Origin of the sequence: Sphingobium sp. YBL2, from assembly GCF_000943805.1 — a bacterium.
GTDB classification, from domain to species: domain Bacteria; phylum Pseudomonadota; class Alphaproteobacteria; order Sphingomonadales; family Sphingomonadaceae; genus Sphingobium; species Sphingobium fuliginis.
Genome location: NZ_CP010954.1, coordinates 3,155,126 through 3,267,001, shown reverse-complemented (window position 1 = coordinate 3,267,001; position 111,876 = coordinate 3,155,126). Strand labels below are relative to the sequence as shown.

Sequence of the window (111,876 nt, the reverse complement as noted above, 5' to 3'; positions counted from 1 at the left end):
CGATCATCGGGTCGTAGAAGGAACTGACGGTATCGCCTTCCTCCACGCCCGTTTCCACGCGGGCGCGGTTGTCGAACAGCAGCCGGTCGATCTTGCCGGGGCTGGGCAGGAAGCCTTTGGTGGGGTCTTCGGCATAGAGCCGCGCCTCGATGGCGTGGCCGTTGATCGACAGCTCCTCCTGCTTTTTCGGCAGCGGTTCGCCGCTCGCCACGCGAAGTTGCCATTCGACCAGATCGACGCCGGTAATCTCCTCCGTCACCGGATGCTCGACCTGGAGGCGCGTGTTCATCTCCATGAACCAGATGCGGTCGGCGCGCAGGCCTTCGCTGGCGTCCGCGATGAACTCGATCGTGCCCGCACCGACATAATCCACCGCCTGCGCCGCCCGGACCGCAGCGCCGCAAATGGCTTCGCGGGTGGCGGCGTCCATGCCGGGCGCCGGAGCTTCCTCGATCACTTTCTGGTGGCGGCGCTGGAGCGAGCAGTCGCGTTCGAACAGGTGCACCACCTGGCCGTGGCTGTCCCCGAACACCTGCACTTCGATATGGCGGGGCGAGAGGATATATTTTTCGATCAGCACTTGGTCGTTGCCGAAGGAGGACGCCGCCTCTCGCTGGCAGGAAAGCAGCGCGTCGGCAAAATCCGCCACCGCTTCGACGCGCCGCATGCCCTTGCCGCCGCCGCCTGCGACCGCCTTGATGAGCACGGGATAGCCGATGGCGTCAGCTTCGGCTTGCAGGCGCTCTGCGCTCTGGTCCTCGCCCAGATAGCCGGGGGTGACGGGGACGCCCGCGTCGGCCATCAGCGTCTTGGCGGCGTCCTTCAGGCCCATGGCGGTGATGCTGGAGGGATTGGGGCCGACCCAGATCAGGCCCGCGTCGATGACGGCCTGCGCGAAGGCGGCGTTTTCCGAGAGGAAGCCGTAGCCGGGGTGGATCGCTTCGGCCCCAGTCGCCTGGGCGGCGGCAATGATGCGATCACCGATCAGATAGGATTCGCGCGCCGGGGATGGGCCGATATGCACGGCTTCATCGGCTTCGCGGACGTGGAGCGCTTTCGCATCGGCGTCGGAATAGACTGCGACGGTGCGGATGCCGAGACGCCGGGCGGTGCGGATGATGCGGCAGGCGATCTCGCCGCGATTGGCTATGAGCAGGGATTGGATCATGAGAGACTCCCAAATACCTCCCCAATATGGGGAGGGGGACCAGCCGCAGGCTGGTGGAGGGGCTGGCGCGCAACACAGGCGGCTGTGATCGCCTTGACGACATTGTCTAGATTCTGAAGGACATCGCGGGCGGGAATGCGGAGAGTGTGAAAGCCCAGCCGTTCCAATGCAGCATCCCGGTCCTGATCGCGGGCGGGCCGATGGCCGCGCGAATGGACTTCGCCGTCGACTTCGATAGCCAGTCGTGCCGACAGACAGGCAAAGTCGAGACTGTAGCGGTCTATCGGATGCTGGCGCCGGAATTTGAAACCGCCGGGGCGTGTCTTCAGGGCGCGCCACAGGACGACTTCCGGTAGATTGCCGCTGCGGCGTTCCTTGCGTGCCATGCGGATGGTTTCAGTCGTTGCCGAGAACACCCCTCCACCAGCCTCTGGCTGGTCCCCCTCCCCGTTCCGGGGAGGTATTTGGTCCCGCCCCCTCACATGCGGAACACCCCGAAGCGGGGCGCCTCCTCGACCGGGGCGTTGAGCGTGGCGGCGAAGGCCAGGCCCAGCACGTCGCGGGTCTGGGCGGGGTCGATCACGCCATCGTCCCACAGACGCGCCGTCGCGTGATAGGGGTTGCCCTCATCCTCATATTTCTGGCGGATCGGGGCCTTGAAGGCTTCGGCTTCTTCCGGCGTCCATCTGGCGGCGTCGCGGTGGACGGTCGCCAGCACGCTCGCCGCCTGCTCGCCGCCCATCACGGAGATGCGGCTGTTGGGCCAGGTGAAGAGGAAACGCGGCCCATAAGCCCGGCCGCACATGCCGTAATTGCCCGCGCCGAAGCTGCCGCCGATCAGCACGGTGATCTTGGGCACGCTGGCGGTCGCGACCGCGGTCACCAGCTTCGCGCCATGCTTGGCGATCCCCTCCGCCTCATATTTGCCGCCGACCATGAAGCCGGAGATATTCTGGAGGAACAGCAGCGGAATGCGCCGCTGACAGGCCAGTTCGATGAAATGCGCGCCCTTCTGCGCGCTCTCGCTGAACAGCACGCCGTTGTTCGCGAGGATCGCGACCGGCATGCCCCAGATATGGGCGAAACCGCAGACGAGCGTGGTGCCGTAGAGCGATTTGAACTCGTGAAATTCGCTGCCGTCGACGATGCGGGCGATCACTTCGCGCACGTCATAGGGGGCGCGGACGTCCTGGGGGATGATGCCGTACAGTTCCGCCGGGTCATATTTCGGCGCCTTGGGCTCGCGCAGGTTGAGGTCGATCTCCGGCGCCGGTTGCAGCGTCGAAACGATGTCCCGCACGATGGTCAGCGCATGCTCGTCATTTTCCGCGACATGATCGACCACGCCGGAGCGGCGGCCATGCACTTCCGCGCCGCCCAGGTCTTCGGCGGAAATGACCTCGCCCGTCGCGGCCTGCACCAGCGGCGGGCCGGCGAGGAAAATCGTGCCCTGGTTGCGCACGATCACCGTCTCGTCCGACATGGCGGGCACATAGGCGCCGCCCGCGGTGCAGCTTCCCATGACGCAGGCGATCTGCGGGATGCCCCGCCCCGACATCTGCGCCTGATTGTAGAAGATGCGCCCGAAATGCTCGCGGTCGGGAAAGACCTCCGCCTGGTTGGGCAGGTTCGCGCCGCCGCTGTCGACCAGATAGACGCAGGGGAGGCGATTCTCCATTGCGATCTCCTGCGCGCGGAGATGCTTCTTGACGGTCAGCGGATAATAGGTGCCGCCCTTCACCGTGGCGTCGTTGCAGGCGATCATCACCTGCCGTCCCGACACCCGGCCGATCCCTGCGATCATGCCCGCGCCGGGCACTTCGCCATGATACATGTCGTTGGCGGTGAGCTGGCCGATCTCCAGAAACGGACTGCCCGGATCGAGCAGCCGCTCCACCCGGTCGCGGGGCAGCAGCTTGCCGCGCGCCACATGCTTGGCCCGCGCCGCTTCGCTGCCGCCGAGCGCGGCCTGCGCGACTTTCGCGTGCAGTTCGTCGCGCAGAGCCCGGTTATGCGCGGCGTTGGCGCGGAAAGCATCACTCTCCGCCGAGAGCTTCGTGTCGAGAACAGGCGCACTCATGCTCTTGCGTTCCCCTGCCCTGCGGTTGCATATCCGGGGTCATCCATGCCGACCATCCTGCTCCTCACCATATCCAACCTGTTCATGACGACCGCCTGGTATTGGCACCTGAAAGGCGGGATGAATAAGCCCCTTTTCGCGGTCATCCTGATCAGTTGGGGCATTGCCTTCGTCGAATATTGCTTCGCCGTGCCCGCCAACCGCATCGGCTTTGCCCATGGGTGGAGCGCGGGCCAGCTCAAGATCGCGCAGGAGGCCATTGCGCTGCTGATCTTCGGCGGATTCATGGTGACGGTGCTGGGCGAGCCGCTGCACTGGCGCCATCTGGCCGCTTTCCTCTGCATCATGGCGGCGGTGGGCTTCCTGTTCGTGGGGCGGTCATGAGAGAGTTGCCCGCTCTTGCGGAGGCAGGAGCCCAGTTTGGACGGCAGGGGCACATTCACACGCCGATCAGTTCGCGGCCGATCAGCATGCGGCGGATTTCGTTCGTTCCCGCGCCGATGTCCAGCAGCTTGGCGTCGCGCATGTAGCGCTCGACCGGCCAATCCTTCGTATAGCCGGCCCCACCCAGCGCCTGCACGGCTTCGAGCGAGACCTTCATCGCATTCTCGCTGGCCAGCAGGATCGCGCCCGCCGCGTCGAAGCGCGTCGTCCTGCCCCTGTCGCAGGCCTGCGCCACGGCATAGACATAGGCCCGCGCCGAATTGAGCGCGACATACATGTCCGCGACCTTGGCCTGCATGAGCTGGAACGCGCCGATGGGCTGGCCGAACTGCTTGCGCTCCCGCACATAGGGCAGCACCACGTCGAGACAGGCCTGCATGATGCCGAGCTGGATGCCCGACAGCACCGCCCGCTCATAGTCGAGACCCGACATCAGCACGCCGACGCCGCCGTTGAGCGGGCCCATGATGTTTTCCTCCGGCACTTCGCAATCGTCGAAGACCAGTTCGGCGGTGGGCGATCCGCGCATGCCGACCTTGTCGATCTTCTGCCCGATGGAGAAGCCCTTGAAATCCTTCTCGATCAGGAAGGCGGTGATGCCGCGCGACCCTTCGCCGGTCTTGGCATAGACGACAAGCGTGTCGGCATAAGCGGCGTTGGTGATCCAGAATTTGGTGCCGTTGAGGACATAGCGGTCGCCGCGCTTCTCCGCGCGCAGCTTCATCGAGACGACGTCCGACCCCGCCCCCGCCTCCGACATGGCGAGCGATCCGACATGCTCGCCGGAGATCAGCTTGGGCAGATAGCGCGCCTTCTGCTCCGGCGTGGCCCAGCGGCGGATCTGGTTGACGCAGAGATTGGAGTGCGCGCCATAGCTGAGGCCTATGGAGGCGGAAGCCCGCGCCACCTCCTCCTGCGCAACCACATGCTCCAGATAGCCGAGGCCAAGGCCGCCATCGGCTTCCTCCACGGTGACGCCGTGCAGGCCCAGCGCGCCCATTTCCGGCCACAGGTCGCGCGGGAACCAATCCCTGGCGTCGACTTCCGCGGCCAGAGGCGCGATGCGGTCGGCGGCGAAACGGGCGGTCGTCTCGCGGATCATCTCCGCATTTTCACCCAGCGCGAAGTCGAAATCAGTCATGGCAAGCTCTCCTTGCCGCGCATCCTATCGTTCAACAACCGCCAAGAAAAATTGAAACGGCGCAGGATAGTGTATAGTTTCTGTCTATGATCGAACGCTATTTGCTCCGCTATTTCCTGGCTGTCGTGGACCATGGCAATTTCTCCCGCGCGGCCGCGCACTGCCTGGTGTCGCAACCGACTTTGTCCGTGGGCATCTCCAAGCTGGAACAGGCGGTGGGCGCTCCGCTTTTCCTGCGCAGCAACCAGCGGGTCGAACTGACCGAAGCCGGAGCCCGCCTGCTGACCCATGCCCGGCGGATCGAGCGCGAATTCAACCTGGCGGAACTGGCGGGGGCAAAGGCGGAGCAGGCCCCGGTGCTGCGCATCGGCGTGCTGCTGAGCATAGCAGGCGAGCTGGTCGCCCGCGCCGTTGCAGACCGCGCCATGGCCAAGGAAGGCAGGATCGAGATCATCCCCGGCAGCGAGCGGGAATTGCTGGGGCGCCTGGACGCGGAGCGGATCGACGTGGCGCTCACCCTGATCAGGCCGGGCGCGGACCGCTTCCTGACGCAATCGGTTATAGAGGAAGGCTATGGCATCGCCATGGCCGCCGACCATCCGCTGGCCGGGAGAGCCGTGGTGGCTGCCGAAGAACTCGCCTCCGAAACGATGATCGTGCGCCGCCATTGCGAGGCGCTCTCCGCCACCAGCCGCTATTTCGTCGATCGCGGCGTCCGCCCGCATTTCGCCTTGCGCTCGACCAATGACGAGCGCGTGATGCAGATGGTCGCGGCGGGGCTGGGCATAACGGTCATGCCCGAAAGCTACCGCTGGCCGGGCATGGCGCGGGTCGCGCTCAAGGATTTCGGTGAGCGGAGGAATGTCGGACTTCTCTATGGCGCGCGAGCGGCGGGGCTGCGGGAAGCGCCTATGCTCAGGGCGCTGGAAGCGTCCTTGAGGGCGGAAGGCCCCCGTATCTGGAGCAGCCGATGATTCTATCCGCTTGGAAAACGCTTGTCTTATGACATTGCGGTCCGTTTGGGTCATGCTGGATTGCCCGGGCCGGGGTGGCCACCCCGGCCCGGGCGGAAGGGGACGGATCGTGAAAGCGCCGGTCGTTGTGGGACCGGGTTAGAGTAGGATCGCCCCTTTCTTTTCCATCAGACCCGAACGGATACCGGGGTTTTGGACCCGGATGACAAGCATGGGACAGCGGAAAAGATGAGCGACAATCTACCACAGACGATCGGCATCGACATCTCCAAAGCGAGCCTCGACTGCCATGTCCACCCTGCCGGCGCCGAGCGCCAGTTCGCCAACACCGCCAAGGGCCACAAGTCGCTGATCGCCTGGCTGCGACAATGGCCGGTCGAGCGGATCGCCTATGAGGCAACCGCAACCTACCATCGGGCGCTGGAGGCGGCTCTGACCGACTGGCCCTGCGTGAAGCTCAACCCGGAGCGCGCCCGGCGCTTCGCCCAGGCGACTGGCACTCTGGCCAAGACCGATCGCATCGATGCCATGTTGCTGGCCCGTATGGCGGCCACCTTGCAGCCGCCGGTCAGACCCGCTCGAAGCGCACAGCAGGCGCAGATGGCGGAGCTCATCAATGCCCGAGACGGTCTCGTGCGCGATCGCACCGCGCTCAAGAATCGCGAGAAGAACCTCACCATCGCCTTCCTCAAGCGCCAGTGCCGGCAGCGGCTAGAGCAGATCGATCGGCATATCGAGGCGCTCGATACCGAGATCGCCAACCTGATCGCCGCCGATGCCGCGCTCGCCCGCCGGCATGAGATCCTCACCAGCATCGCCGGCGTCGGAACGCTGACCGCCAACCAGCTCATCGCCACCATGCCCGAACTCGGCAGCCTCGAGAACAAGCAGGCCGCATCCCTCGCCGGTCTCGCCCCCGTCGCTCGACAGTCCGGACAATGGAAAGGCAAGAGCTTCATCCGTGGCGGACGCGCCAACGTGCGGCAGGCTCTCTATATGCCGGCCCTCGTCGCCGCCCGGTACAATCCCGATCTCAAGGCAAAATATCAGCAGCTCGTTACTGCCGGGAAGCCCGCCAAGATCGCCATCACCGCCGTCATGCGAAAGCTCGTCGTCACCGCGAATGCCCTGCTCAAAGCCGATCGATGCTGGACGCAATCTCCGGCTTGATCATCACGGATACTCTAACCGGCGCGCGTCACCCGGCCGAACAATATCTGATAGACGTCATCGCCGCCGTCCTCTTCGAAAGCCGCCATGACTCGGCGCAGATCGCGGGGAGGAAGCGGCTTTCTCCCCTCGCTCGGCACCACGGCGCCGATGCCCTTGAGATGGGCGATCAAACCCTTTGCGCCGCCGCATGGCAGGGCATATTCCTCATCGAAGGCGAAGGCGTCCTCATAGGGCGCCAGCATGGACCGCAATGCGGGTAGCGAAGGATAGTCGGGAATGCCCGGCCTCAATCCGGCGGCCTGATGCGCCGAACGCCAGCGGGCGAAGCTGCCCTGCCCCATGGTCGAGAAAAGCAGGCTGCCCCCCGGGCGCAGCAATCCCGCCAACCGTGCGATCGCGCTTTCCAGATCGTCGAACCATTGAAAGGCCAGGCTGGAAAGAATGAGGTCGAACCATTCGCCGTCGAAGATCGGCGCTTCCCCATCCATCGCCAGGAAAGTGCCCGCAACCAGTCCGCCCGTGGCGGCGCGGGCCAGCATGTCCGGCGACAGATCCGTCACCACCAGTTCGGCGCCCGGCCAGCGCGCCTGGATGTCGCGTGTCAGAAAGCCCGTGCCGCAGCCGATCTCCAATATCCGGCCGACCCCGTCAGGCCTCTGCCGCTGCGCAAGATCGGCCACCAGCGCGGCGGCCAGCCGCTGCGGCCCGGCATGATCGTCATAATGCCCCGCAGCCGCGCCGAAAGCGTCGCTTATTCGTTGCTTGCGGTGGCCGTTCATGGCTAGTCGCATTGACAGAGCCGCACTCTCTTTTCCAGTCTTTCAAGGACCGCGCCGACCGATGACCGCCCTTTCCGCCCGGATTCCCGCCATGGACGTTCTGCGCGGCTGCGCGGTCATGGGAATCCTCTGGATGAACATCGCGGCCTTCGCCCTGCCCGAACAGGCCTATTTCAACCCCGCGGCGGCGGGGCCGCTGTCGACAGGAGACATTGCCTTCTGGACCGTCAGCTTCCTGTTGGTGGACGGCAAGATGCGGGCGCTGTTCTCCATGCTGTTCGGCGCGTCGATGCTGCTGCTGATCGACCGGGAGGAAATGGCCGGACGCGACGGACGACGGGCGCAGATGATCCGGGCCGGCTGGCTGTTCGTCTTCGGCCTCGCCCATTACCTGCTGCTGTGGTGGGGCGACATATTGATGATTTATGCGCTGGTCGGGCTGGCGGCGCTGCCATTCGCGCGCAGGGAGCCGCTGGCGCTCGTCAAATGGGCCTTTTTCTTCTTCCTGGCGCATTTCCTGATCTGCGCAGGCTTCATCGGCACGCTCTATGCCTGGGGCCATGCCGCCGCCGCACCCGATGCTCCCGGCCATGTCAGTGAGGGTTTCGCCGATTTCGTCGCTTCGCTTTCCGATCCGAACCACGCGGCCATCAGCAGCGAATATAGGGTCTATCGCGGCGGCTATGGCGGCATCCTCCTCCATCATGTCGCCCTGTTCGGCGGACAGTGGCTCACGACCCTGCCATTCGTCGCATTCGATACGCTGGGTTTCATGCTGCTGGGCATGGCGATGTTGAAGGGCGGTTTCCTCACCGGCCGTTGGGAGGCGGAGCAATATTGGCGGACGGCGCGGCACTGCTTCCTGATCGGGCTGATTCCGATGGCGGCGCTGGCGGCGTGGATCGTTTCCAGCCGGTTCGCTCCGCTCACGGCATTGGGATCGGTATTGGCCTGGTCCTTCCCCTTCCGCATCCCGCTTGCTGTGGGGTGGGCGGCCCTGGTCCTGTGGCTGTTCACGCGCCATCCTGCCGCATCGTTGACCGGGCGCATCGCGGCCGTCGGCCGACTGGCGCTCAGCAACTATCTGGGCAGCAGCCTCATCATGTGCGGGATCTTCTATGGCTGGGGACTGGGACTGTTCGGCCAGGTTCCGCACCATAGGCTGCCGCTGTTCGTGATCGCGGCATGGGCGACGATGCTGATCTGGTCGCCCCTCTGGCAACGCCGATTCGCCCTTGGCCCGGCGGAGTGGCTGTGGCGCAGCCTTGCCCGCGGCCAAACGCAAAAGATTCGCAACAGCGCCTGAATTCCTATTGCGACCTATTATCATCTGCGCTATCTCCCCCTCAGGAGATTTGCATGGTTGTCTGTGTCTGCAATGCCATCCGTGAAAAGGACCTGAAAGAGGTCGCCCGTGAAGGTTGCGCAACCCCTTGCAGCGCCTATGCGCGCCTTGGCCGGCGGCCGAAATGCGGCCAGTGCGTGCCCTTCGCCCGCACGATCATCGCGGCGGAGCGCGCCTCCATTTGAAGCCATTGCGAAGCAAGCGCATCGGATTGACGCGAACCTGACGCAATAGCGTAGCAGAAAATGGCGGATTTCTGCGGCTTTGCGGATTAACAAACGCAAGCCGAACGCTTATGATCCCGGCACTTTCCCCTACAGCCGGAGAAGAACGCCATGAAGGGCGACGCCAAGGTTATCGAATATCTGAACGAGGTGCTCAAGAACGAGCTGACCGCGATCAATCAATATTTCCTCCACTATCGCATGCTGAATCATTGGGGCATCGAGAAGCTGGCCAAGTTCGAATATGAAGAATCCATCGATGAGATGAAGCATGCGGACAAGCTGGCGGAGCGCATTCTGTTCCTTGACGGCCTGCCCAACTTCCAGTTGCTCGGCCGGCTGAAGATCGGGGAAACGGTGGAAGAAATCCTGAAAGCCGACCTCGAGTTGGAATATGAAGCCCTGCCAGTGCTGAAGGACGCCATCGCCTATTGCGAATCGATCCGTGACTATGTGAGCCGGGACCTGTTCCAGCATATCCTCGAAAGCGAGGAAGAGCATGTCGACACGCTGGAAACCCAGTTCGAGATGATCGAGCGCATGGGCATCCAGAACTATATCCAGCTGCAGAGCAAGGCTGCGGAAGAATAAGGGATCACGGGCGGGCGGGCCTATCCGGCATGCCTGCCCCGCCACTGACGCTTCGGATCAGCGGTGGGAATGACATTGTGCTCATGCGAAGACGGGAGCAGGCGTCATTCAGCCCATTTAAATCAGCGAATCGAGCAAACCGATCAGCGGCAGGTCGGCCGGCGGCATCTCCAGCGCATACATTTGCGCCGGCCTGACCCATTGCAGCGCGGTCGCATGACGCGCTTCCGCTATTCCTTGCCACTTGCGGCAGACATAGAGCAGCAGCAGCAGATGGCGGTCGCCCAGCGGCTCGCTCGCGAAGGTCGCGGGCGCCAGGCAGCTCGCATGGGTGCGAATGCCCAATTCCTCCTCCAGTTCCCGGATCAGCGCGGTTTCAGGCGCTTCCCCCGGCTCGACCTTGCCACCGGGAAACTCCCAGAGATGCGCCATCGGCTTGCCTGGCGGCCGCTGCTGCAGCAGCACGCGGCCATCCGCGTCGACCAGGGCGGCGGCGACCACCAGCAGAGGAGAAATTATCGTCATAATGGTTCCGCTTGAGGGGTTTGTTAACTCTGCCCCTTTTACAAGGGCATCCGGGGCTGTGTGTAAATGGGGTGCGGCATGCGGGCATTATTCAAAAATTTCAGCTTCTGGAAGCTGATCTACTGCCAGCGCGGAGCGACGGCGGTGGAATATGGGTTGATCCTCGCCCTCATCTGCCTGGCCATAGTCAGTGCCCTGTCCAACGTCGCCAACAAGACCATCGGCATGTGGAACAATGTCGCGACGGAAGTCCTGGCGCATTAACCATTTATGTCTGACACCTGCTGCGCTCCATTAAATCTTTATCAACCCGCACTCTCTACACCGTCCGAAGCTGACCTTCATTCCAAGCGGGGGGCGGCCGGGTAGTTAAACGTGAAATTTGACGCAAGGAGACTTCCAATGCAGTTCATCCGCAAGATGATGAAGAATGAAAAGGGTGCGACCGCCATTGAATATGGCCTGATCGCCGCGCTCATCGCTGTCGCCGCCATCGGCGCCATGACCAGCCTGGGCGGCAAGCTCACCAACACCTTCAACAAGGTGTCGAACAGCCTGACCAACTAAGCTTAGGCTTTAGTTTTAAAAAGGGCGACGGAAGCAATTCCGTCGCCCTTTTCATTGCGCCCAGCTTCACCAAGTCACGATCTTGACCCGCTGCCCGGAACGCAGCACGCTATTCGCCGTCAGGGCGTTGATCGTCAGGAACCGGTCCAGCGGATAATCCGTATAGGCCATGCGCCTGGCCAGGGACTGGACGGTGTCGCCAGCCTTTACAGTCACGACATCGACCCGGCGAGGCTTGATCGCCGCCGCGTCCTGGGGCGAAAGACGTTGTACCGACTGCACCATGGTGGAAAAGGGACCGATCCCCTGCCCCGCCGCCGTCAGCAGCAGGAAATGATAGGCTTTCCCGCCGCCGAAATCATAAGCGAAGACCGTCGCATCCACCTGGCTGGACTGGGTGCTGGCGCGAACGGTGCGCCAGGCTGCGGGCAGGCCGTTGACGGTGGTGCGCCGCACCTCTCCGGCCGGAACGCCGCCATTGCCGCCGCCCAGCTTCGCGAACACTGAGTCGATATAGGCGGACAGATCGCCCGAATAGGGTGCGGCGCTGAACTGCGCCTGGCCGCCCGACCCCACGACGCTGACGGCGCTCGCGCCATTTTCCATGCCGAAGCCCGATGGCGCGGTGAAGCTGACCCGCAAATCGGGATGGCGGAAGCGGCTGCCCTCGATCACGCCCTGTTTCGGATCGTCGCCATAGAGAACGCCGTTGAGGGCGTTCAGGAACGCGTCCCGGTTGCGGACCGTGCTGGTCGAGCCGCTGCCGGCTGCATTGCGTGACGCGCGGCCAACGCGCGAGGCGGGGTCGGGATGGGTGCTTGCCCATTCCGGCACCGAACGGGAACTGCCGGTGACCCGGGCATCCAGGCTGCTCTGCGCCGCGAGCGAGGCCAGCATGGATGACAGGGCCTTGGGATCGTAACCGCCCGACGCAAGATAGCGGATACCCAGATCGTCCGCCTCATATTCCTGGCTGCGCGAGAATTTGAGCGTCAGCAACTGGCTGCCTTGTCCGATCCCCTTCTGCAACATGCCGGTGAGCGCCGAATCGCCCAGCAGAGCGCCCGTCAGCACCTGCAACAGGGTGCCGCCAATGGCGTTGCGCTGCGCCGCCTGCTGCCGCCTCTGGCCATGCTGCGCCGCGACATGGCCGATTTCATGACCGAGCACACCGGCCAACTCCGCCTCATCGTTCATCAGCGCCATGAGCTGGCGCGTCACATAGACATAGCCGCCGGGAATGGCGAAGGCGTTGTTCACCGGCGAATTGAGCAGGGTGACGGTGAAGTCCCCCTGCGCATTGGACAGGCCGGACTGGACCGCGATGCGTTGGCCCACGCCCTCCACATATTTCGCCTGCGGCCCGGCATAGGCGCCGCCAAATTCGTTGAGGAGCTGGGGATGCTGCTTGGCGCCCGCTTCCTTTTCCTGCGGACTGATCGACGAAACCGTACGGATCGCCCGCTGCTGGCCGTCTGCGGACGGCGCGGCCGTCAGGACGATCAGGCCCAGCCCGGCGACAGCCAGAGATGATGTTCGTTTCACGGCGCCTCCTGCTACCCCTGTTACCTTCGCGTAACGAGCAATAGCAGGTGGATGTTCCCCGAAACAGAGGATCGCGCGGTCAGACGCCGATCGCCAGAAACTTGTCAGCGCGATCGGTACGCAGCGCATCGCCGCCAAGACCCGAGAGCGAATCCAGTTCCTCCCCGATCGCCGCGCCCAGATTGGCGATGGCCTGCACCGGCTCGCGATGGGCGCCGCCGACCGGCTCCGGCACGATCCGGTCGATGACGCCAAGCGCCTTCAGATGCTGCGCCGTCACCTGCATGGCGGTCGCGGCGTCGCTTGCCTTTTCCGCCGTGCGCCAGAGGATGGAGGCGCAACCTTCGGGAGAGATCACCGAATAGACGGCATGTTCGAACATCAGCACGCGATTGGCCGCCGCCAGCGCCACCGCACCGCCGGAGCCGCCCTCACCCACCACGGCGGCCACCATCGGCACGCCCAGCGCCAGGCATTGTTCCGTCGAACGGGCGATCGCCTCCGCCTGACCGCGCTCCTCCGCCTGCACGCCGGGGAAAGCGCCCGACGTATCGACCAGCGTCACCACAGGCAGGCCGAAACGGTCGGCCAGCTGCATCAGGCGGATCGCCTTGCGATAGCCCTCCGGCTTGGCCATGCCGAAATTATGGCGGACGCGGCTTGCGGTATCGTCCCCCTTCTCATGGCCGATCACCATCACGCGCCGCTCGCCCAGCGTAGCGAAGCCGCCGATGATCGCCTGATCGTCGGCAAAGGCGCGGTCGCCGGCCAGGGGCATGAAATTGTCGAACATGCCCGCGACATAATCCTTGAAATGCGGACGGTCGGGATGGCGGGCGACCTGCGTCTTCTGCCAGGGCGACAGCTTCGCATAGGTGTCGACCAGCATTTTGGAGGCGCGCTGCTCCAGCTTGTCGATCTCGCCGCTGATGTCGATGTCGCCCGCATTGGCGGTCGCGCGCAATTCGATGATGCGCGCTTCCAGTTCGGCAATCGGCTTTTCGAATTCGAGAAAACTAACCATGGCGCATGGCGTTAGGGCGCAGACGCTTCGCCGTCAACGCGCCGATGCGTCATGGAAGCCAGCGGATGGCGGCTGTTGACCAGTTCGACCAGCCTGCGGCTGTCGACATGGGTATAGATTTGCGTGGTGCCGATGTCGGCATGGCCCAGCATGGATTGCAGCGCGCGCAGGTCCGCCCCGCCTTCCAGCAAATGCGTGGCGAAGGCATGGCGCAGCACATGGGGGCTGACCCGATCCGGCGCGATGCCGGCAGCGGCGGCCAGCGCCTTCACCATCTGATAGAGGCGAATCCGGCTGACATGGCTCTTGCCCGACGGAAAGAGCCAGGGGCTGTCGGCCGGAACATGCGGCAGCCAGGCCGCCACGGCGGCGCGGGCGCGGTCTGAAATCGGCACCAGCCGCTCGCGCCCGCCCTTCCCCCTCAGGATCAGGAAGGGCCGATCGGATGCCAGGGCGCGGCGCGGCAGCGACACCAGTTCCGTCGCCCGCAGCCCCGATCCGTAAAGCAGCTCGATCAGCGCGGACAGCCGCAGGTCCAGCGGCGCGGGATGCTCGACAGCCAGCTTCGCCGCGATCAGGGCGAACAGGGATTCGACCTCGCCCGTCGAAAGGATCTTGGGCAGGGACCGGCGGGTGACGGGACGCGGCAGGGCAGCGGCAGGATTGTCGGCGCGCAGCCCCTCCTCCTCCAGAAAGGCGTAGAAGGCGCGCAGGGCGGAAGACTTGCGGGCGACGGAAGAGGCCGCCAGTTCCGCCCAGGCCGTCGCCAGTTCCGCCAGGCCATCCTTGGTGGCGACCGCCAGGCCGCCGACAAGGTCCGCCGCCCCCTGCAGGTCCGCGCGATAGGCCAGCAGCGTGTTGCGCGAGGCACCCCGTTCGGCCGCCATCATTTCCAGAAAGCGGTCGATAAGCGCGGCATCCTCTCCCATCAGAGCCGCGTCATCGCCTCCGCGGCGATCATCCGGGCTTCGGGGTCCAGCCCGACCCGATGCAGTGCCGCGACGATGTGGTAGAGGTGGAAGGCCGGGAGCCGGTTCCAGTCGGCGGTCTGCATGCCGACCGCCGCCAGCAGCGCGACGCTGCCCTTCTCGCCCCGGCCGGCCGCCGCATCGATGGCGCGCGACCAGCGGCTGGCGGCAGCCAGATCGAAACCATGATCCTGCGCCAGCGCCGCACCGTCCTGCGCATTGAGCCGCGACAGGCCCGCCAGCGCGGCGATCAGCATCTGCGCCTTGTGGGGATCGGCATCCTTGGCGAAGGAGGAAACCCGTCCCGACCCGATCTCCACCACCGCGCTCGGCGCACCGACCGCCAGCAAGGCCCAAAGGTCGGCCGCGCCGTCACCGTCCGCCTGCGCCGCAAGCCGCGACCACTGCGCCGCGCTGCGGTCATAACCGGCGGTGAACATGGCCGCGACCAGATTGGCGGCATCGCGCGCGCTCAGCTCCGAAACCGGCAGCGCCGCGGCTGCCCGCGCCGTCGCGATCAAGCCGACGAAATCCGGCCGCGCCTCATTCTGCCAAACTGTCCGCATCGCCTGGAGCCGCTCGTCCGTCCCCGATCCGGCATAGGCGGTGCGCAGCGCGTCCACCCGGTCGGCCGCATTGGCGGGCACGTCGCCGTCGGATTGCAACTGGCTGTAGAAGCCAACCAGCGCCTGCGAGGAAAAGACGCCGAGCCGAGCCGCCACCTCTGCGCCCGGCAGGCGACGAACGGCGGACAAGGCAGGGGCACGCGCTTCCCAGGCGCGGACATGGGGCCCGGCCGTGGCATAGAGATCATCGGGTATCTCGACATTGAGCGCCGTCGCGAGGCCGAAACGCCAGGCCGTCAGCCGGTCCACCGCGTCCCATTCGATCTTCACCGACCTGCGGGCGTTGAATCCGGTGCCCACGACCTTTTCCGCCAGCCGATAGTCGATGCCGCGCACCACGCCCCGCCGTTGCGCCTGGTTGAGCGCCCCGCTGGCCGAACCCTGATCCCCTGAAAGCGCCGGGCATATGGCGCGCGTCATGTCCCAGCCCGGCTCCTTGCTGAACCGCAGCGCGCCCACCGACAGCGGACACAGTCCCGCCGGATCGGCCGTCGCCAGATAGGTCTGCATGGCGATGGCATAGAGGCGGGGGGTGAACCGGTCGGAATCGACGCTCTGCACCAGCAGGCGGGCGCTGTCCGCCTCCCCCATGCGCAGCAGCAGCCAGGCGCGTTCGGCGACCCAATCGGCGCCGTCGATGTCGCGGGGCGTATCGGTCGCGGACAAGAGCGCCCGGCGCAGCAGGATCGACGCCCAGCGGGAGGTGATCGGCGCCCGCGTTTCCTTCATCAATGCAGCAAGGAACTGGCCCGACTGCGCGCCGAAGGCATTGGGAGCCAGCCCCCGCTGCTCCGGCGTCAGCGGCCCAACGCGATCGAGTGAGCGATGGGCGTTTTCCGGCAGGTCGTATTTCTGCTTTTCGGCGGCCAGCTCCTCCTCGCTCATCGGTTCCGCCGCATTGTCCCCGGCCTCGTCCGTGATGGCGAAGCTGGGCGGCACGATGGGCGTGGCGGGCGTGGAGCCGACAGGCGGCGCGGGCGTGCCCGGGGCGGGGCGCGGCGGCTGCGTGCCGGGTTGCGGCGTTTCGGGCGCATCGCCGAAGCCGGGCGGCAGGAGCGATTCGGGCGTCTCCTGCGCCACCACCGGCAGCGCCAGAGCGAGCGCAAGCGTGCCCAGCGCCCATTTCGCATTCACCCGCCGTTGCGCCATGCCGTTTACTGGCCCAGCTTTTCGGCGGGAATGACCTTTTCCACGCGGGCCTGCGGCTTTTCGCCGCCGCGCGACCAGAGCAGGGCGATGATCCCCGCCAGCACAAGGACCGCAATGATGGGGATGATCGGCAGGGACGTCTTGCGGCGCCGGGAGCTGCCCTCAAAACTGCTGTAGGAACGGTTGCGCTTCATGAGTCCTGTTCTGGCTGGCTATTCTGGCTGGGCCAAAGCTGAAGGAAAGTTGCGATTTGCCTTGTCGACGCGGGGATGTATAGCCCCGCTCGCCATGCAGCGAAACAGCAAATCCGCCAATGCGCAAGCGAAGCGCGGTCCCATCGTCCTGGTGGGCATGATGGGCGTGGGCAAATCGACCGTCGGGCGTCGGCTGGCGGCGCGGCTTGGCGTGGGCTTCGTCGATGCGGACGAGGAGATCGAAAAGGCCGCGGGCATGACGATCACCGAAATGTTCGAACGCTATGGCGAGGCCTATTTCCGCGATGGCGAACGGCGGGTGATCGCCCGGCTGATGGATGGGGAGCCCAAGGTCATCGCGACCGGCGGGGGCGCCTTCATGCAGGAAGAGACGCGGGCGCTGATCCTGGAGCATGCGCTGGCGATCTGGCTGAACGCCGACATCGACACGCTGGTCGACCGGGTGTCGCGGCGCGAGGGACGGCCGCTGCTGAAGGGCAAGGACCCGCGCGTCGTGCTGACCGAGCTGGCCGCGATCCGCAATCCGGTTTACGCACTCTGCCCCATTCATGTGAAAAGCGCCGCCGCGCCGCATGACGTGGCGGTCGACAGTATCATGGAGCAGCTTTCCCAATGGCCATAGTCCGCGTCGCACTGGATTCGCGCAGCTACGACATTCTGATCGAACAGGGCGTGCTGGACCGGGCGGCAACGCATCTGGCAGGCTATGCGCGCAAGGGACGGCTGGTGGTGGTGACCGATCGGCATGTCGCCGCCGCGCAACTGCCCCGCCTGGAGGCCAGTCTGCGGGCCGCCAATGTGGCGGTCGAAGCGGTGGTCCTGCCACCGGGAGAGCAGACCAAGAGCTGGCGCCACCTTGAAGAGCTGCTCGATGCGCTGCTGGCGCTGGAGATAGAGCGCGGCGACCATGTGGTGGCGCTCGGCGGCGGGGTGATCGGCGATCTGGTGGGCTTTGCCGCCTCGATCCTGAAACGCGGCTGCCATTTCATCCAGGTGCCCACGACATTGCTGGCGCAGGTGGACAGTTCCGTCGGCGGAAAGACCGCGATCAATGCGAAGGCGGGCAAGAATCTGGTCGGCAGCTTTTACCAGCCCTCGCTGGTGCTGATCGATCCCTCGACGCTCGACACGCTGCCGGCGCGGGAGACGCGGGCCGGTTATGCCGAGGTGGTGAAATATGGCCTGATCGACGATCCCGCCTTTTTCGCCTGGTGCGAGGCGGAAGGGCACAGGCTGCTGTCCGGCGACGTCCAGGCGCGCGAATATGCCATCGAACGCAGCGTGGCCGCCAAGGCGGCCATTGTTGCCGATGACGAGCGGGAGACATCCGGACGGCGGGCCTTGCTGAACCTTGGCCATACCTTCGGCCATGCGCTGGAGGCGGATACCGGCTTTTCGGATCTTCTGCTCCATGGCGAGGGCGTCGCGGCGGGGATGGCTCTTGCCTTCCGCTATTCGGCGCGGCGCGGCCTGTGCCCGGCGGAGGATGCGGAGCGGGTGACGGCGCATCTGAAAGCCGTCGGGCTGCCGCACGACCTCGCCAGCGCGCATGTGAAGGCGGACGGCGCGGCGCTGGTCGCGCATATGCTGCACGACAAGAAGATGGCGGCAGGCACCCTGCCCTTCCTGCTGGCGCGGGGAATCGGGCAGACCTTCCTGTCGAAGGATGTCGTGCTGGATGATGTCGCCGCGTTCCTGGACGAGGATCGCATGGCGGCGGGATGATGCCCGGGATGGCTGATAGGGATGGTCAGCCACCGTTAAGCCCCTTCCCTTCAGGTTCAAACGGGGCATGTAACTCGTTTGAAGGGTGGGGATGGGAAGTGCCCATAGGCTGAGACTGCGCGTGAGGCACGCCCCTCTCCCCTGAAGAGGAGGGCAAGCGTCAATGTCCGCTTCTGGCGAAAAGCCGCCTCTACCAACCAAATAAAAAGGGCGCCCCAGGAGGCGCCCTTCCCTATTCTTCGCTTGAAGGCCGATTACTTCTTCAGCGTCAGGCCGCCGAAACGCTTGTTGAAGCGTGCCACCTGGCCGCCCTGCTCAAGCTGGCGGGTGCCGCCGGTCCAGGCCGGGTGCGACTTGGGATCGATGTCGAGCGCCAGCGTGTCGCCTTCCTTGCCCCAGGTCGAGCGGGTGCGGAACGTCGTGCCGTCGGTCATCTGGACGGTGATGAAGTGGTAATCGGGATGCGTATCGGCCTTCATGGGTCTGCTCCGTTCAGGGGCCGGTTTCCGACCGGCCATGGATGCGAAAATCTGCGAAGGCGCGCGGTTACATGGGAATGCGCGCAAAAGCAAGGGGAAGAACGGGCGGTTCCCTGTATCAGTCGACCCGTCATTCCGGCTGGGGAGGAAGTGGCGGGAAAGTCGGGATCACCGCCGCGTTTCAGTTCACCGGCGGGTCGGCAATCATCGCGACGAAACTGGCCTCGGCGCAGAGCTTGCCCTCGACCATCGCCTTGCCCGTGAACTTGCAGACGCGGCCGCGAATCTGGACCAGATCGACATGCAGGTCGAGCAGGCAGCCCGGTTCGACCGGATTGCGGAACTTCGCCCCATCGATGCTCATGAAATAGACGAGCTTGCCCGAACCGCGAAGGTCCATGGTTTCGACCGTCAGCACGCCAGCGGCCTGCGCCATGGCTTCGACGATCAATACGCCGGGCATGATCGGCCGGCCGGGGAAATGCCCCTGGAAGAAATCCTCGTTGATCGACACCGCCTTGACCGCGTGGATCGTGCTGTTCGGCACGAGCGAAATCACGCGGTCGACGAGCAGCATCGGATAACGGTGCGGCAGCGCCGCCATCACCCCACGAATATCGATGGGGCCGATGGCGGCGGCAGCATTGTCAGACTGAACCGTCATCAAGCGATCAGCGCGAGGTCGGCTGCTGCGACGGATTGGCGGGAGCAGCGGCCGGAGCGGCAGCGGCCTGGCCCTGGCGGCCCGGCTGCCAGCCGGCCGGCGGGGTGATGCCGACGCTGGGCACCAGCGCGTTGAGTTCGGTCACCACCGACTGGGTGATGTCGACGGTCGGCTGATAGGACACGGTCGCGTCAGGCGACAGGATCAGGTCGACCTTCGCCTTGGTCATCGCGGACTTCAGCGCATCCGACAGCTTGGCCGAAATCTGCTCCTCGACATAGGCGTTGGCGAGAGCGATCGGCTGACCCAGGCGCTGCAGTTCGGCCTGGCCGTCCTGACCGGCCTTCTGATAGGCCTCATATTGGGTCTGGATTGCCGGGGTCGGCTTGCCACCGGCTGCCTTCATCGCGGCTTCCAGGGCCGTGCCCTTGGCCTTGAGATCGGCGTCGATCGCATTCTTGCGTGCGGTAAAGCCGTCGATCTGCGCCTTGTAGGTGGTCTGGATCTGCGTGCGCGCGGTCGAATAGGCCGAGCTGGTGGCGACGGCGCGTTGCAGGTCGACGACGGCGATGCCGGTCTTCGACTGGGCAGCGGCCGGGACGCTGGTCAGCGCCATGGCGGTCATCGGCGCCAGAACCAGCGCGGCGGCCTTGAAAATGGTCTTCATCAGAATTGAGTCCCTACGTTGAAGCTGATTAGCTGAGTGTCGTCCCCTGGTTCCTTGAGCAGGGCCTTGGCGATGTCGATGCGGAACGGCCCGAAGGGCGAGTTCCAGTTGACGCCGAAGCCCACGGCGACACGCGGTTTCAGCGTATCGCCCAGATATTCCTCATCGAACGGGCCGATGATGAGGGTCTGGTTGGTCCCGCACGTGCCGGGAGTCCCCGCCTCGCTGCGCGAACCGGTCGTGTTGTCGGCGCAGATGCCGTTCGAATTCGTCGTGCGGGGATTGCGCAATCCGGCGACCGCACCGACATCCGCGAAAATCGAGGGACGCAGGCCCATTTCACGCGCACCCGAGCCCAGCGGAATTTCCATTTCCGCCCGCGCCAGATAATAGACCTTGCCGCCCAGGGCGTCGTCGGAAACATTGTTGTTCCCTTCGCCCCGCACATAGGTGGTATTGCCGCTCGAGTCGGTCTGCGACTGCAGGTAATAGCGCTTCACGCGCGGGCCGATGCCGCGAATATCGAAGCCGCGAATCTGCGGATTGCCCAGGAAGAAGCGATCCGTCAGGCGAACCTTGTCGACCAGCTCGTTCGAAGCGTCCCGGCGGTCGCCTTCAAGGCTGTGGATATAGCCGCCCTCCGCAGAGACGGAGAAGATGAACCCGCCGCCGACAGGCCAATATTTGGAGCCGTTCAACCGCGTGCGCACATATTTGACGCTGCCGCCCAGACCCGCGAAATCCTGGCTGAGAACGACATTATGGCCCCGTGTCGGACGAATGCGGTTGTCGCGGGTATCGTAGATCAGAGAATAGCCCAGCGACGACGTCGTCCGCTTGCCGATGGCGTCGCAAAGATAGCGTCCGGCCAGCAGCGGATCGCACTGAAGTCCCAGCGGACCTGCGCCATCGGGATCGGAGTAGTAGGTATCCTTGTCGAGCGTCACGTCGTCCAGATTCAACGTGTAACGCAGGGCCAGCGACATATATTCCGTGATCGGCACGCCGGCGCGAAGCTGGAAGCCGGTCGTCGTCTGTTCATAGGTCGTGTCGCGGTCGTTATTGTTCAGATAACGGAAGCTGTTGAGGTCGCGGCGATAGATGTCGCCGCCCAGTGCGATATTCTTGTCCATGAAATAGGGCTCGGTGAAGCCCACTTCCACCGACTTGGAATAAGCCGAATAATTGACGCTGGTGCGCAGTTCCTGGCCCTTGCCGCGGAAGTTGCGCTGGGTGATCGACGCCGCGACGATGAAACGCTCCAGCGAGGAGAAGCCGGCCGAAAGCGACAATTCGCCGGTCGATTTTTCCTGCACATTGGTTTCCAGGACGATGCGGTCCGGGGCGGAACCCGGCTTCTGCTCGATGTCCAGCTTTTCCTGGAAGAAGCCCAGCGAATTGATGCGGTCCTTCGACCGCTTGACCAGGAAGCTGTTGAACGCATCGCCCTCCGCCAGGCGGAATTCGCGGCGCACGACCTTGTCCTGGGTCAGCGTGTTGCCATTGATGTCGACCCGCTCGACATAGACGCGCGGCGCATTGGCGATGCGGAAGTCGATCCCCATCGTCAGCGTGTCCTTGTCGCGCTGGAAGTCCGGCTGGACGTCCGCGAAGGCATAGCCGAACAGGCCCGCCGTTTCGCTCAGCGTGTCGACCGTGTCCTCGACCTGCTTGGCGTTGTACCAGTCGCCCTTCTTCATCGGCAGCATCTTGGTCAGCGAATCGCCGGACAGGTCGCGAATGTCGCTGTTGACCTTCACATCACCGAATTTGTAGCGCTGCCCTTCCTCGACCACATAGGTGATGATGAAGTCCTGCTTGTCCGGCGTCAGTTCCGCCACGGCGGAGATCACGCGGAAATCGGCATAGCCTTCGGTCAGGTAGAACTGGCGCAGCTTCTGCTGGTCATAGGCCAGACGATCCGGATCGTAGCTGGTGCCCGACGAGAAGATGCGGAACCAGCGCGATTGCTTGGTCACCATCTGGCTGCGCAGTTCGCCGTCCTTGAACTTCTCATTGCCGATGATGTTGATCTGGCGGACCTTGGATTTCGGCCCTTCGGAGATTTCGAAAACGATGTCGACGCGGTTCTGGTCAAGCTGCACCATCTTCGGTTCGACCGTGGCGGCGAAGCGGCCCTGCCGGCGATACAGCTCGATGATGCGGGCCACGTCGGCGCGCACTTTCGAGCGGGTATAGATCTGGCGCGGAGCCAGTTTTATTTCGGGACGTATCTTGTCTTCCTTGAGGCGCTTATTACCTTCAAGGACGATGCGGTTGATGACCGGGTTTTCCTTAACCTCGACGGTCAGCGCGCCATTGTCGTTGCGGATCTGGACGTCGGCGAACAGCTCCGTCTCGTAAAGGTCGCGCAACGCTTGGTCGAGCGATTCCTGGGTGAAGGGCTGGCCGATCCGCAGCTTGGTGTAGGACAGCACCGTATCCGGCTCCAGGCGCTGCTGGCCAGTGACGGAGATGGCGCGGATGGTTCCGGCGGCTGGAGCGACTGCCGGAACGGGCGCAGGCGCGGCAGCCGGCGGGGCATTTTGAGCCATCGCCGGGATCGCAGACATGCCCGCGATCATCGTCGTCGCCAACAGGGCCACGACGACCGGGCGCTGCCTGTTGCTGCTCATCATCGCTGTCACCCGCTCCACCTTCTACAAAAAAGCAACATGTCGTTCACGCCGGACCCATTCCGTTCACATCCGGAAAGACGGCGCCAAATCGCGTCCTCCTGCCCGATACGGCTCAGCCGATCAAGCCGGACAGACGATCCCAGAGGCCGAAAGAGGATAAATCGTTGAATGTTACCAGCACCATCATCGCCAGCAGAACCGCCAGGCCCGAGCGATAGGCCCATTCCTGCACCTGCGGACTGACCGGTCGCCGCTGTATCGCCTCCACCCCGTAGAACAGCAGATGCCCGCCATCCAGCATCGGGATTGGCAAGAGGTTGATGAACCCCAAGTTAATCGAGATGAGGGCCATGAAGAAGACGAAGCTCTCCACCCCCAGCGTCGCCGCCTGACCGGAAACCTCCGCGATCTTGAGCGGGCCGCCCAGTTCCTTGACCGATCGGCCGCCCCCCACGATCTGGCCCAGCGTCTCCACCATGGTGCGGATGATCTGCCCCGTCCGCTCCACGGCGACGACCGGGGCTCGGGCTAGGCTGACGGGCTCGATCACCGGCTCACCCGGCGCGATGCCCAGCCGTCCGATGCGGAACTTGTTGCCGAAGCCGTCATCTTCCTCGACCGCGCCGACCTTGCCCTGCTTCTCGAACAGCTTGCCCCGGCGGTCGATCACGATGGTGACGGGTTCGCCGGGGCGGATCTGCGCGAACAGGCGAATATCGTCGAAGGTCGTCATTTCCCGCCCGTTGAGCGAGACTATGCGGTCGCCCACGACGATGCCAGCCGCCGCTGCCGCGCTGCCGGGCTGCACCTGCCCGGCGACCGCAGGAGTACGGCTCTCGCCATGGACGAAGGCGAAGGTTGCAAGGATCGCCATGGCGAAGAGGAAGTTGATCGCCGGCCCGGCCGCGACGATGGCCGCCCGCTGCCATAGCGGCTTGGCAGGGAAGCTCTCGGCCCGTTCGGCGGCGGGCATTTCCAGCCAGCGGGGATCGGTCTGGCTCGCCGCGTTCATGTCGCCCTTGAAACGCACATAGCCGCCCAGCGGCAGCGCCCCCAGGCGCCAGCGGGTGCCGCGCCTGTCCACCCAGGCCGCGATTTCCGGGCCGAATCCGATGGAAAAGGCCTCCGCCTTCACCCCGCACCAGCGGCCCACCAGATAATGGCCCAGCTCATGCACGAAGACGAGCGGTCCGATGACCGCCACAAATGCGACTACGGTCAACAGGAAACCGGGATTCTGGATCAAGCGGTCAATCTTTCCATCACTTGTGCAGCCATATTACGCGCCTGCGCATCCGCTTCCAGCACATCGTCGATCTGGCGGGGCACAGGCGCGCTATAGCGGTTCAGGACATCCTCCACAATCATGGCGATATCAAGGAAGCCTATGGCGCCTTTGAGGAAGGCGGCGACGGCGACCTCATTGGCGGCGTTCAATATGGCGGGCGCTGCGCCGCCCGCCTCCGCCGCCTGCCGGGTCAGCCGCAGCGCGGGGAAGCGATGCTCATCCGGCGCCTCGAAATCCAGGCGGGCGATCCGGGCGAGGTCCAGCGGCTGGCAAGGGGTAGCGATCCGATCGGGCCAGGCCAGCGCATGGGCGATGGGGATGCGCATGTCGGGCGAGCCAAGCTGCGCCAGGGTTGAGCGGTCGCGATATTCGACCATGGAGTGGATGACCGATTGCGGATGGACGAGGATCTCGATCCGGTCGAGCCCGACCGGGAAGAGATGCGCCGCCTCTATCAGTTCCAGCCCCTTGTTCATCATCGTCGCGCTGTCGACGCTGATCTTCGCGCCCATGGACCAGTTGGGATGGGCGACGGCCTGCGCGGGGGTGATGCCGCGCATCCCCTCCCGGCTGCGGGTGCGGAAGGGGCCGCCGCTCGCGGTCAGGGTGATCCTTGCGACATCTTCCATGCGACTGCCCGCAAGGCACTGGAATATGGCATTATGTTCGCTGTCGACCGGCAGCAGCGTCGCGCCCGACGCACCGACCGCGTCCATCATCAGCGCGCCCGCCGACACCAGCGATTCCTTGTTGGCGAGCGCGACCGTGCCACCCGCCTTCAACGCCGCCATGGTCGGGCGCAGCCCCGCGCAACCGACGATGGCGGCCATGCTCCAGTCCGCGCCTGCACCGGCCACGTCGACCAACGCGCCTTGGCCGGCCGCCGCCTCCGTCCCGGAACCGCGCAGCGCATCCTTCAGCGCGTCATAGCGGGTCTCGTCCCCGATCACCGCGATCGCGGCATTGCTCTGCCGCGCGGCGGCGGCCAGACCCGCCACATCGCCATGCGCGGTCAGCGCAACGACGCTATAGCTGTCCGGATCGCGCTGGATCAGGTCCAGCGTGGACATGCCGACCGATCCGGTCGCGCCGAAGATCGACACTTTCTTCATGGCAATTGCACCAGGATCATATAGCAGATCGCGGCCAGCGGCGCGGCGGCGACCACCCCGTCCAACCGATCCATCACGCCACCATGGCCGGGCAGCAGCGTACCGCTATCCTTCACCCCTGCACGGCGCTTCATCCAGCTTTCCAACAGGTCGCCCAGTTGCGCGGCGACCGCCAGCAGGCCGCTTGCCGCGGCAAGCTGAACCGGCAGGTCCGCGAACCGGTAGAGCAGGAAACCCACGGTCAGCGCCGCCAGCACCCCACCGCCAAGGCCGGCCCAGGTCTTGGACGGGCTGACGCGCGGAGCCAGCTTCGGCCCGCCAATGGAGCGGCCGGCGAAATAAGCGCCGATGTCGGTCGCCCAAACGAGGCCCAGCGCCCAGAGGGTCAGCAGCAACCCCTGAAGATTGGGCGCCTGTTCGCGCAGGAAAAGCAGCGCCATCACCGGCACGACGATATAGGGCACGCCCAGCGCCAGCTTGACCGACCGGCCCACCAGCGCGACGAAGAAGAAGGCGGCCGCCATCAATGTGAAGGCGAGCCAGGACACGCCGGCCGCCGCCGGGCAAAGGATCGCCAGCGGCACCGAGACGGCGAACATCGCCAGCTTGCGGTTCTCCGGCGTGGCTCCGGTCAGGTCGCCCCACTCCCCCTGCATCAGCACGCCCGCCACGGACAGCAGCATCCAGAAAAGGAAGCCGCCCGAAAACAGGGCCGCCAACGCTACGAGGATGAGCACGACGCCGACGATGGCGCGGGTGCGAAGCTCGCTCGACATGCCTGTCACAGCCCGCCGAAACGGCGGTCCCTCAGGCGGAAGGCGTCCAGTGCGGCAGCCAGCGCCCGCCCGTCGAAATCCGGCCACAGCATGTCCGTGAAATAAAGCTCCGCATAGGCGGCCTGCCATAGCATGAAATTGCTGAGCCGCTGCTCGCCCGAGGTACGGATCATCAGGTCGAGCGGCGGCAGGTCTGCGGTGTAGAGCGCCGCATCCACATCGGCGAGGCCGATCTCCTCCGCCGCGATCTCGCCGGCGGCCACGCGGCGCGCCAGCGTCTGGGCCATGCGAACCAGTTCGTCCTGCGCGCCATAGTTGAGCGCTATGGCAATGATCGGCCCGCTATTCCCCGCAGTCCGCGCCACTGCATTGTCGATCAGCGCCACCAGCGCAGGATCGAGCGCCCGATAATTGCCGATGATGCGCAGCCGCACGCCATTGGCATGGAATTCGTCAAGGTCGGACTGGATGAAATGACGCAGCAGGCCCATCAGGTCCGCCACCTCGCCGGCCGGACGCTTCCAGTTTTCCGAGGAAAAGGCGTAGAGCGTCAGGCATTCCAGACCCAGTTCCCGCGCGGCGCGGGCGACGCGGCGCACCGCCTCCACCCCCGCCCGATGGCCGGCGATGCGGGGCAGGAAGCGCTTCTTCGCCCAGCGTCCATTGCCGTCCATGATGATGGCGACGTGACGAGGCATGGCCGTTCCTGGCGGAACATCCTTGGGGCGCGCGCCATGGGCTGGCGCGCCGCTGGTCAGATCGGTTTTGGCTTGGGTGGCCATCAGACAGGAATGCGTGCTTTGGCCGCGAAAGGAAAGCCCCGGATCACTGACCGAGAATTTCCTTTTCCTTCGCCGCAGCCGCCGCGTCGATGTCCGCGATGGTGCTATCGGTCAGCTTCTGGACTTCGGTTTCCTTGCGCTTGCGCTCGTCCTCGCTGATCTCGCCCTTCTTCTCGTCGGTCTTCAGGCTGTCCATGCCGTCGCGGCGGACATTGCGGACGGCGATCCGGGCGCCCTCGGCATATTTGCTGGCGAGCTTGGCGAGTTCCTTGCGGCGCTCCTCGGTCAGGTCGGGGATCGGCAGGCGCAGCGTCTGGCCGTCGACGATGGGGTTAAGGCCCAGCCCCGCCGAACGGATCGCCTTGTCGACCGGGCCGACATTGCTCTTGTCCCACACCTGCACGGAAAGCATGCGCGGTTCGGGCGCGGAAACGGTCGCGACCTGATTAAGCGGCATATGCGCGCCATAGACCTCGACCGTCACCGGATCGAGAAGCTGGATATTGGCGCGGCCCGTGCGCAGGCCCGACAGATCGCCTTTCAGCGATTCCAGGGCACCCGCCATGCGGCGTTCGAGGTCGGCCTTGTCATATTGAGCCATTTTGTTTCAGCGCTCCTGATTTTGCACGATCGTCGCCACACCGTCACCGGCCAGCACCTTGGCCAGATTGCCGGTTTCGCGGATGTTGAACACGACGATGGGGATATTGTTTTCGCGGCAAAGGGCAATGGCGCTCGCGTCCATGACCTTCAGATTGTCGTTCAGCACCTGGTCGAAGCTGATCGCTTCATAGCGGGCCGCATCCGGCACCTTCTTGGGATCGGCATTGTAGATGCCGTCGACGCTGGTCCCCTTGAACAGGGCGTCGCAATCCATTTCGGCCGCCCGCAGCGCCGCCGTGGTGTCCGTGGTGAAGAAGGGGCTGCCGGTGCCCGCCGCGAAGATGACGATCCGTCCCTTCTCCATATGCCGCACCGCCTTGCGCCGGATATAGGGTTCGCAGACCGACGCCATCGGAATGGCGGACTGGACGCGCGTGTCGTAGCCCAGCTTCTCCAGCGCATTCTGCACGGCGAGCGCGTTCATGACGGTGGCCAGCATGCCCATATAGTCGGCGCTCGCCCGGTCGAAACCCTTGGCGGCGCCCGCCAGACCCCGGAAGATATTGCCGCCGCCAACGACGACGCACAGTTCGAACCCCGCATCCTTCGCCGCCGCGATCTCGCCCGCGACGCGGTTCACCGTCTCCGGCTCGATGCCGAACTGCCCCTGCCCCATCAGCACTTCGCCCGAAAGTTTCAGCAGGATGCGCTTGAAGGCTGGGCGAGACATGCGGGGCAATATTCCTTTTATGATCGGGCAAGGAAATGGCGCGCACCTTAAGCAGCGCGCGCCATGTTGTGAAGCAGGGTTTTGGAAACCCCGAACTTCCTTAGCGCCCGCTTCCGGCTTGTCGAGAAGCCTGAGCCTCCCGACACCGCCGAAGCGAACGAACTATCGGATCAGACGCCTGCGGCCGCGGCCACTTCGGCGGCGAAGTCGCTCGTTTCCTTCTCGATGCCTTCACCGAGCTGGAAGCGGACATAGTTCTTCAGCGTGATCGACGCGCCGGCATCCTTCGCCGCCTTCGCGACGACATCGGCAACCGGGGTCTTGTTGTCCATCACGAAGAGCTGGCTGAGCAGGGCCTGCTCCTTGGCGAACTTGGCGACGGCGCCGTCGACCATCTTGGCGACGATCTCGGCAGGCTTGCCCGATTCGGCGGCCTTTTCAGCGGCGATGGCGCGCTCGCGCTCCAGCAGGGCCGGATCGATGTCGGCGGCCGACAGCGCCAGCGGGAAGGCAGCGGCGATGTGCATCGCGATCTGCTTGCCCAGCGGCTCCAGGACGTCGGCGGGCGCATCGCCTTCCAGCGCAACCAGCACGCCGATCTTGCCCAGGCCCGGAGCGGCCGCATTATGGACATAGGGAACGACCACGCCCTGGTTCACCTCGACCTGGCCGACGCGGCGCAGGGTCTGGTTCTCGCCGATGGTGGCGATGTTGGCGACCAGCTTCTCGGCGACCGTGCCGCCCGAGGGATAGGCCGCGTTCGACAGCGCCTCGGCATCGGCCACGCCGTTCTCCAGCGCGATGACCGACACGGTGCGGACGAAATCCTGGAACTGGTCGTTCTTGGCGACGAAGTCGGTTTCGCTGTTCACTTCGACGGCCACACCCTTGGTGCCGGCGACGGCGACGCCGACCAGGCCTTCGGCGGCGGTGCGGCTCGACTTCTTCTGCGCGGCGGCCAGACCCTTGGCGCGCAGCCAGTCGGTCGCCGCTTCGATGTCGCCATTGGCTTCGGTGAGCGCCTTCTTGCAATCCATCATGCCCGCGCCCGAACGGTCGCGCAGTTCCTTGACGGCAGCAGCGGTAATCTCGGCCATGTTTCGGCTCCTAAAGTTCAATGTTTCAGAAAAACGGCAGGGCGCGTTCCAGTGGAGCGCGCCCTAGCCTGTCAATTTTGCAGTTCGAAGACCGCGTCTCAGGCCTGAGCGACGACCTCTTCGGCCTCGGGCTCGTCCAGAGCGCCCAGGTCGACGCCCGAAGCCTGCTGCGCACCGCGGTTGCCCTTGGTGGCGGCGGCGGCGACGGCGTCGCAGTAAAGGCGGATCGCGCGGCTGGCGTCATCGTTCGCCGGAACCGGGAACGCGATGCCGTCGGGCGAGACGTTGGAATCGAGGATCGCAACGACCGGGATGCCCAGCGTGTTGGCTTCCTTGATCGCCAGTTCTTCCTTGTTGGCGTCGATCACGAACATGACATCGGGGATGCCGTTCATGTCGCGGATGCCGCCCAGCGACAGTTCCAGCTTCTCGCGCTCGCGGGTCATCTGGAGGACTTCCTTCTTGGTGAAGCCGTGGGTGTCGCCCGACAGCTTCTCTTCCAGGGTCTTCAGACGCTTGATCGAACCCGAAATGGTCTTCCAGTTGGTGAGCATGCCGCCCAGCCAGCGATGGTTGACGAAATGCTGGCCCGACTTGCGGGCGGCTTCGGCGATCGGGTCCTGCGCCTGGCGCTTGGTGCCGACGAACAGCACCTTGCCACCGGCGGCGACGGTCGCCGACACGAAGTCCAGCGCGCGGCCGAACAGCGGCACGGTCTGCGACAGGTCGAGAATGTGGATGCCGTTGCGCTCACCGAAGATGTACGGCTTCATGCGCGGGTTCCAGCGGTGGGTCTGGTGGCCGAAATGCGCGCCGGCCTCGATCAATTGATGCATGGTGACGACAGGAGCCGCCATAATATTTCTCCTTCCGGTTACACCTCTGGGAATCAGGAACTGGGCGTCACGCACAGCACCGGATATGTCGATTCCCATGTGGAATGGGCGCGCCTTTAACGGCGTCGGAATATCAATGCAAGGGGGTTGACTCTCCATTCCGGATAGAACATAAGGAGAACATCGGGAACAAATGGCGGATTCACGCCGTTTGCCTGCCTATAGTGAACCAAGCCGTGCAAATGGCAAGACAGAAAGTGAGCTGCATATGTTCGCACTGGTCGCAGCACTTGTTTTCATCGGATCCTTCCTGCTGGCCGCAGGCACCATTATCGGCATGTTCCTGGCCTATCATGACAAGATGGTCGCGGCGCTGACGTTCGAACCGATACCGCAGGAAACGCCGGTCTATCGCCTGCGCATCAGCCGGCGACGCGCGTCACCCTCTGCACGGCAGGCCGCGCCGGCTTTTGCGGCGGCGGTCCTGGCCGCCTGAGGATTACGCTTCCTCGCCCGCCCGCTGGCGGCGCACCTTGGCATAGGACATCATGCCGAAGGGGATGAGCGCAAGGTAGAAGGCGCACAACACCAGCAGCGTCAGCCACGGATCGGTGATCAGCAGCGCCGCCAGCAGACCCGCCAGCGCGATCGCCTCCAGCCGGATGCGTTTGCGCAGGCGCAGCGCCGACCAGCTATAGGTCGCGATGTTGGAGATCATCAGGAAAGCCGTGAAGGCGGTCCAGGGCGCCACGACATACCATTCCCGAAAAAGCGGCTCGCCCGTCACCAGCCAGAGATAGAGCGGCACGAAGGCCAGCCCCGCACCTGCCGGAGCCGGCACGCCGGTCAGGAAACCGGCGGATTTGTGCGGCTGAACATCGGCGTCGATATTCGCATTGAACCGCGCCAGCCGCAGCGCGCAGGACAGCGCATGGGCGAGCGCGAAGATCCAGCCGAATTTCGGCATGGCGTTCAGCGACCAGAGATAGAGCACCAGCGCCGGCGCCACGCCAAAGGCGATGGAGTCCGACAAGGAGTCGAGTTCGGCCCCGAAACGGCTCTCCCCCCGCAACAACCGCGCGATGCGCCCGTCCAGCCCATCCAGCACCCCGGCGATGAGGATGGAGAGCACCGCCCTCTCCCACTCGCCCGATATGCCGTAGCGCACGCCGGTCAGGCCGAAGCACAGGGCCATTGCGGTCACGGCGTTGGGCGCCACCATCCGCAGGGTGATCCCCCGGCGCAATCCGCGCGGGATGGCGCGCCGCTGCCGCATTATTGCTGAATCCCCGAAATCACGCGCATGTCACCGATCTGGCCCAGGATCGTCTCACCCGCGACGGTGCGCTGCCCCAGCACCACGCGCGGCGCGGTGCCGGCGGGCAGATAGACGTCGACCCGGCTGCCGAAACGGATGAGGCCGATGCGCTGTCCGGCCGCGACCATGTCGCCCGGCTTCACGAAGGGCACGATCCGCCGCGCCACCAATCCGGCGATCTGGGTGAAGCCGATGCGCACGCCGTCATGCCGCTCCACCAATATATGCTGGCGCTCATTATCCTCGCTCGCCTTGTCGAGATCGGCGTTCAGGAACTTGCCCGAGATATAGACGACCGATTTCACCGTCCCGCCGATCGGCGTGCGGTTGATGTGGACGTCGAACACGCTCATGAAGATCGACACGCGGATCATGGGCTGGTCGCCCAGCCCATCCGCCCCTGCCATCTCGCGGGGGGGCGGCACCCGCTGGATCAGCGTCACCAGCCCATCGGCGGGGGCGACGATGGCCCGCTCATCCTGCGGCACCGCGCGCACCGGATCGCGGAAGAACGCCAGCACCCAGATGGTCACCATCACCATCAGCCAGCCGAGGATTTCCCAGCCGACCAGGAACAGCAGCGCGGTGATGGCCGCCGCGATCAGGCCGAATTTCACGCCCTCCGGATGCACGGAGGGGAAGCGCCATTTCACATTGCCGCCCAGTGCGACCGTCAGTTCGTCATTTTCCATGGGCACCGTCTTTAAGGACAGACACTTGCAGTGACAACGTCCGATACCGTCGCAGGAGCCATGAAATGTTCCAATCCTGCAAAGGGCATTGGACGGTTGAACATTGCCGTCGCTTTGCCTAGGGCGGTCGCAAATTCCACCCGAACGAGAAGGCGAACAGGCGCTATGGCTAAGATCAAGGTGAAAAACCCCGTCGTGGAGATCGATGGCGATGAAATGACGCGGATCATATGGCAGTGGATCCGTGAGCGCCTGATTCTCCCCTATCTCGACATCGATCTTAAATATTACGATCTGGGCGTCGAGAAGCGCGACGAAACCAACGACCAGATCACCATCGATTCCGCCAACGCGATCAAGGAACATGGCGTCGGCGTGAAATGCGCCACCATCACCCCGGATGAAGCCCGCGTGGAGGAATTCGGCCTGAAGGAAATGTGGAAGTCGCCCAACGGCACCATCCGCAACATCCTGGGCGGCGTGGTGTTCCGTGAACCCATCGTCATCCGCAACGTGCCGCGCCTGGTCCCCGGCTGGACCGACCCCATCGTCATCGGCCGCCACGCCTTCGGCGACCAGTATCGCGCCACCGACTTCCTCGTCCCCGGCCCCGGCAAGCTGCGCATGGTGTGGGACGGCGCCAATGGCGAGAAGATCGAGAAGGACGTCTTCAACTTCCCCAGCTCCGGCGTCGCCATGGGCATGTACAATCTGGACGACTCGATCCGCGATTTCGCCCGCGCCAGCATGAACTACGCGCTGGGCCGCGGCTGGCCGCTGTACCTCTCGACCAAGAACACCATTCTCAAGGCCTATGACGGCCGCTTCAAGGACCTGTTCCAGGAAGTGTTCGACAATGAATTCGCCGACGAGTTCAAGAAGGTGGGCGCCGTCTACGAACATCGCCTGATCGACGACATGGTCGCCTCCGCCCTCAAGTGGAGCGGCAAGTTCGTCTGGGCCTGCAAGAATTACGATGGCGACGTCCAGTCGGACACCGTGGCGCAGGGGTTCGGCTCGCTGGGTCTCATGACCTCCGTGCTGCTGTCGCCCGACGGCAAGACCGTCGAGGCCGAAGCCGCGCACGGCACCGTCACCCGCCACTATCGCCAGCATCAACAGGGCAAGGCGACCTCGACCAATCCGATCGCCTCGATCTTCGCCTGGACCCAGGGCCTTTCCTATCGCGGCAAGTTCGACGAAACGCCGGAAGTCACCAAGTTCGCGGAAACGCTGGAAAAGGTCTGCATCGAAACGGTCGAGGGCGGCGCGATGACCAAGGATCTCGCCCTGCTGATCGGTCCGGAACAGGCGTGGATGACCACCGAGCAGTTCTTCGAGGCGATCCGCGTGAACCTGGAAGAAGCCATGGGCAAGTGGCAATAATCGGACGGAACTGATCCGCCCTTCCGCGGTTCAATACGGAAACGGAACGAGGCGGCGCCGTGTATCGGCGCCGCCTTTTCCATGGCAGGAGATCAGCGATGACGACGACAGCCAAGAAACGCCTGGAGGTCCGGGCCGCCGTTCCTTCCGATGTACGCGGCATCCAGCGACTGATCGCCCGGGTCTATCCCGGCATGCCCAATTATTCGCTCGCCACCCTGCGCGGGCAGATCAACAATTTCCCCAATGGCTGCTTCGTCGCGCTCTACGACAATAAGGTCGTCGGCTATTGCGCGACCATGCGGGTCAGCAAGGCGATGGCCTTTTCCCATCATGACTGGGAGGAGATCACGGCAAACGGCTTCGGCACGCGGCACAGCGCGGCGGGCGAGTGGCTGTACGGCTATGAAATGGCCGTCGACCCCAAGCTGCGCGGCCTGCGCATCGGCCAGCGCCTCTATGACGAGCGCAAGGAGCTGGCCGAGGAACTGGACCTGCACGGCATCGTCATCGCCGGGCGCATGCCGGGCTATGCGCGTGCGAAGCGGCGCGTCGATGGCCCGGCGGATTATCTGGACAAGGTCGTGCACGGCAAGCTGCGCGATCAGGTGATCAGCTTCCAGCTCAAGAACCAGTTCGAGCCGCTCGGCGTGCTGGAAAACTACCTGCCCGAAGACAGGCAGTCCGACGGACACGCCGCCCATCTGGTATGGCGCAACCCCTATGTCGACCCCGACGAAGCGCCCGAAATGCGGGTGCCGCGCGGCGTGGAAAGCGTCCGCCTAGCCACCTGTCAGTTGCAGGCCCGCGCGGTGAAGGACTTCGAAGAGTTCATTCGCAATATCGAATATTTCGTCGACGTGGCGGCAGATTATCGCTCCGACTTCATCGTTTTTCCCGAACTGTTCACCCTGCCGCTGCTCTCCTACGAAACCAAGAAGCTCACTCCGATCGAGGCCATCGACAGGCTGACCGGCTACACCCCGCGCCTGACCCGCGAACTGGAGCGGATGGCGCTGGAATATAATATCAACATCATCGGCGGCTCCCATCCGACGCGGGCAGAGGATGGCGACATCCAGAATATCGCCTATGTCGCCCTGCGCGACGGTTCGCTGCACACGCAGGAGAAGATCCACCCGACGCCCAACGAAGCCTTCTGGTGGAACATCAAGGGCGGGGACTCGCTGGACGTGTTCCAGACCGACTGCGGGCCGATCGGCGTGCTCATCTGTTATGACAGCGAATTTCCGGAACTGGCGCGGCGACTGGTGGACCAGGGCGCGCGGATCATCTTCGTCCCCTTCTGCACCGACTCGCGGCTGGGCTATATGCGCGTGCGCTATTGCGCGCAGGCCCGCGCCATCGAGAATCAATGCTATGTCGTCATGTCGGGCAATGTCGGCAACCTGCCCAATGTCGACAATATGGACATCCAATATGCGCAGAGCGCGATCCTGACGCCCTGCGACCTGCCCTTTGCGCGGGACGGGATCGCGGCGGAATCGACGGAGAATGTCGAAACGCTGACCATGGCCGACGTGAACCTGGCGGACCTGAGCTGGGCGCGGGCGGAGGGTACGGTCCGCAACCTGCGCGACAGGCGGTTCGACCTCTATCATATCGACTGGGACAGCAATCCCGACCACAGCCATGCGCCGAGCGGCGGGCCGGTGCCGGCGGGCGGGCACAATGCGCCGGGTGGCGGCTGAGCTTCTCCGCCGGGTCGCCTCTATGCGGACGATTTTTCGAGCATGACGGCCGTCCGCCCCTTGTAGACCGCCTCCCTGAACGGCGCATAGCCCAACCTGGCCGCAAGCCTGAGCGATGGGTCGTTGGCGGGATCGATGAGGCAGACGGTTCGGCCGGCACCCTTGCGCCGCGCATACCAGTCGTGCGCGGCGCAGGCGGCCTCGAACGCGTAGCCGCGGCCATGTACCTCGGATGAGAAAATCCAGGCCGCTTCCCCCGCCTTGTCGAAATCATCGCCGAGGCCCCGATGGAAATCCGCCAGCCCGGTTTCTCCGACATAGCGGCCGCTGGCCTTTTCGATCACCGCGAAAATGCCGTAGCCCAGAAGGGACCAGTGCCCCTCATAACGCAGGATGCGGTTCCAGGCGTCTTCCGGCGAAGGAGCTACGCCGCCGATATGCCGCATCAGGTCCATGTCCGACCACATGGCGCAATAAGGCGCGAAGTCAGCGAGCGTGTAGGGGCGAAGGCGCAGTCTTTCCGTCTCGATCATTCCCCAGAGGATAGAGCGGCCCGGTTCGGCCGGCAACGGCTGGCGCCCTCCGACACGCAACCTCCCCCGTCGCGGATCATTGTCATCCGCATGCCGTCGACCGCCATCGCCCGTTTCGACTATGACGCCACCCAGCGCCGGCTGGACGTGCAGTTCGTCAGCGGGCGGCGCTACAGCTATCATGATGTCCCGGTGGACGTCGCGGAAGGCATGCGCGCCGCCACGTCCAAGGGCGGCTATTTCAACCGCCGCATCCGGGACCGCTACCGCTTCACTCGCCAGTGAATCACTCGCCAGCCATCTATCACTCGACAGTGACGGACTTGGCGAGGTTCCTTGGCTGGTCGACGTCCGTGCCCTTGGCCACGGCGACATGATAGGCCAGCAACTGCACCGGCACGGCATAGACCATCGGCGCGATCAGCGGATGCACCTTGGGCATGGTGATGGTCGCCATGCAGCCCTCGCCCGCCGCCTGCACCCCGTCATAGTCGGAGATCAGCACAACCTTGCCGCCGCGCGCCTGCACTTCCTGCATGTTGCTGACGGTCTTCTCGAACAGCGGCCCGCTGGGCGCCAGCACGATCACCGGCACCTTGTCGTCGATCAAGGCGATGGGACCATGCTTCATCTCGCCCGCGGCGTAGCCCTCGGCATGGATATAGCTGATTTCCTTGAGCTTCAGCGCCCCTTCCAGCGCCAGCGGATAGTCCGGCCCGCGCCCCAGATAGAGCACGTCGCGGGCTCCCGCGATCAGATGCGCCATCGCCTCTATCGATTCATCATAGGCCAGCGCCCCGTTGAGCGCGGCGGGCGCTTCGGACAGGTGGCGGACCAGTTCCTTCTCCGCCTTCGCGTCCAGCCGCCCCTTGGCGCGGGCGAGATTGGCCGCGAACGCCGCCAGCACCGCCAACTGGCAGGTGAAGGCCTTGGTCGACGCCACGCCGATCTCCGGCCCGGCATTGGTGGGCAGCAGCAGGTCCGCCTCCCGCGCCATGGTGCTGGTTGGCACGTTGACGACGGCGGCGATCTTCTGCCCTTCGGCCCGCGCATGGCGGAGCGCGGCGAGCGTATCGGCGGTCTCGCCCGACTGGCTGATGACGATCATCAGGCCGCCCTCCTCCATCACCGGGGCGCGGTAGCGGAACTCGCTCGCCACATCGATGTCGACAGGCACGCGGGCGAATTGCTCGAACCAATATTTGGCGACCATGCCCGCATAATAGCTGGTGCCGCAGGCGACGATGGTGACGCGGCGGATGGTTCCCAGGTCGAAATCGGGGATCGGCAGCGACACCTGATCCTCCATCCGGCGCAGATAGGAACGCAGGGTCTGGGCCACGACCACCGGCTGCTCATAAATTTCCTTGAGCATATAGTGGCGGTGATTGCCCTTGGAGATCAGTTCGCCGGTCACGCCGCTGATGGTGACGGGGCGTTCGACGGGGTTGTTGTCCTTGTCGAAAATCTCCGCGCCGTCGCGGGTGATGACGACCCAGTCGCCTTCCTCCAGATAGGCGATGCGCTGGGTCAGCGGGGCCAGCGCCAGCGCGTCGGAACCGAGATAGGTCTCACCCTCGCCATAGCCCACCACCAGCGGCGAACCCAGGCGCGCGCCGATGAGAATCTCGGGATGGCTGCGGAACAGGATCGCCAGCGCAAAGGCGCCATGCAGGCGCGGCAAAACCTGCGCCACGGCATCGCGGGGCGACGCGCCCTGCTCCACCAGCTCGCTCACCAGATGGGCGACGACTTCCGTGTCGGTCTGGCTGTCGAAAGTCCGGCCCCGCGCCATCAGTTCCTCGCGCAGCGGCTTGAAATTCTCGATGATGCCGTTGTGGACGAGCGCCACTTCCTTCGTGGCGTGGGGATGGGCGTTGCTGGTCGTCGGCGCGCCATGGGTGGCCCAGCGGGTGTGGGCGATGCCGGTGGTGCCCGGCAGGGGCGCGGCGTCCAGTTCCTTCACCAGATTGGCGAGCTTCCCCTCGGCCCGGCGGCGGTCGATCCGCCCGTCATGGACGGTGGCGACGCCCGCGCTGTCATAGCCGCGATATTCCAGGCGCCTGAGGCCCTCCACCAGCCGTCCCGCCACGTCGTCCTTGCCGATGATTCCGATGATACCGCACATGGATAGTCAGTCCCAAAGCCGTGAAAACTCTATGCTTACGCCGCCTATGCCACGATCATGCGGCGGGCGACAGGGGTACCGCATCATCGTGGATGAATTGTAATCAGCCAGACATCGGGGGGCGCCAGCATCCGGATCGGCAGGCCGCTGGTGCCGAGCCCCGCGGACACCACCATGGTCCGCCGCCCTTCCCGATACACCCCGCAGGCATAGCGGGTGCCATAGCGCGAGGGCACATAGACGATGCCCGCAAAGGGCAAGGCTACCTGCCCGCAATGGGTATGCCCGACCAGCGTCAGCATCGCCCGGTCGGGCAGCAGCGGAAAGGCGTCCGGCCCGTGCGACAGCATCAGCGGCGCGGCGCCCAGCGCCTGCATGGCCGCCAGCGTCCCGGGAATATCGGGCCGCCCGGTATAGATGTCGCGCAGTCCGCCAATGGCCAGCGGTCCCCGCCGCACCGCCTGATTGTCGAGCAGGCGGATGCCGATCCGGCCGAACAGATCGCCCCATTGCCGGCGGCTGATCCCCGTATGCTTGCGCGCATCGTGATTGCCCAGCACCGCCACCACCCCCAGCGGGGCGCGCAAGGCGGCGAAGGGAGCGATGCTCTGCGCCGGATCATAGGTCGCACCGCCCTTGTCGTCCCCGATATAGTCGCCGCCCAGCACGATCAGCTCGGGCCTGAGGCGGTTCACCAGAGCGACGATCCGCGCCATCCGCTCCGGACTGTTATCGGGACCGGACAAATGGCTGTCGGTCAGCAGCGCCACCGTCACCGGGCGGCGCGGCGCATCCGCCGGAAAGGGCAGCGCAACGTCCAGCCGCCGCACAACCGGCATGGCCCGCGCATTGGCATAGAGCCAGACCGCCCCGCCCGGCACGGCCAGAAGGATGAGCAGCAGCGCCGCAAGCCAGCGCCGCCTTCGCAGAAGACCCGTCACTTGGCGGCTTTGCGCGCCTGCATCCGCGCCCGGAAGCGGGCCGCCCAGCCGGGCTTCGCCTCCTGCTTCGGCCGGACGAGGCATAGCGCGTCGGCCTCCACCGGCTGGGTCACGACGCTGCCGGCCGCCACGATCGCGCCGTCGCCTATCTTCACCGGCGCGACCAGCGCGCTGTTGGAGCCGATGAAGGCGCCCACGCCGATTTCCGTCCGATATTTGAAGAAGCCGTCATAATTGCAGGTGATGGTGCCCGCGCCGATATTCGCGCCCGCGCCCACGCTGGCGTCCCCGATATAGGACAGGTGATTGGCCTTGGCGCCCTCGCCCAGTTCGGCCTTCTTCACCTCGACGAAATTGCCGACCTTGGCCTTGACGCCGATTTTCGCGCCGGGACGCAGCCGGGCATAGGGGCCGATTTCCGCGCCCTTGCCGACGGCTGCGCCCTCCAGATGGGAAAAGGCGTGGATCGTCGCATCGTCCGCCACGCTGACGCCGGGGCCGAAGACGACATGCGGCTCGATCACCACATCGCGGCCCAGCAGCGTGTCATGCGCGAAGAACACCGTTTCCGGCGCGATCAGCGTCGCGCCCTCCCGCATCGCCTCGGCCCGGCGGCGGTCCTGCCAGACGGCCTCCACCCCCGCCAGTTCGGCGCGGCTGTTGACGCCCGCCACTTCCCAGGCCTCCGCCTCGATCACCGCGCTCTGGGCGCCGGGCAGCATGACGATGTCGGGCAGATAATATTCGCCCGCCGCATTGTCGTTGCCGATCTTGTCGAGCAGCACGAAAAGATCGGTCGACCGCACTGCCATCAGCCCGGAATTGCAGAGCGTCACCGCCCGCTCCTCCGCATTGGCGTCCTTATATTCGACCATCTTCTCGATCACGCCCTGATCGCGGGCGATGATCCGGCCATAAGCGGCGGCATCTTCCGGCCGGAAGCCCAGCACCACGGCGCGCGGCTCGTCGCCCCAGTTCAGGCGATCCAGCATGCTCCGCAGCGTTTCGGCGCGCACCAGCGGCACGTCGCCATAGAGGATCAATATGTCGCCCGCGAAACCGGCCAGCGCGTCATGCGCCTGCGCCACGGCATGGCCGGTGCCCAGCTGCTGTTCCTGCACGGCGATGACGGCGCCGCTGCCCTCCACAGCCCTTTCCACCTGTTCGCGCCCAGCACCGACCACCACGACCTGCCGCTCGGGCTGCAACTCCGCCACGCTGGCGAGCAGATGGAGAAGCATCGGCCGCCCCGCAATCGGGTGCAGAACCTTGTGTCTGGCCGACTTCATGCGCGTGCCCTGTCCGGCGGCAAGGATGATCACGGCCAAGGGGCGAGCGGGGGAGCGGCTGGAGGTCACGGGGGCATCCTTCACGAAAGGGCCAAGAATCTGAGCGCTCTCTGCCATGTTTGACTTGCCTTTGCCACCACCCAGGCGGCATGAGCCGGGCATGGTTTCCATTCCCTTCGACATTGTCGGCTTCGACCTTGACGGCACCCTGCTCGATACCAGCGGCGACCTGGCGGCGGCGGTCAACTACGCCATCGCCACCGACGGGCGGCCGCCCTTTCCGGTCGAGGCGATCCATCCCTTTGTCGGCAAGGGGGCGAAGGTGATGCTTCAGCGCGCGCTCGACGCCTCGGGCGGCTATGACGACGCCATGCTGGAAAGGATGCTGCCGATCCTGCTGGATTATTATGAGCAGAATCTGGCGATCCATTCGCTGCCCTATCCCGGCCTGATCGCGGCGATGGATGCGCTGGAGGAGGCGGGCGTGAAGCTCGCCATCTGCACCAACAAGGCGGAGCGCTTCACCATTCCCCTGCTGCACCAGATCGGCCTGTCGGACCGTTTCGCCAGCGTCGTCGGCGGCGACACGGTCGGCATCGCAAAGCCCGACCCGGCGCCGATCCACGCCATGATCGAGCGCGCGGGCGGCGGGCGGACGATCTTCCTGGGCGACACGATCAACGACATCGCCGGGGCGCGCAATGCGGGCATCCCCAGCATCGCCGTCAGCTTCGGCTTTCTCGACGGGCCGGTCGAGGCGCTGGAGGCCGACGCCGTCATCCACCATTTTGACGAGCTGGTGCCGCTGCTCGAAGGCTGGCCGGCATGACCCTTCGCCTGGAACGCGACGGCGCGGTCGCCACGCTGCTGATCGACCGGCCCCGGCAGCACAACGCCATGAACCAGGAGATGTGGGAGCGATTGCCCCAACTGGTGCAGGAAGCGATGGCGGACGAGGCGATCCGCGTGCTGATCCTGACATCGGCTGCACCGGGCCTGTTCTGCGCGGGTGCGGACATCCACGCATTCGCGCGTCATTCGGGCGAGGAGGATTGGCGCGTCGCCAATCAGGCGGCGATCCGCGCCACCCAATATGCCCTGGCCCATGCCGAAAAACCGGTGATCGCGGCCATAGACGGGGACGCGATCGGCGGCGGATGCGGCATGGCCATCGCCTGCGATCTGCGGATCGCCTCCCCCTCCGCCAGGCTGGGCATCACGCCGGCCAAGCTCGGGATCGTCTATTCGCTGTTCGACACCAGGCTGCTGGTGGATCTGGTGGGGCCGGCGCGGGCCAAGCGCATCCTGTTCACCGCCGCCCTCCATGATGCGGAGGATGCGCTCGCCATCGGCCTGATCGACCAGATCGCCCCCGCCCCGCTGGAGACAGCAGTGGAACTGGCTCGGCGCATGGCCGCCAATGCCCAGCATTCGATCCGTTCTTCCAAGGCGATCGTCCGCCGCATCCTGGATGGACAGGCGGATGACGACGCGGAAACGCTGGCCATGTTCCGGGACGCCTTCACCCTGCCCGACTTTCAGGAGGGCGTGCAGGCCTTCCGCGACAAGCGTCGTCCCCGCTTCTGACCCGCTCATCGCATGTTCATCCAAATTGGATGAACATCTCATCCGATCCGGAAGTATTTGTTAAGGATCGGCTTTTACCGGTCTCCCGACACGGACGACGCGCCGGCTCGCGCATGACTTTCGACCGATAGAAGGAACAGGCACGCAGCGTGGGAGAGAATTTCGCCTTCTTCCTGCCCGTCATGATGGCGAGCTTCGGCGTGGTTTTCGCCTTTGTCTGGACCCTGCGGGTGCGCGCCGCGGGATATTGGAGCGCCGCCTTCTTCTGCGTCGCGGGCGGCTTTGCCGTGCCGGCGGGCTTCGCCCTTGTGCCGACGCCCTTCTGGGGCTTCCTGGCGGACCTGCTGTTCGCCAGCGGCTTCCTGCTGTTCAGCCAGGCTTTGCTGGAACGGTGGCGGCCCAACTGGCTGCTGCGAGTGCGGATCGCGATCTGGGCGCTGTCCGTGATGCTGTGCGCCGTTTCCCTCATGCTGGACAATCTGCCCATCGAACTGGCCGCGTCCGATTTCGGCTGCTTCCTGCTGATCGGCCTGCCGCTGATCGCCGGCAGGGATCGCCTCGACAACTGGTCGGACCGCACATTGTTCGGCGCGGCGACGCTGGTCGCGCTGGACAATCTGATACGCGGCAGCACCGTGCCCCTTACCCTGTCGGGCGGCAGTTTCCTGAGCAGCGACTATGCCTTCCTGATGCAGGCGCTTGCCTGCGTCCTTGGCCTGTTCCTGGCTCTGGCCGCGCTTGCGGCGAACATGCTCGACCTTCTCGCCCGCTATCAGCGCGACGCGCTGCATGACCCCCTCTCCGGCCTGCTCAACCGCCGGGGATTCGACGATGCCATCGGCCAGAGGGCGCGGAAACTGCCGACGCAGGGCAGCCTGATCGTCTGCGACATCGACCATTTCAAGTCGATCAACGATGCCCATGGCCATGCGCTGGGCGATCGCGTGATCGTCACACTGGCGCGGATATTGGTGCAATTCGCGCCTGCCGAGGCCATCACGGCGCGCTTCGGCGGGGAGGAATTCATATTGTTCCTCCCCGATGCCGACGCGGCCCGGGCAGCCACGGTCGCCAATGACATTCGGGAGAGCATCGCGCAGGAGGTCGCTCGCCAGCTTGGCCTTTCGCGCCCCCTTACCGCCAGTTTCGGATTGTCGGCCGTCCAATCCGGCGATGCCGCGATCCACGATGCCATCGCGCGGGCGGATGCGGCGCTCTATGAAGCGAAGACGCATGGCCGCAACCGGGTCTGCGTGCGGCGGGCGCTTGCCGTACCTGACAAGCGCGCCGACGGTCCAAGGTCCCGGGCCCAGAGCGGATAGAATTTGCTCCGCTCCCTGCACGACCTGGGAACGGCATTCCTGCCTTCGCGAGAATGGGCGTGCCTCAACGCAATCGGGGCAAGCTCCACGCAATGCTCCAATCATCAATAGGCCATGAAAAAGGCCGCCCCGAAGGACGGCCTTCTCATTCTTTCCCAAGGGCGGGACGCGATCAGATGTGGATCGGCTTGCCCGTCACGGCCATGGCCGCTTCCTTGATCGCCTCGCTATGCGTCGGATGCGCGTGGCAGGTATAGGCAATGTCCTCGCTCGAAGCGCCGAATTCCATCGCCTGCGCCGCCTGCGCGATCATCGTGCCCGCAACCGTCGCGATGATCCAGACGCCCAGCACCTTGTCGGTTTCTGCATCGGCAATGATCTTCACGAAGCCATCGGGCTCATGGTTGGTCTTGGCGCGGCTGTTCGCCAGCATCGGGAATTTGCCGACCTTGATCGCGCCCTTTTCCTTGGCGGCCTCTTCCGTCAGGCCCACGCCAGCGATCTCCGGCTTGGTATAGACCACCGACGGGATCACGTCATGGTTCACGATCCCGGTCAGGCCCGCGATATTCTCGGCCACGGCAATGCCTTCATCCTCGGCCTTGTGCGCGAGCATCGGGCCGGGGATGACGTCGCCAATGGCCCAGACGCCGGGAACCTTGGTCGCGAAGTCATGATCGGTCTCGATCTGGCCACGGGCATTGAGTTCCAGACCGATCTTGTCGAGACCCAGCCCCTCCGTGTTCGGACGACGGCCGATCGACACCAGCACCACATCGGCCTCGATCTTCTCCGCCTCGCCGCCGGCGGCCGGCTCGACGGTCAGGGTCACGCCCTTCTTGCCGACTTCCGCGCTCGTGACCTTGGTGCCGAGCTTATATTCGAAGCCCTGCTTCTTGAAGATCTTGTTCGCTTCCTTGCGGACTTCGCCGTCCATGCCCGGCAGGATCTGGTCGAGGAACTCGACCACCGTGACCTTCGCACCGACGCGACGCCATACCGAACCCAGTTCCAGCCCGATGACCCCGCCGCCGACGACGACCAGATGGCCGGGAACCTTGTCCAGTTCCAGCGCGCCGGTCGAATCGACGATCCTGCCCCCCGCATTGTCTACCGCAACGCCCGGAAGCGGCGTGACCGACGAGCCGGTGGCGATGACGATGTTCTTCGCCGTCACCGTCTTGCCCGCGACTTCAACGGTGTTGGCGCCGGTGAAGCTCGCCAGACCCCTCAACCAGTCGACCTTGTTCTTCTTGAACAGATATTCGATGCCGCCGGTCAGGCCCTTCACCGCTTCCTTGCGCTGGCCCTGCATGGTGTCGAGGTCCAGGCTCATCTTGTCGATCTTCACGCCCAGCTTGGCGAGGGCGCCATTGGCGGCTTCCTCATACAGTTCCGAAGCGTGCAGCAGCGCCTTGGACGGAATGCAACCGACATTGAGGCAGGTGCCGCCCAGCGTCTCGCGGCTTTCGGCGCAGGCGGTCTTGAGGCCGAGCTGAGCCGCGCGGATCGCCGCGACATAACCACCGGGACCGGCGCCAATCACCAGAACATCATAATCGAAGTCTGCCATTTCTCACTCCATTGCCGTGCTCCCGCGAAAGCAGGAGCCCAGGGCGTCGTCAGAACAGCGTTTCGAACAAATCCCGCCATTGTGGATTATCGCGTTCGATCAGCTCGATCTTCCAGGCGCGTTTCCATTTCTTCATCCGCAGTTCGCAATGTCGCGCTTCCTGCAGATCGTCATATGCCTCAAACCAGACCAAAAGCTTACAATCATGGTCCTTGGTGAAACCGTCAATCAAGCCTTTGCGATGTTGATATGCCCTGGCCGCCAGATCGCTGGTGACACCCAGATATAGGGTGCCGTTGCGCCTGTTGGCCAGAAGATAGACATAGCCGGCTCGCGTAGCGCGTCTCCACCCTGGACTCCTGCTTCCGCAGGAGCACGGGTCGCATCTTTACAGGTCGATCAGCAGGCGGGTCGGGTCCTCGATCGCGTTCTTCACCGCGACGAGGAAGGTCACTGCCTCGCGACCGTCGATCAGGCGATGGTCATAGCTGAGCGCCAGATACATCATCGGGCGGATGACGATCTGGCCGTCGCGGACGACCGGGCGATCCTCGATGCGATGCAGGCCCAGCACCGCCGACTGCGGCGGGTTGATGATCGGGCTCGACAGCAGCGAACCGAACACGCCGCCATTGGAGATGGTGAAGGTGCCGCCCTTCATGTCCTCCATGGTCAGCGTGCCTTCCTTGGCCTTCTTGCCGAAGCTGCCGATCGTCTTCTCGATCTCGGCCACGCTCAGGCTCTCGGCATTGCGGATCACCGGCACGACCAGACCGTTCGGCGCCGACACGGCGACCGAGATGTCGGCGAAGTCGTTATAGACGATCTCGTCGCCTTCGATCTGCGCATTGACGCCCGGAATATCGCGCAGCGCCATGCAGACGGCCTTGGTGAAGAAGCCCATGAAGCCCAGGCGGACGCCATGCTTCTTCTCGAACAGGTCCTTGTACTTGGCGCGCGCCTCGATGACGTTGGTCATGTCGACGTCGTTATAGGTGGTCAGCAGCGCGGCATTGTTCTGCGCTTCCTTGAGCCGCTTGGCGACGGTCTGGCGCAGGCGGGTCATCTTGACGCGTTCCTGCGCGCGGCTGGGGCCAGCGGCAGGCGCAGCAGCGGCGGGCGCGGCGGCAGGCGCAGCAGCGGCGGCCTTGGCGGTACCGGCGGCGGCGGCGGCCACGACGTCGTCCTTGGTCAGGCGACCGTCCTTGCCCGTGCCCTTGATCTTGCTCGGATCAAGGCCATGTTCCAGCACCAGACGGCGCACGGCGGGCGACAGGGTCAGGTTGCCGCCCTCATCCTCATCGGCGGGGACCGAAGCGGCCGGGGCAGGCGTGGCGGCTTCCGCCTTGGCGGCGGGGGCCGGAGCAGCGGCAGGCGCTGCCGCAGCGGCCGCGCCCTCGTTGACATAGGCCAGCAGCGCGCCGACCTCGACCGTATCGCCTTCCTTGGCGACGATGTCGCCCAGCGTGCCGGCGGCCGGCGCGGGCACGTCGACCGCGACCTTGTCGGTTTCAAGGCTGACGATGGGCTCGTCGGCCTTCACGGCGTCGCCGGGCTTCTTGAGCCACTGGCCGACGGTTGCTTCGGTAACGGATTCACCCAAGGTGGGGACTTTGACTTCGGTAGCCATGAGCTTGTTCAGCCTTTCTTCTGGCGACGGATTTCTTCACGGACGCTGTGACCCAGCGCATCGGCGACGAGGGCGCCCTGCTCAGCGACATGGCGCTTGGCGAGGCCCGTGGCGGGCGACGCCGACGCCTTGCGGCCGGCATAGCGGGCGCGCATCGGCGCCTTGCCGGCGGCTGCCAGCGCTTCCTCGACATAGGGCTCCACGAAGAACCATGCGCCGTTGTTGCGCGGTTCTTCCTGACACCAGACGACTTCTTCCAGGTTCGTCATGCGCTCGATGCGCTTGGCGAGGGCTTCGGCCGCGAACGGGTAGATCTGCTCGATGCGCACGATCTGCACGTCCGTGTCGCCCGCGGCGTCGCGGGCTTCCATCAGGTCGTAGAACACCTTGCCGGAACAGAGCACCAGGCGGCGGGTGTCCTTGTCAGCGGCCCCATTGGGGTCCGACAGGATGCGCTTGAAGTGCGTTTCGCCCAGGAAGTCCTCCGCCTTGCTGACCGCCAGCTTGTGGCGCAGCAGCGACTTGGGCGCCATGATGATCAGCGGCTTGCGGAAGGGCCGCAGCATCTGACGACGCAGGACGTGGAAGTAATTGGCCGGGGTCGTGATGTTCGCGACCTGGATATTCCCTTCCGCGCAAAGCTGGAGATAGCGCTCCAGCCGGGCCGAGCTATGCTCGGGACCTTGGCCTTCATAGCCATGCGGCAGCAGGCAGACGAGACCGTTGGACCGCAGCCACTTGGTCTCCGACGAAGCGATATACTGGTCGAAGATGATCTGCGCGCCATTGGCGAAGTCGCCGAACTGCGCTTCCCACAGCACCAGGCTCTTGGGATCGGCCAGCGCGAAGCCATATTCGAAGCCCAGCACGCCATATTCGGAGAGCGGCGAATCCAGCACCTCGAACCGGCCATGCGGCACGGTCGAGAGCGGGATATATTTGTTCTCCCTATCCTGGTCGGTCCAGACCGCGTGCCGCTGGCTGAAGGTGCCGCGCCCGGAGTCCTGGCCCGACAAGCGGACGCCATAGCCTTCCGACAGCAGCGATCCGAAGGCCAGCGCCTCGCCGGTCGCCCAGTCGAAATTCTCGCCGGACTTGAACATCTCGGCCTTGGCGTCGATCACGCGCTTCAGCGTCTTGTGGACGTTGAGGCCCTCCGGAATCGCCGTCAGCGTCTTGCCCAGGCTGTCGAACAGCTTCTGGCTGATGGCGGACTCGACGCTCTGGCGGCTCGTTTCGGCATCGGCCGGCTTGTGCAGGCCGGACCACCGACCGGCGAACCAGTCGGCCTTGTTGGGCTTGTAGCTCTTGCCGGCCTCGAACTCTTCCTCCAGATGGTTGACGAAGTCGCCCGTCACCTGGGCGACGAAATCATCGTCGACCACGCCCTCCGCCTTCAGCCGCGCCGAATAGACGTCGCTGACCGGCGGATGCTGACGGATCTTCGCATACATTTGCGGCTGGGTGAAGGACGGCTCGTCGCCTTCATTGTGGCCGAAGCGGCGATAGCACCACATGTCGATCACGATGTCGCGGTGGAAGGTCTGGCGATATTCCATCGCCAGCTTGCACGCGAAGGTCACGGCCTCCGGATCATCGCCATTGACGTGCAGGATCGGGGCCTGGACGCCCTTCGCCACATCGCTGGGATAAGGCGAACCGCGCGAAAATTGCGGGCTGGTCGTGAAGCCGATCTGGTTGTTGACGATGAAGTGGATGCAGCCGCCGGTATTATAGCCCGACACGCCGGAGAAGCCGAAACATTCCCAGACGATTCCCTGCCCCGCAAAGGCCGCGTCGCCGTGGATCAGCACGGGCAGCACCTGCTCATGCTTGGCGAGGTCGTCACGGAAGGTCTGCTGCGCGCGCACCTTGCCCAGCACCACTGGATCGACGGTTTCGAGGTGCGACGGATTGGGGACCAGCGACATATGGACCTTGACGCCGTCGAACTCACGGTCGGTCGAGGTGCCGAGGTGATATTTGACGTCGCCCGATCCGCCGACATCCTCGGGATTGGCGGTGCCGCCCGAAAATTCGTGGAAGATGACGCGGAAGCCCTTGGCCATCACATTGGCGAGCACGTTCAGCCGGCCGCGATGCGCCATGCCATAGACGATCTCGCGCACGCCCTGCGCGCCGCCATATTTGATGATGGCTTCCAGCGCCGGGATCATCGATTCGCCGCCGTCCAGGCCGAAGCGCTTGGTGCCGACATATTTGCGGCCCAGGAACTTCTCATATTGCTCGGCGTGGATCACCTTGGCCAGGATCGCCTTCTTGCCTTCCGGCGTGAAATGGATTTCCTTGTCCTTGCCCTCCAGACGCTCCTGCAGGAAACGGCGTTCCTCCACGTCCGCGATGTGCATATATTCCAGGCCGACATTGCCGCAATAATTGGCGCGCAGGATCGCCACGATCTCACGCACGGTCGCATATTGCAGGCCCAGCGTGCCGCCCAGATAGACCTTCTTGTCCGGATCGTTCAGGCCGTGATATTCCGGCGTCAGGTCGGCCGGCAGATCGCGTTGGGTCAACCCCAGCGGGTCGAGATTGGCAGCCAGATGACCACGTACGCGATATGTGCGGATCAACATCTGCGCGCGTATTGCATCGTCGGCCGCACTTACGGCATCGGCATCCGAAACCGCCTTGCCGCTGGCCTTGGCGGCGGCCTTCACGGCCACTTGCATCTGCGTGGGGTCAAGCGCCCCGGTCAGGTCGTCGGTGTCGATCGGCGGCCAGTTGGTGCGCGCCCAGCTCGGTCCGCGCTCAATCTCGAAGTCCTGGTTTTCGTAACCCATTTCTCTCGTCCCATGCCAACCGCGTGCAGTCGCGGGTGCGGGGTAACAGATGGCCGGGGTGCAGCCCGGCCATCTCCATGGCTGGATCAGCCCTTCAGCACTTCCAGCAGGGTCGTGCCGAGTTCGGAGGGGCTCGCCGCAACCTTGATGCCGGCTGCTTCCATCGCCGCGATCTTGCTCTCCGCGTCGCCCTTGCCGCCCGACACGATCGCGCCGGCATGGCCCATGCGGCGTCCCGGAGGCGCGGTGCGGCCCGCGATGAAGCCGGCCATCGGCTTCTTGCGGCCCTTCTTGGCTTCGTCGATCAGGAACTGGGCGGCCTGCTCTTCCGCGTCGCCGCCGATTTCACCGATCATGATGATCGATTCGGTGGCGTCGTCGGCCAGGAACAGTTCCAGCACGTCGATGAAGTTGGTGCCGTTCACCGGATCGCCGCCGATGCCGACGGCCGTGGTCTGGCCCAGGCCCGCATTGGTGGTCTGGAACACGGCTTCATAGGTCAGCGTGCCGGAGCGCGAGACGACGCCGACGCTGCCCTTGGAGAAGATGTTGCCCGGCATGATGCCGATCTTGCATTCGCCCGGCGTCAGCAGGCCGGGGCAGTTCGGGCCGATCAGGCGCGACTTCGAACCCGAAAGGGCGCGCTTCACCTTCACCATGTCCAGCACCGGAATGCCTTCGGTGATGCAGACGATCAGCGGGATTTCGGCGTCGATCGCTTCCAGGATCGAGTCGGCCGCGAACGGCGGCGGAACATAGATGACCGACGCGTCGGCGCCGGTCTTCGACTTGGCTTCGGCCACGGTGTCGAACATGGGCAGGCCGATATGGGTCGTGCCGCCCTTGCCCGGCGTGACGCCGCCGACCATCTGCGTGCCATAGGCCAGGGCGGTTTCGGTGTGGAAGGTACCGGTGGCACCGGTCATACCCTGGGTGATGACCTTGGTGTTCTTGTTCACCAGAATGGACATGGGCGTCCCTTCATTTTCTGTGGACGTGGCACTTTGGGTCTAAAGGCGGACCGCCCCAGGCTGCGCACTTACCTGGGACGGTCCGGTGCAAGCTCGTTTGCGGATCAGGCCAGCGAAGGATCGATGCCCTTGCAGGCTTCCAGCAGTTCCTTGACGGCGTCGATCGACACCTGAAGGTTCGCCTTGGCTTCGTCGTCCAGTTCGATCTCGACGACCTGCTCGACACCGCCGGCGCCGATGATCACGGGCACGCCGACATAGAGATTGTCGACGCCGTACTGGCCGGTCAGGTTGGCGGCGCAGGGCAGCAGGCGCTTCTTGTCGCCCAGATAGGCTTCAGCCATGGCGATGGCGCTGGTGGCCGGCGCATAGAAGGCCGAGCCGGTCTTCAGCAGCGCGACGATCTCGCCGCCGCCCGAACGGGTGCGCTGCACGATGGCGTCGATGCGTTCCTTGGTCGAGCGGCCCTGCTTGATCAGGTCGGGAACCGGGATGCCCGCGACGGTCGAATATTCGATCACCGGGACCATCGTGTCGCCATGGCCGCCGAGCACGAAGCTGGTGACGTCCTTGGCCGACACGTTGAATTCTTCCGCGAGGAAATGGTTGAAGCGCGACGAGTCGAGTACGCCCGCCATGCCGACCACCTTGTTGTGCGGCAGGCCGGAAAATTCGCGCAGCGCCCACACCATCGCGTCGAGCGGGTTGGTGATGCAGATGACGAAGGCGTCGGGCGCGTTGGCGGCGATGCCCTCGCCCACGGCCTTCATGACCTTGAGGTTGATGCCCAGCAGGTCGTCGCGGCTCATGCCCGGCTTGCGGGCGACGCCGGCGGTGACGATGATGACGTCCGCACCCGCAATGTCGGCATAATCGTTGGAGCCGGTGATCTTCGCGTCGAAGCCTTCGACCGAAGCGCATTGCGACAGGTCGAGCGCCTTGCCCTGCGGCACGCCTTCGACGACGTCGAAGAGGACGATGTCTCCAAGCCCCTTGAGAGCCGCCAGATGCGCGAGCGTGCCACCGATATTACCAGCGCCGATAAGCGCGATCTTCTTACGGGCCATATGCAATCATCCTCCAAGCCGTAAACTGGAATTGCCAAGAAACCGGAACTGAAAGTGCGCTTAGGCCTATCCGCCCTAGGTTTCAACCGCGCAAAGGCCCGCATGCCAATTTATCTTTGCAATTCATTCGCAATTTCATTAATAGCCGTTTCGCCTCTGTCGCCCACGCGCTCCTACCCTGGCGCATGGCCCTTCCCCACAGCGGCCACCTGCCGCACGCCTCCCTTCAATGGGAGCGTGCGGACCCTTTTTTCCAGAGCGGACAATGGCGAATTCGACGGAGCGAGATTATTTCTCGCCGTGGCCCAGCGCCAGATAGTCGTCGGACTGCATTTCCATCAGGCGGGATACGGTGCGCTCGAACTCGAACGCGCCATCGCCCTCCGGGTATAGACGCGCCGGTTCCGCATCGGCGGAGGCGAGCAGTTTCACCTTATATTCGTAGAGCGCGTCGATCAGCGTCACGAAACGCGCGGCCTCATTGCGTTTCTCCGGCCCCAACACCGGGATGCCGACGATGATGACGGTGTGATATTTGCGGGCGATCGCCAGATAGTCCGGCGCGCCCCGCGCCTCGACGCAGAGGCGCTTGAAGGAAAAGACGGCGACGCCCTTCAGGCTCTTGGGCACATGCAGCGTCCGGCCGCCCTGCACCTTGATGTCCTCGGCCGGAACCTTCGCCCGGTCTTCGACCGGATAGTCGGTCAGGCGGAAAAAGGCTTCCGACAGCGCCCTGGTCGCTTCCGGACCGTTGGGCGCGTGCCACAGGGTCGCATCGCCCAGGCGATCACGGCGATAGTCCGTCGGACCGTTCAGGGTCATGACGTCCAGCTTCGCCTTGATGAGGTCGATGAAGGGCAGGAAAAGCTGGCGGTTGAGACCGTTCTTGTAGAGTTCGTCCGGCTCGCGGTTGGAGGTGGTGACGATCGTCACCCGCTTTTCCAGCAAACCAGTAAAAAGCCGCGACATGATCGCGGCATCGGCCATATTGTTGACGACCATCTCGTCGAAACAGAGCAGCCGCGCCTCCTCCGCCAGCGACTCGACGACCGGGGGGATCGGGTCGCCCGTCTCCGACTTGCGCGCCTCAGCCAGCCGGGCATGGACATCGAGCATGAATTCGTGGAAATGGGCGCGCTTCTTGCGCTGGACATGCACCGTGTCGAAGAACAGGTCCATCAGCATCGACTTGCCGCGCCCGACGCCGCCCCACATGTAAAGGCCGCGCGGCGGTTCCGGCGCCTTTCGCAGCAGCCTCCACAAGGTCGAACCGCGCGGCGGCGACGCCTCCAGTTCCTGCTGGAGCAGGTCCAGGCGCATCGCCGCCGCCCGCTGGTCGGGGTCGGGCCGCAATTCGCCCGCGGTCACGAGCGCGTCGTAACGGGCGATGACGCTGCTCACCCTGGCAGCGGCTTCTTGGGTTCGGGCGCCTTGCGCACGGTCGCGGTCGATGCCGCGATCAGGTCGTCATCCTGGGAAATGGTCAGGCGCAGGAACATCAGCCGCCCCGTCTCCCGCAGCAATTCGACCTCCGCGCGCAGGACGGGACCGATCTTTCCGGAGCCACAATATTGCATGCTGAGGTCAACGGTCACCGCCGCCGCCTGTTCCGGGCGCCCCATCGCCGCCAGGGCCGCGAAATAGGCATGATCGGCAAATCCGGCGAGAAAGCCGCCATGCAGCGCCCCCAGCCGGTTGGCGTGCGACGGCAGGCTTTCCAGCATGACCGTCGCCCTGCCCGCCGCATCGCTGCGCGAATAGCTGGTGCCGATGGCCGAGTCGAGGAACGTGCCCGGCGCCGTGTCGGTCCAGCACGACCAGCCCGCCCAGGGCCCTTCGGCCACCGGGCTCAGATGACCCGCTCCGTCGCTCACCGTGTCAGAGTTGCCGCTCGACCATCATCTTCTTGGTTTCCGCGATCGCCTTGGCCGGGCTCAGGCCCTTGGGGCAGACATTCGCGCAGTTCATGATGGTGTGGCAGCGATAGAGGCGGAAGGGGTCCTCCAGCTCGTCCAGACGCTCGCCGGTATATTCGTCGCGGCTGTCGGCCAGCCAGCGATAGGCCTGGAGCAGGATCGCCGGGCCCAGGAACTTGTCGCTGTTCCACCAGTAGCTGGGGCAGGAGGTCGAGCAGCAGGCGCACAGGATGCACTCATAGAGACCGTCCAGCTTCTCGCGGTCGGCGGGCGACTGGAGCCGTTCCTTGCCGCTGGGCGCCGGGCTGACGGTTTGCAGCCAGGGCTTGATGCTGTTGTACTGGGCGTAGAAATGGGTGAAATCGGGGACCAGATCCTTGATGACGTCCATGTGCGGCAGCGGCGTGACGCGCACTTCCTTGCCCGCGCATTCCTCGATCGAGGTGGTGCAGGCCAGGCCGTTGCGGCCGTTCATGTTCATCGAGCAGGAACCGCAAATGCCCTCGCGGCACGAACGGCGGAAGGTCAGCGTCGGATCATATTCATTCTTGATCTTCAGCAGGGCGTCCAGAACCATCGGCCCGCAATTGTCGAGATCGATCTCGAACGTGTCGTAGCGCGGATTCTGCCCGGAGTCGGGATCGTAGCGATAGACCTTGAAGCTCTTGACGTTCGTCGCGCCGTCGGGCGCCTTGTGGGTTACGCCCTTGGCGCTGATCTTGCTGTTCTTGGGCAGCGAAAATTCGGCCATTGCTCGTCAAGCCTCTTCGGATAATCCTTCAGTCGGCGTTGCGCATAACAAAAAATCTGCAAAGGTCCAGCACTGACGCAATGCAAAAAACGGGTTGCTTGATTTGTGGCGGTCCTGAGCGCTACGGCGCGGCACACCCTGGAGAGCCAGCCCGTTGCCGACCGACATCGCCTTCCTCGCCATTGCCGAAGCCCATCAGGTCTATCACTGGCTGCCGGCCGCGCTTGCCCTGTCGCGCCGGGCGGGGGTGAAGGTGCATGTGCTTTCCCCCTCCCGCCTGATCCTGGATCTGGTCGCCAGCTATGATCCGGAAGGCGCGCTGGACCTCATCCGCCTGCGCAGGCCGCCCGCCCAACCCGACTCGCTGTTCCGCCAGCCGTCGCGTTTCCTGACGCTGATGCTGAACTATGCGACGGTCCGCCGCTTTCCCCTGTTGGTGACGACGGAGATTTCCAGCGGCTGGCTGCGCACCATGCCCGGCTTTTCCGCCCGCATGATCCAGATCAAGCATGGCGCGGGCGACCGGGAGGGCGGGTACAAGGCGCGCCATTCCGCCTTCGACCTGACGCTGGTCGCGGGCGAGAAGGACCGGCGGCGGCTGATCGACCGCGGGCTCTGCACGGCACAGGATTGCGCGGTCGGCGGCTATGCGAAGTTCGAGCTGAAGGCCGCGCGGCAACGCTTTTTCGACAATGACCGGCCGGTGCTGCTCTACAATCCGCATTTCGATGCCCAATTGTCGTCCTGGCCCTGCCATGGGCCGGAGGTGCTGGCGGCGCTGGAAGCGCTGGAGGGGTGGAACGTCATCATCGCCCCCCATACCAAGCTTGCCTGCCGCACCGCGCCGATCCGCACGACGGCGCCCCATATCCGCGTCGACATGGGCAGCCGTCATTCCATCGACATGAGCTATACGATGAGCGCGGACGTCTATCTGGGCGACGTGTCGAGTCAGGTCTATGAATATCTGCTCCATCCCCGCCCCTGCATCTTCCTCAATCTCGACCGGCGCGACTGGCGCGGCGATGAGGCCTTTGCCCATTGGCGGCTGGGTCAGGTGATCGAGGATATGGGCGTCCTGCCACAGGCGCTTGATCGCGCGGCGGACTTGCAAGCCGGGTTCGTTGATGCTCAGGAAGCGGCCATGTCCGATTCCATCGACCGATCGCCCACGCCTGCTTCCGAAAGGCAGGCCGACCTCATCCTCGATTTCGCCCGGAAATCCGAAAGGACTGCCGCCGCATGACGCAGACGATCATGACCGCGCTGGGGCCGGTGCGGCTGCTGGGCGACAATGCGACCCGCATCTGGGGCATGTCCAATGCCGAACGCTGCCGCCGCATGGCCGAAAGCGCCGCGAAGAACGGCAGCGCATTGGCGGTGGGGCAAGAACTGCTGTTCAACCTGAGCTACGCCTTCGATCCGATGCTGCTGCGGCTGGTGCTGGAGGAGCCGGGGACGGTCTTCGCCTGGGGCACGGTACCGATCGTCGGGCAGGTGCCCGAAGGCAGCGATCCGCTGAGCGCGCCGCATGTCGTCGATCTGTCGGATGGGCGGAAGCTCTACAACCGGCAACTCCGCAAGCTGGAGCAGCCCTTCGTCCGGGAACTGACGCCCGCGACCCGGCGCGGCATCGAACGGCAAAGCTATTTCGGCGCCTATAAGGGCGTCACCGACCTGCTGACCAAATATCTCTGGCCCGAATTGGCGCTGTGGCTGACGCGGCTGGCCGCCTCCATCGGCATGACGCCCAATATGGTGACGGCCATCGGCGCGACGCTCTGCATATTGGCGACCTGGTTCTTCGCGCAGGGGCTGTATTGGACCGGCATGCTTGCCGGCTTCGTCTTCATGGTGCTGGACACGGTGGACGGGAAGCTGGCCCGCTGCACCATCACCTCGTCCAAATGGGGCAATGTGGCGGACCATGGCGTCGACCTGATCCATCCGCCCTTCTGGTGGTATTTCTGGGGCGTGGGGCTGTCGGCCTGGGGGCTGGCGCTGTCGACGCAGACCTTCGCGCTGGTGATGGCGGCAGTGATCGCGGGCTATGTGCTCCAGCGGCTGATCGAGGGGATGTTCATCAAGGATTTCGGCATGGACATCCATGTCTGGGGCCGGTTCGATAGCTGGTTCCGGCTGATCACCGCGCGGCGCAACCCGAATATGGTGATCCTGTTCGTCGCGCTGCTGGCCGGGCGGCCGGACATCGGGCTGATCGCGCTCGCCTGGTGGACGATCATCTCGCTGGGCGTCCATGCGGTGCGGCTGATGCAGGCCTATGGCGTGAAGCGCTCCGGGCGGCCCATCGTCAGTTGGATGGAGGCAAGGGCATGAACGCGACCATCGGGAAATTCGGCTATCCCGCGACCCTGATCGCGGAGTTCGCGCATTGGCTGGTGTTGCTGCGCCCCGCCCAGCCGACGCTGGGGTCGCTGGTGCTGGCGGCGAAGTCCGACGCCACGGCCTTTGGCGACCTGCCGGCGGAAGCCCATGCCGAACTGGCCCTCGCGACCAAGGCGATCGAAAGCGCGCTGACTGAGGCAGTCGGCTATGAGAAGATCAATTATCTGATGCTGATGATGGTGGACCCGCATGTCCATTTCCATGTGCTGCCCCGCCATGGGGGCAGCCGCGAGCATGAGGGCCTGCGGATAACGGACGCCGGATGGCCGGGACAGCCCGACCTCGGCAGCGCGGTGAAGCTCGACCCCGATCAGATCGCCGCGCTGACGGGCTGGCTCAGGCCCTATTTCGCGTAACGCCCCTCGGCCAGCCAGCGGGCGGTGAGCGTCTTCGCCGCCTCCACATCCTGCGGGAAGTCGACTTCCTGCCAGTCCAGCCCCTCGATGGAGACGGTGCCGACGCGGTTGCCCTTGGCGATGATGTCGATGGCGCGCAGATACCAGCGCTCGACGCCCTCGGGCGTGCGCATCATCTGGTCGATCTGGTTGCGGAAGATCGCCGGCCCCTCGCCCTTGAAGGCCAGCATGCCGATGGATTCGGCATTGGTGTCATGGGGCAGCAGCCGCTTGCCGATGGCAAGCAGGCGGCCGGTCTCGTCCCGGTTCACCTTCATGTCGTCATCGTCATAGTCGCCGGGCTTGACGTCCACGGTGACGGTGATGGCGTCCTCCGCCCCCGCGATCAGCTTCGCCACGATCTCGTCCGAAACGATGGTGTCGCCGTTCAGGATGATGAAGTCCCGATCCATCTCCTCCCGCACGATCCAGCAGGTGCCGAGATTGTCCGCCACCTGAAAAAAGGGGTTGAAGACAGTGCGGATGCGCGCGCCGGTGTCGCGGTAGAGTTGCAGCGCGTGATCCTCCACCCGTTCCGTGCGGAAGCCGGTGACGACGACGATGTCGGTCACGCCATTGGCCACCAGCGCGGCGACCTGCCAGCTGATGAGAGTGCGGCCGTTGAAGTCGATCATGCATTTGGGCACGTCGCGGGTCAGCGGAAGCAGGCGCGATCCCTGGCCCGCGGAAAGGATGATGGCTTTCGAGATAGTCATGCGTCGGGCCATTAAAGCAAAGACAGGCGGAGGGACAGGGTGTGTTGCATCACACCCGGCCCAATCCTAGATAGGCGCGCGCCCCAGCGAAGGCGTTGCATCGAAAGGCCGGAACCCAAGTGACGAGCAAGCGCGGATCGGGTGGCGCTCAGGAAGGCTTCGCCCGCATCCTGGCGAATACCGGCTGGCTGCTGGGCGGCAAGGGCGTGGGCGCGGTGCTGAGCCTTGCCTATCTGGCCATCGTCACGCGAACGCTGGGCGTCGCGGATTTCGGCCGGTTCGCGCTGGTGCTGAGCGCCGCTAACGTCATCAAGACGCTGGTCAGCTTCGACAGCTGGCAGATCGTCGTGCGCTACGGCCAGCCGCATCTGGCCGCGGGCGACGGCGATGCGCTGAACCGGGTGCTGCGCTTCTGCATCCTGATCGACCTTGGCTCCGCCGTGGCGGGCGGGCTGATCGCGGCCTTCATCATCCTCGCCTTCGGACCGCTGATGGAATTGTCGGCGGGCATGGGGTGGCAGGCCTGGATCTTCTGCATGGTGATGATGATCACCATCCGCTCCAGCCCGACCGGCGTTCTGCGTCTGTTCGACCGGTTCGATTCGGGCGCCTTTGCCGAAACCATGATCCCGGTGGGGCGGATGATCGGCGCCGGGCTGGCCTGGGTGCTGACGCCCGATGTCACCGGCTTCCTGATCGCCTGGGGCGCGGCGGAATTGTTGTGCGCGATCAGCTATTGGTGGCTGGCGCTGCGCGTCGGAGGCGAAAGGCTGGGGCGCTGGCGGTCCGGCCGGGCGCTGGACGCGCGCAGGGAAAATCCCGGCATCGTCGGCTTTCTCACCGCCACCAATTTGCAGACGACCCTGTCCTCCGTGGGCCAGCAGGTGGCCGTGCTGGTGGTCGGCCTGTTCGTGGGACCGGCGGGGGCTGGCCTCTACCGGCTTGCCAACCAGCTCGCCAATTCCCTGACAAAGATTTCCAGCCTGCTCTCCCGCAGCATCTTCGTGGAACTGAGCCGCACCCATTCCAGCCATGGCCATGAGGCGCTGGGTACGCTGTTCCGGCGGACCAACCGGCTGGCGCTGATCGCAGGGGCCGTGATCATCGCCCTCATCCTGGCCATCGGCCATCCGCTGCTGGGGCTGATCGCCGGCAAGGCATTTCTGCCGGCCTATCCGCTGCTGCTGCTGCTGGGGATCGCGGCCTGCATCGACCTGGTCGGGGTGAGCTATCGTCCGCTGCTGATGGCGACCGACCGGGCCAGCCTGTCGCTGCGCATCACGCTGGTTTCGACCGCCTTGCTGCTGGGGATGCAGGCGGCCTTGTTGCCGATCTATGGCACGGTCGGGGCGGCAAGCGCGAATATCGTCGCCGCGATCGCGGGCTTTGCCATGATGGGGCTGGCGAGCCGACGGGTTTTGACACAGCCCGGCATGAAGGAAGCAGGCTGAACTAACGGAACCGCGCCGGAGAATAAGGCGCCGGATCGATCCCCATGATCTGCGGCGGCAAAGCCTCTCCCCTGAGAAGGGCAGCGCCCAGCAAGGCCGCAGCGGGCGAGGTCTGGATGCCGAACCCGCCCTGCCCCGCAAACCAGAAAAAGCCCCGCGCCGCCGGATCGAAGCCATAGACCGGCGCCCGGTCGCGGGAGAAGCTGCGCAGCCCGGCCCATTTGCGTTCCACCGCCTCGACCGGCCAGTCGACCACCGCCTCGAAGCGGGCGATCGCTTCCGCCACCGCCATTTCCTCCGGCGCGGCGTCGCAGGGCGGCGAAGGCTCCTCGTCATGGGGCGTGAGCCAGACCCGGCCCTCCCCCTCCGGCTTGAAATAGAATTGCGAGGCAAGGTCCATGACCAGCGGCAGATCGGCCGCAGGCATGGCAGGCACGCGCAACTGCACCACTGTCCGCCGCAGCGGCGCAATGCCAATCGGCACGACCCCGCAGGCCCGGGCCACATCGTCCGCCCAGGCCCCCGCCGCGTTGACGATCATGGTGCAATCGATCGCGCCCCTGTCCGTTTCGACCCGCCAGCCGCCGTCCCGCGCCTCGGCACGCCGCAACGCCGTCGCCAGCCGCACCTCGCCGCCCAGGCGACGGAACAGCCGCAACCAGGCCTGATGCAACGCCGCCACGTCGATGTCGCGCACACCCGGCTCCAGCACGCCCAGCGTCCATTCCGGCCGCAGTCCAGGGACAAGCCCGGCAGGCTCGACCGGAACCAGGTCCACCTTGCCGCCGAACTGCTCCAGCAGGCGGTCCCGCGCCGCCGCATCGCCTGCCCGCCCGATATGCAACGTCCGGCGCGGCGTCAGGAAAGGGGTGTCGGAAAAGTCCGGATCGGGCGCGGCCAGCATCGGTCCCGACGCCGTGGTCAGGGGCTGAACCGCCAGCCCGCCATAGGTCTCCTCCCAGAAGGAGACCGCCCGCCCCGTCGCGTGATAGCCGGCGCTCGGCTCCATCTCCAGCATCAGCACGCTGGCACGGTCCGCCAGCACCGCGCCAAGGCTCGCCCCGGCGATCCCGCCGCCGACAATCACGATGTCGGGCCGGTTCATTCCAGTCCGGCCCGGCCGGGGGCGACTTCATCCAGAAAGCAATCGATCCGCGCCAAGGCATCCAGCCGCACCGGGTCCAGCTCCCGCAATATCTCGTGCGCGGCCTCCCGCCCATAGACATGCAGCCGCGCGCCGGCGATCCGCGCCGCGATCCGCGCGATGGCAGGCGTGGAGACGAGCCGGTCGGTCCGCGCCGCCAGGATGAGCAAGGGCACGGCAATCCGCTCGATCGCGCGCCCCTGCTCCAGCGCGCGGGTCGAATGCAGCGCCTGCGCCACCCATTTCCAGCTCGGCGGGCCCAGCGCCACCTCCCTGCTATGATCGCGCCACCACAGCTCATCGGCATAGCGTTCGGGATCGTGGGTCAGCCGCTTCTGCCGCATGCGCCGCTGGCGTTCCGACTCCTCCTTCTGCGTCCACGCCTGCTTTTCGGCAAAGCCCAGGGCGCACATCGCTTCGGCAATGGCCACCGCCAGCCAGCGCGGCAGGGGCGCGGTGTGCAGTCCCATCATCGGCGCAACCGTCACGGCGGCATCGGGCGGAGCCATCCCCTCCGCCAGCGCGCGCAGCAACAGATGGCCGCCCATGCTGTGACCGACGATCACGCTCGGCCCCACCCCCTGCCCGCGCCAATCGGTGGCGAAGGCTTCAAGGTCGGCGATCCACTGTCCGAAATCGTCGATATGGCCGCATAGCGGATCGCCGGTCGTGCGGCCCGATCCGCCCTGACCGCGCCAGTCGAAGCCGGTGACCGCCCAGTCCCGGTCAGCCCAGTGGCGGATGACCTCAAGATATTTCTCGATCATGTCGCCGCGTCCACCCAGCACCAGCATCCGGCCGCGACCACCTTCGCCCAGCCGGTAGCGGCGAAGGCGCCAGCCATCGGGCGCGGTCCAGTAATCGAGCCGCCCGTCCATCGGCCAGGCGCGCCGGTCGAAGGCAACGGGAACGAAACGGGGCGAATCCATGCGCCGCATGGTTACGCTTTGGTAAGCCATGCGGTCTATAGTTTCGAACCCATGACGGGGGATATTTTCCAAATGGCGCTGATCGGCGCCCTGACAGTGCTGCTGATCGTGGCGTCCGTCACCGATCTGCGGTCGCGCATCATCTCCAACCGGCTCAACCTGACGGTGGCCGCGCTGGCGCCGCTCTGGTGGCTGGCCTGCGGCCTGCCCTTCTGGCCGGGCATGGCGGTGCAGCTGCTGGTGGCGCTGATCGTGTTCATGGCGTTCGCCGCCCTGTTCGCGCTCGGCTGCATGGGCGGCGGCGACGTGAAGCTGCTGGGCGCGCTGGCGCTCTGGTTTCCCTGGCAGGCGACCCTGTCGATGCTGATGCTGATGGCGGTGCTGGGGGGCATCGTCACCATCGTGACCGTCGTGCACCATCGCATGACCCGGCGGCTGGGCCAGCCGCAAATCCCCTATGGCATCGCCATCTCGTTCGCAGCGCTTTGGCTGCTTGGCGAACGATATATTAACCAATTTGCGTGAATAAACGGGGGCTCGGGCGCAACTCGTCCGATTGAGGGAGGCGAATTTCATCATGGATGCCAAGAAGATCGTGCTGCTGGTGGGGGCGCTGATCATAGCGGTCACTACAGCCCTGCTTGCACGCAACATGCTGAGTTCGTCGAGCGCACCGCAAGCGGGCGCCTCGTCCATGCCGGTCGAGGCTGACCAGCCCCATGTGCTGGTCGCGACCAAGGCCCTGCCGGTGGGCACCATCCTGGATGCGGAGAGCTTCCGCTTCCAGCCCTGGCCCAAGGATCTGGTCGAGCAGGCCTATTATATCAAGGGCCAGGCCGATCCGCAGAAGCTGGTGGGCAGCGTCATCCGCACCGCCATTTCCGCCGGCCAGCCGATGACCCTGGGGTCGGTGATCAAGCCGGGCGATCGCGGTTTCCTGGCCGCGGCCCTCGGGCCGGGCATGCGCGCCGTGACCGTGCCGGTGTCGGCGCAGAATTCAGTGGCAGGCTTCGTCTTTCCGGGCGACCGCGTCGACCTGATGCTGACGCAGAGCGTCAGCGGCGGCGGCGAAGGCGAACCGCTCAAGGTCTCCGAAACCATCCTGCGCAATCTGCGCGTGCTCGCCACCGACCAGCGCATGGACGCGCTGGGCGCCGACGGCAAGCCGGTGGTTCAGACCTATTCCAACGTCACCATCGAAGTGACGCCGAAGATTGCGGAGAAGATCGCGGTGGCCCAGACCATCGGCTCGCTCTCGCTCTCGCTGCGCTCGCTCGCGGACAACAGTTCCGAACTGGACGCGGCCATTGCCGGCAGCGACGTCGACCTGCCGGACGGCAGCAATCCCAATGCGGAAAAGAAGCTGCTGGCCAGCATCGCCGCTCGCCCGGTCGACAAGGGCAGCACCTATTCCACAGGCGCCGACGTCTCGCGCTATCAGCGCAGCAGCGTCCCCGCCAAGCCTTTGCAGGCCATGGCTGCTGGCGGCGCTCCCGTCATCGGCGCGCCGGTCGGCGGAGGCATTGTCGGCCAGGGGCCGGTGATCCGCGTCGCCCGCGGAACCAGCGTGACCGTCGTTCCGGTCGGGGGGAAGTAAGATGAAGGGGTTCACTGTTCACACCCGTGCGGCCAGGCCGCACACCCTCTCGGCTCTTGCGGCCAAGCCGCTGCTCGGCCCCGCCATCGCGCTCGGCCTGGCGGTTGCAGCCGCTGCCGCGCCGACCACCGCGCTCAACGCCGCGCCCGCCTCCATGCAGGACAATGCGATCCTGCTCTCCGTGGGCGGCAGCAAGGTCATCAACCTGCCGGCCAAGATGTCGGACGTGGTGATCGGCGATCCGGATGTGGTCGACGTTCATGTCCGTTCGCAGAACCAGCTTTACCTGATCGCGAAGAAGGCGGGCGAAACCACCGTCTTCGCGACGGCGACGAACGGCAAGGTGCTGTTTTCCGGGACGGTGCGGGTCGGCAACAACCTGACCAGCATCGACGACATGCTGAAGCTGGCGATGCCGAACGCGGACATCGCCGTCAACAAGATGAACGGCATGGTCCTGCTGACCGGCACCATCGCCGCGCCGGAAGACGCGGCGGAGGCCGAAAGGCTGACCCAGGCCTTCGTCGGCAAGGAAGTGACCGTGGTCAGCCGCCTGCGCACCGCGACGCCGCTTCAAGTCAACCTGCAGGTCAAGATTGCCGAAGTCAGCAAGGATGTTGGCCATAAGATCGGCATCAGCCTTGCCTCCCGCGATCCTGGACTGGGCAAGGTCGTCGGCAATATTGGCGGCGGCATCCGTAATCCGCTGACCTTCAATGCCGATGGCGGCGGGACGTTCAACAACCTCTACGATGGCAGCTACACGCTCGGCGGCGTCGCCCGTATCCTGGGCATGGACATCGGTGCCGCTCTGGACCTTGCGGAATCGAGTGGTCTTGCCACCACCTTGGCCCAACCCAACCTGACCTCGCTCTCGGGTGAAACCGCCAGCTTCCTGGCAGGCGGCGAATATCCCTACACAATCAGCAATGGCACGCAGGGTAACAGCATCGAGTTCAAGCAATATGGCGTGCAGTTGGCCTTTACACCAACCGTACTTGCTGATGGCCGCATTTCGCTGCGTGTCCGCCCAACCGTGTCGAGCTTGGACTTCTCCGTTGATTCCAGCGTTCCGGCCCTCAAGAGCCGCACCGCCGAAACGACGGTGGAACTGGGTTCAGGTCAGGCCTTCATGATCGCGGGGCTTTTGAGCAGCGAAACGGCGAACAATATCAACAAGGTTCCCGGCCTGGGCAATCTGCCGATCTTGGGGAGCCTCTTCAAGTCGCGCAGCTTCCAGCGCAACGAGACGGAACTCGTTATTCTCGTCACCCCCTATCTGGTGAAGCCGATGAATGCTTCGGACGTGCGCCTGCCGACGGACGGGTTCCGCAACGCCAATGAAGGTCAGGGACTCTTCCTGCAGCAGATGCACGACGGCGTCAGCGGGGCCCGCTCCCCCATGCCGAGCCGCGCGCCGGGCGCTCCGGCGCCCGCGCCGGGTCCGCAAAGCTCCGCCGCTCTGCCGCCGGTTGCCTCTCGTGACACCGGCAAGCGTTCGAAGGACGCCGCGCCCGGCTTCAGCTTCTGATCCGAAGGACGAAAGACATGACTTTCCAGTCTCGCAAGACCCCCGTCCTCCCCGGCCTTGTCCGCCTTGGCGCGCTCGCGCTGATGGCCCTGCCGCTCGCCGGCTGCCAGACCGACCAGGCCGCCAATCGCGGCGTGCAGTCGGTCCATCAGCCGGTCGTCAGCCACACCGCCTTCACCTATGATGTGCAGGCGGCCCCCGATGGCGGCCTCACCGCATCGGAGGCGCGCCGGCTGGACGACTGGTTCGTTTCCATCGGCCTTGGCTATGGCGATCAGGTCGCCGTGGCGACGGATGCGGGCTATTACAGCCCTGCCCTGCGCGAAGGCATAGCCGATGTGGTGGCGCGGCACGGCATGCTGGTGGGCGAAGACGGCACCGCCGTCGCCGGCACCGCGCCGCAGGGCGCCGTGCGCCTGATCGTGCGCCGCGCCACCGCCCGCGTGCCCGGCTGCCCCGACTGGTCGGACAAGCCGGAAACCGACCAGCAACTGGGCGCATCGACCAATTTCGGCTGCGGCGTGAACGGCAATCTGGCCGCGATGATCGCCAATCCGGAGGATCTGGTGCGCGGCCAGACCACCGACAGCGACCTGCGCACCGCCACGTCCAACCGCGCGATTTCGACCTATCGCGAAAAGGCGCCGACCGGTTCCGGCGACCTCAAGACCCTGTCGGGAGGCAATTGACATGAACGCACCCTGGAAACCCGGCGCATCCGGCCAGCGTGACCCCTTCCATGCCTTCGTCTGCGACGATCACAGTTTTGACCTGCTGCGCGTCGTCGCGGCGGAAATGGGCTGGGCGCCGGAAAAGGTGAACAAGGGCGGCATGCGCAACGCCGTGCAGTCCCTGTCGATCACCGCTTCGCCGCAGATCCTGTTCATCGACATGTCGGAAAGCGGCGATCCGCTGAACGACATCAACAGCCTTGCCGAAGTGTGCGAACCCGGCACGGTCGTCATCGCGGCAGGCCAGGTCAATGACGTGCGCCTATATCGCGACCTGCTGGCCAGCGGCATCCAGGACTATCTGCTGAAGCCCTTCGGCGCGGACCAGTTGCGCGACGCGCTGGCGCAGGCGCAGGCCGTATTCTTCGCGCCACGCGATGCGGGGCCGGAACGGCCGCACATGACCACGGCGGTCATCGGCACGCGCGGCGGCGTGGGCGCGTCCAGCTTGGCAACCTCGCTCGCCTGGCTGCTCAGCGACAAGAGGCAGCGCCCGACCGCCCTTCTCGACCTGGACGTCCATTTCGGCACCAACGCGCTGGCGATGGACCTGGAGCCGGGGCGCGGCCTGACCGACGCCATCGAAAATCCCAGCCGCATCGACGGTCTGTTCATCGAACGCGCGATGGTGCGCGCGAGCGACACGCTGGCGATCCTGTCGGCCGAAGCGCCGATCAGCCAGCCCCTGCTGACCGACGGCGGCGCCTTCTACCAGTTGCTGGAGGAGTTCCGCGCGGCTTTCGAATGCAGCGTCATCGACCTGCCGCGCGCCATGCTGATCCAGCATCCGCATCTGATGAGCGACGTGAACGTCACCGTCGTGGTCACGGAACTGACGCTGGCGGCGGCGCGGGATTCGATCCGCATCCTGTCCTGGCTCAAGACCAACGCCCCGCAGTCGCGCGTGCTGGTGGTCGCCAACCGCGTCCACCCCGGCGCGCCGGAAATCAGCCGCAAGGATTTCGAACAGTCGATCGAGCGCAAGGTGGACGTGCTGATCCCCTTCGACCTCAAGGTCGCCTCGCAGGCCGCCAAGCTGGGCAAGACGCTGGCGGAGACGGCCAAGGGCAGCAAGGTCGGGGCCGCCTGCAACACCCTGCTGGATGCGGTATTGGGCGCGGCGGAGGAGGCGGAAGCCGATGAAGGCCGCGCGACCTCGTCGAAGAAGGGCGATTCCCTGCTGGGGAAGATCAGCGATCTCAAGAGCATGATCCCTTCGCGCCGCAAGGGCAAGGCTTCGGCCTGAACAGGATGGGCCGTGCCGCCTGGGGGCGGCATGGCCGCTTTGATGGAACCGGATAAGAAACGGGCAGGCACATGAACGGCAATATCATCCTGATGGCGGTGCTGCTCGCAACCATGCTGGGCCTGATCGTCATGGCCTTTGGCGGCCCGTCGCCCGAAAAGGCGCAGAAGCGCCGCATGGAACTGATCCGCGGCCGGCACAGCGATTCCACCGACGTCATATTGGAAGCGCGCATGCGCAAGGCGATCTCGAACCGCCCGGCCGGCAATGAATCGTCGATGCTGGTGTCCCTGGTGCCCAATCCGGAAAACCTCGCCAAGCGTATCCGCATGACCGGCAAGAAATGGACCGTCAGCCAGTATATGACCGCCTGCGCCGTGATCTTCCTGCTGCTGTCCGCCGTGCTGATGCTGCGCGGATTCCCGCCGCTGTTCGCCGTGATGCTGGGCCTCGCGGCGGGGCTTGGCCTGCCGCATATGTGGATCAGCCGGCTCATCAAGGGCCGCGTGCTGAAATTCAACGCCAAGTTTCCAGACGCATTGGAACTGCTGACCCGGGGCCTGCGCTCGGGCCTTCCCATTGCCGAGACGCTGAACGTCGTGTCGAGCGAAGTGCCGGGACCGGTGGGCGAGGAATTCAAGCTGATCACCGAACGCATCAAGATCGGCAAGACCATGGATCAGGCGTTGCAGGAGACCGCCGACCGGCTGGGCACGCCCGAGTTCCAATTCTTCGTCATCAGCCTGGCGATCCAGCGCGAAACCGGCGGCAATCTGGCGGAAACCCTGTCCAACCTCGCCAACGTGCTGCGCCAGCGCGCGCAGATGAAGCTCAAGATCCGGGCGATGTCCTCGGAATCCAAGGCGTCGGCCTATATTATCGGCGTGCTGCCTTTCACGGTATTCGGCCTGATCTGCTACATCAACTACGATTACATGTCCCCCTTCTTCACGCCCGACCCAGCCGGGATATTCGGCCTTTCGACCATGCAGGTGGTCGGCATCGGCGGCATGTGCTGGATGGCGATCGGCGCCTTCATCATGGCGCAGATGATCAACTTCGAAATCTGAGGAAGCCGACAAGATGGAAAGCACACCCGTCCCCGCCGGCACCCTCTTCGGCCTGACCGCCACTGATTTCGGCACGCTGCTCGCCGCCCTGGCGACACTGGCGACGCTGTTCGCGCTTTATGCGGTCATGACCGTGCGCGATCCGATGGCAAAGCGCGTCAAGGCGCTCAACGAACGGCGCGAACAGCTGAAGGCCGGCATCACCGCCTCCACCGCGCGCCGCCGCGCCAAGCTGGTGAAGAAGAACCAGACGACCGACCAGATGCGGTCGCTCCTCTCCAGCCTGAAGGTGCTGCAGGACGATCAGCTCAAGGAAGCGCAGATCAAGCTGGCCCAGGCCGGCATCCGGTCGAAGGACTGGGCGGTCGCGGTGATCTTCGGCCGCATGATCCTGCCGATCGTCATCGGCGGCATGGCGGCGCTGCTGCTCTATGCTGTGGGCATCTTCCCCGAATGGGGCGGCGCGAAGCGCTTCATGGCGTTCGCCGGCGCGTTGCTGCTGTCCTACAAGGCGCCCGACATCTTCATCGACAACAAGATCCAGAAGCGTTCCGCCGCGATCCGCAAGGGGCTGCCGGACGCGCTGGACCTGCTGGTGATCTGCGCCGAGGCTGGATTGACCGTCGACGCCGCCTTCAGCCGCGTCGCCCGTGAACTGGGCAAGGCCTATCCGGAACTGGGCGATGAATTCCACCTGACCGCCATCGAACTCAGCTTCCTTACAGAGCGGCGCATGGCCTTCGAGAACCTGGCCACCCGCGTCAAGCTGGACGCGATCAAGGGCGTGGTCACGACCATGATCCAGACGGAAAAATACGGCACGCCGCTGGCTTCGGCCCTGCGCGTGCTGTCCGCCGAATTCCGCCACGAACGCATGATGCGTGCCGAGGAAAAGGCCGCGCGCCTGCCCGCGATCATGACCGTGCCGCTGATTCTCTTCATCCTGCCGACCCTGTTCGTCGTCATCCTGGGTCCGGCCGCCTGCTCGATCAGCCAGGCCTTCTAAAATTTTGAAGGGGCGCAGGCGCGTTGCCGTAGCGTCCCTTCGAACGCCCGCGAAAGCCGCTGATTTTCCGCCTTGGCGAAGCGGCCGATCCTGCCCTATCCCCTTTTGCAAAGACGCAAAACCGGAGAGGTCCATGGTCGCCATCACCCGCATCGCCGCCCGCGCCGCGCTGCCCATCCTGCCCCTGTTCGCCGCCCTGCCCGCGCAGGCCGCCCAGCCCATCACAGGCCGCTGGGCCACGGTCGACGGCAAGGCCATCGTCCAGATCGCCCCCTGCGGCAAGACGCTCTGCGGGCGGATAGAAAAGATCGTGAAACCCACCCCCGGCCGCCCCCAGACCGACATCAAGAACCCCGATCCGGCCCAGCGCGGCAAGCCGCTGACCGGTCTGGCGCTGCTCACCGGCTTTGCCGACGCGGGCGATCTGTGGAAAGGGTCGATCTACGATCCGGAACGCGGCAAGACCTATAACAGCAAGGTCAGCCGAAACGGCGACGGCACGTTGAAGGTGCAGGGTTGCATCATGATGTTTTGCAAGACCCAGACATGGACGCCCATGCGCTGATCGGCTGACCTCTTTTTGGATGAAGCCAGCCATTCCCCCTCCGCGGGCGGGAGGGGGTGAGCCAGCGCGACATCTGCGGAGATTCCCAACGGCCAGGCCGGAAACTCGCTACGCTCGCGCTCACCCTCCGCCTCCCGCCCAAAAACGAAATGCCCCGGCCAAGGCCGGGGCATTTCGTTTTAGAGCAGATTCCGATCCGATTGCATCGGCTCGACTGCTCTCAGTTTTTGTTTTGTCGCGTTTTCCGAGTCAGCAGATGATTCCATCTGCTTGGAAGACGCTCTAGCTCTGCCGCTGGGATCAGGCCGCCTTGCGCGCCTTGGTCAGCTTCTTCATCAGCATGTCCCGCTTCAACCGCGACAGATGGTCGATGAACAGCACGCCCTGCAGATGATCCATCTCATGCTGGAGGCAGGTGGCCAGCAACCCTTCCAGCCGCTCCTCATGGATGCGTCCGTCCCTGTCCATCCAGCTCGCGCGGATGCTCGCCGGCCGCTCCACTTCCGCAAACTGGTCGGGGACGGACAGGCAGCCCTCATTATAGACCGACAGGTCCTCCGATCCTTCCAGGATTTCCGGATTGATGAACACCATCGGCTTCCTGACCGGCGGCGCGCCCTCCTCATCGGATTCGGGTTCCTGCAGGTCGATCACCAGCACCCGCTTGGGTACGCCCACCTGGATCGCGGCCAGGCCGATGCCCGGCGCGTCGTACATGGTTTCGAACATGTCGTCGATCAGACGCTGCAATTCGTCATCGATCGCCTCCACCGGAGACGAGATGGTACGCAGGCGCGGATCGGGCGCCTCCAGGATAGGAAGAATGGCCATGGAACCAAAATAATCGGACGGCCGGAAAATTTCAAGCGACCGCCACATTCACCCGACGGGGCGCCGCGCCCTCAGCGCCTGGGCCAATGTCCCCTCGTCCAGATAGTCCAGTTCCCCGCCCACCGGCACGCCATGCGCCAGTTGCGTCAGGCGCACGGGAAAACGCTCCAGCCGTTCGGCCAGATAATGGGCGGTGGTCTGTCCCTCCAGCGTCGCGTTCATCGCCAACACCACCTCGTCTATGCCGCCGGCCTCCACCCGCGCGACCAGCGCATCGATGGACAGGTCCTCCGGACGCACGCCTTCCAGCGCAGACAGCCGACCGCCCAGCACATGGAATCGCCCCGGGAACAGTCGCGACTTATCGAGCGCCCACAGGTCCGCAACATCCTCCACGACGCAAAGCGCCCGCGCATCCCGGCGCGGATCGGCGCAGATGCCGCAGGGATCGACGGTATCGACATTGCCGCACAGGCTGCATGTCACCAGCCGTTCGTTCACCGCATCCAGGGCGCGCAGCAGCGGCTCCAGCGCGGATTCCCGCTTCTTGAGCAGGTGCAGCACGGCACGCCGCGCCGAACGCGGGCCAAGGCCGGGCAGGCGGGACAGCGCCTGCGTCAGCGCTTCGATCTCGGGAGAAGCCATGGAACCGGAATAAGGGCTTGCAAGTCGTGGGCACAAGGGGTTTGAGAGGCGTCTTCGGAAATACGCCCCCCAGCGCATTTCAGAGGCGGCGCCGGCCGGCGCCGAAACCCAACAAAAGGCCCGCCATGCGCATCGTTTATATGGGAACCCCGGATTTCGCCGTGCCGGCCCTGGCGGCATTGGCAAAGGCCGGGCATGACATCGTCGCCGCCTACAGCCAGCCGCCCCGCCCGGCCGGACGCGGCAAGGCGCTCCGTCCGTCCCCCGTCCATGCGAGGGCGCTGGAAATGGGCATAGAGGCGCGCACGCCGGTTTCGCTGAAGGATGCCGGGGTGCAGGCCGCCTTCGCCGCGCTGAACGCCGATGTGGCGGTGGTCGCCGCCTATGGCCTGATCCTGCCGCGCCCGATCCTGGAGGCGCCGCGCATGGGCTGCATGAACATCCACGCCTCCCTCCTGCCTCGCTGGCGCGGCGCTGCGCCGATTCAGCGCGCCATCCTCGCTGGCGACAATGTCACGGGGGTCACCATCATGGACATGGAGGCAGGGCTGGACACCGGCCCGATGCGCGCCAAGCATGTGACGCCCATAGAGGACAAGACCGCCGGCGCGCTGACGCAGGAACTGGCCGAAGCCGGCGCGGAACTGATGGTGGAGGTGCTGGACGACCTCTCCCTCCACCCGCCTGTCGCCCAGCCGGAGGAAGGCGTCACCTACGCCTCCAAGATCGAAAAGGCGGAATCGCGGATCGATTTCAGCCGCGACGCGCATCAGGTCGAACGGCAGGTGCGCGCCTTCAACCCCATGCCGGGCGCCTTCTTCGAATATCGCGGCGAACGGTTCCGCATCCTCGCCGCCCATGTCGAGGAGAATGACGGCCCGGCGGGCGAGTTGCTCGACAACAGCCTGCTGATCGGCTGCGGCCATGGCAGCATCCGCCCGACGCTGATCCAGCGCGCGGGCAAGGGCGCGATGTCGGCGGGCGAATTGCTGCGCGGCTATGACATGCCCGCCGGCAGCCGGATCGACGCCTGACCCCATGACCCGTTTCGCCTTCACCGTCGAATTCGATGGCCGCCCCTTCATGGGCTGGCAGCGGCAGGCCCATGGGCCGAGCGTGCAGCAGGCGATGGAGGACGCCATCTTCGCCGTCACGGGCGAACAGGTCGCGGTCCATGCGGCGGGGCGGACCGATGCGGGCGTCCACGGCCTTGGCATGCGCGCCCATGCCGACATTGCGAAGGACATCGCGTCCTTCCGCCTGATGGAGGCGCTGAACGCGCTTCTCCGGCCGGCGCCGGTCGCGATCCTTGCCTGCGAGGCCGTGGCGGACGACTGGCATGCGCGCTTCTCCTGCACCGGCCGCTCCTATGTCTATCGCATCGCCAACCGCCGCGCGCCGCTGACCTGGGAAAATGGGCTGGTCTGGCGGGTGATCCAGCCGCTGGATGCGGGCGCGATGCAGCAGGCCGCGCAACTGCTGGTCGGTCGGCACGACTTCACGACCTTCCGCTCGGTCCACTGCCAGGCGGAAAGTCCGGTGAAGACGCTGGACCGGCTGGATGTGGAGCGTGCGGGCGACCGCCTCGCCATCCATGCGGAGGCGCGGTCCTTCCTGCACCATCAGGTGCGGTCGATGGTGGGATGCCTTGCCATGGTGGGCATGGGGCGCTGGTCGATAGGCGATCTGGAGGCGGCGCGGGACGCGAAGGACCGGGCGGCCCTGGGATTGAACGCGCCGCCCGACGGACTCTATTTCGTGCGGGCGCGTTACCCGGGCGAGTAATCATGCTCCTGCGCAGGCGGGAACACCATGTCCTAGAGGCTTGCCCGGAACGGCGTGAAATTCGTGCCCTCGTCGAAGACGTCCAGCCCCTCCGCGCGCTTGAGGCGATTGACCACCACATAGGTCACGGGCGTCAGCACCGCTTCCCACGTCACCTTCATCAGCCAGTTGGTGACCATCACCGTCGCCACCTGCGCGTTGGTCCAGTCTCCATAAAAGGCGAGCGGATAGAAAAGCAGGCTGTCCACCCCCTGCCCGACGACCGTCGATCCGATGGTCCGCATCCACAAATGCCTGCCCTGCGTCAGCAGCTTCATCTTGGCGAGGACGAAGCTGTTGGCGAACTCCCCCGCCCAGAAGGCGGTGACGGAGGCGAAGACGATGCGCCACGTGCTGCCGAACACGGCCTCATAGGCCTTCTGGTCCGGCCATCCCTCCGCCGGAGGCAGCTTCACCACCACCCAGCTCATCAGCGCCATGAACAGCATCGCGCCAAAGCCCGCCCAGACGCATCGCCGCGCCCGCGCATAGCCATAGACTTCCGTCAGCACGTCGCCCAGCACATAGCCCAAAGGAAAGAAGAGGATGCCCGCGCCAAAGGTGAAGCCGCCCAGCGTCGACAGCTTCGCCGCGCCGATCAGGTTGGACAGCAGCAGGATCGCGACGAAACCGGCCATGCAGAAATCGAAATAGCGCAATGGGCGCGCACCCAGCGCATAGGCGTCGATTTTCCTTACCCCCGCATCGCTCATGCGCCCCTGCATATCGGGCCGGCGCGCAAATGCAATGCCGCCCATGATTGCAAGCCGGTCAAAGCCCCGCTATCGAACGCGCCGACGGCCCCGTAGCTCAGCTGGATAGAGCATTCGCCTTCTAAGCGAATGGTCACAGGTTCGAATCCTGTCGGGGTCGCCATTTTTCGCCAGTTCAGCGCTTTTCGGGGCGGCCGGCCCGTTCCCGGATCGGCCGCATCGCTTCATGGACCATGCCGCTCAGCAGCAGGCTGCCCTGCCGCGACAGATGGTCGTCGTCGGAATAAAGCGGCACGCCATGCATCATCGTCGCGCAATGGCCGGTGCCGCAGAGAAGGCGGTGCGGATAGACGACGCCGGCCGCGAAGCGCCGCCGCATCTCGTCGAAGGCGCCGAACACGTCGCGCTGCCGCCGCAGATAATCCGCCAGCGGCAGGTCCAGTTGCGCCGGTTCGCTGTAGAGTTCCGCCCGCGCAAGGCTTTCCGGCACGTTGCGGCGGAATTCCGGAATGGGCGCGACCAATATGACCCGCTTGCCCATGCCGGTCAGTGTCCGCACCGTTTCCTTCAGCCCGGCGCGAAACAGCAAGGCGTCGCGCTTGAGGCTCCGGTCGTCATTCCCGTCCCGGCCGAGATAGCAGGGCGTGCCGCCTTCGGGGCGGCGTCCATTGGCGCACAGACCCCAGCGGGACACCAGGAAGACCGTGTGGATCGTCGGACTGTCGCGCAGCATCGCCAGCACCTGCGCGTTGAAGGCGCTGCAATCATGGCTGGCGGGCTGGTCCAGCCGATCCAGCCCCAGCAGGGTGGGGCAGGCGGGGTAGGATGCGATCCGTCCGGAAAGGCCCAGCGCATCGCCTGCCTGATCGAATGCGGGTTTCAGCGCATGGGCGTGGGAATCGCCCCAGAGCAGGAAACTGGGTGCCGTGCCGTTATGCGCGCCCACCGCGCACAGCGCCCGGTGCCGCACCGCCGCCATGCCCGAACAGCGCTCCGGCAGATAGGCCATGCTCCGGCTCGCCGCATCGAGCGCGGCGACGGAGGGCGCCACTCGCGCAGGCAGGCCGCCGGACAGGTAGAGCATCGCGCCCGCTCCGCACCCTGTCGCCATCATCGCGCCGGCGAGCGCGAAGGCGCGGCCTGCCGTGAAGCGACGGGCCCGGCGGAACGGCTCCTCAATGAAGCGCCAGGAGAAAGCGGCGAGGAGGAGCGAGAGCAGGATGATGAGCAACTGCTCCCGCAACCGCCAGTCGCCGTCCGTGCGATAGGTCCAGAAGACGACAAGCGGCCAGTGCCACAGATAGAGCGAATAGGAGATGCGGCCGACCGCCACGGGCACCGCGCCGCCCAGCAGATGGCTGACCGCCGACCCGCTCTGCCCCGCATGCAGGATCAGTAGCGCCCCCAGCACCGGGTAAAGCGCGTTCAGCCCCGGAAAGGCCGTCGCGCTGGAAAAGCCGAACAGCGCCCAGCCGATCGACGCCACCCCCGCCAGCGCGCAGAGCTGCGCCGCCCAACGGTTCCGCAGCGGCGGCAACATATCCGTTGCCAGCAACGCGCCCGCCAGCAACTCCCAGGCGCGGGGAAAGGGAAGGTAGAAGGCCAGCACCGGCGCACGGTCGACCAGCAGCAGCGCCGTGGCGAAGGACAGAAGCGCCACCACCCCCAGCAGGAGCCGCGTCCGCCCGCCCGCCCGAAAGGCACACAGCATCAGCAGCGGGAAGAGGATGTAGAATTGCTCCTCCACCGCCAGCGACCATGTGTGCAGCAGCGGCGCTTCTTCCGCGGCGCTGCCGAAATAGCCGCTATGCCGCGCGAAATGGAGGTTGCTGGCGAACAGCACCGTCGCCACGGCGCTCAGGCCAAGCGCGCGATAGTCCAGCGGCAGCAGGATCTGGCTGCCGGCGATGATGGTGACGGCGATGGTCGCGAACAGGGCGGGGAATATCCGGCGGATGCGCCGCACATAGAAATCGGTGAGGCTGAACCGGCCTTCCGCTAGCTCCCGCGCAATGATCGAGGCGATCAGATAGCCGGAGATGACGAAGAAGATGTCGACGCCAACGAAACCTCCGGAAAAGGGCCAGAGGCGGACATGATAGAACAGCACCGGCAGCACCGCCAATGCGCGCAGCCCATCGATGTCGCGCCGATAGGCAACGGACGGGCTGGCCTCCAGCGCGGTCGGCGCGGGCAAGGTCGGACAGGATGCGCTGGCGGCGATGCTTTCCCTCCTCTTTTCCGGGATCTGGCAGGCGCTGATGGTGATAGAGCCTGTCTCGACCGGCGCATCGGCGCATCGGGACAGCCGCCGGGGTCAAAGGTGTTAGGGGGCTGGCTGGAAGGCGCAAGGAAGGGACGCGCAAGGGAGGCGCGCCTAGTCCGATCGGTCAGTCGCCGCCGCCACGCCCCTCCGCCGAACGCAACAGCAGGTCGTCAGTCACCGTCATGGTGAAGATGGGATCGGCGTCCGGCGGCACCTCCGCTATGGCGTCGACGAAGGCGGCGCGCGTCTCGGGATCGTCATAGACCATCTTCTGATCGAAAGCCGCGCGCCAGCTCGCCTCGTCCGGCCATTCGGCATAGCCGACGAAGCGCCCGTCGGCATCACGATGCAGGCGTGAACCGTAGCTGCCATATTTTTCGCGGATCAGGTCGGTTCCCCGGCGCCAGGCCTTGCGGAACTGATCCTCCTTGCCGGGGTGAACGCGCCACCAATAGACCGCGACGAACATCGTGCCTCTCCTTTGCGCAGGAGAATGACGCTCCCCGGCGAAGGTTGCGACAAAAAAGGCGCGCAGGACCGGCCTGCGCGCCCTTCCTCAAACCCCCAACTCGGATCAGAGGACCGACTGGCCGGTCTTTTCCCAGTCCGCCAGGAAGCCGGCAATGCCCTTCTCGGTCAGCACATGGTTGAACAGCGCCTTGATGACGGACGGCGGCGCGGTCATCACGTCGGCGCCGATCTTCGCGCTTTCCAGCACATGGATCGGGTGACGCACGCTTGCGACCAGGATTTCCGTGGCGAAGGAATAATTGTCGTAGATCAGGCGGATGTCCTCGATCAGCTTCATGCCGTCGAAGCCATTGTCGTCATGTCGCCCGACGAAGGGCGAGATGAAGGTCGCGCCCGCCTTGGCCGCCAGCAGCGCCTGATTGGCCGAGAAGCAAAGGGTGACGTTCACCATCACGCCATCCCCGGTCAGCGCCTTGCAGGTCTTGAGGCCATCGATGGTCAGCGGCACCTTGATGCAGACATTGCCGGCGATCTTCCGCAAGACCGCGGCTTCCTTCATCATCGTCTCATGGTCGAGCGCGACGACCTCCGCCGACACGGGGCCTTCCACGATGCCGCAGATTTCCTCCACCACTTCCAGGAACTTGCGGCCCGACTTGTGGATCAGCGAGGGGTTGGTGGTGACGCCGTCCAGCAGGCCGGTGGCGGCGAGTTCGCGGATTTCATTGGTGTCGGCGGTGTCGACGAAGAACTTCATGGATCTGCTCCGGCAGAGGAAGGGACGAATCGCGTTTCCTTTAGCGGCTCCATGACGGATTAGCCATTATTGCCGGAGGCTGCCCCTTTACCTTCCGCCCGGCGCAACATTATGACGGCGGCACCTTTCCAAAGGACCGATCCATGCCCCGCCGCCAGCGTCCCCGCCACATATCGGACGCGCTGATCTCCGTCGGCCTCCTGGCCGCCTCGCCCGCCTTCGCCGCCAGCCAGGAAAATCAACTGTGGACGACCGAATCGCTGGTCGTGCAGGCAAGCGATGCGGACCTCGTCTCGCTCGACCTCAGCCAGCGTTTCCGCCAGGCATCCTCCAATGGCGGGCAGCAGACGGTGCGCGTCCTGATCGACCATCGCGTCGCCAGGGCGGTGCAGATCGGCGGCGGCCTCGCCTTTTTCCGCTCCGAACCGGAACAGGAAATGCGGCTGTTCCAGCAGGTGACGCTGACGAAAGGCATCTGGATGAGCCGCACCCGCATCGAACAGCGCTTTTTCGATACCGCCGACAGGGCAAGCTGGCGGCTGCGGCAGCGGGCGCAGGCCTCGGTGCCTCTCGACGCGGCGAAGCGATGGACGCTGATCGCGGCGGCCGAGCTGATGTTCCACCTGAACCGCGCCCGCCCCGGCGACAGGCCGGGCCTTGCCGTGATGCGCAACCAGATCGGGCTGCGCCATCCGATCGCCAGGGCGCTGGACGCGCAATTGCTCTATATGCGGCAGCAGACGTTCCGCGACGGCCGCCCGGATGCGGTGGCGCACATCCCCTGGCTGACATTGAGCTGGAAAATCTGACGCGCTCCAGGGCTTGCCTCAACCGCCCCTGCCATTAGGGAGAGGGCAATGAGTTCGCGCGCCCGTGTCATCCTGCTGAACGCCGCCCTGGGGCCGCTGGACTATCGCGTGCCGCATGGGATGAACGTCAAGCCCGGCAGCATCGTCGTCGCGCCGCTGGGTCCGCGCCAGATCGTCGGCGTGGTGTGGGACGAGGACAGCTTTCCCGAAATCGAGACGGTGGGCGACAACCGTCTGCGCAACGTCGTCGGGCCGGTCGACGCGCCCCCGGTGCCCGAAACGCTGCGCCGCCTGATCGAGTGGACGGCGGACTATTATCTCGCCCCCATCGCCGCCGTGCTGCGCATGACGCTGACGTCCATGGCGGCGCTGGAGGGCGCGCGCACCGTCATCGAATATCGCGCCACGGGCGACCTTCCTGACCGCATGACCGAACAGCGCACCCAGGCGATGGAGCGCATCGGCGAACGGCAGGGGCTGATCCGCGAGCTGGCGATGATCGGCGGAGTCAGCGACGCGGTGATCCGCGGCCTCATCAAGGCGGGCGCCTTCGAAGCGGTGGAGGTCAGCGTCGACACCCCCTTCCCCATGCCGAATCCCGATCATGCCCCGCCGCTGCTGTCCGATGGGCAAGGCGCGGCCGCCGACCAGTTCATCGAAGCGGTCAGGGAACGGGCCTTCGCCCCCTTCCTGCTCGACGGCGTGACCGGATCGGGCAAGACGGAAGTCTATTTCGAAGCTATCGCCGCCGCTATCCGCGAGGGACGGCAGGTGCTGGTGCTGCTCCCCGAGATCGCGCTGACCGAGCCCTTTCTGGAGCGTTTCGAAAAGCGCTTCGGCACGGTCCCCGTCAACTGGCACAGCGGCCTGCGCCAGAGCGAGCGGCGGCGCGCCTGGCGGGCGATCGCGGCGGGCGAGGCGTCGGTGGTGGTCGGCGCCCGCTCCGCCCTGTTCCTGCCCTATCCCAATCTGGGCCTGATCGTGGTGGACGAAGCGCATGAGGCGAGCTTCAAGCAGGAGGATGGCGTCCACTATCATGCCCGCGATGTGGCGGTGATGCGCGGCCTAATCGAGAAATTCCCTGTCATCCTCGCCTCCGCCACCCCCGCCATAGAGACGCGGCATCAGGTCGAGCTTGGCCGCTACAGGGAAATCAAGCTGCCTTCCCGCTTCGGCGGCGCGGCCATGCCGGACATAGAGGGCATCAACCTGCTCACCGACCCGCCGGAGCGTGGCCGCTGGATCGCGCCGCCGCTGGTGCGCGCCATCGACGAGACGATGGAAAAGGGCGAGCAGAGCCTGCTCTTCCTCAACCGGCGGGGCTATGCGCCGCTGACGCTCTGCCGCCATTGCGGCTATCGCTTCCAATGCCCCAATTGCACCGCCTGGATGGTCGAGCACCGGCTGACCCACCGCCTGGCCTGCCATCATTGCGGCCATGTCATCCCCGCGCCGCGCTTCTGCCCGGAATGCAAGGAGGAGGATAGCCTTGTCGCCTGCGGTCCCGGCGTCGAGCGCATCGCGGACGAGGTGAAGGCGCTCTGGCCCAATGCGCGCACCGCCATCGTCACCTCCGACACGCTCTGGTCGCCCGCCAAGGTCGCGGAATTCGTGAAGTCGGTGGAGGCGGGCGCGGTCGACATCATCATCGGCACGCAGCTCGTCACCAAGGGCTATCACTTCCCCAACCTGACGCTGGTGGGCGTGATCGATGCCGATCTGGGCCTCGAAGGCGGCGACCTGCGCGCGTCGGAACGCACCTTCCAGCAGATCGTCCAGGTCGCCGGACGCGCCGGGCGCGGGCAGAAACCGGGCCGCGTCTTCATCCAGACCCGCATGCCGGAGGCAGAGGTCATCAAGGCCCTGATCGCAGGCGATGCAGAGCGCTTCTACGAGGTGGAGACGGAGAATCGCCGCCACGCCAACGCCCCGCCCTTCGGCCGCTTCGCCGCGATCATCGTGTCCAGCGAGGATGCAGACGAAGCCGCCGAGGTCGCGCGGCTGATCGGCAAGTCCGCGCCCTCGATCGAGGGGATGCGCGTCTACGGCCCCGCCCCGGCCCCGCTTTCCGTGCTGCGCGGGCGGCACCGCCACCGCCTGCTGATCCACGCGACGCGGCAGGTCGACGTGCAGGACGCAATCCGGGACTGGCTGGGCAACCTCAGCTGGAAATCAGGCACAAGGGTGGCGGTCGACGTCGACCCGTACAGCTTCATGTGATGGCCCGAGCACCGATGGAAAGCCCCTGCGTCAACATCTGCAAGCTGGACAAGGACGGGCGCATCTGCACCGGTTGCGGGCGCACGACGGACGAAATCCGACGCTGGGCAGGCATGAGCAAGGCCCAGCGCCGCGCGATCATGGAGCGGTTGAAGGGCTTTTCTTCCTAGCGGCCTCGGCATCGAAGCGCTTCTTGAGCGCCAGCGCGGCGTCCCGCGTGCCGGAGGGGTGCGGCGAATAGGCCAGCGGGTCGAGCAGTTGGGATGCCTTGGCATATTCCCCCCGGAATGCGAGGGCCTGCACATAGTTCATCCGATATTCCGGGCTTTGCGGCAGCAGCAGAAAGGCCTTGGCCAGGCCGTCATAGCCGATGTCCGGCATCAGCCCGCCCTTCATCGCATGATAGCGGTAGAACAGCGCCAGCGGCACCGGGTCTTCCGTATCCGCGCGATTCGCCTTGACGATGGCCTTCAGCGCAGCCTTCCAATCCTCCTCCTTGTCATCGTCCTGCGCCCGCTCCAGCAATGCCCGCGCCTGCGCGCTATAGGCCCGCGACAGTCCAGGATCGAGCGCGATCGCCCGGTCGGCGTCGGCCAGCGCCGCCGCCTTCTCCTCCGCCTCCCACTCCGCCTCCGCCAGCAGCGCCAGCGCATAGGCGCTGGACGGGAATTTGGCGGCGGTGGCGCGGATCGCACGGACGATGTCGGGCAAATCTTCGGTGCGGGGATGGTTCATCAGCCGCAATTCATCCTCGATCAGCGCGCCCTGCGCCGGATCGACCGGGCCGAGCGCGATGGCTCCCACCGTCACTGCGCTGGGATCGAGCCGCGATGCCGACAAGGGACGGCGCATATAGGCCTTCAGGTCCTTTTCCAGCCCCTCGACGCCCCCGGCAAAATAGCCATCCAGCTTCATATCCGGCACGCCGGCCGCCAGATCCTTCAGATAATGGCTGATTTCCGCCCGCCGGTCAGCCTTATACTGGAAATAATGGGTGAGCAGCCAGGCCGTGCCATAATAGCGATCCCCGTCCCGCAGCCCCAGCCCGTCCGTATCGCGGGCGAACAGGTCCTTCAGCGGATAGGGCGAATCCTGCACCAGCGTGGGCGCCCGCGCCATCGGGATGCGGCCGAACTGGATCGACCCGTCCTTGGGGAATTTCACGGCGGAGAAAAATTCCGCGAAGCCCTCCACATACCAGGCCGGATAAGCCGCCGGGAAATGATGCAGCATGAAATGATGGGTATATTCGTGGAACAATATGTCCTCGGCACCCACATCATAATCGCTCGTCTTCGCGCCCCGCGCCAGGACGGCATAAGCGAAGCGATCCGACGTCGTGTAGAAACCGCCGATATTGGGATTGCGCGCCAGCGCCTTCACCTTGGCGTCGTTGGACAGAAGATAGACATGGACCGGGCTACCCGCCTCCGGATCGTCGACGCCGGTCACGCGGCGCAACAGGCCGTCGAATTTTTCCAGCTTCTCGGCAAATTCATGCAGCCTGGCTTCGCTGCCGTCGCTCATGATGGTGAAATGCCGGCTGTTAGCCTGCAACCACGCCGCCTGCGCCGTACCCGGCATGAGCGCCAACGCACCCGCCAGGAGCAGCAGCCCCTTCAACACCCGAATCGTCACGCCACCCCCTGCAACGGCGTTGAACCCCGGCTGCACTCATGGCCGACAGCCTGCTGAAAGAAAAGCGAAAAGCGTGGTTTCAGCCCCGGCTTTCGCGCTCCAGCAGGGCCTGCTTGCGCCGCGTGCCATAGGCGTATCCGCCCAGGCTCCCATCGCTCCGCAACACTCGATGGCAAGGGATCAGCACGGCCAGATTGTTGTCGCCGCAAGCCGTCCCGGCGGCCCGCACGGCGCCTGGCCTGCCGATGGCCGCCGCAATTTCGCCATAGGTGCGCGTCTCACCCGGCGGGATCGCGCGCAAGGCCGCCCATATCGCCTGCTGAAACGCCGTCCCGCACACATCCATCGGCAAATCCGGCGGCGCCGACGGATCGTCGATCAACCGCACGACCTGCGCCGCCAGGGCCGAAAGCCCCTCGTCGGCGGGCAGGATCTCCGCCTTGGGGAAGCGCCGGCGCAAATCCGCCTCATCCTCGTCGAAGCTGATCCGGCAAAGCCCCCGCTCGGTCCCCGCGACCAGCGCCGGCCCCAGGCCGGTCTGCACCACCGCATGGCGAATCGCCACGCCCCGCCCGCCATCCTTCCAGGCGCTGGGCGTCATGCCCAGATGCCGTTCCGCATCGGCATAGGCGCGACTGGGCGCATTATAGCCCGCCTCATAGATCGCGCCGGTGACGCTGCTCCCCTCCTCCAGCGCGCTTTTCAGCCGTTCGGTGCGCAGCGATCGGGCGTAGGCGGCCGGCGTCATCCCCGTTTCGCGCTTGAACAGCCGGTGGAAATGATGCGGCGCATAGCCCGCATGCGCCGCCACCTCCTCCAGCGAGGGCGGGGTCTCGGCGGCAGCGATGAAGGCGATGGCCGCCTCCACCGCCAGCCGGTCGCGCCCGACCTCGTCGGGGCGGCAGCGCAGGCAGGCGCGGAAACCCGCCGCCCGCGCTGCCTCCGGGTCGGCAAGGAAGTTCATATTCTCCCGCCGGGGATGCCGCGCCGCGCAGCTCGGCTTGCAATAGATGCCGGTGGTCAGCACAGCGCCCACGAACCGCCCGTCGAAGCTCCGGTCGCGCCCCAGAAAGGCGTCCCAGCAGGCATCTGCGTCCGGCATGGCGTGGATCGGGGCTTCGGGCTGTCTCATCTCGGTCATGAATAAGGGATAGCCGCGCCCGACGCATCAGCCTTCCCGCCGCTTGCGCTCAAAAAGCGGCTCCACGCTTTTTTGCGCATTGCCTCAATCCCACCATCGCATATGAATGCCGCCAACCATGGTCGCACTATTCCGTCGCCTCGCCCCTGTTCTGGCCGCGCTCCTGGCTCTTGCCGGGCCCTCCGGCGCGCATGCCGAACAGCAGGACATCGCAGCCGCCGCCCGCGGCGTTGTCCGCGTCGTGCTGGTCGCGACCAACGGCTCCGACGCCTATTTCGTGGGCCATGGCAGCGGCTTCGCGGTCGCGCCGGACAAGATCATCACCAACGCCCATGTGGTCGAACTGACGCGGGAGGAGAAGGACCTTGTCATCGGCGTCATCCCTTCGGAGGGGACAAAGACCTATGGCGGCCGGATCATCGCCTTCTCGCCCGGCAACGACCTGGCGCTGATCCAGTTGGAGGAAGGCAGCCTGCCGGTCAGCACCTTCTACGCCGGCGCGGTGAGCGACGGGCAGCATGTCACCGCCATCGGCTATCCCGGCACGGTGGACCGCGCGCAGGGCCTTGGCCTCAAGCAGTTGGTGGAACCGCTCGGCACGGTGAAGACCAGCGGCACTGTGTCCTCAGGCAGGGCCAGCCAGAATTTCGATACGGTGCTGCACACCGCGCCGCTGGCCGCAGGCAATAGCGGCGGCCCGCTGGTCGACGATTGCGGCCGGGTGCTGGGGGTCAACAGTTTCGGATCGGTCTCCGACGGCAATGATGCGGAGTTCGGCTTCGCCGTGTCCTGGCGGGAAGTCGCCTCCTTCCTGCGGCAGGCCGGCATATCGTCGCTGCACACCGTCGTTCCCTGCCGCTCGATGGCGGAGGCGGACGCCGCCGAAGCCGCCCTCGCCCAGCGGGAGGAAGCGCGGAGCGAGCAATCCGAACGCGCCCGCGCGGACGCTCGCGAAGCCGCGCTGGACAAGGCCCGCGACACGGCCGAACGCGACGTCATTTCCGCCCGGGAAAATGCGATGGCGGGCGCCGCAGTGCTGCTGGCGCTGGCGGTGCTCGGCCTCGGCGCAGGCGGCCTGTTCTACAGCCAGGGCCGGGAACGGCGCGCCACCTGGTGGCTGGCGGGCGGCGGCGTCCTGCTGTTCGCGGCGATCGGACTGTTCTTCCTGAAGCCCAGCTTCTCCAGTATCGAAGAACGCATCGAACTGCCGCAGGACGCGAACGTCATGGGCAACAACGCCTATGCCTGGGCCGGCGACAATGTCTGCCGGGTGGACGTGAATCGCAGCCGGCTCACCATATCCCAACCCAATGACATCGGATTCCACTGGGCGGAGGGAGGCTGCGTCGACGGCGACACCCAATATGTCTCCTCCGGCACCGGCTGGCAGCGCGCGGCCGTCCCCGACGACCATAATTTCGTGACCGTCAGCCGCTTCGATCCGGCAACGGGCACGCTTCGGGTCCAGCGCTGGCTGCCCGACATCGACACCATGGCAAAGGCCCGCGCCCTTGGCGGCGGCGCGATCAAGGGCTGTGGGAGCGATTCTGCCCTGCTGGGGAAAATCGCCACGCTGCAGAACGATCTCGCCGCCCTGCTTCCGGCCCAACCCAATGAACGGATCGTCTACCATTGCCAAAAGGGTCGGCTCACCCCCGAGGGGAAATAAAAGCGGGGCGGCGCCCAACGATTCGTCCCATATAAAAACTCAGTCAAATCGCGATGATTTCATACTGACGGTCGAATCGTGTTCCATGGCTTGCATAGTCACAATCCCACTGCTAACCGGCCCCCCAACAGGGGACCGGGACGGACAGAACCGCGCCCCCTTTTTGCATGACCGGCAATTCAAAATGCCAGAATCAAGTGGAGGACGGTAAGCGCGTGGAGACGACCGGCGGTATTCAGGCCAGCCTCAGCGGCCGCTATGCGGTGGCGCTGTTCGATCTGGCCCGCGACGGCAAGACGCTCGACACCGTCGCGGCGAGCTTGGCTGCGCTCAAGGCGGCACTGGCCGAATCGGCCGATTTCAAGGGCCTGGTGAACAGCCCGGTCCTCAGCCGCGACGCAGCGGGTAAGACGATCGCCGCCGTCGCATCCTCCATGAGCCTCGACCCGCTGACGACGAATTTCCTGGGCGTGCTGGCCCAGAACCGCCGCCTTTCCCAGCTGCCCGCGATCATCCGCGCCTATGAGACGCTGCTGTCGAATCACAAGGGCGAGGTTCGCGCTGAAGTGACGAGCGCCCATCCGCTCGACGCCGGGCAGGTCAGCGCCCTGCAACAGGGCCTGCGCGCCCGCGTCGGCCGCGACGTCGCGCTCGATGCCAAGGTCGATCCCGCGATCCTGGGCGGGCTGGTCGTCAAGATCGGCAGCCAGATGATCGATTCCTCCATCCGCACCCGTTTGAATAGTCTCGCCCACGCGATGAAAGGCTGAAAGGCTGAACATGGATATCAACGCCGCAGAAATTTCGAAGGTCATCAAGGACCAGATAGCCAATTTCGGCACCGAAGCGCAGGTGAGCGAAGTCGGTTCCGTGCTGACCGTGGGTGACGGCATCGCCCGCGTCCATGGCCTCGACAACGTCCAGGCGGGCGAAATGGTCGAGTTCGCCAATGGCGTGCAGGGCATGGCGCTCAACCTGGAAGCCGACAATGTCGGCGTCGTGATCTTTGGCTCGGATGCCGAGATCAAGGAAGGCGACACCGTCAAGCGCACCGGCACCATCGTGGACGTGCCCGTCGGCAAGGGCCTGCTGGGCCGCGTGGTCGACGGCCTCGGCAACCCGATCGACGGCAAGGGCCCGATCCAGTACACCGAACGCAAGCGCGTGGAAGTCAAGGCGCCGGGCATCATTCCCCGCAAGTCGGTGCACGAACCCGTGCAGACCGGCCTCAAGGCGATCGACGCCCTCGTCCCCGTCGGCCGCGGCCAGCGCGAGCTGATCATCGGCGACCGCCAGACCGGCAAGACCGCCGTCGCGATCGACACCTTCATCAACCAGAAGGGCATCAACGCGGGCGACGACGAGTCGAAGAAGCTCTACTGCATCTACGTCGCCGTCGGCCAGAAGCGCTCGACCGTCGCGCAGATCGTCAAGCAGCTCGAAGAAAATGGCGCGATGGAATATTCGATCGTCGTCGCCGCGACCGCTTCGGAACCCGCTCCGCTCCAGTATCTGGCGCCCTACACCGGCGTCACCATGGGCGAATTCTTCCGCGACAACGGCATGCATGCCGTGATCGTCTATGACGACCTTTCCAAGCAGGCCGTCGCCTATCGCCAGATGTCGCTGCTGCTGCGCCGTCCTCCGGGCCGCGAAGCCTATCCGGGCGACGTCTTCTACCTGCACAGCCGCCTGCTGGAGCGCGCGGCCAAGATGAACGACGCCAACGGCGCCGGCTCGCTGACGGCGCTGCCGATCATCGAAACGCAGGCAGGCGACGTGTCGGCCTATATTCCGACCAACGTGATCTCGATCACCGACGGCCAGATCTTCCTCGAAACCAACCTTTTCTATCAGGGCATCCGTCCGGCCATCAACGTCGGCCTGTCGGTGTCGCGCGTCGGTTCCGCCGCGCAGACCAAGGCGATGAAGAAGGTTTCCGGCTCGATCAAGCTGGAGCTGGCCCAGTATCGCGAAATGGCGGCCTTCGCCCAGTTCGGTTCGGACCTCGACGCTTCGACCCAGAAGCTGCTGAACCGTGGTGCGCGCCTGACCGAACTGCTCAAGCAGGCCCAGTTCTCGCCCCTGCCCTTCGAAGAGCAGACGGCGTCGATCTTCGCGGGCACCAACGGCTATCTGGACAGCATCCCGGTCAAGGACGTGACGCGCTATGAAGAGCTGATGCTCGCCTATCTGCGCCACGACCATCCCGAGGTGCTGGCCGCCATCCGCGACAGCAAGGATCTGGGCGACGAGCCCAAGGCGAAGCTGAAGGCCGCGCTGGACTCGTTCGGCAAGACCTTCGCGTAACCCACCACCCCGTCATTCCCGCGAAAGCGGGAACCCATCTCCCGACCGAGCGCCCAGACGCAACGCAAGGGAGATGGCCCCCCACGGGGATGACGGAAAAAAGGAAGAACGAAGCTGCGATAATGCTCACCGCCCATTCCCTCCTTGCCTGGACCGTGATGTCGATCGGTCTGGTGCTGCTGCCGGGACCGGACACCATGCTGGTGGCTGGTCACGCGGCGCGGCGCGGGCTGAGGGCGGGAATGGCGGCGATCGGCGGCATCCAGCTTGGCGGGCTGTTCTACATGGCGCTCTGCGGCTTCGGCTTCCTCAGCGTGTTGAACGCCGTGCCGGGCCTGTTCATGGCGGTGAAGATCGCGGGCGCGATCTATCTCGCATGGCTCGGCCTTTCGATGCTGCGCGGCGCGGTGAAGCCGTCGCCCGCATCGGAAGCGCCCAGGCTGCGGATCGGCGGATCGCCCTTCGCGCAGGGGTTCATCAGCACCGTGCTGAACCCGAAGGTCGCGATCTTCTTCCTGGCCGCGCTGCCGCAGTTCGTCGGCACCGGTCCGGACGCACCATGGCAGGGCATGCTGCTGATCGCGATCGTCTATGGACTGGGTTTCTTCTGGTGCGCCCTTCTCGCGATCCTCGCCACCAAGGCGGGGCGCAAGGTCGGGCAGAGCAGCGCGATGCGCTGGTTCGAAGGCGCCATGGGCGTCGGTTTCTTTGGTCTCGCGGGCCGTCTGGCCCTTGCTCGGAATGTTTGAACTATGGCTAGCCTCAAGGAACTGAAGCTGCGCATCGGGTCGGTCAAGTCGACCCAGAAGATCACCAAGGCCAAGCAGATGGTCGCCGCCGCGAAGCTGCGCAAGGCGCAGGCCGCCGCCGAAGCCGCCCGCCCCTATTCCAGCCGCCTGGAAGCGGTCGTCGCCAGCCTCGCCTCGAAGATCGCAGGGGGTTCGGGCGAAGGCGCCTCCCCGCTGCTGGCAGGAACCGGCAAGGACGATGTCCATCTGCTGGTCGTCGCCAATTCGGACCGTGGCCTTGCCGGCGCGTTCAACGCCAACATCGTCAAGGCCGCCCGCGCCAAGGCGGACGAACTGATCCAGCAAGGCAAGACCGTCCGCTTCTACCTGATCGGCCGCAAGGGCCGTCCGGTCATCAACCGCACCTTCCCCGGCATGATCGTCGCCCAGTTCGACACCACCGGCGTCAAGGAACCGGGCTATGCGCAGGCTGAGGAGATCGCCCGCGAACTGACCAACATGTATCTGAACGGCAAGTTCGACGTCGCGCATCTTTTTTTCTCGCGCTTCAAGTCGGCGCTCGCCCAGATCCCGACCGAGCAGCAGATCATTCCGGTGAAGATCCCGGCCGACGCCGACCGCAACGCCATCGGCGCGACGGTGGAATATGAGCCGAGCGAGGAAGCGATCCTCGACGACCTGCTGCCGCGCAACGTCACGGTGCAGATCTTCAAGGCGCTGCTGGAAAACAACGCGTCCGAACAGGGCGCGTCGATGACCGCCATGGACAATGCGACCCGCAACGCCGGCGACCTCATCAACAAGCTGACCATTCAGTATAACCGCAGCCGTCAGGCCGCGATCACCACCGAACTCGTCGAAATCATCTCGGGCGCCGAAGCCCTTTAAGTGCAGGCAAGGACAGTAGTCATGGCAACCACCAACAATGTAGGCCGCATCAGCCAGGTCATCGGCGCCGTCGTCGACGTTACCTTCCCCGATGCACTTCCGGCCATTCTCTCGGCGCTGGAAACCAGCAACAACGGCCAGCGCCTCGTGCTGGAAGTCGCCCAGCATCTGGGCGAGAACACCGTCCGCACCATCGCGATGGACTCGACCGACGGCCTGACCCGCGGTCAGGAAGTGACCGACACCGGCGCGCAGATCAGCGTTCCCGTCGGCCCGGCCACGCTCGGCCGCATCCTGAACGTCGTCGGTGAGCCGATCGACGAGCGCGGCCCGGTCGGCACCACCCTCTCCGCCCCGATCCATGCCAAGGCGCCGGAATTCGTCGACCAGTCGACCGACGCCTCGATCCTGGTCACCGGCATCAAGGTCATCGACCTTCTCGCTCCCTATGCGAAGGGCGGCAAGATCGGTCTGTTCGGCGGCGCGGGCGTCGGCAAGACCGTGCTCATCCAGGAACTGATCAACAATATCGCGAAGGGCCATGGCGGCACCTCCGTGTTCGCGGGCGTCGGTGAGCGTACCCGCGAGGGCAACGACCTCTATCACGAATTCCTCGACGCCGGCGTCATCGCCAAGGACGCCGACGGCAACGCGATCAGCGAAGGTTCGAAGGTGGCGCTGGTCTACGGCCAGATGAACGAACCGCCGGGCGCCCGCGCGCGCGTCGCCCTGTCGGGCCTCACCATCGCGGAATATTTCCGCGACCAGGAAGGTCAGGACGTGCTGTTCTTCGTCGACAACATCTTCCGCTTCACCCAGGCGGGCGCGGAAGTGTCGGCTCTGCTCGGCCGCATTCCTTCGGCCGTGGGCTATCAGCCGACCCTCGCCACCGACATGGGCGCCCTTCAGGAGCGCATCACCTCGACCAACAAGGGCTCGATCACCTCGGTGCAGGCCGTGTACGTCCCCGCGGACGACTTGACCGACCCGGCGCCGGCCACCAGCTTCGCGCACCTCGACGCCACCACCGTTCTCAACCGCGCCATTTCGGAACTGGGCATCTATCCGGCGGTGGACCCGCTGGACTCGACCAGCCGCGTTCTGGAACCCCGCGTCGTCGGTCAGGAACATTATGAAACCGCCCGCGCGGTTCAGGCGATCCTCCAGAAGTACAAGTCGCTTCAGGACATCATCGCGATCCTGGGCATGGACGAGCTGTCGGAAGAGGACAAGCTGACCGTCGCCCGCGCCCGCAAGATCCAGAAGTTCCTGTCGCAGCCCTTCCACGTCGCGGAGGTCTTCACCGGCATTTCGGGCAAGTTCGTCCAGATCGAGGATACGGTGAAGTCGTTCAAGGCCGTGGTCGAAGGCGAATATGACCATCTGCCCGAAAACGCCTTCTACATGGTCGGCGGCATCGACGAAGCCATCGAAAAGGCGAAGAAGCTGGCTGCGGAAGCGGCGTAAGGCAAATGACGGGAGGCGTCGTCCTTGCACTAGCCTTGCTGCAATCGGCAACACCGGCCAAGACGACGGCCTCCCAGTTGACCAGCGCGCTGGAAACAGCATTTCGAGCCTGCGCGCAACAGCTTACCGAGCGGGATCATTTGACCGCGAAGAACGAAAAGCTGTTGAAGAACGTCGGTATCACCTTGGCCATTCCTCCGGCCGATGTGGAGACCATGGCGAGCCGCTTATTTGGCAAGGAAGGCATCTACGCTTCCGTCGCCGTGCCCGAAGGCAAGATGTGGCTGGCTACTTCCGCTTCGGTGCCGGCTTGTAAGGTGACGCTGGCCGACACCATGCTCTCGCTGACGGCAAGATATGATTGGACGACCAAATTACGGTCGATCGAAGGCTGGACGATCGACAAAAGCCGATCCGGAATGCAAGGCAATTTCATGCGGGATCTGCTGGTACTCAATGCGGAACGTCCCGGCGGGCATATGATCGTCATTCTTGACGGTCCCAATATCGTTTACAATGAAGGCAAGGGCATTCAGATGATCATGACCGTCGCCCTTGATGCAGCAAAGGCTCAGTAAGACAATGGCACTGCATTTCGAACTCGTGACCCCGGAAAAGCTCGTCCGCTCGGAAGAGGTCTATCAGGTGGTCGTCCCCGGCACCGATGGCGACTTCGGCGTGCTGGAGGGCCATGCGCCCTTCATGTCGACCGTCCGTGACGGCACGATCCAGATCTTCGCCAACGCCGGCGCCGCCCCGGAAATCATCCCGGTTCGCGGCGGCTTTGCCGAGGTGAACGAAAAGGGCCTCACCGTCCTTGCGGAGCATGCCGGCTGACAAGCCAAACTGACCGCTGCTAAAAGCCAAAGGGCCCCGTTCCAAGTCGGAACGGGGCTCTTTGGCTTTCCAGACCGGCCGAACATGGCTCTCATCAGGATCATCAACGACCGAAATGCCCTATCGTTGAAGACTGGATGTCAGCCACCACGCCAACAGTTCGCCTCTTGTGGGCAAGCATCGTCCTCCCGCCAGCCGAACGCAGACGCCTTTCGAATGTCCAAGCAGGCCTCGCCCCGCTGCGGCGCCCGGCCACCGACGCATTAGCCATTTATCAAAGTTTCCACGCTATTCACCTTTAACAACCATGGCTGATGCACATCATTTCGGCGGAGAATTATGAGCGCGTTTGGACGGAAAAATGGACCTGCGGGCATCAAGCCGGGTTTCGGCCTTGCCCGACCGATGCAGGGAGGCGCGCCCAAGGAAGAGATCAAGGGCGGCGAGCAGTTCCCGCCCCTGGACATGACGGCCCTGCCCCCGGAAGCCCCGCTCGATCCGCTCTCCGCGCCCACAAGCCAGATGCAGCGCAATGCCGACGCGATGCAGCGCCTGTCGGATCGCGCCAATGCCGAACATGCCGCCGATACCGGACCGCAAGGGTTCGAAGCCTCGGTCCACAAGATCAAGGAGCAGGTGCTCCCCCGCCTGCTGGAGCGCGTCGATCCCGAAGCCGCCGCCACGCTGACCAAGGATGAGCTGGCCGAGGAATTCCGCCCGATCATCATGGAGGTGCTGGCGGAACTGAAGCTGACCCTCAACCGCCGCGAGCAGTTCGCGCTGGAAAAGGTGCTGGTGGACGAACTGCTCGGCCTGGGCCCGCTGGAGGAATTGCTGGCCGATCCGGACGTCAGCGACATCATGGTCAACGGCCCGGAGCAGACCTATATCGAAAAGAAGGGCAAGCTACAGATCGCGCCCATCAAGTTCCGCGACGAAGAGCATCTGTTCCAGATCGCCCAGCGCATCGTCAACAAAGTCGGCCGCCGCGTCGACCAGACCACGCCGCTGGCCGACGCCCGCCTGCCCGACGGCAGCCGCGTCAACGTGATCGTGCCGCCGCTATCCCTGCGCGGCACCGCCATCTCCATCCGTAAATTCTCCGCCAAGCCGATCACGCTCGACATGCTCGCCCAATGGGGCGCGATGAGCCAGAAGATGTGCACCGCGCTGAAGATCGCGGGCGCCTGCCGCTTCAACATCGTGATTTCGGGGGGTACGGGTTCGGGCAAGACGACCATGCTCAATGCCCTCTCCAAGATGATCGACCCGGGCGAGCGCGTGCTGACCATCGAGGATGCGGCCGAACTTCGCCTGCAACAGCCGCACTGGCTGCCGCTGGAAACCCGCCCGCCGAACCTGGAGGGCCAAGGCGCGATCACCATCGGCGACCTCGTCAAGAACGCCCTGCGCATGCGCCCCGACCGCATCATCCTGGGCGAAATCCGCGGCGCGGAGTGCTTCGACCTGCTCGCCGCGATGAACACGGGCCATGACGGGTCCATGTGCACGCTCCACTCCAACTCCCCACGCGAATGCCTCGGCCGTATGGAGAACATGATCCTGATGGGTGACATCAAGATCCCCAAGGAAGCGATTTCCAAGCAGATTGCCGACTCCGTCGACCTGATCGTGCAGGTGAAGCGACTGCGCGACGGTTCGCGCCGCGTCACCAACGTCACCGAGGTGATCGGCATGGAAGGCGACGTCATCGTCACCCAGGAACTGTTCAAGTTCGAATATCATGACGAGGACGACAGCGGGAAGATCATCGGGGAATATCGTTCCATGGGCCTGCGTCCCTACACGTTGGACAAGGCGCGGCAGTTCGGCTTCGACCAGCCTTTCCTGGAAGCCTGCCTGTAACGACCTGCCCATAAGCGCATATTGCAACAATTGCTGCCGGCGGACATATTTCCCGCCGGCCCGCTTGCGCGGAGCCCGCATCACCGGCACATCGGACATTCCCCAGAAAGAGAGGAATGCCGATGAACCGTCTAGCCCGCGCCGCCCTGCTGCTGACCGGCCTGTCCCTGCCGCTGCTTCCCCTCGCCGCGCAGCATGCGCACCATCATCAGGCGGCCGATCCGATCGCGGCCGCGGTCGCCGCCCCCAGCCGCACCCCGGCCAACGCCGCTCGCGACACCTACCGCCATCCGGCCCAAACCCTTGCCTTCTTCGGGGTGAAGCCGGACCAGACAGTGGTCGAATATGCACCCAGCGGCGGCTGGTACACGGAAATCCTGGCGCCGCTGCTGCGCGAAAAGGGCACCTTCTACGCGCTCCAGCCGACCGGCCGCTCTCTGGACGGCTACAAGGCGTTCCTCGCGGCAAAGCCGGACGTCTATGACAAGGTGAAGGTCGTCCCCTTCCCCGACCAGACCGGCCTCATTCCGGCGGGCAGCGTCGACACGCTGCTGACCTTCCGCAACGTGCACAATATGGTGATGGGCGGGACCGAGACGGCCACGTTCAAGACCTTTTACGACCTGCTGAAGCCGGGCGGGACGCTGGGCATCGTCGACCATCGCCTGCCCGAAGGGCGCGATACGGCGCTGGAGAAGACCAGCGGCTACCTCAAGGTATCGACCATCCGCCGCCTCGCTGAAGCGGCCGGCTTCGAATATGCCGGATCGTCGGAGGTCAACGCCAATCCCAAGGACACGGCCGACTGGGAAAAGGGCGTCTGGACGCTCCCGCCGACCCTGCGCAATGGAGAGGTCGACAAGGCGAAATATCTCGCCATCGGGGAAAGCGACCGGATGACGCTCCGTTTTCGCAAACCGGTGAAGTGAAACGGCGCAGACAAAATAGGGGGCATCCCTGTCCTGAGCCCGTCGAAGGACGGAAACCGGTTCTGCTTGAAAGGATGCGACACGGAAAGCTGAAGCGCGGCCTGCGTCCGATTTAACGCCGCACGCTCCTTAACGCGCCGAGCGGCTGATTGGGGTGGAATCAGGACATTCCCCCTCCCGCAGGCGGGAGGGGGCTAGGGGGTGGGCTGGCGCGACATCAGCGTGAATTTTCAACGGCTAAGCTGGAAGCTCGCTGCGCTCGCACCCACCCCTAACCCCTCCCGTTTACGGGAGGGGAATGTCCTGAATTGGCCAATTTCCCGCATTCCGGACTCGTCCATCCCTCCTTGGGCGGTTGCGTCCTCCCGCAGCGGGGCTAAGGCGTTCGCATGCCGCCCCCACCCCCATCCAATCGCCCGCATCGTCCGTTCACCGCCATCGGCCTGCGCTTGCTCGCGGTGATCTGCCTTTCGATCATGTTCGTGACGGTCAGACTGGCCGACGCGCGCGGCGTCCATGTGGTGGAATCGCTGTTCTACCGCCAGGCCCTGGCGCTGCCGGTGGTATTCGCCTGGATCGCCATGACAAGCGGCATGGGATCGATCCGCACGCGACGCATCGGCGTCCATGCCACCCGCATGATCATCGGCCTGACGGGCATGGTGCTCAACTTCCTGTCCTATATCCTGCTGCTGCCGGCGGAAGCGGTGACCATCGGCTTCACCATGCCGATCTTCGGCACGATCCTGTCCGCCCTCATCCTGCGCGAGACGACCGGCATCCACCGGTGGAGCGCGGTGCTCATCGGCTTTCTCGGCGTGATCGTGATGGTCCGGCCGGATGCCGGGCACTTCCCCGCCATCGGCGTTGCGGTCGCGCTCGCCGCGGCTTTCGTCACCGCCTGCGTCAGCCTGGTCCTGCGCGAACTGGGCCGCACGGAAAGCGCCGGGGTGATCGTCTTCTGGTTCACCCTCCTCTCCCTGCCGCCGCTGGGCGTGGCGATGCTGTTCCACGGGCAGGCCCATGACGCCATGACATGGGGCCTGCTGCTGCTGATCGGCGTGACCGGCGGCATCGCGCAGATCTGCATGACCGCGGCACTGCGCTGGGCCCCCGTTTCCGTGGTGCTGCCGATGGACTACAGTTCCATCGTCTGGACGACGCTGCTCGGCTGGGCGATCTGGGGCAACTGGCCGATCGCGACGACGTGGATCGGTGCGGCGCTGATCGTGGGGAGCGGCCTGTACATCGCCTGGCGCGAACATGTCCACGCCAGGCGCACGCCTTCAGCCTAGCAGTTCCGCGTCCAGGCTGATCTCCGCATTCAAGAGCTTGGACACGGGGCAATTGGCCTTCGCCTTCGCGGCCAGTTCCTGGAACCGCGCATCGTCTGCGCCGGGGATGGTCGCCTTCAGGCTCAGCTTGCTCGCCGTGATGGCAAAGCCGCCTTCCTGCTGTTCCAGCGTCACGACGGCATTGGTCTCCATCTTCTCGGCCGTCAGCCCCGCTTCGCCCAATATCAGCGACAGCGCCATGGTGAAGCAGGAGGCGTGGGCCGCCGCGACCAACTCCTCGGGATTGGTGCCCGGCACCCCTTCGAAGCGCATCGCAAAGCCATAGGGATGCGCATCCAGCGCGCCGCTCTGGGTCGAGATCGCGCCCTTGCCGTCCTTCAGGCCGCCACTCCATACCGCCGATCCGCTGCGATTGATCTTCATGACCGTCCTCCTGTTCGCATATCATCTCGTCTGCCCCGGGGAACCCGCCCGGTCCCCCTTGGTTCAGTCAGCATAACGCGATTTCTTCGCAGGAGAGTGACGATGTCTGACGTGGCGAGGGAAAATCATGGCGACCTGATCGCATCCGACCGGATCGAAGGCACCACCGTCTACAACCGCCAGGGGGAGCGGCTGGGCCACATCTCCAACTTCATGGTCGACAAGCGCAGCGGGCAGGTCCGCTATGCCGTGCTGTCCTTCGGCGGCTTCCTGGGCATCGGCAACGATCATTATCCGCTGCCCTGGTCGATGCTGAGCTACGACACGGACAAGGGCGGCTATGTGGTGGACTTGGCCAGGGACATATTAGACCAGGCGCCCCGCCATCTGCCGGAAGAACGACCCGATTATGACGACGCTTACGGCCGCAGCGTCTTTCACTATTATGGGCTGATCTACCCCTGGTAAGGGGCGTTCCGGCGGTTTCGGGCGGCGCAAAGGTGGTAGTCCCCGACCCTTTCCATTATATGAACCTCAGATGAATCGGGTTGCCCAAATTCCGACACATTTTGCCGCTTGACCATTGTCTACCGGATAAATAGAATTATCTCTCCCTCGACAATAGGACGAGGATTTGACCATGGAGCGATTCGGACATTCGGGAGACGCGCGCCAGCCGGTCGTGCTGACCATACCGGGTCTCAACAATAGCGGGCCGGGTCATTGGCAGACGCTGTGGGAAAAGACGCGCGGTGATTGCGAGCGGGTCGACCTGGGAAGCTGGGCCAGCCCCAGCCGCAATAGCTGGGTCACGCGGCTGGACGCTGCGATCCGGGCGGCGGAGGGGCCGATCATCCTGGCCGCGCACAGCCTGGGTTGCCTTGCGGTCGCCTGGTGGGGCGCCTTGCAGAGCCAGGCCTATGGCTGGCCCGTGACCGGCGCGCTGCTGGTGGCGCCGCCCGACTGCGACCGGATGGAAACGCCCGAGACGATCGGCGGCTTCGGCCCCACGCCCCGCGCGCAACTGCCCTTTCCCTCGATCGTCGTGGCGAGCCGCAACGATCCCTATATCTTCTTCGAACGCGCCCACAGCATCGGCAAGAATTGGGGCAGCAGCTTTGTCGATGCGGGCTTTTGCGGCCATATCAATGCGGATTCGGGCCTGGGCGAATGGCGCTTCGGCCAGGCTTTGCTCGAAAAACTGATCGACAATGCGCATGAGCAGGCTTCTGCAATGCGCCAGTTACGGCCCGCCATCCCGCTGGCGCATCAGGAGCGGCGATTGGCGGCGCTGCGGGTCAACGGCTAGTCTATAGTTTTTGTTATCGCATCGTTTTTACGGAAAAACCGGACCCATTTTCCGAACGATGCTTTTGGGGCGCGACAAGAGAAACTTGAGCGCCCCTTATATTTGCTTTTTTGTCTATCAATACAGTTGAGATAAAGAGCGGCTAAGAGGTGTTTATGAGTGAAAACCGATCGATTGAATTCGCCCGCAACGGCCGCAGTGACGGGCAGCGCCACGACATTGCGGTCAGCATCGAAAAGGTGCGCAGCGTGCTGGAGGCGCTTCGTTTCGGATCTGTCACGCTGACCGTGCATGACGCACGCGTCGTGCAGATCGACGTGACGGAAAAGACGCGCCTCACCGCCTGAAACAAGAGCGGGGGGAGCAAGAAGATTCAGGGTTGCTGAACAAGGCCCGCAAAGGGCCGGATAACAGGTGGCAAGGGGTGGGCCACATTTTCCATTCCCAGACCAACGGCTTTGAGCGGATCACCGCAGGGGCCGCGATCAACATTCACCGGACATCCGGAAGGGGAATATACAATGATTGCGCGTTTTCTGTTGCTCGCCGGCGTGGCGAGCGCATCCTTTATTGCGTCCACCGCATCTGCGCAGGACGCGGCTCAACCCGTTGCGGACAGCGCCGAACAAGCCACTGCCCGCGGGGAAGTGATCATCGTCACCGCCCGCCGCCGTGCGGAAACCGCGCAGGAGGTGCCGCTGGCGATCTCCGTGATCCGCGGCGACAGCATAGAGGCGACCGGCAATTTCAACGTCGTGAAGCTCCAGCAACTGGCGCCGACGCTTCAGGTCTACACCACCAACCCGCGCAACACCTCGGTCAACATCCGCGGCCTCGGCGTGCCGTTCGGCCTGACCAGCGACGGCTTCGAGCAGGGCGTCGGCATCTATGTCGATGACGTCTATAACAGCCGCGTCGCCGCCGCGACCTTCGACTTTCTGGACGTCGCCCAGGTCGAAGTGCTGCGCGGTCCGCAGGGCACGCTCTACGGCAAGAACACCACGGCCGGCGCGATCAACATCACGACCAACCAGCCGACCTTCGATTTCGAGGGCCGCGCCGAACTGACCGTCGGCAATCTCAACTACAAGCAGGCGAAGGCAGCCATCTCCGGCCCGCTGTCCGACACGATCGCAGCCCGCATCGCCGTCGCCGCGACCAGCCGCCGGGGGACGATCTACAACGTCACGTCCCAGCGCTGGATCAACGAGCAGGACAATCTGGGCATTCGCGGACAACTGCTGTTCAAGCCGACCGACAATTTCAGCCTGACCCTGTCGGGCGACTACAGCAAACAGGACCCGGAATGCTGCGGCACCGTGTTCGTGCGGGTGGGCACGACGCAGCGCCCGATCACGCGCCAATATGATGAGCTGGTCAAGGCGATCAACGCCAATCCGAACCCCGCCTATCCGGGCCGCAACTATGCCGTGCCCAGCCGCAATCCCTATGACCGGCTGACCGATCTCGACAGCAACCTGAACGCTGGCAACAAGATCGGCGGCGTCTCCGCCAGGATAAAGTGGGATGTCGGCCCCGGCACGCTGACCTCCGTCACCGCGTGGCGCTTCTGGGACTGGAAGCCGGAGAATGACCGCGACTTCACCGGCCTGTCGGTCGTTTCGAAATCGCAGAACCCCTCGCAGCAGGACCAGTACAGCCAGGAATTCCGCTATAATTACGAAAGCCAGAAGATCGACTTCGTGGTCGGCCTGTTCGGCTTCAAGCAGCGGATCGACACGCAGGGCACGGAGCAGCAGGGCGCGGACGCCAGCCGCTGGAGCCTGACCGGCGCGAATGCAGGGAATCCAAGCATCCTTCAGGGGCTGACCGCCACCAACACGCAGTGGCTCAAGAGCACCAGCGCGGCGCTGTTCGGCCAGCTGAGCTGGAAGGTGACCGACGCCCTGACCATCCAGCCGGGCGCGCGTCTGAACTACGACAAGAAGTCGGGCTTCTACCAGCGCGTGGTCACCACTGGCTCCGGAGCGGTCATCAACAGTTGCGCACCCACCGCCACGCAGGGCAATGCCGTGCTGACGGCGCAGTGCGGCGTCTACCAACCGCAACTCAGCGCGCCGTCCGACAGCGCCTGGAACTTCACCTACGACTTCAACGTCAACTACAAGATCGCGCAGGACATCCTTGCCTATGCGACCTATGCCAAGAGCTTCAAGACGCTGGGCATCAACCAGAATGGCTTGCCGCTCAATTCGGACAATACGGTGAACTATGCCGTGGGCACGGTGAAGCCGGAACGGGTCAACCATTTCGAAGTCGGCCTAAAGACCCAGTTCTGGGACCGTCGGGCGACCTTCAACCTCACCGCCTTCCGCACGGAGATCGAGAATTTCCAGGCGACGGTGAACGGCGGCCAGTTCGGCACGACGCGCGGCTATCTCGCCAACGCCGACAAGGTACGGTCCCAGGGTATCGAGGCAGATTTCAAGGTCGTCGCCAGCGACCGCTTCACCGCCTATGCCAACGGCGCCTACACCGATGCCAAATATGTGAAGTTCTGCAACGCGCCGCCGCCGCCGGAACTGAGCGGCGGGTCGAGCACCGGGATTGCGGTGACCGGCAGGTGCACCTACACCGGCACACCCGGATCGGCAGCAACGGCCAATCAGGTCAGCCCCCCATTTGTCGACATTTCCGGCGAGCGTCTCCCCGGCGTGTCGAAATGGGCCTTCTCCTACGGCGCGGAATATAACATTCCGGTCACGCTGCTGGACAAGGACGGCCAGCTCTATCTGGGCGTCGACGGCAATTACCGGTCGCACTGGAACTCCAACGCCTCGCCGTCCATCTACACGGAGGTGAAGGGCTATGCCCTGACCAACTTCCGCGCCGGCTTCCGGGGTGAAGGGTTCGACATCTTCGGCTGGGTCCGCAACGCCTTCGACGTGAACTATATCGAAAATCTCCAGGTCGCGCCGGGCAATACCGGCCTGATCGCCGGTCAGCCCGGCGACCCGCAGACCTGGGGCGGTACGATCAAATTCTCGTTCTGACGATGCCCAAGGCCTCTCGATAGGGGCTGGCATCCAACGATGTTCACCCCCTGCGGGGAGCGACACGGCCCTGTCGCTCCCCGCATTTTTCAATGCCGCCCTGAACGGATTGGATACGGCCCCGATTTGCGCCCCGCGCCCCGCTGCGGTAGAGCGCATCCCATGTCCACGACCTTCACGCTCGATACGTCGACCAGCCGCGCCAACCCCACCCCCGCGCCGATGAAGCGCCTGACGGTGCCCGCCATCCAGCGCCGCAAGTTCGAGGGGAAGACGGAACAGCCGCTGGTGATGCTGACCGCCTATACCGCGCGGCAGGCGCAACTGCTCGATCCGCATTGCGACATGCTGCTGGTCGGCGATTCGCTGGGCCAGGTGATCTACGGCCTTCCCTCCACCCTGCCGGTCACGCTCGACATGATGATCGCCCATGGCGCCGCCGTGGTGCGCGGCAGCTATCACAGCGTCGTCCTCGTCGACATGCCCTTCGGCAGTTACGAAGCCTCTCCCCAACAGGCCTTCGCCAGCGCCAGCCGCGTCATGGCCGAAACCGGCTGCGCGGGCGTGAAGCTGGAGGGCGGCGTCGCCATGGCCGAAACCATCGGCTTCTTGAGCCAGCGCGGCATTCCGGTGATGGCCCATATCGGCCTGACGCCGCAGGCGGTGAACGCGCTGGGCGGCTATGGCGCGCGCGGCAAGAGCCAGGAGGAGCATGCCAAGATCATCTCCGACGCCCGCGCCGTCGCGCAGGCGGGCGCCTTCGCCATGGTGCTGGAGGGGGTGATGGAGGACATCGCCGTCACCGTCACCGACAGCGTCGACGTGCCGGTGATCGGCATCGGCGCGTCGTCCCATTGCGACGGGCAGGTGCTGGTGGCGGAGGACATGCTGGGCATGTTCGAACGGGTGCCCCGTTTCGTGAAGCGTTATGAAAATATCGCGGAAACCATCGGCAATGCCGCCGCCCGCTATGCGCAAGATGTCCGGAACCGGCACTTTCCGACCGAAGATCAGGTCTATCGGCCCAAAAAGTGATTTGCGTGAGCCAAGAGCCCCGCTAATGATCGCGCCTTCCGCGTGCCGTAACTGACGAATTTCTGGAGACCCAAGTGGCCCTGACGCCGCAAAACAGCGAAGCCTTCATGCGTGAGGTCGACGAAGCCGTCCGGCAGGACCAGTTGCTGACCTTCTGGCAGCGCTTCGGCCGCTGGATCGTGGCGGCGGTGGTCATCGGCCTCGCGGCCTTCGCCGGCTGGCTCTATTGGCAGCATTATACGAAGACGCAGTCGCAGGCCGTGTCGGAGGAAATGGACAAGGTGATCGCCACGGCGGTCGGCGGCGGCACGCCCGATGCGAAGGAACTGGACAAGCTGACCCAGGCGAGCCAGCCCGGCTTCCGCGCCTCCGCCCTGCTGGTGAAGGCCGGCGCCGCCGCGCGCAAGGGCGACAGCAAGGCCGCCATCGCCGCCTATAAGGCGATGGCGGATGACGGTTCGCTCGACCGCCCCTATCGCGACCTGGCGCTGATCCGCCAGACCACGCTGGAATATGAAAGCCTCGCTCCGCAGCAGGTGGTCGACCGGCTGAAACCCCTGGCCGTCGAGGGCGCGCCCTGGTTCGGCAGCGCCGGGGAACTGGTCGCCATCGCCTATATGAAGATGCGCAAGCCCGATCTCGCCGGGCCGCTGTTCGCCGCCATGGCGAAGGACAGGAACGTGCCGCAGTCGATCCGTTCACGCGCGCGACAGATGGCAGGCTTATTGGGTGTGGATGCAGTCGAAACGCCGGTCGCGGCGGGACAGGAATGATTGGGCGCATGGGAATGCACAGCATGACGAAATTTTCGGGCGCCGGCCGCGCCCTGACCGTGGCCATGATGATCGCCCTGCTGGCGGGTTGCGGCATCGTGGGCGGCAAGAAGGGCGGCCCCAAGACCCCGGTGGTCGGCAAGCGCACCTCGATCCTCAGCAATGAACAGGGGGTGGAGGTCGATCCGACGCTGGCCGACGTCCCCGTGACCCTGCCCGAACCCTATGTGAACGACCAATGGTCGCAGCCGGGCGGCAGCCCCGCCAAGACCATGGGCAATCTGGCGCTGGGCGCGTCCCCCTCTCAGGCGTGGACCGCCTCCATTTCGGGCAGCACGCCGCAGGCCCGCCTCGCCTCCGCTCCGGTGGTGGTCGGCGGCAAGCTTTATGTCATCGACGCCGATGCGCGGGTCATCGCCTTCGACGCCAACAGCGGTGCGAAGCTGTGGCAGACGCCCCTGCCCGCCGAAGGCAGCGGCCGGGCCCTGTTCGGCGGCGGCGTCAGCGTGATCGACGGCAAGCTCTATGCCAGCACCGGCGTGGGCGATGTCGCCGCGATGGATGCGAACAGCGGCGCGATCCTGTGGAAGAAGCGCCCCGGCGGCCCGCTGCGCGGCGCGCCGACGCTCGCCAATGGCCATGTCTATGTGATGGGGCAGGACAATCAGATCTTCGCCCTCAACCAGAGCGACGGCGAAGTGCAGTGGACCGACAGCGGCACGCTGCAAGTCACCGGCATTTTCGGCGTGGCCGCCCCCGCCGCCGCGCAGGGCACGGTGATCGCGGGCTACAGCTCGGGCGAACTGACCGCCTATCGCTATGAAAATGGCCGGACGCTGTGGGGCGACGCGCTGTCGCGCACCAGCATCTCGACCGCCGTGGCGTCGCTGACCGACATCGACGCCGATCCGGTCATCGATCGCGGCCGGGTGTTCGCGATCGGCCAGGGCGGTCGCATGGCGAGCTATGAACTGGTGAGCGGCCAGCGTCTGTGGGAAATCAACATCGCCGGCATTTCGACCCCTTCGGTCGTGGGCGAATGGGTGTTCGCCGTCACCAGCGACGCCAAGCTGCTCTGCGTCGCCCGCGCCACGGGCAAGATCCGCTGGATCAGCCAGCTCCGCCGCTGGCAGAAGGAAAAGAAGAAGGACAAGGCGATCCGCTGGACCGGCCCGGTGCTGGCGGGCGGGCGGCTGGTGCTGGTGTCGACCCATGGCGACCTCAACTATGTCGATCCGACGACCGGCAAGATCCAGGCGGAAATCGATCTCGACCGGTCGATGTCGCTGTCGCCGATCGTCGCGAACAACACGCTTTATATCCTGGCCGATGACGGAAAGCTGACGGCATTCCGCTGACGCCACCGGCGATTTCAGGTAAACGTGCTCCTGCGAAGGCAGGAGCCCAGTTCCACCGCTTGGACTGGGCTCCTGCCTTCGCAGGAGCACCCATTTTTTAAAGGATACGGGCCTCTCATGCTGCCCACCGTTGCCATTGTCGGACGCCCCAATGTGGGCAAGTCCACCCTTTTCAACCGGCTCGTCGGCAAGAAGCTGGCGCTGGTCGACGACCAGCCCGGCGTGACCCGCGACCGGCGGGAGGGGCAGGCGAACCTGCTGGGCGTCGATTTCACCATCATCGACACCGCCGGTTATGAGGATGAGGACCCGCAGACCCTGCCCGGCCGCATGCGCATGCAGACGCAGGCGGCGGTGGAAAATGCCGATGTCGCGCTGTTCGTCGTGGACGCTCGCGCGGGCATCACCCCGCTGGACGAGGAAATCGCCCGCTGGCTGCGCGAAGGCGACGCCCCCGTCGTGCTGATGGCCAACAAGGCCGAGGGCAGGGCCGGCGACGATGGCGTGATGGAGGCGTTCAGCCTGGGTCTGGGCGACCCCGTCCCCTTCTCCGCCGAACATGGCCAGGGGCTGGCCGACCTGTTCCAGGCGCTGCTCCCCTATATCGACCGCGAAGAGGAGGAAGAGGAGGCTGAACCCGAAGAGGCCGATCTCGAATCCGCGCCGCTGAAGCTCGCCATCGTCGGCCGCCCCAATGCGGGCAAGTCGACCCTCATCAACCGGCTGCTGGGCGAAAACCGCCTGCTGACCGGCCCCGAAGCGGGCATCACCCGCGACTCCATCGCCGTCGACTGGAGCTGGACCAGCCCCGACGGCGAAGAACGCCCCGTGCGCCTGATCGACACGGCAGGCATGCGCAAGCGCGCGAAGGTGCAGGACAAGCTGGAAAAGCTGGCGGTTTCGGACGGCCTGAACGCTGTGAACTTTGCCGAAGTCGTCGTGCTGCTGCTCGATTCCACCCGCGGGCTGGAGGCGCAGGACCTGCGCATCGCGGACAAGGTGATCGAGGAAGGCCGCGCCCTTGTCGTCGCGCTCAACAAATGGGACACGGTGGAGCATGGCTCGGCGCTCTATCAGGGCATCAAGCAGGCGCTCTCCGACGGTCTCGCGCAGATACGCGGCGTGCCGATCATGACCGTCTCCGCCGCCACCGGCAAGGGTCTGGACGACCTGATCCGCGTCGCCTTCGAAACCCGCACCGCCTGGTCGCAGCGCGTGTCGACCGGCATCCTCAACCGCTGGTTCGAACGCGCGCTGGAGGCCAATCCGCCTCCCGCCCCCGGCGGCAAGCGGATCAAGCTGCGCTACATCACCCAGAACAAGACCCGCCCGCCGACCTTCGTGCTGTTCGGCACGCGGCTGGACGAACTGCCCGAAAGCTATCGCCGCTATCTGGTGAACGGCATCCGCAAGGAATTGGGCTTCGGCGCGGTGCCGGTGCGGTTGACGCTGCGCAGCGCCAAAAACCCCTATGCCAGCAAGTGAAGCGGTTCATATCGACGCCAGGGGGATGAAATGCCCTTGGCCCGCGCTGCGCGTGGCGCGGGCGATGCGGTCCGCCGATGCAGTGACGATCGAGGCGGACGATCCGATTGCGCCAGTGGAACTGGAGGCCTTGGCCCGGCAGCAGGGTTGGACCTTCATTGCCGAGAGGCCGCATCTCTTTGCTCTCGCTCGATCGCTCTAACGATCCTCCTCCCATCGTCATGCTGAACCAAGTTCAGCATGACGATGGGGTGATATGGCGCCTTCTCCCCTCGCGCCGCAACTTAACCCCCTATTTACGCTCCTCTTCTATATTCCCCCGGCAGAACAGGGAGTGTCAGGGTGTCATATCAAGAGGCCGAACTGGTCAACTGGACCGATTTTGCCAAGTCCCGATCGGAGTTGGGGACCGCTTTCCTGCGGATTCTGGGCTATTTCCGCGAGGACGGCGCAAAGGCGATCAGCGCGATCGAGGAAGCCTTCCGCGCCCGCAACGCCGCTGCGCTGGTCACCCCGGCCCACACGCTGAAGGGCGAGTCGGCCCAGTTCGGCGCCTATCGGCTGAGCGGCATGGCCGAGAAGATCGAGATGGTCGCCCGCCGCTGCGTCGAAAGCCGGGAAGGGCCGGACGAACTGATCGAGGACGTGGTCGCGCTGCGCCCCTGCTTCACCGAGACGATGGCCCTGCTCGACCGCGACGCCAATCCGCTGGTCGCCCGCAGGCCGCAGGGCTTCGGCCGCCGCGTCGACAATCCGGTCCAGGGATTCGGCCGCGCCGCCAGTTAAATGCGCGCCAGGGATTTGTGGGCATAAAGCGCGCCGCGCTCCCGCGCAGGCAGGAGCACGCAAATCTCTCCGAAGACGTCCGCTTCCCATCCCTCCGAATTAGTATTGAAATAAAACCGGTCATCCCCCCATATGCGGGTCATGACCCGTTTCTCCGTTCTGGACCTTGTCCCCATCAACGAAGGCAGTAGCGCCAGTGAGGCGCTTGGCCGCGCCGCCGCCTTTGCCGCCCATGCCGAAAGCCTTGGCTTCCACCGCTATTGGGTGGCGGAACATCATGGCATGCCGGGGATCGCCTCGGCGGCGACCGCCGTGGTCCTGGCGCATATCGGGCAGGCCACCAGCCGCATCCGCATCGGCGCGGGCGGCATCATGTTGCCCAATCATGCGCCGCTGCTGATCGCGGAGCAGTTCGGCACGCTCGCGGCGCTCTTTCCCGGCCGCGTCGACCTGGGTCTCGGCCGCGCTCCCGGCTCCGACCAGCGCGTGGCGCAGGCGATGCGGCGGACGCTGACGGGCGGCCCGGACGAATTCCCTCGCGACGTGATGGAGTTGCAGGCCTATTTCGCGGGCGACAGCCGCCTCGGCTTCCAGGCGACCCCCGGCGCGGGCGAGGATGTGCCGCTCTGGATTCTCGGCTCCAGCCTCTATGGCGCGCAACTGGCCGCCGCACTGGGCCTTCCCTATGCCTTCGCCTCCCATTTCGCGCCGGGCGCGCTGGATGAGGCCATCGCCATCTACCGCCGTGATTTCCGTCCGTCGGCGCAGCTCGCATATCCCTATGTGATGGCGGGCTACAATGTCTTCGCCGCCGACACGGTGGAGGAGGCGCGGCTCATCGCCACCTCCATGCAGCAGGCCTTCGTGCGGCTGCGCACCGGGCAGCCGGGCAAGCTGCAACCGCCTGTGCCCGGCTATTATGAAAGCCTGCCGCCGCAGGCGCAGGCGATGCTGGCCGATGTGCTGAGCGCGTCGAGCATCGGCACCCAGGCCGATGTCGAGCGCGACCTGGCCGCCTTCATCCGCCGCACGCAGGTGGACGAGATCATCATCGGCGGCCAGATCCACGATTTCGGGGCGCGCAAGCGCAGTCTGGAAATCGCCATGGCGGCAGGCCAGGCGGTGGCCGGCCGAATGGCGTCAGACAGCCATCAGGCGGCCCCCGCTCAATAGCTTCGCAAGCCCCGGCGCGGCGCGGCTGAGCAGCGATCCCAGCAGCACCACGGCGACCAGCACCAGCAGCGGCTGCACCAGCAGATAGGCGGGATAGAAGGGTGAGCCCAGCTTGCCGAACACGACCCCCAGCACCGGGCCGCCCAGCCAGATCAGGATGAGGTGGGAGCAGAAGAGGAAGAAGGCGAAAGGCTCGATCCGCAACAACATGCCCCGCGCCGCGCTGGCCGCCAACGACCAGGCCAGCCGCCAGAAGAACAACGCCGCCGCGACCCGCACCGCCATGTCCAGCACCGCCGTGCCGACGCCCGGCGGCAAGGCGCCCGGATGCAGGGAAATATAGAGCTGCGCGGTCATCAGCAGCGCAAAGGGCGGCGCCGCGACCATCCAGGGCAGCGCCGCCACGCGATCGGCCAGCCCCTCGCGCCGGGCGACGATGCCCATGATGAAGAAGAACAGGATCGACGCGCGCATCAGCACCGGCGGCCCCCAGCCCATGATTTGGCACAGCGCCGCCATCGCGGCGACCGCCCCCAGCGCCCAGCCCGGCAGGCGGACGAACAGGGGCGCGGCGAGCATGCACAGGAACAGGTCGCGCAGGAACGGCATCTGCACGTTGATGTCCGGATTGCGGCTGACGATGAATAGCTCCTCGAACATCCAGCCGGTGGACGAGGGCACGGGCGCGGACAGGCCCAGCATCCAGGCCGCACCCGAAACGAACAGGATCGCCAGCGCATTCCACAGGATCATCGGCAACAGGATCGTCCGCGCCTTCCGCCCGACATGGCGCAACCAGTCGTGGGTCCGCGACGACCCCTCGACCAGCCAGCCGGAAATCAGGCCCAGCAACGGCACGGCGCTGCGCCCGAAAACCTCCATCAGGCCCCAGCGCAAACTGTCCTGCGACGTGCCCCTCAGGCTTTCCAGATCATGGCCGTTCAGGCCCGTCCACGCATGGACATAGACCACGCCCAGAATGCAGATCACCCGCGCGATGGAGATCGCGTCGGAGCGCCGCGCCGCATCCGTCGTCAGCACCCGCGACACAGGGTTTTCCCGATTTTCGGCCAATGTTTCAACAGCCAAGCCTGACACGCATTTCCTCTGACCATCGCGGCGCCGGGCGTGGCCGCACCATTAACATGGGTGAGCGATAAGCAGATTCTTTACCAGTCGCCGGTTAAATCGATCCGACGTGCCGGAATCCCGTCCGGTCGAGGGAAAACAGGTTCATGACCCAGATGCACGGTGCAGACCATTTCGCCGGCGCGCAGCCGCATGTCTTTCAGGCTCCGGTCGATGCCATGGGAATGGTTTTCCAGATTTCCGGGTCCAGTTCGCAATTGATCATCGACGCCTCGCGCATTGCCGCGCTGTCGCACGATTCCGATCCTTCGCTCGCCATGGCGGGGCAGGTCGGCAGCCAGGTGAAGATGCGCGTCGGCCAGGTCTGGCTGATCGCCAGCGTCCGCGCCATGACCATGGACCGGCAGGACAGCAACAGCATCATCGTCGACATCGACTTTCTGGGCGAAGGCGATGAGGAAAAGCTGACGGGCCGCATCTACCGCTTCCGCCGGGGCGTGACCCGTTACCCGACACCGGGGACGGAGGTCTATCCGGTATCGAGCGCGGACATGCAGCAGATCTATTCGGCCGACGACCGCCCCCATGTGCAGATCGGCACCGTCTATCCCACGTCCGACACCCGCGCCGCGCTCTATGTCGATTCGATGCTGGGCAAGCATTTCGCGCTGCTGGGTTCGACCGGCACCGGCAAGTCGACCAGCGCCGCTCTCATCCTGCACCGCATCTGCGACCTGTCGCCGCAGGGGCATATCGTGATGATCGATCCCCATGGCGAATATGGCGCCGCCTTCCAGCAGAATGGCGCCGTCTATGACGTCAACAACCTCGCCCTCCCCTATTGGCTGATGAATTTCGAGGAGCATTGCGAGGTGTTCGTCACCTCCGAAGGGTCGGAGCGGACGGTGGACTGCGACATCCTCGCCAAATGCCTGCTGGCCGCGCGGTCCAAGAACCGGCTGGCGGAGAGCATCGGCCGGCTGACCGTCGATTCGCCCGTTCCCTATCTGCTGTCCGACCTCACCAACATCCTTCAGAACGAGATGGGGAAGCTGGACAAGGGCACCGGATCGCTGCCCTATATGCGGCTCAAGACCAAGATCGACGAGATCAAGAGCGATCCGCGCTACAGCTTCATGTTCTCCGGCATGCTGGTCGCGGATTCGATGCAGGAATTCCTCGCCAAGATCTTCCGCCTGCCCTCCGGCGGCAAGCCGATCTCGATCATCGACGTGTCGTCCATGCCGTCCGACATCACGTCCGTCGTGGTGTCGGTGCTGTCGCGGCTGGTGTTCGACTATGCCCTCTGGGCGCGGGACGAGCCGCAGCGCCCGATCCTGCTCGTCTGCGAGGAAGCGCATCGCTACATCCCCAGCAGCACGACCGGCGGCGGTCAGGCCGTTCGCCGCATCCTGGAACGGATCGCCAAGGAAGGCCGCAAATATGGCGTGTCGCTGGGCCTCATCACCCAACGCCCGTCCGATCTGGCCGAAGGCGTGCTGTCGCAATGCGGCACGATCATCTCGATGCGCCTCAACAACGACCGCGACCAGGCCTTCGTGAAGGCCGCCATGCCCGAAGGCGCGCGCGGGTTCCTCGATTCCATCCCCGCCCTGCGCAACCGGGAGGCGATCATCTGCGGCGAAGGCGTCGCCGTGCCGATCCGCGTCGCGCTCGACAATCTGGAGGAGGAGCGGCGTCCCGCCTCGGGCGATCCGAGCTTCACGGAACTCTGGCGCCAGTCCGGCGGCGAAGCGGACATCCTCGACCGCACCATCACGCGCTGGCGCAGCCAGGGCCGGTAAGCGATTATCCCGCCGGGACGATCCGTCCGGCGGGCTCGCTCTCCGCATTGATGCTTTCGCGGCACTCCTCCTCGTCCACGGGGACGAGCAGCTTCGCCTTGCGCCAGCCGCCCTGCAGGTAAACCAGCCCCGCCAGCAGGAAGGACGACGCCGAACCGACGGGAAAGCTCAGCCACAGCGCGTCCGCCCCCAGATGCGGATAGCCCAGATGGTAGAAGCCCAGCCGCACCGCGAAGAGGGTGAAGATCAGGATCAGCAGCGGCCGCACCACCACGCCATTGGCCCGCATCACGCCGAACAGGATCATCGTGCCGCCGAACAGCACGAAGCTCCAGCTCGCCAGAAGCTGCATGTGCCAGGCGGCGGCGATGGCGGCCTCGTTCCGCCCCAGGAACAAGGCCAGCAGCGGCGCGTGGAACAGCAGGATCACCGCCACCATCGTGCCGGTGATCAGCAGCAGATAACCCATGCCATAGCCGGTGATCCGGCTGATCCGGTCCCATCGCCCGGCGCCGATATTCTGCGCCGCCATGGCGCTGACCGCCGCGCCCATCGCCATGGCCGGCATCTGGAGATAGGTCCAGATCTGCTGCGCCGCGCCATAGGCCGCGGTGACCAGAAAACCCTCCCGGTTGACGAGGCCGATCATCACCAGCCCTGACGCGGACATGACGATCATCTGCAATCCCATCGGCAACCCCTTGCCGAACAGGACGCGCATCTGGTCCGGCGCGGGGCGGAGATAAGCCAGTTCACGCCCGCGCAGGCGCAACGGCAGATCCTTCGCATAGGTGTAGAGGACAAGGCCGATCAGGCTGACCACGCCCGCCGCCGCCGTTGCCGCGGCCGACCCGCCTATGCCCATGGCCGGGATCGGCCCCAGTCCCAGGATCAGCACCGGGTTGAGCACCAGGTCGACGCCCACGCTCACGAACATGAAGATCAGCGGCGTTCGCGCATCCCCCGTGCCGCGCAGGCCCATCATCATCATGACGCTCAGCAGGGAGGCGGGCATGGCAACGAAGATCACCCGCAAATAGACGAGCGCCAGGTCGAACGCCTCCGCCGGGGTCGCCAGCAGCCGCAGCAAAGCGGGCGCGCCGATCCATCCGGCGGTCGCGACGACCAGGCCCAGCAGGGTGCAGAAGCCGACGGCAGAACCGAAGGCGCGGCGCGCCGCGTCCAGATCACCCCGTCCCACCGCCTGCGCGATCATCACCGTCGACGCCATGCCGAAGCCGAAGACGATGGAGAACATCAGGAACATGGTGATGTTGGCGTTGGCGGTCGCCGCCAGCGCCTGCGCGCCCAGGAAACGGCCGACCCAGATGGCGTTGATCGATCCATTCAGCGACTGGAGGATGTTGGACGCCAATGTCGGAACGGCGAACAGCAGCAGGGCCGATGCGATCGGTCCCTGCGTCAGGTCCCTGGCCCGATGTTCCCCTGCAACCATGATCCCTCCTGCCCCCTTGCGGATGGGGACCGTTGGGACGCCGCATCCTTCCGGCGCGCCCCTTCCGGTCCTTTTGCCGGCGCACCCTGCCCGATGCGCCGGCCGGTCAGGCGAGCCGTTCCAGCGCCGCCTTCAATCTTTCCGCCTCGGCCGCCTTTTCGCCATGGTCCTCCCGCGCCTTGGCGACGGCCTCGGGCTTGGCCTTCTCGACGAAGCTGGGATTGGAAAGACGCGCGGACAGCGAATCCCGTTCCTTCTCCGCCGCCGCCAGCGCCTTGGCGAGCCGCGCCTTTTCGGCGGCGATGTCGATCACGCCCTCCAGCGGCAGGATGAAGGTCGCCTCGTCCACCACGATCTGCGCCGCGCCGCCCGTGACGCTGTCGCCGAAGGACAGGCTTTCCACCCGGCCCAGGCGCGCCAATGCGGCCCCCTGGCGGTCGATGCGGCGGCGGGTTTCCTCCGACGCATCATGCACGACGACGCCCAGCTTCGCGCCCGGCGGCACGTTGAGTTCGGTGCGCGCCGTCCGCATCGCGCCGATCAGGCGGATCAGCCAGTCGATCTCCGCCTGCGCCTCGCCGTCGACGGCATAGAGCGCCTGCGGCCAGCGCGCGACGATCAGTTCGCCTTCCCGCGTTCCGGTCAGATTCCATAACTCTTCGGTAATGAAGGGCATGAAGGGATGCAGCATCACCAATATCTGGTCGAACGCCCAGCCGGCCACCGCCCTTGTTTCTTCATCCATGGAGCCTTTGGTCAGCTCGATATACCAGTCGCAAAACTGGTCCCATATGAAGTGATAGATGGCGTTGGCCGCAGCATCGAAGCGCAGTTCGGCCATGGCGGTGTCGATCGCCTGCACGGTCGCCACCGTTTCCGCGACGATCCAGCGATTGACCGGCGCCTCCGCATGGGGCGCCTCATGGCTGGTCGAGGCCGTGACGCCGTTCGATTGCAGGAAACGGGCCGCGTTCCACAGCTTGGTCGCGAAGTTGCGATAGCCCTCGACGCGCTTCTCATCCATCTTCACGTCGCGGCCCTGGCTTTCCATCGCCGCCATGAAGAAGCGCAGCGCATCCGCGCCGAACCGGTCGATCAGACCCAGCGGATCGACCACATTGCCCTTGGACTTGGACATTTTCTGTCCGTCCGCGGCGCGCACCAGTCCGTGGAGGTAGAGCTTGCGCCACGGCACCTTCTCTCGCGGATCGCTCCGCTCCGGACCCATGAACTCCATCCCCATCATCGCCATGCGCGCATCCCAGAAGAACAGGATGTCGAAGCCGGAGATCAGCAAGTCGTTGGGATAGTGGCGCTTGAGCGTCTCCGTCTCTTCCGGCCAGCCCAGCGTGCCGAAGGGCCAAAGCGCGGAGGAGAACCAGGTGTCCAGCACATCGGGGTCGCGGGTCAGCCCTTTATTGCCGGCAAGAGCCTGCGCTTCCTCTTCGCTTTCCGCGACATAGGGATTGCCGTCCTCGTCATACCAGGCGGGAATCCGATGCCCCCACCAGAGCTGGCGCGACACGCACCAGGGCTGGATATTCTCCATCCAGTTGAAGAAGGTCTTTTCCCAGGTCTTCGGCACGATCTCGATCCGCCCGTCGCGCACCGCCTGCATCGGCGCGACGGCGAGCTTCTGCGCATCGACATACCATTGGTCGGTCAGCCAGGGCTCGATCACGACGCCGGACCGGTCGCCAAAGGGCGTCTGGATGGTGCGTGGCTCGGCGTCGGTGACGACCTCCTCACCCTCCTTGTTCCTGGTGACATGCGGAACCAGCAGGCCAAGCGCCTTCATCTCCGCCACCACCAGTTCCCGCGCCCCGTCCACGCCGTCGTTGCGGAAGCGGTGCAGGCCCAGGAACCGCTCCGGGATCAGCCCGTCGGCGGTCTGGACGACATTGGCGTCGGCATCGAACATGTTGAGCATTTCGGCCGGCCTGAAACCCGCCCGCTTGCCCACTTCGAAATCGTTGAAATCATGTCCGGGCGTGATCTTGACCGCACCCGACCCCAGTTCCGGATCGGCATGCTCGTCAGCGACGACCTTGAAGCGGCGGCCAGTGATCGGCTGGAGGATGTCCTTGCCGATCACATCCCGGTAGCGCGGGTCTTCGGGATGAACGGCGACCGCCATGTCGGCCAGCATCGTTTCCGGCCGCGTGGTCGCCACGACGATATGGTCCGCGCCATTGGCAAGGCGAACGCCATCGGCCAGCGGATAGCGGAAATGCCAGAAGCCGCCCTTCACCTCCTGCGTCTCGACCTCCAGATCGGAAATGGCCGAGCGGAAGCGCGGGTCCCAGTTCACCAGCCTCTTGTCGCGATAGAGCAGCCCACGGCGGTGCAGTTCCACGAACACCTTGATGACGGCCTTGGAAAAGCCCTCATCCATGGTGAAGCGCTCATTCGCCCAGTCCATGGAGCATCCCAGGCGGCGAAGCTGGCGCGTGATCGCGCCGCCGCTCTCCGCCTTCCACTCCCACACCTTCTCGATGAACT

General features: G+C 65.2%; 110 protein-coding genes and 1 tRNA gene (2 of these 111 only partly in view). 58 read left to right on the top strand and 53 right to left on the bottom strand.

Translation table 11 applies throughout. The features are described from left to right. From TZ53_RS15105 to TZ53_RS15095, 3 genes are all read right to left on the bottom strand, one after another. On the bottom strand, positions 1–1,168 hold the 5' portion of the coding sequence (locus tag TZ53_RS15105) for an acetyl/propionyl/methylcrotonyl-CoA carboxylase subunit alpha (RefSeq protein WP_044661812.1). The gene continues 731 nt to the left of window position 1, outside the view; only the first 1,168 of its 1,899 coding nucleotides appear in the window; its start codon is at positions 1,166–1,168; its stop codon lies off the left edge, out of view. After that, the gene (locus TZ53_RS26190; RefSeq protein WP_083199102.1) at positions 1,165–1,554 is read right to left on the bottom strand and encodes an endonuclease domain-containing protein; all 390 of its coding nucleotides are present in this window, start codon (positions 1,552–1,554) and stop codon (positions 1,165–1,167) included. Before TZ53_RS26190 ends, TZ53_RS15105 begins: the two co-directional genes overlap by 4 nt. Positions 1,555–1,646: 92 nt before the next feature. Further along, the gene (locus tag TZ53_RS15095; RefSeq protein WP_044661810.1) at positions 1,647–3,248 is read right to left on the bottom strand and encodes a carboxyl transferase domain-containing protein; all 1,602 of its coding nucleotides are present in this window, start codon (positions 3,246–3,248) and stop codon (positions 1,647–1,649) included. A gap of 45 nt (positions 3,249–3,293) precedes the next feature. Between TZ53_RS15095 and TZ53_RS15090 the strand changes: the two genes are divergently transcribed. Further along, positions 3,294–3,632, top strand: a complete 339-nt coding sequence (locus TZ53_RS15090; protein ID WP_025549293.1) for a DMT family protein — start codon at positions 3,294–3,296, stop codon at positions 3,630–3,632. 55 nt (positions 3,633–3,687) lie between these two features. Here the strand turns inward: TZ53_RS15090 and TZ53_RS15085 are convergent, their stop codons facing one another. Further along, positions 3,688–4,833: an isovaleryl-CoA dehydrogenase gene (locus tag TZ53_RS15085; RefSeq protein WP_044661809.1), complete on the bottom strand. Its 1,146-nt coding sequence runs from the start codon at positions 4,831–4,833 to the stop codon at positions 3,688–3,690. Positions 4,834–4,919: 86 nt separating this feature from the next. Here TZ53_RS15085 and TZ53_RS15080 point away from each other — a divergent pair, with 86 nt between their 5' ends. Continuing rightward, positions 4,920–5,807 carry a LysR family transcriptional regulator gene (locus TZ53_RS15080; protein ID WP_044661808.1) on the top strand — a complete coding sequence of 296 codons (888 nt, stop codon included), beginning with the start codon at positions 4,920–4,922 and terminating at the stop codon, positions 5,805–5,807. A gap of 228 nt (positions 5,808–6,035) precedes the next feature. Continuing rightward, positions 6,036–6,977, top strand: a complete 942-nt coding sequence (locus tag TZ53_RS15075; RefSeq protein ID WP_044663073.1) for an IS110 family transposase — start codon at positions 6,036–6,038, stop codon at positions 6,975–6,977. Between the two features lie 14 nt (positions 6,978–6,991). Here the strand turns inward: TZ53_RS15075 and TZ53_RS15070 are convergent, their stop codons facing one another. Continuing rightward, positions 6,992–7,759 carry a methyltransferase domain-containing protein gene (locus TZ53_RS15070; RefSeq protein WP_044661807.1) on the bottom strand — a complete coding sequence of 256 codons (768 nt, stop codon included), beginning with the start codon at positions 7,757–7,759 and terminating at the stop codon, positions 6,992–6,994. Between the two features lie 61 nt (positions 7,760–7,820). On the opposite strand from TZ53_RS15070, the gene TZ53_RS15065 reads away from it, so the two are divergent. The 3 genes from TZ53_RS15065 (at position 7,821) to bfr (ending at position 9,919) form a co-directional block, all read left to right on the top strand. Next, positions 7,821–9,065, top strand: coding sequence for a DUF418 domain-containing protein (locus TZ53_RS15065; RefSeq protein ID WP_044661806.1), 1,245 nt, complete (start codon positions 7,821–7,823; stop codon positions 9,063–9,065). A gap of 53 nt (positions 9,066–9,118) precedes the next feature. Beyond that, a complete protein-coding gene (locus TZ53_RS15060; RefSeq protein WP_025547882.1) occupies positions 9,119–9,289 on the top strand; it encodes a (2Fe-2S)-binding protein in 171 nt (56 codons plus the stop codon). A gap of 150 nt (positions 9,290–9,439) precedes the next feature. Continuing rightward, positions 9,440–9,919, top strand: a complete 480-nt coding sequence (gene bfr, locus TZ53_RS15055) for a bacterioferritin (RefSeq protein WP_025547881.1) — start codon at positions 9,440–9,442, stop codon at positions 9,917–9,919. A gap of 117 nt (positions 9,920–10,036) precedes the next feature. Here bfr and TZ53_RS15050 read toward each other — a convergent pair whose 3' ends face one another. Continuing rightward, positions 10,037–10,444, bottom strand: coding sequence for a (deoxy)nucleoside triphosphate pyrophosphohydrolase (locus TZ53_RS15050; protein ID WP_025547880.1), 408 nt, complete (start codon positions 10,442–10,444; stop codon positions 10,037–10,039). Positions 10,445–10,522: 78 nt separating this feature from the next. On the opposite strand from TZ53_RS15050, the gene TZ53_RS15045 reads away from it, so the two are divergent. After that, positions 10,523–10,708, top strand: coding sequence for a Flp family type IVb pilin (locus TZ53_RS15045; protein WP_007682781.1), 186 nt, complete (start codon positions 10,523–10,525; stop codon positions 10,706–10,708). A gap of 138 nt (positions 10,709–10,846) precedes the next feature. Further along, entirely contained in the window at positions 10,847–11,011 is a 165-nt protein-coding gene (locus TZ53_RS15040) for a Flp family type IVb pilin (RefSeq protein WP_025772654.1), read from the top strand. A gap of 66 nt (positions 11,012–11,077) precedes the next feature. Here TZ53_RS15040 and TZ53_RS15035 read toward each other — a convergent pair whose 3' ends face one another. The 5 genes from TZ53_RS15035 to TZ53_RS15015 all read right to left on the bottom strand — a co-directional run bounded on the left by TZ53_RS15035 (position 11,078) and on the right by TZ53_RS15015 (position 16,517). Then, complete coding sequence (locus TZ53_RS15035) at positions 11,078–12,556, bottom strand: M48 family metalloprotease (RefSeq protein ID WP_044661805.1); 1,479 nt, start codon at positions 12,554–12,556, stop codon at positions 11,078–11,080. A 79-nt stretch (positions 12,557–12,635) separates the two neighbouring features. Continuing rightward, a complete protein-coding gene (locus TZ53_RS15030; RefSeq protein ID WP_044661804.1) occupies positions 12,636–13,580 on the bottom strand; it encodes an acetyl-CoA carboxylase carboxyltransferase subunit alpha in 945 nt (314 codons plus the stop codon). Positions 13,581–13,591: 11 nt separating this feature from the next. Further along, entirely contained in the window at positions 13,592–14,509 is a 918-nt protein-coding gene (locus TZ53_RS15025; RefSeq protein ID WP_044661803.1) for a tyrosine recombinase, read from the bottom strand. After that, the gene (locus tag TZ53_RS15020) at positions 14,509–16,323 is read right to left on the bottom strand and encodes a hypothetical protein (protein ID WP_044661802.1); all 1,815 of its coding nucleotides are present in this window, start codon (positions 16,321–16,323) and stop codon (positions 14,509–14,511) included. The genes TZ53_RS15025 and TZ53_RS15020 overlap by 1 nt, the downstream gene beginning before the upstream one ends. A gap of 5 nt (positions 16,324–16,328) precedes the next feature. Beyond that, positions 16,329–16,517 (bottom strand): hypothetical protein, encoded by a 189-nt coding sequence (locus TZ53_RS15015; protein WP_044661801.1) that lies wholly within the window; start codon positions 16,515–16,517, stop codon positions 16,329–16,331. 94 nt (positions 16,518–16,611) lie between these two features. Between TZ53_RS15015 and TZ53_RS15010 the strand changes: the two genes are divergently transcribed. Further along, positions 16,612–17,160 (top strand): shikimate kinase, encoded by a 549-nt coding sequence (locus TZ53_RS15010; protein ID WP_025547872.1) that lies wholly within the window; start codon positions 16,612–16,614, stop codon positions 17,158–17,160. After that, positions 17,151–18,263 carry a 3-dehydroquinate synthase gene (gene aroB, locus TZ53_RS15005; protein ID WP_044661800.1) on the top strand — a complete coding sequence of 371 codons (1,113 nt, stop codon included), beginning with the start codon at positions 17,151–17,153 and terminating at the stop codon, positions 18,261–18,263. Before TZ53_RS15010 ends, aroB begins: the two co-directional genes overlap by 10 nt. 254 nt (positions 18,264–18,517) lie before the next feature. Here aroB and rpmE read toward each other — a convergent pair whose 3' ends face one another. From rpmE to rpsB, 12 genes are all read right to left on the bottom strand, one after another. After that, positions 18,518–18,742 (bottom strand): 50S ribosomal protein L31, encoded by a 225-nt coding sequence (rpmE, locus tag TZ53_RS15000; protein WP_007687040.1) that lies wholly within the window; start codon positions 18,740–18,742, stop codon positions 18,518–18,520. Positions 18,743–18,923: 181 nt separating this feature from the next. Continuing rightward, on the bottom strand, positions 18,924–19,406 hold the full coding sequence (gene fabZ / locus TZ53_RS14995) for a 3-hydroxyacyl-ACP dehydratase FabZ (protein ID WP_044661799.1): 483 nt from the start codon (positions 19,404–19,406) through the stop codon (positions 18,924–18,926). A 7-nt stretch (positions 19,407–19,413) separates the two neighbouring features. After that, on the bottom strand, positions 19,414–20,073 hold the full coding sequence (locus tag TZ53_RS14990) for an OmpH family outer membrane protein (RefSeq protein WP_025547868.1): 660 nt from the start codon (positions 20,071–20,073) through the stop codon (positions 19,414–19,416). Further along, positions 20,073–22,712 carry an outer membrane protein assembly factor BamA gene (gene bamA, locus TZ53_RS14985; RefSeq protein ID WP_044661798.1) on the bottom strand — a complete coding sequence of 880 codons (2,640 nt, stop codon included), beginning with the start codon at positions 22,710–22,712 and terminating at the stop codon, positions 20,073–20,075. The genes TZ53_RS14990 and bamA overlap by 1 nt, the downstream gene beginning before the upstream one ends. Before the next feature lie 112 nt (positions 22,713–22,824). Next, a complete protein-coding gene (gene rseP / locus TZ53_RS14980) occupies positions 22,825–23,958 on the bottom strand; it encodes an RIP metalloprotease RseP (RefSeq protein WP_044661797.1) in 1,134 nt (377 codons plus the stop codon). Continuing rightward, on the bottom strand, positions 23,955–25,112 hold the full coding sequence (locus TZ53_RS14975) for a 1-deoxy-D-xylulose-5-phosphate reductoisomerase (protein WP_044661796.1): 1,158 nt from the start codon (positions 25,110–25,112) through the stop codon (positions 23,955–23,957). The genes rseP and TZ53_RS14975 overlap by 4 nt, the downstream gene beginning before the upstream one ends. Beyond that, positions 25,109–25,888: a phosphatidate cytidylyltransferase gene (locus tag TZ53_RS14970; protein ID WP_025547861.1), complete on the bottom strand. Its 780-nt coding sequence runs from the start codon at positions 25,886–25,888 to the stop codon at positions 25,109–25,111. The genes TZ53_RS14975 and TZ53_RS14970 overlap by 4 nt, the downstream gene beginning before the upstream one ends. Before the next feature lie 5 nt (positions 25,889–25,893). After that, positions 25,894–26,670 (bottom strand): isoprenyl transferase, encoded by a 777-nt coding sequence (locus TZ53_RS14965; protein WP_025547860.1) that lies wholly within the window; start codon positions 26,668–26,670, stop codon positions 25,894–25,896. Between the two features lie 43 nt (positions 26,671–26,713). After that, positions 26,714–27,271, bottom strand: a complete 558-nt coding sequence (gene frr / locus TZ53_RS14960) for a ribosome recycling factor (RefSeq protein ID WP_025547858.1) — start codon at positions 27,269–27,271, stop codon at positions 26,714–26,716. Positions 27,272–27,277: 6 nt separating this feature from the next. Then, positions 27,278–28,003, bottom strand: a complete 726-nt coding sequence (pyrH, locus tag TZ53_RS14955; RefSeq protein WP_020821031.1) for a UMP kinase — start codon at positions 28,001–28,003, stop codon at positions 27,278–27,280. Positions 28,004–28,173: 170 nt separating this feature from the next. Further along, positions 28,174–29,100: a translation elongation factor Ts gene (gene tsf, locus TZ53_RS14950; RefSeq protein ID WP_044661795.1), complete on the bottom strand. Its 927-nt coding sequence runs from the start codon at positions 29,098–29,100 to the stop codon at positions 28,174–28,176. A gap of 98 nt (positions 29,101–29,198) precedes the next feature. After that, complete coding sequence (gene rpsB, locus TZ53_RS14945; RefSeq protein WP_025547855.1) at positions 29,199–29,957, bottom strand: 30S ribosomal protein S2; 759 nt, start codon at positions 29,955–29,957, stop codon at positions 29,199–29,201. A gap of 247 nt (positions 29,958–30,204) precedes the next feature. Between rpsB and TZ53_RS14940 the strand changes: the two genes are divergently transcribed. Continuing rightward, positions 30,205–30,432, top strand: a complete 228-nt coding sequence (locus tag TZ53_RS14940) for a hypothetical protein (RefSeq protein ID WP_044661794.1) — start codon at positions 30,205–30,207, stop codon at positions 30,430–30,432. Positions 30,433–30,435: 3 nt separating this feature from the next. On the opposite strand, the gene TZ53_RS14935 is transcribed toward TZ53_RS14940, so the two are convergent. Together TZ53_RS14935 and TZ53_RS14930 are read right to left on the bottom strand one after the other, a co-directional pair. Continuing rightward, entirely contained in the window at positions 30,436–31,212 is a 777-nt protein-coding gene (locus TZ53_RS14935) for a CDP-alcohol phosphatidyltransferase family protein (protein WP_025547851.1), read from the bottom strand. Then, a complete protein-coding gene (locus TZ53_RS14930) occupies positions 31,212–31,946 on the bottom strand; it encodes a phosphatidylserine decarboxylase (RefSeq protein ID WP_025547850.1) in 735 nt (244 codons plus the stop codon). The genes TZ53_RS14935 and TZ53_RS14930 overlap by 1 nt, the downstream gene beginning before the upstream one ends. A gap of 165 nt (positions 31,947–32,111) precedes the next feature. Between TZ53_RS14930 and TZ53_RS14925 the strand changes: the two genes are divergently transcribed. Further along, entirely contained in the window at positions 32,112–33,332 is a 1,221-nt protein-coding gene (locus TZ53_RS14925) for an NADP-dependent isocitrate dehydrogenase (protein WP_025547848.1), read from the top strand. Between the two features lie 98 nt (positions 33,333–33,430). Continuing rightward, on the top strand, positions 33,431–35,044 hold the full coding sequence (locus TZ53_RS14920; RefSeq protein WP_044661793.1) for a bifunctional GNAT family N-acetyltransferase/carbon-nitrogen hydrolase family protein: 1,614 nt from the start codon (positions 33,431–33,433) through the stop codon (positions 35,042–35,044). A gap of 20 nt (positions 35,045–35,064) precedes the next feature. On the opposite strand, the gene TZ53_RS14915 is transcribed toward TZ53_RS14920, so the two are convergent. Then, positions 35,065–35,577 carry a GNAT family N-acetyltransferase gene (locus TZ53_RS14915; protein WP_044661792.1) on the bottom strand — a complete coding sequence of 171 codons (513 nt, stop codon included), beginning with the start codon at positions 35,575–35,577 and terminating at the stop codon, positions 35,065–35,067. Between the two features lie 90 nt (positions 35,578–35,667). Here TZ53_RS14915 and TZ53_RS14910 point away from each other — a divergent pair, with 90 nt between their 5' ends. Then, positions 35,668–35,862, top strand: coding sequence for a KTSC domain-containing protein (locus tag TZ53_RS14910; protein WP_044661791.1), 195 nt, complete (start codon positions 35,668–35,670; stop codon positions 35,860–35,862). 19 nt (positions 35,863–35,881) lie between these two features. Here the strand turns inward: TZ53_RS14910 and glmS are convergent, their stop codons facing one another. The 3 genes from glmS to glmU all read right to left on the bottom strand — a co-directional run bounded on the left by glmS (position 35,882) and on the right by glmU (position 39,935). Beyond that, positions 35,882–37,705, bottom strand: a complete 1,824-nt coding sequence (glmS, locus tag TZ53_RS14905) for a glutamine--fructose-6-phosphate transaminase (isomerizing) (RefSeq protein ID WP_044661790.1) — start codon at positions 37,703–37,705, stop codon at positions 35,882–35,884. Positions 37,706–37,788: 83 nt separating this feature from the next. Further along, positions 37,789–38,646: a metallophosphoesterase gene (locus tag TZ53_RS14900; RefSeq protein WP_044663072.1), complete on the bottom strand. Its 858-nt coding sequence runs from the start codon at positions 38,644–38,646 to the stop codon at positions 37,789–37,791. Beyond that, the gene (gene glmU, locus TZ53_RS14895; RefSeq protein ID WP_229742502.1) at positions 38,643–39,935 is read right to left on the bottom strand and encodes a bifunctional UDP-N-acetylglucosamine diphosphorylase/glucosamine-1-phosphate N-acetyltransferase GlmU; all 1,293 of its coding nucleotides are present in this window, start codon (positions 39,933–39,935) and stop codon (positions 38,643–38,645) included. Before glmU ends, TZ53_RS14900 begins: the two co-directional genes overlap by 4 nt. A gap of 160 nt (positions 39,936–40,095) precedes the next feature. On the opposite strand from glmU, the gene TZ53_RS14890 reads away from it, so the two are divergent. From TZ53_RS14890 to TZ53_RS14880, 3 genes are all read left to right on the top strand, one after another. Next, positions 40,096–40,764, top strand: a complete 669-nt coding sequence (locus tag TZ53_RS14890; RefSeq protein WP_170825624.1) for an HAD family hydrolase — start codon at positions 40,096–40,098, stop codon at positions 40,762–40,764. After that, the gene (locus TZ53_RS14885) at positions 40,761–41,522 is read left to right on the top strand and encodes an enoyl-CoA hydratase/isomerase family protein (RefSeq protein ID WP_044661787.1); all 762 of its coding nucleotides are present in this window, start codon (positions 40,761–40,763) and stop codon (positions 41,520–41,522) included. The genes TZ53_RS14890 and TZ53_RS14885 overlap by 4 nt, the downstream gene beginning before the upstream one ends. A 149-nt stretch (positions 41,523–41,671) precedes the next feature. Continuing rightward, positions 41,672–42,844 carry a GGDEF domain-containing protein gene (locus tag TZ53_RS14880; protein ID WP_044661786.1) on the top strand — a complete coding sequence of 391 codons (1,173 nt, stop codon included), beginning with the start codon at positions 41,672–41,674 and terminating at the stop codon, positions 42,842–42,844. A 172-nt stretch (positions 42,845–43,016) separates the two neighbouring features. Here TZ53_RS14880 and lpdA read toward each other — a convergent pair whose 3' ends face one another. The 9 genes from lpdA to TZ53_RS14835 all read right to left on the bottom strand — a co-directional run bounded on the left by lpdA (position 43,017) and on the right by TZ53_RS14835 (position 53,556). Further along, entirely contained in the window at positions 43,017–44,417 is a 1,401-nt protein-coding gene (lpdA, locus tag TZ53_RS14875; protein ID WP_044661785.1) for a dihydrolipoyl dehydrogenase, read from the bottom strand. 49 nt (positions 44,418–44,466) lie between these two features. Continuing rightward, positions 44,467–44,730, bottom strand: coding sequence for a GIY-YIG nuclease family protein (locus tag TZ53_RS14870; protein ID WP_044661784.1), 264 nt, complete (start codon positions 44,728–44,730; stop codon positions 44,467–44,469). Positions 44,731–44,805: 75 nt separating this feature from the next. Beyond that, the gene (odhB, locus tag TZ53_RS14865) at positions 44,806–46,047 is read right to left on the bottom strand and encodes a 2-oxoglutarate dehydrogenase complex dihydrolipoyllysine-residue succinyltransferase (RefSeq protein ID WP_044661783.1); all 1,242 of its coding nucleotides are present in this window, start codon (positions 46,045–46,047) and stop codon (positions 44,806–44,808) included. Between the two features lie 8 nt (positions 46,048–46,055). Next, positions 46,056–48,851, bottom strand: coding sequence for a 2-oxoglutarate dehydrogenase E1 component (locus tag TZ53_RS14860; protein ID WP_044661782.1), 2,796 nt, complete (start codon positions 48,849–48,851; stop codon positions 46,056–46,058). An 86-nt stretch (positions 48,852–48,937) separates the two neighbouring features. Next, entirely contained in the window at positions 48,938–49,822 is an 885-nt protein-coding gene (gene sucD, locus TZ53_RS14855; protein ID WP_025547828.1) for a succinate--CoA ligase subunit alpha, read from the bottom strand. Between the two features lie 104 nt (positions 49,823–49,926). After that, on the bottom strand, positions 49,927–50,889 hold the full coding sequence (gene mdh / locus TZ53_RS14850; protein WP_044661781.1) for a malate dehydrogenase: 963 nt from the start codon (positions 50,887–50,889) through the stop codon (positions 49,927–49,929). 288 nt (positions 50,890–51,177) lie between these two features. After that, the gene (gene zapE, locus TZ53_RS14845; protein WP_044661780.1) at positions 51,178–52,290 is read right to left on the bottom strand and encodes a cell division protein ZapE; all 1,113 of its coding nucleotides are present in this window, start codon (positions 52,288–52,290) and stop codon (positions 51,178–51,180) included. Continuing rightward, entirely contained in the window at positions 52,287–52,733 is a 447-nt protein-coding gene (locus TZ53_RS14840) for a PaaI family thioesterase (RefSeq protein ID WP_044663071.1), read from the bottom strand. The genes zapE and TZ53_RS14840 overlap by 4 nt, the downstream gene beginning before the upstream one ends. 34 nt (positions 52,734–52,767) lie before the next feature. Beyond that, on the bottom strand, positions 52,768–53,556 hold the full coding sequence (locus tag TZ53_RS14835) for a succinate dehydrogenase iron-sulfur subunit (RefSeq protein WP_025547823.1): 789 nt from the start codon (positions 53,554–53,556) through the stop codon (positions 52,768–52,770). Positions 53,557–53,710: 154 nt separating this feature from the next. On the opposite strand from TZ53_RS14835, the gene TZ53_RS14830 reads away from it, so the two are divergent. From TZ53_RS14830 to TZ53_RS14820, 3 genes are read left to right on the top strand one after another with little or no spacing between them, the layout of a single operon-like run. Beyond that, positions 53,711–54,802: a hypothetical protein gene (locus TZ53_RS14830; RefSeq protein ID WP_044661779.1), complete on the top strand. Its 1,092-nt coding sequence runs from the start codon at positions 53,711–53,713 to the stop codon at positions 54,800–54,802. After that, complete coding sequence (locus TZ53_RS14825; protein WP_044661778.1) at positions 54,799–55,893, top strand: CDP-alcohol phosphatidyltransferase family protein; 1,095 nt, start codon at positions 54,799–54,801, stop codon at positions 55,891–55,893. Before TZ53_RS14830 ends, TZ53_RS14825 begins: the two co-directional genes overlap by 4 nt. Further along, positions 55,890–56,318 carry an HIT family protein gene (locus tag TZ53_RS14820; protein WP_044661777.1) on the top strand — a complete coding sequence of 143 codons (429 nt, stop codon included), beginning with the start codon at positions 55,890–55,892 and terminating at the stop codon, positions 56,316–56,318. The genes TZ53_RS14825 and TZ53_RS14820 overlap by 4 nt, the downstream gene beginning before the upstream one ends. Here TZ53_RS14820 and TZ53_RS14815 read toward each other — a convergent pair. After that, positions 56,306–57,073: a phosphocholine cytidylyltransferase family protein gene (locus TZ53_RS14815; RefSeq protein WP_044661776.1), complete on the bottom strand. Its 768-nt coding sequence runs from the start codon at positions 57,071–57,073 to the stop codon at positions 56,306–56,308. The genes TZ53_RS14820 and TZ53_RS14815 overlap by 13 nt on opposite strands. 119 nt (positions 57,074–57,192) lie before the next feature. On the opposite strand from TZ53_RS14815, the gene TZ53_RS14810 reads away from it, so the two are divergent. Then, complete coding sequence (locus TZ53_RS14810; protein ID WP_044661775.1) at positions 57,193–58,524, top strand: lipopolysaccharide biosynthesis protein; 1,332 nt, start codon at positions 57,193–57,195, stop codon at positions 58,522–58,524. Position 58,525: 1 nt separating this feature from the next. On the opposite strand, the gene TZ53_RS14805 is transcribed toward TZ53_RS14810, so the two are convergent. Together TZ53_RS14805 and TZ53_RS14800 are read right to left on the bottom strand one after the other, a co-directional pair. Continuing rightward, on the bottom strand, positions 58,526–59,629 hold the full coding sequence (locus TZ53_RS14805; protein ID WP_025547816.1) for an NAD(P)/FAD-dependent oxidoreductase: 1,104 nt from the start codon (positions 59,627–59,629) through the stop codon (positions 58,526–58,528). After that, the gene (locus TZ53_RS14800; RefSeq protein WP_083199215.1) at positions 59,626–60,606 is read right to left on the bottom strand and encodes an alpha/beta hydrolase; all 981 of its coding nucleotides are present in this window, start codon (positions 60,604–60,606) and stop codon (positions 59,626–59,628) included. The genes TZ53_RS14805 and TZ53_RS14800 overlap by 4 nt, the downstream gene beginning before the upstream one ends. A gap of 42 nt (positions 60,607–60,648) precedes the next feature. Here TZ53_RS14800 and TZ53_RS14795 point away from each other — a divergent pair, with 42 nt between their 5' ends. From TZ53_RS14795 to TZ53_RS14760, 8 genes are all read left to right on the top strand, one after another. Continuing rightward, positions 60,649–61,122 carry an A24 family peptidase gene (locus tag TZ53_RS14795; protein ID WP_025547813.1) on the top strand — a complete coding sequence of 158 codons (474 nt, stop codon included), beginning with the start codon at positions 60,649–60,651 and terminating at the stop codon, positions 61,120–61,122. A gap of 52 nt (positions 61,123–61,174) precedes the next feature. Beyond that, the gene (gene cpaB, locus TZ53_RS14790; RefSeq protein ID WP_025547811.1) at positions 61,175–62,194 is read left to right on the top strand and encodes a Flp pilus assembly protein CpaB; all 1,020 of its coding nucleotides are present in this window, start codon (positions 61,175–61,177) and stop codon (positions 62,192–62,194) included. A gap of 1 nt (position 62,195) precedes the next feature. Next, positions 62,196–63,725, top strand: coding sequence for a type II and III secretion system protein family protein (locus tag TZ53_RS14785; protein ID WP_044661774.1), 1,530 nt, complete (start codon positions 62,196–62,198; stop codon positions 63,723–63,725). A 17-nt stretch (positions 63,726–63,742) separates the two neighbouring features. Beyond that, the gene (locus TZ53_RS14780) at positions 63,743–64,414 is read left to right on the top strand and encodes a CpaD family pilus assembly protein (protein WP_044661773.1); all 672 of its coding nucleotides are present in this window, start codon (positions 63,743–63,745) and stop codon (positions 64,412–64,414) included. Between the two features lies 1 nt (position 64,415). Next, positions 64,416–65,702 (top strand): pilus assembly protein CpaE, encoded by a 1,287-nt coding sequence (locus tag TZ53_RS14775; RefSeq protein ID WP_044661772.1) that lies wholly within the window; start codon positions 64,416–64,418, stop codon positions 65,700–65,702. Positions 65,703–65,773: 71 nt separating this feature from the next. Continuing rightward, positions 65,774–66,772: a type II secretion system F family protein gene (locus TZ53_RS14770; protein WP_044661771.1), complete on the top strand. Its 999-nt coding sequence runs from the start codon at positions 65,774–65,776 to the stop codon at positions 66,770–66,772. 13 nt (positions 66,773–66,785) lie between these two features. Beyond that, positions 66,786–67,778 (top strand): type II secretion system F family protein, encoded by a 993-nt coding sequence (locus tag TZ53_RS14765; protein ID WP_025547806.1) that lies wholly within the window; start codon positions 66,786–66,788, stop codon positions 67,776–67,778. 133 nt (positions 67,779–67,911) lie between these two features. Continuing rightward, positions 67,912–68,343: a DUF2147 domain-containing protein gene (locus TZ53_RS14760; protein ID WP_044661770.1), complete on the top strand. Its 432-nt coding sequence runs from the start codon at positions 67,912–67,914 to the stop codon at positions 68,341–68,343. Positions 68,344–68,643: 300 nt separating this feature from the next. Here TZ53_RS14760 and def read toward each other — a convergent pair whose 3' ends face one another. Then, entirely contained in the window at positions 68,644–69,174 is a 531-nt protein-coding gene (gene def, locus TZ53_RS14755) for a peptide deformylase (RefSeq protein ID WP_044663069.1), read from the bottom strand. A 48-nt stretch (positions 69,175–69,222) separates the two neighbouring features. Next, positions 69,223–69,819, bottom strand: coding sequence for a recombination mediator RecR (recR, locus tag TZ53_RS14750; RefSeq protein WP_044661769.1), 597 nt, complete (start codon positions 69,817–69,819; stop codon positions 69,223–69,225). A gap of 125 nt (positions 69,820–69,944) precedes the next feature. On the opposite strand from recR, the gene fmt reads away from it, so the two are divergent. Beyond that, complete coding sequence (gene fmt, locus TZ53_RS14745; RefSeq protein WP_044661768.1) at positions 69,945–70,853, top strand: methionyl-tRNA formyltransferase; 909 nt, start codon at positions 69,945–69,947, stop codon at positions 70,851–70,853. Positions 70,854–70,857: 4 nt separating this feature from the next. Further along, on the top strand, positions 70,858–71,604 hold the full coding sequence (gene truA, locus TZ53_RS14740) for a tRNA pseudouridine(38-40) synthase TruA (RefSeq protein ID WP_044661767.1): 747 nt from the start codon (positions 70,858–70,860) through the stop codon (positions 71,602–71,604). A 32-nt stretch (positions 71,605–71,636) separates the two neighbouring features. Here the strand turns inward: truA and TZ53_RS14735 are convergent, their stop codons facing one another. After that, the gene (locus TZ53_RS14735) at positions 71,637–72,356 is read right to left on the bottom strand and encodes a queuosine precursor transporter (RefSeq protein WP_025550419.1); all 720 of its coding nucleotides are present in this window, start codon (positions 72,354–72,356) and stop codon (positions 71,637–71,639) included. Between the two features lie 86 nt (positions 72,357–72,442). Between TZ53_RS14735 and TZ53_RS14730 the strand changes: the two genes are divergently transcribed. Continuing rightward, positions 72,443–72,519 (top strand) — tRNA-Arg (locus TZ53_RS14730). Between the two features lie 12 nt (positions 72,520–72,531). On the opposite strand, the gene TZ53_RS14725 is transcribed toward TZ53_RS14730, so the two are convergent. The 3 genes from TZ53_RS14725 to fsa all read right to left on the bottom strand — a co-directional run bounded on the left by TZ53_RS14725 (position 72,532) and on the right by fsa (position 75,850). Beyond that, positions 72,532–74,553 (bottom strand): acyltransferase family protein, encoded by a 2,022-nt coding sequence (locus TZ53_RS14725; protein WP_229742451.1) that lies wholly within the window; start codon positions 74,551–74,553, stop codon positions 72,532–72,534. Positions 74,554–74,746: 193 nt separating this feature from the next. Next, entirely contained in the window at positions 74,747–75,091 is a 345-nt protein-coding gene (locus TZ53_RS14720) for an antibiotic biosynthesis monooxygenase family protein (protein ID WP_025550459.1), read from the bottom strand. Positions 75,092–75,196: 105 nt separating this feature from the next. Then, positions 75,197–75,850: a fructose-6-phosphate aldolase gene (gene fsa / locus TZ53_RS14715; RefSeq protein ID WP_025550461.1), complete on the bottom strand. Its 654-nt coding sequence runs from the start codon at positions 75,848–75,850 to the stop codon at positions 75,197–75,199. 143 nt (positions 75,851–75,993) lie between these two features. On the opposite strand from fsa, the gene TZ53_RS14710 reads away from it, so the two are divergent. Genes TZ53_RS14710 through TZ53_RS26185 form a run of 3 tightly spaced genes read left to right on the top strand, consistent with a single transcriptional unit; the run spans position 75,994 to position 79,049 of the window. Continuing rightward, positions 75,994–76,659: a DUF2490 domain-containing protein gene (locus tag TZ53_RS14710; protein ID WP_044661766.1), complete on the top strand. Its 666-nt coding sequence runs from the start codon at positions 75,994–75,996 to the stop codon at positions 76,657–76,659. Positions 76,660–76,707: 48 nt separating this feature from the next. Beyond that, positions 76,708–78,879, top strand: a complete 2,172-nt coding sequence (locus TZ53_RS14705; RefSeq protein ID WP_044661765.1) for a primosomal protein N' — start codon at positions 76,708–76,710, stop codon at positions 78,877–78,879. Beyond that, complete coding sequence (locus tag TZ53_RS26185; protein WP_065846500.1) at positions 78,879–79,049, top strand: DUF1289 domain-containing protein; 171 nt, start codon at positions 78,879–78,881, stop codon at positions 79,047–79,049. The genes TZ53_RS14705 and TZ53_RS26185 overlap by 1 nt, the downstream gene beginning before the upstream one ends. Here TZ53_RS26185 and TZ53_RS14700 read toward each other — a convergent pair. After that, positions 79,018–80,463, bottom strand: a complete 1,446-nt coding sequence (locus TZ53_RS14700; RefSeq protein ID WP_044663067.1) for a tetratricopeptide repeat protein — start codon at positions 80,461–80,463, stop codon at positions 79,018–79,020. The two genes, TZ53_RS26185 and TZ53_RS14700, sit on opposite strands and share 32 nt — an antisense overlap. A gap of 133 nt (positions 80,464–80,596) precedes the next feature. Beyond that, on the bottom strand, positions 80,597–81,658 hold the full coding sequence (gene ada / locus TZ53_RS14695; RefSeq protein WP_044661764.1) for a bifunctional DNA-binding transcriptional regulator/O6-methylguanine-DNA methyltransferase Ada: 1,062 nt from the start codon (positions 81,656–81,658) through the stop codon (positions 80,597–80,599). A 118-nt stretch (positions 81,659–81,776) separates the two neighbouring features. Here ada and TZ53_RS14690 point away from each other — a divergent pair, with 118 nt between their 5' ends. The 11 genes from TZ53_RS14690 to TZ53_RS14640 all read left to right on the top strand — a co-directional run bounded on the left by TZ53_RS14690 (position 81,777) and on the right by TZ53_RS14640 (position 93,668). Continuing rightward, positions 81,777–83,327 carry a S1C family serine protease gene (locus TZ53_RS14690; RefSeq protein WP_025551224.1) on the top strand — a complete coding sequence of 517 codons (1,551 nt, stop codon included), beginning with the start codon at positions 81,777–81,779 and terminating at the stop codon, positions 83,325–83,327. 215 nt (positions 83,328–83,542) lie between these two features. Further along, positions 83,543–84,097: a F0F1 ATP synthase subunit delta gene (locus TZ53_RS14685; RefSeq protein WP_044663066.1), complete on the top strand. Its 555-nt coding sequence runs from the start codon at positions 83,543–83,545 to the stop codon at positions 84,095–84,097. 10 nt (positions 84,098–84,107) lie between these two features. Next, the gene (gene atpA, locus TZ53_RS14680) at positions 84,108–85,637 is read left to right on the top strand and encodes a F0F1 ATP synthase subunit alpha (protein WP_044661763.1); all 1,530 of its coding nucleotides are present in this window, start codon (positions 84,108–84,110) and stop codon (positions 85,635–85,637) included. A 122-nt stretch (positions 85,638–85,759) separates the two neighbouring features. Then, positions 85,760–86,386 (top strand): LysE family translocator, encoded by a 627-nt coding sequence (locus TZ53_RS14675; protein WP_025551227.1) that lies wholly within the window; start codon positions 85,760–85,762, stop codon positions 86,384–86,386. Positions 86,387–86,389: 3 nt separating this feature from the next. Further along, positions 86,390–87,274 (top strand): F0F1 ATP synthase subunit gamma, encoded by an 885-nt coding sequence (locus TZ53_RS14670; RefSeq protein WP_044661762.1) that lies wholly within the window; start codon positions 86,390–86,392, stop codon positions 87,272–87,274. 21 nt (positions 87,275–87,295) lie between these two features. Next, complete coding sequence (gene atpD / locus TZ53_RS14665) at positions 87,296–88,741, top strand: F0F1 ATP synthase subunit beta (protein WP_025551231.1); 1,446 nt, start codon at positions 87,296–87,298, stop codon at positions 88,739–88,741. Between the two features lie 35 nt (positions 88,742–88,776). Next, entirely contained in the window at positions 88,777–89,319 is a 543-nt protein-coding gene (locus tag TZ53_RS14660; protein ID WP_044661761.1) for a hypothetical protein, read from the top strand. Between the two features lie 4 nt (positions 89,320–89,323). After that, positions 89,324–89,578 (top strand): ATP synthase F1 subunit epsilon, encoded by a 255-nt coding sequence (locus tag TZ53_RS14655; RefSeq protein WP_044661760.1) that lies wholly within the window; start codon positions 89,324–89,326, stop codon positions 89,576–89,578. Positions 89,579–89,917: 339 nt separating this feature from the next. After that, entirely contained in the window at positions 89,918–91,444 is a 1,527-nt protein-coding gene (locus tag TZ53_RS14650) for a CpaF family protein (RefSeq protein ID WP_044661759.1), read from the top strand. A gap of 122 nt (positions 91,445–91,566) precedes the next feature. After that, positions 91,567–92,373, top strand: coding sequence for a class I SAM-dependent methyltransferase (locus TZ53_RS14645; RefSeq protein ID WP_044663065.1), 807 nt, complete (start codon positions 91,567–91,569; stop codon positions 92,371–92,373). A gap of 389 nt (positions 92,374–92,762) precedes the next feature. Further along, positions 92,763–93,668, top strand: coding sequence for a DMT family transporter (locus TZ53_RS14640; RefSeq protein ID WP_044661758.1), 906 nt, complete (start codon positions 92,763–92,765; stop codon positions 93,666–93,668). Here TZ53_RS14640 and TZ53_RS14635 read toward each other — a convergent pair. Beyond that, complete coding sequence (locus tag TZ53_RS14635) at positions 93,660–94,091, bottom strand: OsmC family protein (RefSeq protein WP_044661757.1); 432 nt, start codon at positions 94,089–94,091, stop codon at positions 93,660–93,662. The two genes, TZ53_RS14640 and TZ53_RS14635, sit on opposite strands and share 9 nt — an antisense overlap. A 102-nt stretch (positions 94,092–94,193) precedes the next feature. On the opposite strand from TZ53_RS14635, the gene TZ53_RS14630 reads away from it, so the two are divergent. From TZ53_RS14630 to TZ53_RS14580, 11 genes are all read left to right on the top strand, one after another. Then, entirely contained in the window at positions 94,194–94,559 is a 366-nt protein-coding gene (locus tag TZ53_RS14630) for a PRC-barrel domain-containing protein (RefSeq protein WP_044661756.1), read from the top strand. Between the two features lie 172 nt (positions 94,560–94,731). Beyond that, entirely contained in the window at positions 94,732–95,400 is a 669-nt protein-coding gene (locus TZ53_RS14625) for an RBBP9/YdeN family alpha/beta hydrolase (RefSeq protein WP_025549911.1), read from the top strand. A 155-nt stretch (positions 95,401–95,555) separates the two neighbouring features. Continuing rightward, a complete protein-coding gene (locus TZ53_RS14620) occupies positions 95,556–95,747 on the top strand; it encodes a YezD family protein (RefSeq protein ID WP_025549910.1) in 192 nt (63 codons plus the stop codon). A gap of 174 nt (positions 95,748–95,921) precedes the next feature. After that, complete coding sequence (locus TZ53_RS14615) at positions 95,922–98,414, top strand: TonB-dependent receptor (RefSeq protein WP_044661755.1); 2,493 nt, start codon at positions 95,922–95,924, stop codon at positions 98,412–98,414. A 162-nt stretch (positions 98,415–98,576) separates the two neighbouring features. Next, complete coding sequence (gene panB, locus TZ53_RS14610; RefSeq protein ID WP_044661754.1) at positions 98,577–99,449, top strand: 3-methyl-2-oxobutanoate hydroxymethyltransferase; 873 nt, start codon at positions 98,577–98,579, stop codon at positions 99,447–99,449. Between the two features lie 74 nt (positions 99,450–99,523). Continuing rightward, on the top strand, positions 99,524–100,222 hold the full coding sequence (locus TZ53_RS14605; RefSeq protein WP_044661753.1) for a tetratricopeptide repeat protein: 699 nt from the start codon (positions 99,524–99,526) through the stop codon (positions 100,220–100,222). A 14-nt stretch (positions 100,223–100,236) separates the two neighbouring features. Further along, positions 100,237–101,580, top strand: a complete 1,344-nt coding sequence (locus TZ53_RS14600; protein ID WP_371873079.1) for an outer membrane protein assembly factor BamB family protein — start codon at positions 100,237–100,239, stop codon at positions 101,578–101,580. 117 nt (positions 101,581–101,697) lie between these two features. After that, positions 101,698–103,065 (top strand): ribosome biogenesis GTPase Der, encoded by a 1,368-nt coding sequence (gene der / locus TZ53_RS14595; protein ID WP_044661752.1) that lies wholly within the window; start codon positions 101,698–101,700, stop codon positions 103,063–103,065. Further along, positions 103,052–103,267 carry a sulfurtransferase TusA family protein gene (locus TZ53_RS14590; protein ID WP_025549906.1) on the top strand — a complete coding sequence of 72 codons (216 nt, stop codon included), beginning with the start codon at positions 103,052–103,054 and terminating at the stop codon, positions 103,265–103,267. Before der ends, TZ53_RS14590 begins: the two co-directional genes overlap by 14 nt. A 140-nt stretch (positions 103,268–103,407) precedes the next feature. Beyond that, the gene (locus tag TZ53_RS14585) at positions 103,408–103,851 is read left to right on the top strand and encodes an Hpt domain-containing protein (protein ID WP_025549905.1); all 444 of its coding nucleotides are present in this window, start codon (positions 103,408–103,410) and stop codon (positions 103,849–103,851) included. Positions 103,852–103,992: 141 nt separating this feature from the next. Beyond that, entirely contained in the window at positions 103,993–105,024 is a 1,032-nt protein-coding gene (locus tag TZ53_RS14580; protein WP_044661751.1) for an LLM class flavin-dependent oxidoreductase, read from the top strand. Here the strand turns inward: TZ53_RS14580 and TZ53_RS14575 are convergent. After that, a complete protein-coding gene (locus tag TZ53_RS14575) occupies positions 104,992–106,074 on the bottom strand; it encodes an acyltransferase family protein (RefSeq protein WP_238320061.1) in 1,083 nt (360 codons plus the stop codon). The genes TZ53_RS14580 and TZ53_RS14575 overlap by 33 nt on opposite strands. A gap of 185 nt (positions 106,075–106,259) precedes the next feature. Between TZ53_RS14575 and TZ53_RS14570 the strand changes: the two genes are divergently transcribed. Continuing rightward, positions 106,260–107,918, top strand: a complete 1,659-nt coding sequence (locus TZ53_RS14570; protein ID WP_025549902.1) for an ATP-binding protein — start codon at positions 106,260–106,262, stop codon at positions 107,916–107,918. A 4-nt stretch (positions 107,919–107,922) separates the two neighbouring features. On the opposite strand, the gene TZ53_RS14565 is transcribed toward TZ53_RS14570, so the two are convergent. Beyond that, a complete protein-coding gene (locus TZ53_RS14565; protein WP_044661749.1) occupies positions 107,923–109,374 on the bottom strand; it encodes an MATE family efflux transporter in 1,452 nt (483 codons plus the stop codon). Between the two features lie 106 nt (positions 109,375–109,480). Beyond that, positions 109,481–111,876, bottom strand: partial view of a valine--tRNA ligase gene (locus tag TZ53_RS14560; protein WP_044661748.1) — the 3' portion only. 328 nt of this gene lie beyond the right edge of the window; 2,396 of the gene's 2,724 nt are visible here — the last part of the coding sequence; the start codon falls outside the window, past its right edge; it ends in the stop codon at positions 109,481–109,483.

Excerpts from the sequence above, each read along its gene's own strand:
- TZ53_RS26190 (WP_083199102.1), bottom strand. The coding sequence starts at position 1,554 with ATGGCACGCAAGGAACGCCGCAGCGGCAATCTACCGGAAGTCGTCCTG.
- TZ53_RS15095 (WP_044661810.1), bottom strand. The coding sequence starts at position 3,248 with ATGAGTGCGCCTGTTCTCGACACGAAGCTCTCGGCGGAGAGTGATGCT.
- TZ53_RS15090 (WP_025549293.1), top strand. The coding sequence starts at position 3,294 with ATGCCGACCATCCTGCTCCTCACCATATCCAACCTGTTCATGACGACC.
- TZ53_RS15085 (WP_044661809.1), bottom strand. The coding sequence starts at position 4,833 with ATGACTGATTTCGACTTCGCGCTGGGTGAAAATGCGGAGATGATCCGC.
- TZ53_RS15080 (WP_044661808.1), top strand. The coding sequence starts at position 4,920 with ATGATCGAACGCTATTTGCTCCGCTATTTCCTGGCTGTCGTGGACCAT.
- TZ53_RS15075 (WP_044663073.1), top strand. The coding sequence starts at position 6,036 with ATGAGCGACAATCTACCACAGACGATCGGCATCGACATCTCCAAAGCG.
- TZ53_RS15070 (WP_044661807.1), bottom strand. The coding sequence starts at position 7,759 with ATGAACGGCCACCGCAAGCAACGAATAAGCGACGCTTTCGGCGCGGCT.
- TZ53_RS15065 (WP_044661806.1), top strand. The coding sequence starts at position 7,821 with ATGACCGCCCTTTCCGCCCGGATTCCCGCCATGGACGTTCTGCGCGGC.
- TZ53_RS15060 (WP_025547882.1), top strand. The coding sequence starts at position 9,119 with ATGGTTGTCTGTGTCTGCAATGCCATCCGTGAAAAGGACCTGAAAGAG.
- bfr (WP_025547881.1), top strand. The coding sequence starts at position 9,440 with ATGAAGGGCGACGCCAAGGTTATCGAATATCTGAACGAGGTGCTCAAG.
- TZ53_RS15050 (WP_025547880.1), bottom strand. The coding sequence starts at position 10,444 with ATGACGATAATTTCTCCTCTGCTGGTGGTCGCCGCCGCCCTGGTCGAC.
- TZ53_RS15045 (WP_007682781.1), top strand. The coding sequence starts at position 10,523 with ATGCGGGCATTATTCAAAAATTTCAGCTTCTGGAAGCTGATCTACTGC.
- TZ53_RS15040 (WP_025772654.1), top strand. The coding sequence starts at position 10,847 with ATGCAGTTCATCCGCAAGATGATGAAGAATGAAAAGGGTGCGACCGCC.
- TZ53_RS15030 (WP_044661804.1), bottom strand. The coding sequence starts at position 13,580 with ATGGTTAGTTTTCTCGAATTCGAAAAGCCGATTGCCGAACTGGAAGCG.
- TZ53_RS15025 (WP_044661803.1), bottom strand. The coding sequence starts at position 14,509 with ATGGGAGAGGATGCCGCGCTTATCGACCGCTTTCTGGAAATGATGGCG.
- TZ53_RS15020 (WP_044661802.1), bottom strand. The coding sequence starts at position 16,323 with ATGGCGCAACGGCGGGTGAATGCGAAATGGGCGCTGGGCACGCTTGCG.
- TZ53_RS15015 (WP_044661801.1), bottom strand. The coding sequence starts at position 16,517 with ATGAAGCGCAACCGTTCCTACAGCAGTTTTGAGGGCAGCTCCCGGCGC.
- TZ53_RS15010 (WP_025547872.1), top strand. The coding sequence starts at position 16,612 with ATGCAGCGAAACAGCAAATCCGCCAATGCGCAAGCGAAGCGCGGTCCC.
- aroB (WP_044661800.1), top strand. The coding sequence starts at position 17,151 with ATGGCCATAGTCCGCGTCGCACTGGATTCGCGCAGCTACGACATTCTG.
- rpmE (WP_007687040.1), bottom strand. The coding sequence starts at position 18,742 with ATGAAGGCCGATACGCATCCCGATTACCACTTCATCACCGTCCAGATG.
- fabZ (WP_044661799.1), bottom strand. The coding sequence starts at position 19,406 with ATGACGGTTCAGTCTGACAATGCTGCCGCCGCCATCGGCCCCATCGAT.
- TZ53_RS14990 (WP_025547868.1), bottom strand. The coding sequence starts at position 20,073 with ATGAAGACCATTTTCAAGGCCGCCGCGCTGGTTCTGGCGCCGATGACC.
- bamA (WP_044661798.1), bottom strand. The coding sequence starts at position 22,712 with ATGATGAGCAGCAACAGGCAGCGCCCGGTCGTCGTGGCCCTGTTGGCG.
- TZ53_RS14975 (WP_044661796.1), bottom strand. The coding sequence starts at position 25,112 with ATGAAGAAAGTGTCGATCTTCGGCGCGACCGGATCGGTCGGCATGTCC.
- TZ53_RS14970 (WP_025547861.1), bottom strand. The coding sequence starts at position 25,888 with ATGTCGAGCGAGCTTCGCACCCGCGCCATCGTCGGCGTCGTGCTCATC.
- TZ53_RS14965 (WP_025547860.1), bottom strand. The coding sequence starts at position 26,670 with ATGGCCACCCAAGCCAAAACCGATCTGACCAGCGGCGCGCCAGCCCAT.
- frr (WP_025547858.1), bottom strand. The coding sequence starts at position 27,271 with ATGGCTCAATATGACAAGGCCGACCTCGAACGCCGCATGGCGGGTGCC.
- pyrH (WP_020821031.1), bottom strand. The coding sequence starts at position 28,003 with ATGTCTCGCCCAGCCTTCAAGCGCATCCTGCTGAAACTTTCGGGCGAA.
- tsf (WP_044661795.1), bottom strand. The coding sequence starts at position 29,100 with ATGGCCGAGATTACCGCTGCTGCCGTCAAGGAACTGCGCGACCGTTCG.
- rpsB (WP_025547855.1), bottom strand. The coding sequence starts at position 29,957 with ATGGCGGCTCCTGTCGTCACCATGCATCAATTGATCGAGGCCGGCGCG.
- TZ53_RS14940 (WP_044661794.1), top strand. The coding sequence starts at position 30,205 with ATGTTCGCACTGGTCGCAGCACTTGTTTTCATCGGATCCTTCCTGCTG.
- TZ53_RS14935 (WP_025547851.1), bottom strand. The coding sequence starts at position 31,212 with ATGCGGCAGCGGCGCGCCATCCCGCGCGGATTGCGCCGGGGGATCACC.
- TZ53_RS14930 (WP_025547850.1), bottom strand. The coding sequence starts at position 31,946 with ATGGAAAATGACGAACTGACGGTCGCACTGGGCGGCAATGTGAAATGG.
- TZ53_RS14925 (WP_025547848.1), top strand. The coding sequence starts at position 32,112 with ATGGCTAAGATCAAGGTGAAAAACCCCGTCGTGGAGATCGATGGCGAT.
- TZ53_RS14920 (WP_044661793.1), top strand. The coding sequence starts at position 33,431 with ATGACGACGACAGCCAAGAAACGCCTGGAGGTCCGGGCCGCCGTTCCT.
- TZ53_RS14915 (WP_044661792.1), bottom strand. The coding sequence starts at position 35,577 with ATGATCGAGACGGAAAGACTGCGCCTTCGCCCCTACACGCTCGCTGAC.
- TZ53_RS14910 (WP_044661791.1), top strand. The coding sequence starts at position 35,668 with ATGCCGTCGACCGCCATCGCCCGTTTCGACTATGACGCCACCCAGCGC.
- glmS (WP_044661790.1), bottom strand. The coding sequence starts at position 37,705 with ATGTGCGGTATCATCGGAATCATCGGCAAGGACGACGTGGCGGGACGG.
- glmU (WP_229742502.1), bottom strand. The coding sequence starts at position 39,935 with ATGAAGTCGGCCAGACACAAGGTTCTGCACCCGATTGCGGGGCGGCCG.
- TZ53_RS14890 (WP_170825624.1), top strand. The coding sequence starts at position 40,096 with ATGGTTTCCATTCCCTTCGACATTGTCGGCTTCGACCTTGACGGCACC.
- TZ53_RS14885 (WP_044661787.1), top strand. The coding sequence starts at position 40,761 with ATGACCCTTCGCCTGGAACGCGACGGCGCGGTCGCCACGCTGCTGATC.
- lpdA (WP_044661785.1), bottom strand. The coding sequence starts at position 44,417 with ATGGCAGACTTCGATTATGATGTTCTGGTGATTGGCGCCGGTCCCGGT.
- odhB (WP_044661783.1), bottom strand. The coding sequence starts at position 46,047 with ATGGCTACCGAAGTCAAAGTCCCCACCTTGGGTGAATCCGTTACCGAA.
- TZ53_RS14860 (WP_044661782.1), bottom strand. The coding sequence starts at position 48,851 with ATGGGTTACGAAAACCAGGACTTCGAGATTGAGCGCGGACCGAGCTGG.
- sucD (WP_025547828.1), bottom strand. The coding sequence starts at position 49,822 with ATGTCCATTCTGGTGAACAAGAACACCAAGGTCATCACCCAGGGTATG.
- mdh (WP_044661781.1), bottom strand. The coding sequence starts at position 50,889 with ATGGCCCGTAAGAAGATCGCGCTTATCGGCGCTGGTAATATCGGTGGC.
- TZ53_RS14835 (WP_025547823.1), bottom strand. The coding sequence starts at position 53,556 with ATGGCCGAATTTTCGCTGCCCAAGAACAGCAAGATCAGCGCCAAGGGC.
- TZ53_RS14825 (WP_044661778.1), top strand. The coding sequence starts at position 54,799 with ATGACGCAGACGATCATGACCGCGCTGGGGCCGGTGCGGCTGCTGGGC.
- TZ53_RS14820 (WP_044661777.1), top strand. The coding sequence starts at position 55,890 with ATGAACGCGACCATCGGGAAATTCGGCTATCCCGCGACCCTGATCGCG.
- TZ53_RS14815 (WP_044661776.1), bottom strand. The coding sequence starts at position 57,073 with ATGACTATCTCGAAAGCCATCATCCTTTCCGCGGGCCAGGGATCGCGC.
- TZ53_RS14805 (WP_025547816.1), bottom strand. The coding sequence starts at position 59,629 with ATGAACCGGCCCGACATCGTGATTGTCGGCGGCGGGATCGCCGGGGCG.
- TZ53_RS14800 (WP_083199215.1), bottom strand. The coding sequence starts at position 60,606 with ATGCGGCGCATGGATTCGCCCCGTTTCGTTCCCGTTGCCTTCGACCGG.
- TZ53_RS14795 (WP_025547813.1), top strand. The coding sequence starts at position 60,649 with ATGACGGGGGATATTTTCCAAATGGCGCTGATCGGCGCCCTGACAGTG.
- cpaB (WP_025547811.1), top strand. The coding sequence starts at position 61,175 with ATGGATGCCAAGAAGATCGTGCTGCTGGTGGGGGCGCTGATCATAGCG.
- TZ53_RS14785 (WP_044661774.1), top strand. The coding sequence starts at position 62,196 with ATGAAGGGGTTCACTGTTCACACCCGTGCGGCCAGGCCGCACACCCTC.
- TZ53_RS14780 (WP_044661773.1), top strand. The coding sequence starts at position 63,743 with ATGACTTTCCAGTCTCGCAAGACCCCCGTCCTCCCCGGCCTTGTCCGC.
- TZ53_RS14775 (WP_044661772.1), top strand. The coding sequence starts at position 64,416 with ATGAACGCACCCTGGAAACCCGGCGCATCCGGCCAGCGTGACCCCTTC.
- TZ53_RS14770 (WP_044661771.1), top strand. The coding sequence starts at position 65,774 with ATGAACGGCAATATCATCCTGATGGCGGTGCTGCTCGCAACCATGCTG.
- TZ53_RS14765 (WP_025547806.1), top strand. The coding sequence starts at position 66,786 with ATGGAAAGCACACCCGTCCCCGCCGGCACCCTCTTCGGCCTGACCGCC.
- TZ53_RS14760 (WP_044661770.1), top strand. The coding sequence starts at position 67,912 with ATGGTCGCCATCACCCGCATCGCCGCCCGCGCCGCGCTGCCCATCCTG.
- def (WP_044663069.1), bottom strand. The coding sequence starts at position 69,174 with ATGGCCATTCTTCCTATCCTGGAGGCGCCCGATCCGCGCCTGCGTACC.
- recR (WP_044661769.1), bottom strand. The coding sequence starts at position 69,819 with ATGGCTTCTCCCGAGATCGAAGCGCTGACGCAGGCGCTGTCCCGCCTG.
- fmt (WP_044661768.1), top strand. The coding sequence starts at position 69,945 with ATGCGCATCGTTTATATGGGAACCCCGGATTTCGCCGTGCCGGCCCTG.
- truA (WP_044661767.1), top strand. The coding sequence starts at position 70,858 with ATGACCCGTTTCGCCTTCACCGTCGAATTCGATGGCCGCCCCTTCATG.
- TZ53_RS14735 (WP_025550419.1), bottom strand. The coding sequence starts at position 72,356 with ATGAGCGATGCGGGGGTAAGGAAAATCGACGCCTATGCGCTGGGTGCG.
- TZ53_RS14720 (WP_025550459.1), bottom strand. The coding sequence starts at position 75,091 with ATGTTCGTCGCGGTCTATTGGTGGCGCGTTCACCCCGGCAAGGAGGAT.
- fsa (WP_025550461.1), bottom strand. The coding sequence starts at position 75,850 with ATGAAGTTCTTCGTCGACACCGCCGACACCAATGAAATCCGCGAACTC.
- TZ53_RS14710 (WP_044661766.1), top strand. The coding sequence starts at position 75,994 with ATGCCCCGCCGCCAGCGTCCCCGCCACATATCGGACGCGCTGATCTCC.
- TZ53_RS14705 (WP_044661765.1), top strand. The coding sequence starts at position 76,708 with ATGAGTTCGCGCGCCCGTGTCATCCTGCTGAACGCCGCCCTGGGGCCG.
- TZ53_RS26185 (WP_065846500.1), top strand. The coding sequence starts at position 78,879 with ATGGCCCGAGCACCGATGGAAAGCCCCTGCGTCAACATCTGCAAGCTG.
- TZ53_RS14700 (WP_044663067.1), bottom strand. The coding sequence starts at position 80,463 with ATGCCGGGTACGGCGCAGGCGGCGTGGTTGCAGGCTAACAGCCGGCAT.
- ada (WP_044661764.1), bottom strand. The coding sequence starts at position 81,658 with ATGACCGAGATGAGACAGCCCGAAGCCCCGATCCACGCCATGCCGGAC.
- TZ53_RS14690 (WP_025551224.1), top strand. The coding sequence starts at position 81,777 with ATGGTCGCACTATTCCGTCGCCTCGCCCCTGTTCTGGCCGCGCTCCTG.
- atpA (WP_044661763.1), top strand. The coding sequence starts at position 84,108 with ATGGATATCAACGCCGCAGAAATTTCGAAGGTCATCAAGGACCAGATA.
- TZ53_RS14675 (WP_025551227.1), top strand. The coding sequence starts at position 85,760 with ATGCTCACCGCCCATTCCCTCCTTGCCTGGACCGTGATGTCGATCGGT.
- TZ53_RS14670 (WP_044661762.1), top strand. The coding sequence starts at position 86,390 with ATGGCTAGCCTCAAGGAACTGAAGCTGCGCATCGGGTCGGTCAAGTCG.
- atpD (WP_025551231.1), top strand. The coding sequence starts at position 87,296 with ATGGCAACCACCAACAATGTAGGCCGCATCAGCCAGGTCATCGGCGCC.
- TZ53_RS14655 (WP_044661760.1), top strand. The coding sequence starts at position 89,324 with ATGGCACTGCATTTCGAACTCGTGACCCCGGAAAAGCTCGTCCGCTCG.
- TZ53_RS14650 (WP_044661759.1), top strand. The coding sequence starts at position 89,918 with ATGAGCGCGTTTGGACGGAAAAATGGACCTGCGGGCATCAAGCCGGGT.
- TZ53_RS14645 (WP_044663065.1), top strand. The coding sequence starts at position 91,567 with ATGAACCGTCTAGCCCGCGCCGCCCTGCTGCTGACCGGCCTGTCCCTG.
- TZ53_RS14640 (WP_044661758.1), top strand. The coding sequence starts at position 92,763 with ATGCCGCCCCCACCCCCATCCAATCGCCCGCATCGTCCGTTCACCGCC.
- TZ53_RS14635 (WP_044661757.1), bottom strand. The coding sequence starts at position 94,091 with ATGAAGATCAATCGCAGCGGATCGGCGGTATGGAGTGGCGGCCTGAAG.
- TZ53_RS14630 (WP_044661756.1), top strand. The coding sequence starts at position 94,194 with ATGTCTGACGTGGCGAGGGAAAATCATGGCGACCTGATCGCATCCGAC.
- TZ53_RS14625 (WP_025549911.1), top strand. The coding sequence starts at position 94,732 with ATGGAGCGATTCGGACATTCGGGAGACGCGCGCCAGCCGGTCGTGCTG.
- TZ53_RS14620 (WP_025549910.1), top strand. The coding sequence starts at position 95,556 with ATGAGTGAAAACCGATCGATTGAATTCGCCCGCAACGGCCGCAGTGAC.
- TZ53_RS14615 (WP_044661755.1), top strand. The coding sequence starts at position 95,922 with ATGATTGCGCGTTTTCTGTTGCTCGCCGGCGTGGCGAGCGCATCCTTT.
- panB (WP_044661754.1), top strand. The coding sequence starts at position 98,577 with ATGTCCACGACCTTCACGCTCGATACGTCGACCAGCCGCGCCAACCCC.
- TZ53_RS14600 (WP_371873079.1), top strand. The coding sequence starts at position 100,237 with ATGCACAGCATGACGAAATTTTCGGGCGCCGGCCGCGCCCTGACCGTG.
- der (WP_044661752.1), top strand. The coding sequence starts at position 101,698 with ATGCTGCCCACCGTTGCCATTGTCGGACGCCCCAATGTGGGCAAGTCC.
- TZ53_RS14590 (WP_025549906.1), top strand. The coding sequence starts at position 103,052 with ATGCCAGCAAGTGAAGCGGTTCATATCGACGCCAGGGGGATGAAATGC.
- TZ53_RS14580 (WP_044661751.1), top strand. The coding sequence starts at position 103,993 with ATGACCCGTTTCTCCGTTCTGGACCTTGTCCCCATCAACGAAGGCAGT.
- TZ53_RS14570 (WP_025549902.1), top strand. The coding sequence starts at position 106,260 with ATGACCCAGATGCACGGTGCAGACCATTTCGCCGGCGCGCAGCCGCAT.
- TZ53_RS14565 (WP_044661749.1), bottom strand. The coding sequence starts at position 109,374 with ATGGTTGCAGGGGAACATCGGGCCAGGGACCTGACGCAGGGACCGATC.